A 109,813-nucleotide genomic window follows, 5' to 3' on the forward strand; every position below is an offset into this window, starting at 1 on the left:
TCGATATTCCCCGAGGCCACCGCGATTCCCTCGGGCAGACCCAACAGGGCGGCGGCGGTGCTGGTGAGTCCCCCCACTTTCGCCCCCAAGGGCAGAATCGGGGCATCCATCTTGTCTTGGAACATGGTACCGAAACCGGGAGAGACCGCCTCTAGATATTCCGGCGAGGGATAAGACCCGTCTTGGTAGTTGCGTTTATAACCGGAGTCCCCGGCTGCAAAAGTCAGCCGCCCCGTCAGTTTCCAAGTCAACCAGTCCAACAGATTCACAAAGTAATCCGCTGCGTCATATACCTCACGGGCTTTTTCAAAGGTTTCCAGTACTTTGGGTAGCGTCAATTCCGAAGACATCACTCCGCCGTAGCGACTGAGCCATTCTTCACCGCGTTCTTTGGCGGCCGCCACCAGACGATCAGCCTGGTCTTGTGCCCCGTGGTGTTTCCACAGTTTTACCCAGGCGTGGGGGTTATTCACGAATTGGGGTTTTTGGCACAGCGGCACCGCGTGTTTATCAGTGGCTAACACCGTGGCCGAGGTGCAATCCACCCCAATTCCCACCACATCATAGGGGTCGATTCCGGCATCCTTGATGGCTTCCGGAACTGCCTGGCGCAACACCAGGATATAGTCGGCAGGGTTTTGCAAAGCGAATTCAGGGGGGAGGACTTGGTTATCGGCGCTGGTCAGCCGTTCGTCCATCACTCCGTAGGGATAATCAACCACGGCGGTGCCAACCATAGCACCAGTGTCGGCTCGCACCACCACGGCTCGCCCCGATAGGGTGCCGAAATCGATTCCAACCAGGTATTTTGTTTCCGTCATTTCGCAATCCTTAATAATTCTATGTCCCGCTGGTGTTCTTTCACGGCGGGAGGCTGTTCCTTCCTGATGTTTGCGGGGTCGACCAACCTTGGCCAACCGCCGCTTCACCTTTGATTTTAGAGGAATAAAACGGGAAAATCCCGGTTATGAAAACGTTTGCATAAATGGCGGGGGATTTGAACCCGAATCCGGGAAACTGTCTTGGTGACAATGGGCTAAGATAAGGGTCGTGACTAATTATGCGAAGCTTCCTGACCTGTCCACTGTTCCGACCCCGCCGGCGCACGGCTCCGGCGTGAGGGTGCGTTTTTGCCCCAGTCCTACCGGCACCCCGCATGTCGGCATGGTGCGAACCTGCCTGTTCAACTGGGCTTATGCTCGTTCCCAGGGGGGTACTTTCGTGTTTCGCATCGAGGACACGGATGCGGCGCGTGACTCCGAGGAATCCTTCAACCAGATTATTGATTCCTTGACTTGGCTGGGGTTGGACTGGGATGAAGGCGTGGGTAAGGGCGGGCCACACGGACCTTACCGTCAATCCGAACGAATGGATATATACCGCGAAGTCGCGGGGCAGTTGCTGGAAGCTGGGTATGCTTACGAGTCGTTTTCCACCCCGGAGGAAATCCAAGCCCGCCATGTGGCTGCGGGGCGCGACCCGAAACTGGGTTATGACGGTTTTGACCGCGATATGACGGCCGCCCAGCGCGAGGAATATATCCGTCAGGGGCGCAAGCCGGTGTTGCGTCTGCGGATGCCCGACGAAGACATCACTTTCACTGACTTGGTGCGCGGGGAAATCACTTTCAAGGCTGGTTCGGTGCCGGACTATGTGATTGTGCGCGCGAATGGGGATCCGCTTTATCCGCTGGTGAACCCGATTGATGATGCCCTGATGGAGATTACGCATATTTTGCGCGGCGAGGATATTTTGTCTTCCACCCCGCGTCAAATTGTTTTGTATCGTGCGCTTTACGCCTTGGGAATCGCGAAGTTTGTGCCGTATTTCGGGCATTTGCCCTATGTGATGGGCGAGGGCAACAAGAAACTCTCGAAGCGTGATCCGGAGTCGAATCTGTTGTTGCACCGCCAGCACGGGATTATCCCGGAGGGTTTGGTGAACTACCTGGCGCTGCTGGGATGGTCAATAGCCCCGGATCGCGATATTTTCAGCCTCTCAGAAATGGCGGCGGCGTTCGACATCAAGGACGTGAACCCGAACCCGGCACGCTTCGACCAAAAGAAATGCGATGCGATAAACGCTGAACATATTCGCTTGTTGGATACGGACGACTTCATGAGGCGCTTGGTGCCTTTCTTGGCGGAAACTGGGACGGTGTCTGGCGATAATTTCGAGGCGCTGACCGCCGAGGAGCAGCGCCTGGTGGCCGCCGCTGCCCCCTTGGCGCAAACCCGCGTGGTGCAGCTGAATCAGATTACGGATTTGATTGGTTTCCTGTTTAGCTCCGAGGTGTGCTATAACGACAAGGCCGTGGGTAAGCTAAAAGATTCCGCGCCGGTGGCGCTGTCGGGAGCGGCCAGCGCTTTGGAAGCCGCCGCCGCAGACGTTTGGGGTGATACCGAGGCTATCCACCAGGTGTTGAACGAGGCGCTGATTGATGGTTTGGGGTTAAAGCCGCGTGAGGCCTTCGCACCGCTGTTTGTGGCGGTGACGGGGACTAATGTTTCCATTCCGGTTTTTGACTCGATGCGGATTTTGGGACGTGAAGAAACTTTGCGACGTTTAGCTAGTTTTTGCGCTAAATATTGTGCCACAAATGGTAGCTAGATTGATTTATGATATAACTTCTCTCAAATCCGATTTCGCCAGGTGGAAGTATGTTAGGTTCTAGCTTCACTAGTCCCGACGGTTGATTTTAAAACACCTTGTGTCGCGGTTTCTAATTCTCGGGGCGGGCTTAATGACTCTAGGAGTGGGAATTGGATAGAGAGGAAATTTAAATATGCTATTGCGGTGAAAACCACCTTTGTGGCCGTATCGGTTTTTCTGGGATTTTTATCAACCACCGGGGTGTGTTTTTGCCGGTAAACATGCTCCGGTGTGGACAGCTGGAGAAGGCACCACACTCATGAATACCGGCAGGGTAGTATATTTTCGCGCTCAGTACGCGTAGAGTACCCCGGAGTCTTTTATTGTTCAGTAAACAACGCTATTATTGAGGTAAGAATCCTGGTCTACCGGGTTTTGATGGGGTAGTTCTCAATCTTCTTTTTTAGGATTGGGATTGTGAGTTCAAGGAGTAGTGAATTGAGTAAAAAATTTCGTTTTACTATTGCAGTTAAAACTGGCTTAGCCTCGGCTGTTGTTGCTGTTTTACTGCTGGTTATGCTAGTTTATATGGTGGTTTCAGTCCGGTCCTACGAGGGAGCTTTCCGCTCGGAGATTGATTATTATAAATCCGTCTCCACGACAGAAAATGCCCGCATTACCTGGACCAAAATGCGTTCAGAGGAGGCTAAACTTGCGACACAAATTCAGACTTGGACGGTAACTAAAGTTGGTTCAGACAATCCGAATGCCACTGCGGTGGCGGATGCCTTGGAAACGGTCAACCAGGATTTGCAAAAGCTGCAATCATCCAAGTTAACCGGGAAGCAAAGGCAGATTGTTGATGCTATGGGGGCAGCCGCTGCGGATTACGCGAAGCGGTGGCAGGCATTTATTACCGGTGTCTCGGAGGATCGCGTGTCCACAGCGGCGGCAGCCGACGAATTCGGGATTTGGCAAACCGATAATGCTTATGCCTTTACCAATAAGGCTGCAGAGCTGTTGGATACCTTCGCTCAGTGTCGCAAGGATGCTGAGGAGCTGCAGAATTCGATTCACCGTACTGCACTGATATTTGCCGGGGTACTGTTACTGATTGCCGTGGTCGTTGTGACAGTGATGACCCGCAAGATGGTTACGTCCTTGACTCGTTCCGCTAAGGCTCTGTCTGCTGGCATGGATCAACTGGCGGAGGGTGATTTCACCGTCGAGGTTTCCCGGGGAAGCACTGACGAAGTCGGTGATATGAGTGAAGAGTTCAATCAGGCTATGAGTCGGATGCGCGATAGTATCCGCAACACGGTGACTTCGGCCGAGGAAGTGGTGGGAATCACTTCTGGTATTGGCGATGGTGCCCGTAACGCGGTAGAGGCCGCTCAAAAGGGCGCTGATTACATCAACAGCGGAGCGGCTGCCGCCGAGCAAGTTTCTCGTTCGGTACAAACCGTGGCGGCTGGTGCCGAGGAAATGAATGCTTCCATTAAAGAAATTTCCTCCAATGCAAACTCTGCTGCCGGGGTTGCCAAGGAAGCTTCGGAAGTGGCACAGCAAACTAATGAAACTGTGGCGAAACTGGGCGAATCCTCTAAGGAGATTGGCGAGGTTATCGAAACGATTACCGCAGTGGCTCAGCAGACCAACCTCTTGGCTTTGAACGCCACAATTGAGGCAGCGCGTGCGGGTGATGCCGGTAAGGGCTTCGCCGTGGTGGCCTCGGAAGTGAAAGACCTGGCGGCCGAGACCGGTCGCGCCACCGAAGAAGTTGCTATCAAGGTGGAACAGATTCAAACCGACACCCAGGCGGCGGTTTCAGCCATCGAGGAAATTTCTAACATTATTGCTTCTATCAATGATTACCAGACCACGATTGCGGCGGCGGTAGAAGAACAAACCGCAACCACTAATGAGATGTCGCGGTCAGTATTGGAGGCCGCTGATAGTTCCCAGACAATCGCGGAGAATGTGGCGCATATCGCCAAACAAACCAATGAGTTGGCACAGCAGTTCACCGAAATGAATGAGCGTATGGATGGTCTGTCCGGCCAGTCACAGGATTTGGCTTCACGCTTGAATGAGCTGAAGTACTAGGGGGGAGACAAGACAATGACGATGAATACGCCAGATATGGCAACTACTAACCGCCAGGTTGAGAGCAAAGATTCCAAGATTCGGTGCAATGCCAGGGGAAAGAAGCTGCGCCGTGTTCCGCTGTCCATTCAGTTGGGAGCCATCGGGGCTTCCGGGGTATTGGGGCTGTTGATTATGCTGCTGACCTTTGTCATCGGGATTAACCTGTATGCCGGTGCCTCCAATGCCTATACCCAAGAGGAAAGCGATGTGGAACTGGCACAGGCGCTGAATCATGACATGTTGCGCCTGATTGCCTCTGAAAGCGAGGTTAAACGCCTGTCCCTGCTAAAGACCACGATTGAAGAGGACGTGCGAGCTTCCCTGGTTCAGGGGCATACCAAAGAGGTTAACGAATATATCGATTTGACGGATAAGAGACTAGAGGAATTGTCCAAGATTAAAGATCCGGATATCGCCAAGATTGTGGCTCAAACCACGGAAGTTACCGAACAGTTCCACGATGCAATCAAGCAAATCATGCAACTGTATGGTCAACGTAAATACGAAGAAGGCGGCGCGATTGACGTTTCTTCCTATGTCAATGATCTTGGCACTCTGATTCCGCAGATTGTGGAGGCTTCGGAAGCCAAGATGGATGTCGCTGTGGATCAGGCCGTTAGCATGCGTGTTGCTATGGTTACCCTTATGGTGGTGGTATCCTTGGTAATCCTGGTAATTTCGTTGGTGATTGGTATTCTGGTTCGTCGTACTTTGCGCAAGACCGTTACCTTGGCCGGGAACACCATTGGAGCTATGGCCAACGGAGATTTTACTGCCGAATCACAGCTCCTCATGAACGACGAGGTAGGTGACGTTTCCGTCAAGCTGAACTCCACCCAGGCATCGTTGCGTAGGCTGGTGGGCTCGGCAGCGGAAGTCGCGGGTGAAGTCAACTCGGTGGCTACTGAGGTGGGGCAAGGGATTAACGATGCCTATGACGAGACCCAGGAAGTTATTGCCCAAACCAAGGTGGTGGCGGGAGCCGCTGGAGATGTCGCCCAGTCGATTCAGACTGTGGCGGCTGGTGCCGAAGAGATGGGGGCTTCCATTCGTGAAATCTCTACCAATGCTAACGAGGCCGCTCGGGTGGCTAATGATGCGACTGAGGTGGCGAAGCGGACTAATGAAACTGTGGCGAAGCTGGGGGTTTCTTCCCGTGAGATTGGTGATGTGGTAAAGACTATTACCGGGATTGCGGAGCAGACGAATTTGTTGGCCTTGAACGCTACGATTGAGGCCGCTCGGGCTGGCGAAGCCGGCAAGGGCTTCGCGGTGGTGGCTGGTGAGGTCAAGGACTTGGCTCAGGAAACCGGGAAAGCCACTGATGAAATCACCGCGAAGATTACTGCTATTCAGTCCGATACCGATGGAGCGGTGGCGGCCATCGAGCGGATTTCCGAAATCATCCAGCAAATCAATGACTACCAGACCACGATTGCGGCGGCGGTAGAGGAACAGACTGCTACCACTAATGAGATGTCGCGCTCTGTCTCGGAAGCCGCCAGTGGCTCTGGCGAGATTACCGACACCATCGGACAGTATCAAACCCTGGCAGAGGACTTTAGCGACAAGGTCGTGTCCTTGCACAAGACCTCGAAGGGATTGGTAACATCGGCGCGCACTATGGATGGCTACATTTCTCAGTTCAAATACAAGGAAACAGCGGAGGGGGAAGTGTGATTTGCGCTGGTGAGAGAAATCGGGTAGTCTGAACTCTCGGTGCTTCGATTTGGCAGCGTTTTTTCGCTCTGAATTGGGCACGGCACCATGGGGTATGGTGTAATTGGCAGCACGAGTGATTCTGGTTCACTTAGTCTAGGTTCGAGTCCTGGTACCCCAGCGCCCCTATCGTCTAGCGGCCTAGGACATCGCCCTCTCACGGCGGTAACACCGGTTCAAATCCGGTTGGGGGTACTGCTAAAAGTTATGGCGTGCGGCAAAAGCCGCACGCCATAACTTTTAGCAGAATGCAGGCTTCTGGCAGTGCCAGGAACCTGGCTTTGGTACAAAGCCAGAGTTACTACTGCATGTAAGCCCAGTTACCGTTCGCGTCGAAGATGAATTTATCGCCGGGGTACTGTCCCAGTTTCACTAACGCGATAACGAAGTCAATCAGCCACCACAGCCCTAGCGTCATCCAGTTGCACAGCAGCATCAGAATCCCGATGCCAACTTGACCGCGCAGGAAGCGGTGTACGCCGAAACTCCCGATGAAGAAGGTCAGAACAACGTAGAGCACCTTGTCGACTTCGCGGAAACCCATCGGGAGACCCGAGGAAGTCCCGTATCCGAAATTTGGCATGCCCTGGTTTGAGCTGCCCTGACCCGGGTAGCTTTGATTGGGAAGCCCCTGGTTCGATAAATTTTGGTTTGGAAGCGGGGCATATGGATTATTTAGTGGCATATTGTTACTCATGTTCGCTACCCTACCATGTTGAATGCCGTGGAGACGCATAGAAACCTCGAAATTATTCGGGGTGCCTCGCTTGCATTTCACATCTTGAGATGTCAGTATCGTGTTATGGACAAGACAGAGGAGAACTCCGGGGTTGGGGTGCTGGATAAAGCCGTGGCAATTCTGTCACAGCTCGAGGCTGGCCCGGCTAGCCTGTCGCGGCTGGTGGCCACTACGCACCTCGCACGCCCCACGGTATACCGACTGGCGGTAGCCTTGGAACACCACCGTTTTGTGAATCGGGATGCGCGGGGGCGTTTCATCTTGGGGCCGCGTTTCGCGGAACTGGCCGGTGCGGCGGGCGATGACCAGCTGTTGGCGATTGCCACCCCCGTATTGACTGCTTTGCGTGACCATACCCACGAATCCTGCCAGCTGTTTCGCCGCCAAGCTGACCAGCAAATCTGTGTGGCGGCTGTGGACCGTCCCATCGGGTTGCGTGATTCGGTTCCTGTGGGGGCGCTGCTGTCGTTGCGTGCCGGATCCTCTGCCCAGATTTTGCTGGCCTGGGAAGAACCCGAACGGATGCACCGTGCGATGCGCGGGGCGGTGTTCAATGTCACCCAGCTCTCGGAGGTACGGCGGCGCGGTTGGGCGCAGGCAGTGGGGGAGCGTGAGGTTGGCGTGGCCTCAGTGGCAGCGCCCGTTCGCGGGGCGAATGGGCGCGTCGTGGCGGCCGTGTGTGTTTCGGGGCCTATCGAGCGTCTGGGGCGGCAGCCCGGGCGCAATCTTGGTCCGGCGGTGGTAGCCGCCGCGCAGCGTCTGTCCGAGTTCTTGCGGCGCGAGAGCGACTAGTCGCCATTCCACAACGGAATATTGCGTCCCGGAATCGCCTCTATCAAATCCCGAGTGTAAGCCTCTTGCGGACGGTCGAAAATCACGTCCACCGACCCGCGTTCCACCACGCGCCCCGATTGCATCACCACGACCTCGTCGGCCATCTGGCGCACCACCGCTAAATCGTGGGTGATGAACAGGTACGTGATATGCGAATCGTGCTGGATATCGGCCAAAAGCTGCAGAATCTGTTCTTGCACCAAGACGTCCAGGGCGGAAACCGCCTCGTCTAAAACAATAATCTCGGGTCGTAGCGCCAAAGCGCGGGCAATCGCCACCCGTTGACGCTGCCCCCCGGAGAGTTCCCCAGGATAGCGTCGCATCGCCGAACGCGGCAAAGCCACCGCATCCAGCAGCTGCGCCACGCGTTCCTCACGCTCTTTGCGCCCCCCGAAATGGTGTACCAACAGGGGTTCTTCGATACAGCGGTACACCGAAAACATCGGATTCAAAGACGCGTACGGGTTTTGGAACACGACTTGCAGTTTGGCGCGCATGTCGAACAACTCCCGGCGTCCCAGGGTGGATAAATCGGTGCCCTGATAGTAAACCTTGCCTGAGGTGGGGTTAATCAGGTTCAAAATAATATTCGCCACGGTGGATTTACCTGACCCGGATTCTCCGACCAAGGCCAGGGTGGTGCCGCGCCGCAAAGAAAATGACACTTCATCAACGGCTTTTAGCTGTTTTGCTTCGCCCTTGGCGCCGCGAATATCGAAAATCTTGGTCAGTTTCTCGGCGCGAATGATTTCTTTGTATTCCTCGGGATGAGCCATACCGTGGGTCAGCAACTCGGTGGAGGTCTCGCCGCGCGCCTTGGCGGCCTGAATCCGCTGGGAGGCCAGGGATGGCGCGGCCGACACCAGGCGTTGGGTGTAGGGATGCTGGGGCTGTCCCAAAATATCCAAAGCCGGCCCGGATTCCACGACGCGACCCCGGTGCATCACCACCAGGTGCGAAGCGCGTTCGGCCGCGAGTCCCAAATCATGGGTGATGAACAGCACGGAGGCTTCGCGTTTTTCGGTAATGGTAGCCAGGTGATCGAGAATTCGACGTTGCACCGTCACATCCAAGGCAGAGGTCGGTTCATCAGCAATCAGCAGTTGCGGTTCCCCGGCGAAACCTATGGCTATCAGCGCGCGCTGGCGCATCCCCCCGGAGAATTCGTGGGGATATTGTTTCACCCGCCTGGTGGCGTTGGGTAGCCCGGCTTCTTCCAGCAGTTCCACGACCCGCTCGTCTTCTCGGCCTTTGGCTTTGCGGTTCGCGGTCAAGGCTTCTTTGACTTGGAAACCTATCTTCCACACGGGGTTCAGGTTGGACATGGGGTCTTGGGGCACCATCCCGACATGTGAGCCGCGCAGAGCCACTTGTTGTTTCTTGTTCAACGTGGTGATGTCGTGGCCGCGGAACAGAATCTTGCCGCCGACGATTTTCCCGGTGCCGGGCAAAAGTCCAATAATGGCGGCGGCGGCAGTGGACTTGCCGGATCCGGATTCGCCCACGATAGCAATTGTTTGCCCGGGATAGATTGTGAAGTTGACTTTGCGTACCGCGGGCACCATTCCGGTGGTGGAACGAAAGGCGACTTCGAGGTCGACAACTTCTAGCAGAGGCATGGTTTCGCCGTTCTTGGCTGCCTGGTAGGACACGGATTTCAAGATGGTTTCCTCGCCGGTGGCTTTCATTTCGGCGGCGGTGGCGGGGGTATCGACATGCAGTTGTCCCGCCTCGGTTGGTGCGATGGTCGCCGTGGGAGCCGTTTTGGTTTCGGCTTCACGAGGTGCCATCTGGGTTTCCTGGCTTGCTTCGCTCATTTTTTCCTCGCTTTCGGATCGAGTGCGTCCCGAACCACGTCACCCATCATGATGAAACTCAACACGGTTAAAGCCAGAGCCCCGGCTGGATAGAACAAGACCTGTGGGGCTTGACGCAGTGCTGTTTGCGCCCTAGAAATATCCCCACCCCAACTGACTACATTGGAGGGCAGCCCCACCCCCAGGAAGGACAGGGTGGCTTCGGACACAATAAAGGTTCCGAGCGCTACGGTGGCATAGACAATCATCGGGGCGATGGCATTGGGCACAATGTGGCGCAGGATGATTTTCCACTTGTTTTCCCCCAGAGCTTTCGCGGCGGTGACGAATTCCTCGTTTTTGGTTTGCATCACGGCACCCCTGGTAATGCGGGCAATCGAAGGCCAGCCGAATACCGCCAGCACCAGCACTACAGTGAAAACGGTGCGGTTGTCACGAAACATTTGCATCACGACGATGGCTGCGAGAATAAACGGTACCGCAAAGATAATATCGATGATACGCGAGAGAAAAGCGTCTACGAAGCCACCGAAGAACCCGGCGAGAGTTCCAAAGGCTCCCCCGATAATCACCACCATGAAGGTGGTTAACAAGCCAACTATTACCGAGGCTCGTGCTCCGTGGATGGTGCGCGCGAAAATGTCGCAGCCTTGCCGGTCATAACCGAAGGGGTGACCCGCTTTGGGTGGGGCATAGGAGTTCGATAGTTCACAGAAGTTCGGGTCTATCCGAGTGAACAGTTGCGGGAAGGCCGCCATAACGATAGAAAAGGCAATGATAATCGCGGCTATCCAAAACAAGGGGCGCTTGCGCAGGTATTTCCAGGCTTCGCCCCACAGCGAGGCGGGAGCAGAATCATCGGCTACAGCATCGACCGCGCCCAGACCGGTTTCGTCAATATCCGACACGTAATGTTTTTGGGCGGGAAATGCGAGCTTGGCGGTGGTTTCAGGGTTTTTCGTGTGGTCACTCATTACGTCCTCCTTATTCGTAGCGGATGCGCGGGTCGAGGGCGGCATAGAGTAAATCCACCAACAGGTTTGCCACAATATAAACTAAGACCAGTACCGTGGTAAATGAAACCACGGTGGCGGGTTCACCTTTAATAATTGCTTGGTAGATGTTGCCGCCCACCCCGTTGATGGCGAAAATCCCTTCGGTAACAATGGCACCGCCCATTAGGCCGCCCAGGTCGGCTCCGAGGAAGGTCGCCACGGGAATTAGCGAGTTACGCAAGATATGTACGCGAATTACGCGCCCGTTTTTTAAGCCCTTGGCTTTAGCGGTGCGCACAAAGTCAGCACTGGTCGTTTCGGAGACGGATTGGCGGGTGAGTCGCAGCACGTAGGCGAAAGATACGGCGCCCAGCACAATGGCAGGCATTAGCAGGGAAACGAAATTATCTTTACCCGCCACAGTGGTGGGCAGCCATCCCAGTTTCACCCCGATTATGAACTGCATCACGAAGCCAATCACAAAGGTCGGCACCGCGATGACGAACAGGGAAACTATCAGCACAGTCGCGTCAAAGACACCACCGCGCCGCAACCCGGCAATGGTGCCGAAAGTAATTCCGAAGATTGCTTCGAAAGCCAGTGCCATAAACGCGAGTTTAATGGTGACGGGGAAGGCGGAGGCCATTACTTCGGTGACCTCACGTCCCGAAAATGTCAGCCCGAAGTCAAAAGTCATAATGCCTTTGAGGTAGAGCAAATATTGGACTATAAATGGTTTATCCAGATTATATTTGGCTTTCAAGGCGGTTTCAGCAGCGGGTGGGAGACCCCGATCCCCGCCGAGTGCCGCGATGGGGTCACCGGGCATCAGGAATACCAGCGCGTAGATAATAAAGGTGGCACCGATAAGCACTGGAATAATCTGGAGGAGTCGTCGGCCAAGGTATCGTAACAACCCTGCCTCCTTCCATGTTTACTTAGACAATATAGTTTCTATCTTACTTGGTAAATAGGTGGTAAAACAAAATTCGTGGCTCGGAGGAAACTCCGAGCCACGAATTTTTCAGGTTTTAAACTCGGCGCTTAGCAGCCTCCACCTACTTGGCAACCTGGTAGAGCAAAGGCTTGGAGTGCCAGTCAAAGACGACACCCTTCACGCCCTTACCGAAGCCACCTACCACATTGGAATACCACAGGGGAATGGCCGGGAGATCTTCGAACAGGATTTCTTGAGCCTGGTCGTAAATCTTGTTAGCCTCCGCCTGATCTGAGGTATTCAAGGCTTTATCCAGCAGTTCGTCGAACTTCGGGTTGGAGTAATCCCCGTCATTAGACGAGGCTTTGGTGCCGTATAGCGGCTGCAAGAAGTTGTACGGCGAGGGGTAATCCGCCTGCCAACCGGTACGGAAAGCCGCCGTAATCTTGCGACTCTGGACATCGTCACGCAAGGACTTCCAATCGGCGTAGGGCTTGCCTTTCGCGTCGATACCCAAGGTGTTCTTAATAGAGTTCATAACGGCATCCACCCAAGCCTGGTGACCTCCATCCGGGTTGTAAGCCAGCTCGAAAGAACCCGACCAGGGGGATTTTTCATCGGCTTTCTTCCACAGCTCTTTAGCTTTTTCGGGGTCGAACTTCACAACCTCTTTACCTTTGAGGTTGTCATTGTGTCCGGGAACTACCGGGGCAATGAAATCCGTGGCGGGGGTACGGGTACCTTGGAAGACTTTGTCGCAGATTTCCTTACGGTTAATCGCATAGGACAGGGCTTGGCGGCGTAGTTTGCCTTCTTCACCTTGGAACCGCTTGTCATTAGCGGGGATAGTAAAGGACTGGAAAACCGCCGAAGCTTTGTTTACCGCCCGTTTACCAAGTTCATTTTGGAAAGTGCCGAAAGCCGAATCGGGAATCGCGTCCAAAATATCGAGCGTTTCGCCCAGCAAGTCGTTGTACGCGGCGTCTTGTCCAGAGTAAATCTTCATGGTTATCCCGCCGTTCATAACCTTGCGCGGCCCCTTGTAATTGGGGTTAGGGGTGAGGGTAATCTGGACATTGTGCTCCCAGTCACCTTTTTTAACTACGTAGGGGCCGTTACTAATTGGCGCATCCCCGAATTTAGCGACTTTGTCCGGACTGCCAATTCCAGCCTCGGGCATGGGGAAGTATGCGGAATAACCTAAACGCAAGGGGAAATCAGATTCCGGTCGTTTCAGCTTTACCGTGAAGGTCTGGTCGTCCACCACATTCAAACCAGACATGTCCACGGTGCCCACGCCGCTACCTTTAACCTGAGCCTCGGCATCCTTTACGGCATCGTCGTAGCCTTCCACGCTTTCAAAGAAAGAAGCGCTCACCATGTTCTGTTTGACAGTCTGGTTCCAGGCATCCACGAAAGATTTCGCGTTCACCGCCGACCCATCCGAGAACTTCTGGTCGGGTTTAATTTTAATTGTCCAAGTTTGGTTGTCGTCTGACTTAATCGATTCGGCCATTTCCAGCTGAGTCTCGCCCTTTTCATCATAAGATTGCAAACCAGCGTAAATATGGTCAATTACCAGCCCACCGGCGACCTCGTTCGTGTTTCCGGGAATCAAGGGGTGTTGCGGTTCAGTGTTATTTACGGTGATAACCGCGTCAGTTTTGACAGGCTTGTCATCCGCCTTTTTGTCGGTGTCGGCGCTGGCGCCGCCACAGGCGCTGAGAGTTAAGGCCATAGCGGCGGTAAGCGCCATGGTGGAGAGTAGTTTCTTTTTCACTAGTTAGCCTCCAAAATTTATAGTTGAGCCAAGAGAATATCCGGGGATTTCTTCAGCCTACGTCAGCCACTTTTTGTGGGTGAAACCCAGTCTAGATGTTATGGTGCGGATTTATCTAATCCCTCTCAATATGTGAGAAAATGAGACGCCAAAAATTCTTGGCACCTCATGAACCCGACGCACCCAACGCAACCCCCGCCGTAACGATAGAATAAGACCGAAACACCCACAGAAAGGCGAGCGAATGGCGGTTTTACGAGTCAACGGCGGGCGACCCCTGCGCGGGGAAATCACGGTGCGCGGGGCAAAAAACCTGGTTCCCAAAGCGATGGTGGCTTCGCTGCTTTCCGCCGCGCCTTCGACCCTGGCTTCCGTACCCGATATTCGCGACGTAGAAGTCGTGACGAAACTGTTGGAACTGCACGGGGTCGGCGTGGTCTTCGACAAAACCACGCGGGTATTGCACCTCGACCCGCAAGGCGTACACACCGCCCCAGTGGCGCAAATCGACCAACACGCCGGGTCTTCGCGCATCCCGATTCTGCTGTGCGGGCCACTGTTGCATCGGCTCGGACACGCGGTAATTCCCAACCTGGGGGGCTGCAATATCGGCGGGCGCCCCATTGATTTCCATGTGCAAACCTTGCGAGCCTTTGGCGCGGAAATCGAAAAACTGTCCCACGGCATCGAACTACGCGCCCCCCACGGCCTGGAAGGCACGAAGGTCGAATTGCCTTATCCCTCGGTCGGTGCCACCGAGCAAACCCTGTTGACGGCGGTGCGCGCCCGGGGTATCACCGAACTGCGCGGAGCCGCCGTGGAACCCGAAATCATGGATCTAGTCGCGATTTTGCAAAAAATGGGGGCGATTATTTCCGTGGACACCGACCGGGTCATTCGTGTGGAAGGAGTCGAGGAACTGCGCGGCTTTCAACACACCGCCCTGCCCGACCGTATCGAAGCGGCCTCGTGGGCAGCGGCGGCTCTGGCCACCAACGGCGACATTACGGTGCGCGGGGCGCGCCAACAGGACATGATGACCTTCCTGAATGTGTTTCGCAAAGTCGGCGGGGATTTCGACATCACCGAGGACGCCATTCGGTTCCGGCGTGTCGCGGGGGCGGCGCTGCGCTCCATTGTCTTGGAAACCAACGTGCATCCCGGTTTCATGACGGATTGGCAGCAACCCCTGGTGGTAGCGTTGACCCAGGCAGAAGGCCTGTCGATTGTGCATGAAACCGTGTACGAAAATCGCTTCGGATTCACCGAGGCGCTGCGCCGTATGGGGGCGACAATTCAGGTCTATCGTGAATGTCTGGGGGGATTGCGCTGCCGCTTCGGGGCGCGCAATTTCTATCACTCGGCGGTGATTTCCGGGCCAACCCCCTTGGCCGGAGCCGAGATAGACGTCCCGGATTTGCGCGGTGGTTTTTCGCATGTGGTCGCGGCTTTGGCGGCAGCGGGCACCTCGCGGGTCTCTGGGGTAGACATTATTAACCGGGGCTACGAGGATTTCATGACGAAACTGCGAGCCCTCGACGCGGATGTGGAGTTGGTGTGATGTCCTCTAAACCCTCTAAGCCTTCTAAATCCTCTAATGAACCCGAAATCAGGCGCGCTATCGCGCAGTTTTCCCGGCCTTTCCGTAAAAACCGCTGGGGACGCCCCGCGATGGGAGTGGTGTACTTCCTCGCGGCGTGGCCGGTGCGGTGGTTGTTGATTCTGCTCATGAGGCGCGAGTACCAAGGCGCCGAAAACCTGCCCAAACGGGGCGGTTTTATCGCGGTATCCAACCATGTCACAGAGCTCGATTCGGTAACTTTCGGGCATTTCTTACTCGCGAATCACGTTTCGGTGCGGATTATGGTGAAAGAAACGATGATGCACTGGCCGGTGGTCGGGTTTTGCGCCAAGCATTCCCGCATGATTCCAGTGTTTCGGGAATCCGCCCAAGCCAAGGACTCCCTGATTGCTGCCCGCGCGGCGCTGCAGGTTGGCGAGGTCGTGGGGATGTTCCCAGAGGGTACCTTGACGCGCGATCCCGGATTATGGCCAATGAAACCGCGCACCGGGGCGGCTCGGCTCGCTTTGGAGACGCGCGTGCCGGTGATTCCGGTGGCTCAGTGGGGGGCGCATCGCACCCTGGAACCCTATGGCAAGTGGCGTTTCCCGCCGCGCGGCCGGGTGCGGGTCATCGCGGGGCCGCCGGTCGACTTGGCTGATCTTTACGGTAGGTTTGACGATCATGAGGCGATAATCGAAGCGGCCGGCCGCATTTCCCAGGCTCTGACTGGCCTGATTGCGCAAATGCGTCCTGGGGAAACCCCACCGGAAAAACTGTGGGATATGAAACGCGACGGCGACCGGTATCATCGCGACAGGCACCGGAAGAGTGCGGGTTGCGGAAACCCGAACGGGGGGAAAAAAGAACAACGCCCGGATGCCGGGCAAGCCCCTCATGAACCCGCCAAACCCCCGGCGGAAGAATAACCGGGGGAAACATGTTTCGTAAGGCACGCCGCGACGGCTTCGAATCCGAGATTTGGGACACGAAAACCAAGAAAACCATGATTGTCACTTTTGTGTTCTTTGCCACTGGGATGCTGCTGGCCTGGCAGTTCGGCCAGATTCACGGCGAGGCTGGCGAACGACCCGCCGATGTGGGGGCACGCGAGACCCAGTTTTGGAACCGAATCCAGTATTTGAACCCCGGGTATCCGGTGGATTTGCGCGCGGATGCCACCGAGATGGGCTGGCGGGTGTGTACGAAACTCGAAGCCGGGTGGTCGCCAACCCGCGTCCTGTCGTTTATTTCCCAGACAAACGAGAGCGCCGCCTCGAAGCTGCCCACACCGGCATCCCAGGTGCTGTTCTGGGTGGGTTTAGAGCAAAGCGCGGTGCTGTCGCTGTGCCCCGACCAGGCCGGGAAACTCGAAGGTTGGATGGAAAATCTGGAGCCGAAGCCTCCGGCTATTCCGGAAGAGGCATGAAACCAGGACAGGGGTGTGGATTTGAGCTTTGTTATTCAAGGCTAGGGTGGTGACAGCAAATCGTTACCATCGCTTAATCGCCTCTGCCGTTAAGCGCGGTGTCGTCAAGGCTGTGCCCTGGCGCCGCACCGCTCCAGGGCTGGTAACATAACTTCTATGACACAAAACGCGAAAACCCGGGTAGCGGTGATTTTTGGGGGATCTTCTGGGGAACATTCCATATCTTGCGCCACCGCCGCCGGTGTGTTGGAACATATTGACCGTAACCGCTTTGAGCCCGTGCCGATTGGGATTACCCGGGGTGGGGCGTGGGTGTTGATGCCTGACGAGGTCGAGGCCTTGCGACTCCAAGATGGTCAGGGTGCTGAAGTGACAGACAACGGCACCTTCGTGGCCTTGGTGCCGCAAAACCAGCACCTGTTTTTTTGGGATACTCGCGTCGCGGATTCCCCGATTCGGGATTTGGGTCGTATCGATGTGGTGATGCCCCTGTTGCACGGGCCTTACGGCGAGGACGGCACCATCCAGGGGTTGTGCGAGATGGTCGGGGTGCCCTATACGGGTTGTGGGGTGACCGCTTCGGCTCTGTGCATGGACAAGGGCTACACGAAACAGGTTTTGGAACGCGGCGGGATTCCGGTGGGCCGGTTCCATGTCATTACTGATTATGCGTGGCGTCACCGCGAGTCGGCGGTGCCCGCCGAGGTGTTGGATTTCGGTTTACCGGTGTTCGTGAAGCCCTCTCGGGCGGGGTCTTCATTAGGGGTGAGCCGAGTTGAAGCGTGGGAAGAATTCGAAGCGGCCGTCGTGGCAGCGCGCCGCCACGATCCGAAGGTAATTGTCGAGGCTGGGGTAGTGGGAGCCCGCGAAGTGGAATGCGCGGTGTTGGAAGGCCGGGACGGCGCTGCTCCGCGTACCGCGTTTCCCGGCGAAGTGGTGATGAAGCAAACCCCGGGAATGTATGATTTTGAAAGCAAGTATTTCGCCCAGGATGCGGTGAGCCTGTCGATTCCCGCCCAGATTCCCGAACTGGTCGCCAAGCGGATCTGTGACTATGCTCGCCAGGCTTTCGAGCTGGTCAGCGGCGAGGGTTTGGCGCGGGTGGATTTCTTTTATGTCGAGGAAACCGGGCGTTTGATTTTGAACGAGATTAACACCATGCCTGGGATGACGCCCTTTTCTCTGTTCCCGGGGATGTGGGAGCACATGGGGATGCCTTATCAAGATTTGGTGACGGAACTGATAGAAATCGCCCTGTCGCATCCGCAAGGGTTACGGTAGGATTATTTGAACTTGAACTTGGACTTGGACTGAAAGGGCGAAGATGTCAGACGATAAACTGATTTTGGTAATGAGTACCGACACTCCCAAAGGGCTGTCCGGGGACGAAGACCTGTGTGAGGCCTTGCGGGAGCACGACATCGAACCGGTGTTGCGTAATTGGGACGACCCGAGCGTGGACTGGTCCGAGGGTCGTTTCGCGGTGTTGCGTTCCACCCCGAATTATGCTCACCACCGTGAGGAGTTTTTGCGGTGGGCGCGTAGCGTGCCGAAACTGTTGAATTCCCCCGATATTTTGGAGTGGAACACGGATAAGCACTATCTGCGAGAACTAGCCAAGCGGGGGATGCCGATTATTCCCACTATCTGGCTGGAGCCAGACGCGAACCTGACAAAGCATCAGGTTCATACCCGATTTCCTTCCCACGGGGATTTTGTGGTGAAGCCTACGATTTCTTCGGGGGGGCGCGGCGTGGGTCGCTATACGGCGACTTCAGCGGTTTCCCGGATGGAGGCGATTCATCATGCTATGGATTTGTTGTCCCAAGGTTCCGGGGTGATGATTCAGCGTTACCTGTCCCAGGTGGAAACCCACGGTGAGGTTTCGGTGGTGTACTTTAATGGTGTGATTTCGCACACTGTCCAAAAGAGCGCGATGTTGCATGCGGCCAGTGACGAGCCAGAACCAGAGGAAATTGTTACCGCGCGGTATTCTTCCCAAGAGGAATGGGGTTGGGGTGAAGAGGTGCGTCGTTATGTCCACGACCAGATTAAACGCACCACCAAGCACGACACCCAGGTGTTGTATAACCGTATTGACTTGGTGCCGGACGGTAAGGGCTCGTACTATGTGATGGAGATTGGCCTGGTAGAGGGCAATATTTACTTGGATTCCGCCCGTGAAGCCGTCGAGCACTTCGCCGACGCTATCGCCCAGCGGTTCTATTGGTAAAAGGGGTGACTATTGGATTGCTCGCTCAATAGGCTGGCGGTATATAGCTGTATTTTGAGAGGAGTATAAAATGTCCTTTCCCCCCCGCAGGTTTGCATAATCCCTTGGGACAGGGGTATCCCCAGAATTCGCCGAGGTTTTGAAAACGCAAGAAAGCCATAGAAGCGGCTACCAGCGTAGTTGCAAGTTCGACATGAAGCCTTTGCAATCAGACAAACTGCCGTTCTTGGCGATTTCAGCGGTTCAAGAGGGCGGCGGCTGGTACGTTTCTTTACGGGCTACCCTGAACAACTGGGTGAGCCTGGCGCTGGATGAGGAAAACCGCGACACTGTGGAAACCTGGTCTAAATCCCAGGACAACGCTTGTGACGATTCCTATTAAACCCGAAAAACCGGAACGAGGGCATCCGGGTAACCAACCGGCCGGATGAAACGTTTTGGGTCGCCCCAGATGGGGCGACCCAAAACTTCGGTTAAACAATATTCAAAAAGTCTTACTTCACGTCCTTGTCCACCCAGTCGAAGGTTCGGCTGACGGCTTTCTTCCACAGACGCAAGTTGCGGTCGCGTTCCTCGGCGGGCATCTGGGGACTCCAGCGTTGCTGCTCCTGCCAGTTATTGATGACATCCTGGGTGCCAGACCAGTATCCCACCGCAATACCTGCCGCGTAAGCCGCGCCCAGTGCCGTGGTTTCCGCTACCTGTGGCAACACCACGGGTACGCCTAGCATATCGGACTGGAACTGCATCAGGATATCGCTCTTAGTCATGCCGCCATCCACGCGCAGCTCGCCCAACTTTACCCCGGAGTCAGCCTCCATCGCGTCCAAAACCTCGCGGGTCTGGTAGGCGGTGGCCTCCAGCGTGGCACGAGCCAAGTGACCCTTGGTGTTGTAGCGAGTCATACCAACAATCGCACCCCGGGCATCACCTCGCCAATAGGGGGCAAACAAACCGGAGAATGCGGGCACAAAGTAGACCCCACCGTTATCCTGGACGGATTCCGCAAGCGTGTCGCATTCGGGGGCGCTGTCGATAATCTTCAGGTTGTCGCGCAGCCATTGCACCAAGGAACCGGTCACCGCGATGGAACCCTCCAAAGCATAGACCGGAGCCTCGTCGCCTATCTTATAACAGACAGTGGTAATCATTCCATTCTCGGAAGGTTGCGGCTTGGTGCCAGTGTTCATCAACATGAAGCAACCCGTGCCGTAGGTGTTCTTGGCCATGCCCGGTTCGAAACAGGCCTGGCCGAAGGTCGCGGCCTGCTGGTCACCTAGGTCGCCGGCAAGCTTTACTCCCGCCAGCAAACCATCTTGGCGGCATTCGCCGTAAACCTCGGAGGAAGAACGAATCTCGGGCAACATCGACATGGGAATGCCGGCCTCTTGGCAGATGTCTTCACGCCACTTGAGAGTATGCAAATCCATCAGCATGGTACGCGAGGCATTGGTCACATCGGTGATGTGAATTCCGCCGTTTACCCCGCCGGTCAGATTCCAAATCACCCAGGTGTCGGGGTTGCCAAATAGCAAGTCCCCGCGCTCGGCGCGCTCCCGAACCCCAGGAACATTTTCCAAAATCCACATCAATTTGGTGATAGAGGCGTAAGTCGACAGGGTTTCACCCACGATAGAACGCCACCGATCTGGACCACCATTCGCAGCCAGACGATCCACCAAGTCTTGAGACCGGGTATCCTGCCATACAATCGCATTGTAAACTGGCTGACCGGTGTATTTATCCCATACAATAGTGGTTTCACGCTGGTTGGTAATACCCACCGCCGCGATATCGTGGTGGTTTACCTCGTGTCCGGTTTTAGTGGTGGCATTGGCCAATGCCAAGCCCAAGACCTCACGGACATTGAGCCAAATTTCCATGGGATTGTGTTCTACCCAACCAGGGTGCGGGAAAATCTGTTCGTGTTCCTTTTGCCCTACGGATTCCACGCAACCACTGTGGTCAAAAATAATAGCGCGGGAAGATGTTGTGCCCTGGTCGATAGCGAGAACATATGTTTTATGAGTCATCTTTGACGTCCTTTTCATGAATCGGATAGTTGGAGCGTATTCAATTGTAGCGAGGATTAATCCCCGTAAACTTTGGGGGTTTCGGGGTGCCTCACGTGAGGCGATATTGGCACCCCGAAACCAGGTTACTTCAAATAATGCTTAAGAGGGGAATGGAGGCATCATATCCATAATGCCAAACTTGCCGAAAACCAGGCCAGCGAGGATACCGCCAATGGTCGGCCCTACCACCGGAACCCAAGAGTAAGCCCAATCCGAGCCGCCCTTGTTCTTGATAGGCAAAATCGCGTGAGCCACACGCGGACCCAGGTCACGAGCCTGGTTGATGGCGTATCCGGTCGGACCACCGAGAGAAGCACCGATAGCCACGATAACCAGAGCCACCGCGAGCGGCCCCACCGCTGTTTTGGTGCCACCACTAATCAGCACCCAAGCCACCAGGACGAAAGTAGCAATCGCCTCGGTGACCAGGTTCCAACCGTAGGAACGAATCTCAGGGCCAGTCGAGAAGGTACCCAGGATTTCGGCGGGATTCTCGTGCTCGTCGTAGTGCTTCTTGTAAACCAACCAAGCCAGGATAGCGCCGACAAACGCGCCCAAGAACTGCGCCACAATGTAGGTGCAGATGGTAGCGGCGTTAACCGGCACACCGGGCACAAACTCGGTCTTACCGGCAGCCCATAAGCCTAAGGTTACGGCCGGGTTCAAGTGTCCGCCGGTACCATACGCGACGTAAACACCGATGAACACGGCCAAACCCCATCCAAAGTTAATCATCAACCAGCCGGTACCTTTACCTTTTGATTTAGCCAACAGGTTCGTGGCGACAACGCCAACCCCCAGAAGGATCAGGAACGCGGTTCCCAAAAATTCAGAGAGAAAAATCTGTCCTAAAGACATATCTTGCCTTTCTCTAGTGCTTGTAATTAATCCGAAAACCGCGAGGTCTTTCTCGCTGTTTTCTAAGTAAATTTAGTCAGCCTGGAACGTTTTTATGCTGACTAGAGTATTACCTCCCCTCTGTTGAAAGACCTAAAGCCTTACAAAGCAATTCTACCGGGTGAATTACCTCCGCGCCGGTACCTTTACGAATTTGCCACCGGCAAGTTTCAGTTTCGCATAAAGCCAGCTCCGGATTGGTAGCGCGAATCTTATTAAACAGGGGCTTCCCAATAGCCTGGGCAACCTTAAATTTCTCTTTCTTTAGCCCGTAAGTCCCCCCAATACCGCAACAGGGTTCGCCGGATTCCACGACTTTCACGCCGGGTATTGCCTCTAAAAGACGAATTGCGGGTTTCCCGATACCCTGGGATTTCACTTGGCAAGGTTGGTGATAGATAACCTCTAAGTCCATGGGGCGCAATTCCTCAACCGGGAATTCGCCTTCATCCAACAACTCGGCCAGGAACTCGCTGGTCTCGACCACCCGGGAACCCACGTCACGCAGCTCGGCGGCATCAACGCCCATAATCTCATGCGCCTCATGACGCAGCATCCCCGCACAAGACCCGGAGGAAGAAATAATCGTCAAATTATCCCCCGCCGCCCGCAAGTCGCGGCAGAGCTTCAACACCGACTTGCTGGCGGTATCGAACAGCCCATTGGACTGGGAAGCCAAGCCGCAACACCCCTGTTTCGGCACTAAAATCCGGTAACCCAGATGCTCTAAAACCCGCACGGTGGCAATCGAAGTGGAAACTTCGAAATACCCGCCGGCGCAACCGTGGAAGAACACCAGAGTGCCGCGAGCCCCCGTGGTTTGGGGGGTATGGTGCTTCCACCAGTGCATAAACGAGTGGAACTGCGCCTTGGGGGTGGGAGCCTCGGCGTGAACCCCAATCACGACTTCGACCAGTTTACGCAGCCATTTGACATCCAAAGCCCAGTTCGCAATCGGCGCGAAAGGCGTCAACAGTTTGCCTTCCAGTTCTGTCTGGGTAATCAACCGGTCACGCAACGGCATATGTCCAGCCTTCATCACCGCCCGCGCTTGGGCGTTTATCTCGGCTATTTTGACGCCCTGCGGACAAGATGTAGAACAAATCGAACACCCAGAACAGTAATCCAAGGAATGATCCACCGAATAGCCCCCGCGATAACGTTCGGCTTGCGGGCCGACGTATTTCGGCCCGGGGAACTTTTCGGTGACCCGCAACACGGGGCACTGGGTTTCACAAATCGTGCATTTCACACACTGATCCAAGGTGGCACGAGTAAAAGATGCCCGCGCGACCTCCAGGGCGGAACCCGGCTTAATCTTGACAGGTTTAGTGGCAACGCTGCTCATTTTAATTCTCCTTTACCCGCATTGATGGCTTCGCAAGCCTTGAACATCGACCCTAAAGCCAGGCCTTCCCCTGAAATCTCGCTGGCCGGGTTGGTGCCGCCCAAGGCCTCGCCAATCACATAGAGATTTTCAAAGGCTAGCGCGTCGAATTCGCTGCCTTCAGTAGCGGGACGCAACGCCTGCATTTTCTCGTTGACCATGATTCCCGACGACAAAAGCTGCTCCACCAGGGTTTTCTGGCGGGTGTCAATGGAGTGAATCCCCGTTTTTTCGGCCGCCGGTGGGGTGAAAAGCGGTAATTCAAATATCGCCTCATGAAGTGCCATATACGAATCGCGCGTCAGATTACCCGAAGCGAACCCGCCCGCCGCATCCACCACGGCATCCACCTTGATACTGTCGCTGCCCCCGGCGCGCGCCACCGTCACAGCGGTAATCACCCCATCCGCGCTGGTCACACCGGTAACCGTGGCGTTGTTGCGCATATCTACGCGCGCCTCGGTCAGTAAATCCACCAGCGCGTCATTCAGCCGTCGCCCCGCCACGCACGGTGGGGGAGTGGGAACCTCGGCCACCGGGTGGTTCACTTGGGCGGCAAAATTCCGGAAAGTTTCGGGTTTAAGCCCCACCACTGCCGGCACTAAAACGGTTTCCCCGGGCTGAGCCGCCGCGTTAATCTGTTGCGCGAACCGTTTCATGAGTTGCAAGTCGCTGTCCAGGGCACGCGCGTAATCCGTGCCTTTCACATCCGCTAAACCCCGGGCATCCAAAGATATCTCGATGGCTCGCGCGGAAACCTGGACGCGCTCGGAGCGCGCCAGGTTATCCGCAATCAACGCCGCTGGGAAATCCTTAAACTGGGCAATGCCCACCACCACCAGCTTCATGCCGTCTTGCAATACGGCATTGCGGCAGGTCAGCGGCTGAATGTAGCTTGGTCGCACCGCCCCAACCGCCGTGGGGAGCCAGGAATTCTGGGATTGTCCCACCGAGGTGACCTCGGGGTAAAGTGCCGGGACACGGCGCACTAACCAATCCACAGCTCGGGCGACGGATTCAACCCCGATACGTCGATAGGGATGCCAATCCGGCAGTTGCTCCAGTGCGGCGAAAGGCGCGGCGACTGGATCTTTGCCGATATACCCCAGCACATCCAGTGTCCCGGGGCTAAGCGGCAAACCACCAATCCCCTTGGAAATTAAGGTGACCCGGTTGTCGGTTTCCGCCAGTCGCAGCGCGGCACTCAGCCCGGCCAGACCAGCACCAATAACTAGCACATGGGGTTTGCGAGCCATCACGCGACCTCCCGTCCTTTTTCGTGGGGGTCGCCGTGGGGGCGACGACCCAGCAGGCTGGCAGGCAGCAGTGGGCAGTCTTCCGCTTTGGCGTCCGTGGGCACCCCGTGAATCAAAGCCATATCCCCGGTAGTCAGTTTCGCGTTGCTGCTGGGCGACGGCAAGCGGTTCAAATCCAGGTTGGATTCCAGCATCCAGGACTGCAGGGCAATCTCTGTCAAGGTCGAGCCATAGAGAATCGGGGCGATACCCTGCATCCGGTTGGCGTAAAACAAACGCAGCATGGTGGTCGTCACATCGGCCGCCACCGCAGGCTCCTCTGCAGGCAGGTGTTTGCGCCGCGACTCATGAGCGATACCCGCAGAACGCAACCCGCAGAAGGTACCCTGGCACGGTCCCATTCCCACCCGTAACTGGCGGCGCATATCGTCAAAGTTGGACTTTGGAACCCGCTCGAACTGCCGTGCAATCGTGTCGCGGGTCACCAACTCGCATTCGCAGATAATCTGAGTGGTGGCCAGTTCTTTTTCGACCTCGGCCAAACGATTCGAAACGTATTCGTGGTGCCCGGAGCGCGCTGATGGCACGGCTTCCTCGGCGGTGCGACACGGACGGCTTTCCCCCAAGTGCTCGCACATCACATCCACGACTTCCTGTGCCATCAGGCGATATGTCGTGAACTTGCCGCCAGCCACGGTCAGTAACCCTTTGATACCGTCACGCTCGCCATGGTCAATAATCGCCATGCCGCGCGACATATGACGGGTATCGGTGGCCTTGACTCGCGAATCCTTGAGCAAAGGGCGCGCGCCGGACCAAATGTGTACCGCGCGTGCCTTACGGAAACCGGGAATCAAATCTTCGCCCTTGTCCAACATTTTCTGGACTTCGTGGGGTTTGATGCTTAAGAAATCCGGGTGTTGCTCGGCCTGGTCGGTGGTGCCTATCACACAAATCGTGTGCCCCGGCACGATAATGTCGCCGTCGGCGGGAACACACAGCCGGTTCACCACGTGGTTGACCAGGCGGTGGTTCATCCCAATCATAATGCCACGCCCTGGCACTACGTCGACTCCCGGCGCTCCGGCCATCTGGGCGATACTGCCCGCCCACGGACCGCCGGCATTGACGATATAGCGGCAATCAATACTGACTTGGTCGTTGGTTTTTTGGTCGACGGCCTTGACCTGGGCGACCGCGCCGTTTCGTACCACAATCTCGGTGGCCAGGTGATAGGGCAGAATTTTCGCGCCGTACTCTCGCCCGGATTCCAGCGCGCCCCACACCAGGCGCCAACCGTCCACACAGCCGTCTTCGACACGGAACACGCGTTTCACGCGCGGGTTCAGGCGAGGTTCTAACCGCAGGGCTTCTTTGATGGTAATCTCTTCGGCGGGAACCTTGGTTTTGATGGCGCCGTCGCGGAACTTGTCACCGAAGTCGTCGGGATCGCCTGGTGGCATCGCGAACAGGCCGCCGGTTTCCTCGATGGCGTCCGCGTTGATGCGGCGGACGATGGCGTTTTCTTCGGCGCATTGCGTGGCGGAGTGTGGATCGGACACTACGTAGCGCCCCCCGGAGTGTAGCAGTCCGTGGAAACGTGAAGAGGTACCCTGGGCTATATCGGCGCGTTCCAGCAGTACTGCGGAAAAACCGCGCATCGCGGCATCCCGCAGTACGCCGGCTCCAGTCGCACCCCCACCGATAACTACCACATCTGCACTAAGTTGTTTCATCTTAATTTCCCCCTTCATTGGAGGCTGTCGCCGCAGCTGCGACGGTGACAACATGAGCGTGCTTCATGTTTAAGAATGGTACCCGATGCTTGGACTGATGTAGGACAAATCCCCGGAGGTAAGCGGTAAAATTGGCAAGTGTGCAAAAAGTTTCAGTTATAATGAAATTAATTTCACGGTTCATGAGGTGCCATCCGGGGACAATAGCGAGGATTCCCGAATGGCACCTCATGAAAAAAAGAAAAAACGAGAGGAGGGGACGTGAATACCCGCGAAGAACTGGCCTATCGAGCCGCGTTGATGTACTACGCACAAAACGAAACCATGGAATCCATCGCGCGACAACTGAAAGTGTCGCGATCCACCGTGTCCCGGCTGATTCAAGTGGCGCGAACCGAGGGATACATCAAATTTTCCTTCAACCCGCCACGCGGAGCCTCGCCCGGGCTACTGTCCGAGATATCCAGGCATTTCGGCGTGGAAACCTGGATGGTTCCCGTCCCGGCACGAGTCAGCGCGCGGCAACGACTGAAACTGGTGGCGGAAGTCGCCGGATCTATGATTTCCGGGATGGTACACCCGGGCGTAACCATCGGTATCGCCTGGGGAAACACCCTGTCGGCCGTGTCGGAACACCTGATAGACAACCACGTGGAGGGCGCGCGAATCGTGCAACTAAACGGGGCGGCATCTATGAGCTCCACCGGAATCTTTTACGCCGGGGGAATCATGGAGGCCTTCGGGAGAGCCTATCGTGCCCAGGTGCAATACTTTCCGGTGCCGGCGTTCTTTGACTATGTGGAAACCAAGACAATGCTGTGGCGCGAACGCTCGGTGCGTCGTGTGCTCGAGATGCAAAGCCAGATAGACATCGCGGTTTTCGGGGTCGGCAGTTTGAGCGGTAAACCCCTGTCCATGGTATATGCCGGGGGATATTTGATTCCGGAAGAGATGGAACGCCTGAAAGCGGCGGGTGTCGTCGGTGACGTGTGTACCGTGTTGTTGCGAGCCGACGGAACCTGGGAAGATTTAGAGATAAACCAGAGGTCATCCGGGCCAACTCCGACGGATTTACAGCGGATTGACCGGCGGATTTGCGTGGTTTCCGGGGCGGACAAGGCGGTGCCGCTGCTGGCGGCGCTGCGAGCCGGGGTGGTGACCGATTTGGTTATTGACGAGGAATGCGCGGTGCGGTTGATGCGGCTTAGGGGGTAGCCTGGGTGAAATGGCGCGCCGGGTTCCCTGTGCAGTTTCGTGCTGTTGATTCCGCTTTCAGCCACACTACGCAACTCGGAAGTATGCACAAAAAGGAGTTATTTTACTTACTCGGGAATTAAAGACTTGCTAAAATGAGCAATTTTGTGGCTAAAAGTAGTCTGACCTGGTGTTATAACAGATGAAATTTCGCTCGAAATTAACGTGATATGATGATAGCTGTGACACCACAGCGGCAAACCCGTACCGTAAACGCTGAAACTAAAGGAGCAAAGATGCGAGTCAAATCAAAATTTACGGCAATTGTTGCCGTATTGTCGGCTCTTAATCCTACAAAACCCCTGACCAGCACAAACACCCAGAAAAGCCCCATATGTTACAAATACGTACAATTCGGGTTGATATCAAGAAAAATCTACGATACAATAACACGGTAACTACTGCTACTGTTCACAAAGGAGTGTATCGTGTATAGGAAATTGAATATAGCTGTCTTGGTGTCGGCGCTCGTGGCTGCAGTGGCGGCTTCCGTTCCGTCCGTTGCATTTGCTAAGGAACAGTCGCCTCCTACCGCCCAGGAACAGGCATTCTATCGCCAGGCGTTCGGACATGAATTCTCGACCGAGGAACACGCGGAATACCTAGAGCTGTTTGGTTCTGTTCCCACCAGTGAGGAAGTAGCGCAATATATCCAATCTTCTGAAGAAGAACAGAAACAGCTAAGTCGAGTGACCGGGTTACGAGCGACCGGTGCAGACACCTCAATGAGTAGTTCGTGGTCAAGTAATCTTTTTTCATACGGCAGGTGGATAAGTAGAGATGTCTGGTCTCTTTCTTTGATGCCGAACCAGACGATTATCCCCGAGGTTTCCATAAGGTACTCTACGGAAGGTTGGCAACAAGTGTACAATCGTTTTCATGGCGATAGGCACTGGCTAGCTTACAGAGGGCACGGAGCCGATGAAAGCATGCAAAAACAGTACCACTGCCACGTCGGCTACGGCTCAATAAAGACGCCATGGAATCTTGAGCCGTCAAAACGTCCGGGTGCAATCAACAGTATTACTTGTAACTAGCTGGTAAATGATTTTGGAGAATGCGAGGTAACCATGGAAGTGCTGATAGTAGTGACTGCTTCGAGTATCGGGCTGATTGGCTTGCTGCTTTCAATTTTTGTATGGAAGTTTGTTCCCGATATGGGAACGAGGAGATTGCCAAAAGTAGCGATTGTTTTGGCTTTTCTTTTGGCCTTGGGTTCGATGTACTTGCCTGAATTTATGTACCTAAAATTTGGTGGAGCTTTCGACCCGGATGTGCGAGATTTCTTGGATGTGTCTTTCCTGCCTATCTTCAAAGGATACGCAGTGATACTCGCTGTCGTAACTCTTGCCGGGCTGGTGTGGGGATACTACAGGTCCGGCAAGAAGCAAACTTTAGCGAGTTAGTAGTTTCACGGATCAAGCTTTTTATCCCTAGGATTTCGTGGCAAATTCAGGGATATTTAGAGGTGTTTGAATGGTGTTGTGCCTGGTGTGGCGGGTTATTCCTGGTTTTGTCGAACTGCTACGAGTAACTGGAGAGTTCTCGACCCCAGGTTCGGATGGATTTGTGGTAAAATTAAATGCTTTCCCGGAGCGATTTAGTTTCGGGGTGTTTTGGTAACTGAATATTTGGGGATGATCGGTTTCGACGGTCGGTGATGTCCTGAGAGAAGCGGGTCGAGGAGGTATCCTCAGCTCGGAAACGCTGGATACGAAACAATAAGTGCTGAACGTAACAGTACTGAATCCCTCGCCTTGGCTGCTTAACCCAAGGGAGCTTGATTCCGTCAGTCCGCAGTTGCTCTAGCTGCGGGGGCTGGCGTCGTTTTTAGAGCCACTGGAACCACCCGGGTTACTTGGGCGGGTTCGAGATTTTAGGTAACTTTAGCCGGTGACAGCCCTGTCTGTGGGTGGCCACCGGCCGAGAATCTAAAGCAGACTGCACCCGGAGAAGAAGCAGGCTTGGTCGATCGGACGGGGGTTCAATTCCCCCCATCTCCACTACGAGCACACTGAATTGATACCTTTGCGCAAAACTAGGGTTTTGCGCAGAGGTGCGCGCAAAATTTGAAAACGCGCGCAAAATATAAAAGTCCTGCTCACAGGCATAAAAATAGAGCTGACTACTTCAACGGTGGTCAGCCCTATTTCGCTTTGCGCGGGGTGCTAAAGTTTATGGCTCCAGTATCCGGTGAGCGCGAATGCGGCGATGAGTTGGAATGCTGCTGCGCTTTGGAGGGCAATGAATGCCGTAATGCTGAATGCGCCCATGATAAGTGACGCGCCAACGAGCACCATGGAGAGCACAGTGATGACGGGTCTTCCAGATTTCATGCGAATCGCCGCTTCTCGCTCGTCATTTTCACGAATGTAGGCGGCCTGCAATATTTCGTCATTGCGCATTTTTCCAAGATTCACGCCCATGTATCCCACACAGATAAGTTCAAAAATGATTCCGGCGACGGTGATGATGTTGAAGATTGGTGTTCCTGGCACATTTGCGCGCAGGAAGACGTTCCCTAGGGCACTAAAAGCGAGACCGAGAATAACGAAGATCAGTGCCAGGGCCTGACGTTTCTTCAGTTCGTTGCGGTATTGCTCGAGTTCGTTCATTTTGATTCCTCCAGGTTTGTAAAGTCGAAGACGTCCTCAATGGTGCGGCCAAAGTAGTGGGCAATTTTGTACGCCAAGGGTAGAGAAGCCACGTACTTTCCGGTCTCAATCGAGGTGATTGTTTGCCGGGTGACACCAACGGCAGTTCCGAGCTCTTCTTGTGAGAGCTTTCGTTCTTTTCGTAGTTGTGGGATTTTTGTGTGCATTCCGTTCCTTTGTGCAAAGCGTCCTTTACATAAAAAGACTAGCTAACTTTGCATTAAATGACAAGCTCGCTTTGCGTTCAGTGCTGCAATGGTAATTTCGTACCGTCAGCAAAGATTACGCTCGCCTCGCCTGATGGTGTGATCTGGATGCGTTGGCAAAGAGCATGCAGGGTTGCTCGGTCAAAGTCTTGGCTGAGGGTGGCGTTTTGGAGGGTTTTCTTGAACCTGGTCAGTTTGGCTTTGATGCCGTGGCGGCGCACGATTTTGCTTGCTCAGGGTTGATTACGGGCTCGCCGTCTGGGCCGCGATTGTATCCGAGGAAGTTACCGTAGGGCATATAAACTTTGCCGTCTTGGAAGCGCTTCCTGTAACCCCACGTGACGTTCTCGGAGATAAATCTGGATTCTTCTTGGGCGAGGGAGCTCATGATGGTGATGAGGAGTTCGCCTGGTCAGCATCATCGGTGGAGACGCGAGCATAGCCAGCCACGCAGATTGTTACGCCGAGATAGCCGTGATAGTTGCTGATCAATTTTGGGTGCGAGTTTGCCGACCAGGGTCCCATCACTTAAAACAACCTTGATATCCAAACCCTTAAGAATCCGGGCAGCTGTAGCATCTGCTACCCCTTGAACATCAACGCTGCCAGTATTAGTTTCCTTTTCAGTTTGCGATGTGTGGGTAACTAGGGCAGGGGTCAGATCAGCGTTTGGCAATGACAAATCCTTACTGACCTTGATAGGTACGTTAACCCCGTTAGTTAACTCGCCCATAGCGTCCATGGTGTCTTTTGCCATGTTCGCTGCCGCATCTGCAGCCTTATGGCCTCGTGAGGTTATTGCTCCGGCTAAACCAGTAACTAGCATGTCGCCAACCCACGCCATTTGTTTAGAAGGAGAATGGATGGAGGCTGTTATGGAAGAGGTAACTACCAGGCGATAAGTACCCCGTTGGCGTCCAGTCTCGCACCAGTTAAGGCAGCTGCAGCCTCTGCCCCGAGATCATCAACCCCAAGAGTGAGCGTTCCAGATTTGAATTCCTTGACAATCTCGGATGCCCCGTCATCGGCATACAAAATTGCCTCAGCTACCTCCACAGATAATTCTGCAGATATTGCTTTAGCGAGCGGTTTAGGAACGGCATAGGTTTCCTCACCGCTGGTGGGATCTTCGCTAATGCTCGCGTAGTAGAGCTTGTCTAAACCAATAGTTGCCATGATGTTTTCTTTCTGTTGGATCCTCGTATTGAGGTGTGGGCTATTTTTCGGTTATTCTTAGGGCTAGGTGCGTGTGAACGAGGGGCGTGGTTGTGATGGCGCGTGGTAAAGCGGTGGAGCTTTTTCTGGTCGATGGAACCCCTGGTGGTATGGCTACTGCGGGGATAGCGGATTGGACGGGTATTCTCACCTCTGCCCGCCGCGATCAGCTTTCCCAGCTTTATAACCGAGAGGAAGCCAATAGTGAAAGATTTCGTCGGCTTCTTTCTTCACGTTGATGTTCGTTGAAGAGGTAAGCCAGAAGTCGAGATGGAGGTTTCCTCTTCGTCCATACGCAATAGGGTGGGCTCAGTCTTCAATATAGGCTGCGGATTCCTGGGAGAAGCCTGTGTACTGTTAAGAGCGATAGCTAGTTCATTGGCAGTGCCGTATTTGACGTAGTCGTACCAGTTGTTTGGGATGCTCTGGATATAGTGGATCTTCTTGTATTTATTGGAAAATCGCAGGAAATAGAGGGAGAGGCTAAAAGGCTCTGCTCTTAGCTGGATGCCTTGCGATTTTGGGCAATATTTTATGCGTATTGATGATTTCTCTTGTTCGCGGGTTCGTTAGGCGTTTTCGCGAGGCAAGATCGCTATCTCTAAACCGGCGAGTACGACTTCTATGATGATTTCAAAGTATTCCTGACTCATGCGGTCTTCGTTTTTCGGGTTGGCTAGCGGAAATAAGTAGCCCTGGATGATGTCAGCCAGCGTTGTGGAGCAGGCAGCTAGGGGCTGAAGCCGGGTAATCATCTGACCTAGGTCGTGGCGCTGTTCCTGCTTGGTTGGGCTGCGCAAGTTGCGAGCAGTAATGCTCCACAGCATCGTGTTGATGATAATTGAGTATGCGATGTGAATGTACTTGCTAAAACCAGCGTCCCGTAGTTTTTCGTAAGCCACCTCCAAGATTGGTATAAACGCGGCGTCCATATGTCCATACATCAGTTTGTCGGTGACTCCGGGGAATTCAAGAAAGACGGGTCTGACATTTTCTGCTAGGGAGATGAACCAATCTTTCCATTCCAGCTGCTCGTCCGGTAGCTCGATGGTGCTAGTGATCTCGCCTATTACAGAAGCGGTAATGGTGTCACGGTTTTGGTAATGGTGGTAGATGACAGAGGGAACTACTCCCAGACGCTGCGCAAGGTCACGAATCGACCATTTTCTAGACCGCACTCTCGGGTCAGTTCCATTGTGGTGTACATGATTTTTTCCTGCGTCAGCCAGGCGCGTCTACCCGTGTTTACCCGCTTGTCTTTATTTCCCACGAAAACAGCATACCTTCAACCTTGACAATGCTAGAACATTGTTCTAGTATTGTTTCAGCTTGATTGGTAGCTCACTTTGGAAAGGATGTTTTAATGTGCGCCACTAATGAACGAAACGAGAAAGTCGAATCAAAAATAACGGGACTGTTTCCCCTGTTTTTGACGGTGTTGCTGGCGTATATGGGACAGATGATTCTTAATCCAATTTTGGCTCCGCTATCGCGCGAAATCGGGCTGAAGGAATGGCACATTGGCGCCACCATTTCGTTAGCAGCCATAATGTTTTCTCTTACCTCCACCAGGTGGGGACGGGTCTCATTGCGATGGGGATTTCGGCGTATCTTGCTTATTGGCATGCTTGCCGGAATCCTGGCTCTAGGCGGATTCGCTATGGTGGTGTGGCTAGGATTTAAGGGTCTGCTCACCGGCATAGCGTTGATTATAGGAGTAGTCATAACTAGGGGCGTGCTGTACGGCGGTGCCATCGCATCAGTTTCCCCAGCCGCGCAAACCTACGTTGTGACTCATACCTACAATGAGACGCAACGGGTAAAAGGTCTGGGAGTCTTGGGCGCTGCACAAGGATTCTCGTCTATTCTTGGAGCCTTATTGGGTGGCAGCCTTGCAGCTATAGGAGGTTTCATGATGCCCTTGCTGGTGATGCCTCTGGTCATGCTTTTAGGCGTTGCCGTTTTGCTGCTAACATTCAAACCCACAGGTGGCGAAGAAAAAGTCGCTCAACCGGCAAAAGTTTCCTATTTTGATTCAAGAGTATTCGTGTTCCTGGCTTGCGGTTTCCTAATGTTTACCGCTTTTTCTACCGTGGCTACACTTTTCGGCTTTTTACTGCAGGATGTTTTGAAGCTAGCGGCCGGCGCAACAGCAGGGCTCACCGCTTTGTGCATGTCAATAATGGGTGTGGTGATGATACTGGCGCAGGCCTTGGTGGCTCCAAGGTTAAACTGGGGTGCTAAAAAACTCTTTAGAAGAGGATTAATAATCGTTCTTCTCGGGTTACTGCTCTTGGTTTATCCACTAAATCTTGGACTGTTCATCGCGGCCAGCATCTTGACAGGCTTTGGTCTAGGCCTGGCGATGCCTGGCTACAACACGGCGCCTACTTTGCAAATGAAGCCCGAAGAGCAAGGTGGGCTGGCCGGGTTGATTAATGCTAACAATGGTGCGGCCTATGTAGTGGCGCCGATAGCCTCCACCGCACTTTACGGGCTCTCTCCGTGGCTACCAATGACATGTTGCACAGTCCTGATAGCTGCGGCAATTTTGCTGAGTTTTTACCATCCCGAGTTCCGCAAATAATCTCTTTATGATTAGAAGCAAAAACCATAAAAATCCCTTCAAAGCGGTGTTCACTTCAGCAGAACTATGATGTCTAGTCGCTACGAGACGGGCTATACAAAACCGAGTTGATTTACTCCCAGACCTGGCTCATGTACCGAAGTCGAATGGGCGACCCTGAACTGGGTGTACTGGTGGAATCACCAGCGTCTCTACGAATCGCTAGATTATTCCACTCCCGAGGAAGTGATAACCCAATATAATCAAACCCATGCTAAACAACTAGCACCCGCATAAGAAGCGGAACAAAACCTGGGACGCTTCAACCGGAATCACAGCGAAAAAATACGTCCGAATCCTACGACCTATCCAGGAGTAAACCATCCTCTACCAAGGCCACGAAATCCAATCCAGCGACTCCATCACCCCACAAGCCCAAAAAATCCTAGACAAGCTGGGCCACTAAAGTTACATGATTCAGGTCCAGAGGCTCAAATCGACGCTGTCAGAAGATGCAGCCGAGCAAGCTCTGAATCCCTACTTTAGCTTGATAACAAGGGAAAACAGGCATATTTTCTCAGTCTCCACAGCCCTCACCTTTGTATTAATACCAGCAATCCCGTAACTACGCATAGGCAATATAGCACAGTCCGCCCTTTGTGGCGGGCTGTTTTTGTTGGTATTGCAACTGCCATTGACAATAGAGCTATCCCATATTTATCCCATACCTGGGAGGAAGAAATGTCGCTAAGACGGCGTAGCCGTTAGAAAATGGCTATGGCTGGCCGGTTTAGGCGAAGCACCCGCGAACCCGGCTGGCGCCTCATGAAACCGCCTGTTGTAACCGATGCCGTAAAGCTATACACTTGGTGAATAGTTGCGGCTAGTCACTGAGTGTATAGGAGGCGTGGTGGAAACGAAATACGGTTTGTTGGGACTGTTGACGCGCGAGCCGAACTACGGCTATGAACTGAAAAAACTATACGACCACTATTTTGCTGGCGATAAGCCAATCCTGGCGGGACAGGTGTATTCCACCTTGGCGCGTTTGGCGCGGGATGCCAAGGTGATGGAAGTCGCCGACAGCGGAGCCCCAGCCGGACCCGCACGCACCCGCTATGCCGTCACTGCGGGTGGCGAAAAAGAACTGGTGGAATGGTTGCGCACGCCGCTGATTCCTTCCCCCACCCTACAATCCGAGTTGTATCTCAAGACGGTGCTGGCCCTGTTAATCAATGGGGATGCGGCTCTGTATCTGAAAGCCCAGCGCCAAGCCCATCAGCAGCGGATGCGCGAGCTTACGGCTCGTAAACAGCATGCCAGTCTGGCCGAGAAACTCCTGTTAGACCAGGCGATTTTTCACATTGACGCGGATTTGCGTTGGATTTCCTTGACGACCTCGCGTCTGGATGCGCTAAAGGAGCAACTGTGAACCCGCCGACAACCCCGATACTTTGCGCCCGTGAGCTAAAGAAAACCTACGGGCTTACCCCGGCACTGCGTGGCGTGTCCCTGGACGTAACGCGCGGTGAAATCTTGGCAATTATGGGGCCTTCGGGCTCCGGCAAGTCCACCTTGTTACACGCCTTGGCGGGAATCGAACTGCCAGATTCGGGCTCGGTGTCCTACAATGACCGTGAGCTCACCAGCTTGAGCGATGCGCAGCGCACGGTGTTGCGCCGCACGGATTTCGGTTTCGTATTCCAGTTTTCCCAACTGGTTCCCGAGCTGACAGCGGTGGATAACATCGCAGTGCCACTGCTTTTGAACGGGGTCGCGAAGAAAACCGCGTATGCCCAGGCTCACGAATGGTTGGCGACTGTAGGCCTGGAAGATCACGCGGATTCACTTCCCGGCGAGCTTTCAGGCGGGCAAGCCCAGCGAATCGCTATCGCCCGCGCCTTGGCACCGCGCCCCGCAGTGCTGTTCGCCGATGAACCCACCGGATCCTTGGATTCCCTGAATTCTGAGACGGTGATGACCTTGCTGGTGGATTTGGTGCGCGTGCGGGGGTTGACAGTGGTACTGGTGACTCATGAACCTACCGTTGCAGCCTATGCCGACCGTGAAATAATCGTGCGTGACGGCTTGGTGGAGGTATAGCCGTGTACCTCGCCTGGATGCTCACTTGCCGTTCGTTGCGTCAGTCCAAGAGTCGCTTGGCTTTGGTCAGTGCGGCAGTGGGATTTTGTGTGTGCCTGATACTGGTGTTCGCCGCGTTTTGGGGTGCTTTTGGCTCCACGACTGCAACGCGTTGGCAGGGAGCAATCGACAACGCGGACAAATCCCAAGCGACTAATGATGCCAAAGCTGGTGCCACAGATGCAGTGTTGATTAGCCTGGTTGACAACCCCTTCTTCGTTGTGGACGGTAAACAAATCCACGCGGCCTATGTGGACACTTCAGCAACCCAGCACGCGCCCGATTTGTTCGGGGTAAAGTGGCCTCAACCGGGGGAATACCTGATGTCGCTGGGCGTGCAAAGCCTGGTGGCCACGCACCCGGAAGCGGCGATTACCACCCGCTTCGGGCACGTCAACAAAGGATTGCTACCGTATCAGTTGACCAGTGGCCCGGATGACTTGCTGGTGTTTATCGGCAAGAATCTCGCTGGGGATAAAACCGCCGTGCACGTGGCAGACTTTGACACCCCGCAGCCGCCGGCCGGAAACAGCGCAGTGAACCAGGCCGTCTTGTCGATTGGCCTGGTGGTATTGCTGTTCCCGGTTTTGCTGCTGATTGCAATTTCTGCCGCCCTGGGCAGCGTCCAGCGGGAACAGCGCTATGCGGCTTTGCGCCTGGTGGGTGCTACGCGCCACCAGATTCTCCAGATTCTTGTGGCCGAAGCCCTGTTGGGGGCGGTACTGGGCTTTCTGCTTGGCTTGGGCGTGTTTAGCGCAATCCGGCCGTGGCTGGGAGCTGTTTCGCTGGCTGGCAGGCGCCTGTGGCTGTCTGACTTGACGGTCGCGCCTTGGCAGTGTGCGCTGGTTTTTGTGGCGACTATCATCATCACGGTTCTGGCTACTTCGCAGGGGATGCGCGGGGTAGTCGCCACGCCCCTGGGGGTGGTGCGCCACCAGCGTGTAACCAGAAAAATCGTGACCCGAAAAACCGGTGTGGTGCGCATCCTGGTGATGGCGGTGGCTATCGGCCTGGCTATCTATCTGGTGGTCAGCGTGAAACCGAACCGGGGGACACGCCTTGACGCCTATTGGCTGCTGGCTGATGTGGTTTTAATGATGATTGCTCTGATTTTGGTAAGTCCGCTGGTAATCCAGCTGTTGGCTTGGGTGGTTGCAAAACATTGCCGGCGGGCGCCGGAACTGATTAGTACGCGCTATGTGGCAGCCCATTCCCGCCAGATTTCACGTTCGGTTTCCGGCGTGATTCTGGCCTTGTTCGCGGGCACGTTCTTCCTGACCGCCACCTCCCAAACCGGAAAGGTCTTGGATGCCATCGATCACGAACACACCCCGCTGAAACAAGGCGCGGTAGCCATATCCGAGATTCCAGACCAATCCGCAGCCGTCCACCTGGCCGCGCAACTGCAAGCCCAATCCTACGTGGCTCAAGCCCAAGCCGTGCCTTTCGTAGGGGGAACCTGGAGTCTGGTGCCGTGTACGACTGCGAGCGCCTACGTTGCTACGCCTTGCAAATCCGGGTTACTGGGCGTCAACTTATGGGCACGTGCCGGCGAGGCCTCTCGGCTCATCCCCGCGAAAAACCGCGCGGATTTTGACACGTTGGTGAAACGCTACTACGTGCCCGAAACCAGGCATGATGCCTACACTGTGCTGGTCAGCCTACGCGACTCACGTGCCCTGGAACGCCTGCGTACCCTACTGGCCACCACGGACTTTATGCCGGAATTCTCCATGCCACTCATGAACGTGGCGACAGAAGTGAACGTCACCACGGACGTGGGGCTCATCAGTCTTATGACAACACTGGTGTGGATCGGCATGGGGCTGACGCTGCTGATTGCGGTGATTTCGATGCTGGTTTCCACCTATGCGGGACTGCTGGAGCGGCATCGCTCCCTGTTGACACTGCGGCTTTGCGGGATGAAAGTAAGCCAACTAGCCCGCATGATGCTGGTGGAGGCCATCGCGCCGCTGGGAGCAATCGCGCTGCTTTCTGCCAGTCTGGGTTTCGGCCTGGGATGGATGATGATGCACATCTTTTCGGTCAGGCTCGAAGCGAGCTTCACTCCCGCTATTTTCCTGGCGCTGTTGGTGGCGCTGATTCTGGCTGGTTTGGCCATGCTCCTGTTGGTGCCAGCCCTGCGTCGCAGCAGCGAACCGGTCAACAATCGCAGTGAATAGAACGTGAATAGAACTTGAATAGAACAAAAGAAGGTGTTTTGATGAAGGGCAGACGCAAAAAGATGACCGCAGTGTTCGCGGTGGTTGTGATTGCCTTTTTTGCCTGGGTGGTCGCTACGCCAGCGGGGCGGGGCGTAATCCGGGTCTGGATATACCCCAAACCGACAACCGTGGGGATTGACGGTACGCCTTATACCGGGAAAGGCTATGTTGTTATCGACGAGGCCTCGCAGCAGCGAATCGCGGCGGCCGGGGAAAACACTGAAATCACGCCGGCCAGCCTGGCAAAGCTGTTTGTGGCGGAATATGCCCTGGCTGTCGCCGACCCGAACGATGAAGTGTCCGTCAGCCGCGAAGCCCTGACGAAAGCGAAACCGGGATCCTCGCTCGCGGGGATTGTTCCCGGAACCTACCGGCTGCAAGATCTGCTAGCTGCGATGTTGGTACCTTCCGGCAATGACGCGGCTTATGCCGTGGCGGAGTTTTGCGGCGGGAAAACGCATCCGGGAACCGCCGGGACAGACCAGCGGATTGACCTGTTTATGACTGATTTGGCTGAATACCTGAAAAAACAGGGCTGGTCGCATACCCGGATTAATGACCCCAGTGGCTATGACCCCAGGGCGGTGAGTACGCCAAGTGAGATCGCGGCAGTAAGCGAAAAACTCCTTTCACGCCAGTGGATTCGCGACATCGTCAAGTCGCAGCGCTATGCAATCGCCCCGCTATCAGGCCAGCACCTCATGATGGTGAACACCAACCAAATGCTCAACCCGGAAAGCATCTATTACATCCCGGAAGTCGCCGGCCTCAAAACCGGGTCTTTGGGGAAAATCCACAATCTTGCCATCCTGTGTGCCAAGAGTGGCCACGATTACCTGATTGTCAGCCTGGGATCCACCAGCGAGGCCAGCCGCTATGACGATCTGAACAATTTGATTAGCAAAATCGGCCAGTAACTCTGTCCTTCATTCGGATCCATGGTTTGCTGGCAGAAATGAGTGAAAAAACTGCGTTTTGCGAGGAAAATTCCGCGCAAACCCAAAGAATCTGGCGTTTCCCGCCACGGTGCCGACACCGGAGTCAGGCTGAAATCTGAAAAGTGTCGGTATTGCCGGGTTTGAAATCCTGAAAAGTGTAAAATAATGCCGTATTGAAATCTTGAAAAGTGTTAGGTGGGTGGTGTGTGTGCTGGTCAGGCGGGTTTTAGCGGCTTTTCATGAGTGGCTAGCGGATGATGGCGGCGGGGCGTCGCGGTCGGCTCGGGTTCATGAGGTGCCATTCGAATTTGGACTAAATCCCCGTGACCTGGGCTAATACTAAAAGCGGACACATTTGACAGGTTTTGGGTCAATCCGAGAAAACCCAAATCGCCCTGACCTGCGCAAACCGAAAACTTACCGGATAGCAAGTGTCTGCAATGAATAAAACGCCCGGAATCCCGGCAAGCGCCTCATGAACGGGCTCCCGTATTGGCTACTTGCCAATTGGGCATTTGCTGGCGCGAGCCTAGCGAGAGGGGTTCTGGGCGGAACGCAGCGCGGCACAGCTGTTGAAAACCTTAAAAACAGGAAAACTAAAAAAGTTGCACGAGTCAGCTCAGCCCCTCGAACAAGTCGGGGTAGAGCTTTTCTAGCCGCAGTGTCTCCATGATGATGTCCCCGTTTCAAGTAAACGTTTTCAGGCAAGCGCCTCATGAACTGAGAGTTAGAAACTGGGGGCGATGCGTTCAATGTAGCGGTTGTAACCATCCCTGCTACCTGTTGATGTAAAACCGGAGGTTCCTGGGTGGTTTATTGCGTCTTTGTGTATCGATAACGTATCATGAAGGTATGAAGTCGGTTATTACTCGAGTGGTTGCTAGTGATACGGCAAAATTCGCGCAGCTAGTAAGATTTCACCGTCAGGCTTTCGGGTTAACCCAGCAGCGGTTGGCGGATATGGCTGGGGTGACTCGTCCAGCTATCACGCGGCTAGAATCCGGGGCGCCCTCGGTGCGTTTAGATACAGCTTTGAAAGTACTTGATGCGCTCGGGGTGGAAGATCTTACCTATTACACGAGCGAGGATGCGGATAGCGATGCTTAGAAAACTAGACGCATACCTGTTTGGGCATAGGGTGGGCAGGTTTAAATCTCATGCCGACCGCACTATAGCGTTCACCTACGATGAATCCTGGGATGGGCAGGATATTTCCCTGGGTTTGCCTCGTCAACACCCGGAATATGACGCTAGGCCATTTCTGGAAGGCTTGCTTCCTGAGAACAATATGACCAGGGCTATTTGGGAGAGGGAATATCGTATCCCCGGTGGGAGTGTTCTCGGAATGCTGGCGGTTATGGGTAAAGACGCGCCTGGGGCTATCCAGTTCACACCTCCAGGCCGTCCGCTTGCACAGAATCTGCCTGACCGGGCTGTGCCACTATCCGGGCGCCAACTAGAAGATTTAATGCGCAATGTGTCATGCGAGGAGGGTGTGTGGGGTGCCTCGGCGGGACAGGATGAGGATGCCCCCGGTAAGTTTTCTCTTGCCGGTCAGCAGCGCAAGACCGCGTTGTATCGTGCCCCTGATGGGCGGTGGTGTCTGCCGCAGGGGTGTTTTCCTTCCACGCATATTATTAAACCTCAGATTTCCAGTGATTTTGCCTATTCTGATGTGAATGAGGCGGTGTGTCTGTCGGCGATGCGTAGGCTTGGTATCAAGGCTAGCGTGGAGACGATTGAGCTGGTGGGTGGGGTGCGGGCTAGTGTTATCGAACGCTACGACCGTGCGGTTACTTCTGATGGTGGGGTAGAACGGTTTCACCAGGAGGATTTTTGCCAGATTCTGCGCTGTATGCCCGCATATAAATATGAGCAAAATGGGGGGCCAACTGCTGTTGCTATTGCCCGGACCATACGTAAATATGCGAGTGTGCAAGACATGTTGGAGTTTGTAAAACAGCTGGCTTTCAACATTGCGGTGGCGGGCACTGATGCTCATGGTAAAAACTTTTCGATGCTCGAAACTGTAAAGGGGTGTTCGCTTGCTCCCGCTTATGATGTGGCCTCGTACCTGTACAAGGTTGACCCCGAGAGGAGCGAGCGTTTGTCCTCGTCGATGCAGATAGGTGGAGAATATCGTTTCGTGGCTATCCGGGAGCCACAGTGGGTGGATTTCGCGTCTGACGCCGGGCTGGATGCGGATACAGTGTTAGGGATTGTGTCGTATGTAGATCAGAATGCAGCGGATGCGGTTTCTGAGGCTCTAAAGGAATTCGGACAGTTCGCGGCGGGGACACCGGTAGCCGATTTGGCGAGCCGAGTTAACGCGTTTCGCGTGAGTCGCGCGACAGCGAGGCAAAAACCCTTTCGCGCCCAAAATTAGGCGGGCACTCACGCTGTCCAGTGTTAACATCGACACGTCCACCCCAGCTACCCGGCGGCTCGTAATTTCGGGTCGCGGCGCAGGTAATCCCGGGTTTCTCGCGCAATCAGCCCGGAGGCCAGTACCAGCCCAATCAGGTTCGGGATCGCCATCAGGGCATTGGAAATGTCGGCCAAAACCCAGGCGACTTCGATGGAAGAAATGCATCCCACGAACAAAACCACCGCGAACACAATCCGATAGACCGCCACGGCTTTCAGCCCGGCCAGGCGTTCGATGCACCGCTCGCCGTAATACGCCCAGCCCAACACGGTGGAAAACGCGAAAAATACCAGGGAAATGGCGACTATCCAGTGTCCTTGGGTACCCGGGAATCCGATGGTAAAGGCCTGGGCGGTTAGGGGGGCGCCGTCAAAACCATGCCCGTTGGGTCCGGACAACTTCCAGGCTCCGGTTACCACAATCACCAGCGCGGTCATGGAAACCACGATAATCGTGTCGATGAATGTTTGGGTCATGGATACCAGGCCTTGGCGCACGGGCTGGCGGGTGCGGGCGGCGGCGGCGGCAATCGCGGCGGATCCCATCCCGGATTCGTTTGAGAAAATCCCGCGTGCCACCCCGTATTGCAGGGTCACTATGAAAGCGCTGCCTACAAAGCCGCCGGTTGCGGCGGTGCCGGAAAACGCGTCGCGTACAATCAGAGCCAGCGCGCCGGGAATCGCGGCCGCGTTCAATCCCAGCACAATCAAGGATGCGCCGACATAAATGATAATCATAATTGGTACGAAAGCGGCGGTGACGCGACCGATTGACTTCACCCCGCCGAGTAAAACTACCCCAGCCAGTACCGACAGGAACAACCCGGTCAACACCGGGTGGATGCCAAACGAGTGATTCAACTGAGTGGCCAGCGAATTCGCCTGGGTCAGGTTCCCGGTTCCCAGCGAGGCCACAATCATGAAAATCGCGAAGGACAGCGCCAAAATCTTGCCGAGCCGCCGGTTTTTGGTGACGTATTGCAGGTAGTGCTGCGGCCCGCCGTTCATCTCGCCGTTGGCGTCTTTCTTGCGGAAACGCACCGCCAGGAAGGCCTCGGAATACTTTGAGGCCATGCCGACCAGCCCGGTGACCCACATCCAGAACACGGCACCCGGCCCGCCTAGGTGGATTGCGGTGGCCACCCCGGCGATATTGCCCACGCCTACGGTCGCGGCCAGCGCGGTGGTCAGGGCCTGGTAGTGCGAAATGTCGCCTTCGATGGTGTTGACGATGGGGATGCCGCTGGTGGCGGTGAGGGCGGGGATTTCCCCGGTGGCGGTGGGGGAGTAGTCGAGTTCATGAGGCGCGGGTCGGGTCGTCGGCGTTTTGGTGGCGTCCGCTTCATGAGGTGCCTGCCCGGATTCCGGGCTGACTGCCGTACTGGCGCCATCTTGCGGGTCTGCTTCGTCCCGGCGGACAAAAGCCAGGTGCAAGGCTGGCAGCAGTTTGCGGAACTGAATCCCTCCCAGGCGCACGGTCAGCCACAGTCCGCAGCCCAGCAGCAGGGGAATCAGGACGAACGGCCCCCATAAAACCGCGTCGATTCCCTTGATAATCCCCAGGAAATCAAAGTTTCCCCAGATTCGGCAAAAATCGAAGCCTTGGTTTGTTTTCGTAAGTGTTTCCATAAGTTTTTATCCAGCCTTAGACGTTTTTGCCCAGTTTAATTTATCTTTCCCGGATTTAGAGAATCGCGGCGCCCAATCGGGTCGTTACCGGAGCTGTTACCGGAGCTGGTGGCAGAAATTCGGGGGTATTTGTGGTGGAGGCTCGATATATTTGAGCCTCACCCCCATTTTCCCGGTATTTCTGCCACCCTCCCCAGAATGCTGGTGAAAAATCCAGGAAAAACCGGGTACACCAGGTGCGAAAATCGCCCCCTACCGTCAAAATCTCCTGAATTTGTTACGCGGGGTAAAGGTCTTCATGATCGCAGTTTTAAGATCCCGTTCCCATTTTAAGTATGGTATATATTGTTTGACTATAGTAAATAGTGTATAATGCTTGTACGTTAGTTTTATCTAGGGTTATTGGTTGAACCATGCTTTAAGGCAGGTTTGGTTTCGGCCTGTGGTGGGGTTTGCCGCCGTGGAATCACGACGGGCGCTATCCTATGCCGGTGCTCACCGAGGAAATCTTAAGGTTTATTTGCTACGGGAAAAGAGATTCAAAAACTAAACGTGTCAGCGGTGGTCATATCCAAGATGCTTTGAAGAATGGCGGTGGGAAGAAGTTCCACACGGAGTTTCCTGCCGACTGGACTGTGGAAACTGTGTGCGAGGTCTTTTTATCATGTGATACAAACCAATCCAGCAATCAACGGAACCAACCTAAGGTTCAACGGAACGTATCTCGGGGTGCATATCAAGAGTGAATATGATTTTGGTGACTTCGTCAGTGTTGGCAAAGAAATCCATTTGTATCTGGTGGAAGAGCCAGGAGTACGAGCCTGGAAGAACGGGAAACCGTGCAAAGTCAGTCAAAAGCGACAAAAATAAGGTAGGATGAAACCATGTGGGAAGACTGGGATGAAACCAAATTTGACGACCCGGCGGGGGATGAGTCTCTCGGGGGCGTTTGCCATGTTTCATCATAAATCAGGCTCCCGAGTCGAGGTTTTTTTGTTCTGGATGACTATACCTACGCCGAGTGGGATGATTCTCTGGTCTGTTCGCTGATGCGCGAGGTTTTCAACCATGATGTGACTCTTACCCCCGCGCTTTTGGGCGAGATTCGCGACTTTGCCACGCAAAACCCCAGCGATGACTCTGATGTCACCTTGCGAATGCTCGATGAGTACAACAAAAAACGTCACCGTGTCGCTGTTTCCATATAATGCGCACGCTTATGCTGAGTCCTTCACTAGAGCCGCACTGACCGAGGTTGTTGATGTTCTGCGGTTTTGCCGCCCCTTATACCGTGGTGGGTTTCGTTCCGGGTTCATGAGGTGCCATCCGGGATGCCGGGCTATATTGCCTTGATACCCGGCCTGAAAACGGGGTTCGGGGCGTGCGGTCAAGTGAATACGGGCCGTTTGCGCGGGAAAAGGTTTTGGTCTGGGTACCCCGCACCCAGACCAAAACCATTCCTATTCAGTTATTTTCGCCAGCCAAGCCCTAGTTACTCGGTTTTGGTGATTTGCACTGCGCACCATCTGCGTTGCAGTTTATGGCACCATTCACATGGCATCCCTTAGGCAGATTCCATAACTCAGCTTTCAACTTGTTGTCCTGCAGGTTGAGGTATTGGAGGTTTTGGAGTTGGCTGATTTCTTTGGGAATGCTGGTCAACTTGTTGTCCTCCAGGTAGAGGTATTGGAGGTTTTTGAGTTGGCTGATTTCTGTGGGAATGCTGGTCAACTTGTTGTCCCCCAGGCTGAGGTGTTGGAGGTTTTGGAGTTGGAGGATTTCTGTGGGAAAACTGGTCAACTGGTTTCTCCACAGGTTGAGGGTTTGGAGGTTTTGGAGTTGTCTGATTTCTTTGGGGATGCTGGTCAACTTGTTGCCCGCCAGGTCGAGGGATGTGAGGTTTTGGAGTTGGCCGATTTCTTTGGGAATGCTGGTCAACTTGTTGTCCCTAAGGACGAGGTGTTGGAGGTTTTGGAGTTGGAGGATTTCTGTGGGAAAACTGGTCAACTGGTTTCTCCACAGGTTGAGGGTTTGGAGGTTTTGGAGTTGTCTGATTTCTTTGGGAATGCTGGTCAACTGGTTTTCCCCCAGGTAGAGGTGTTGGAGGTTTTGGAGTTGGCTGATTTCTTTGGGAAAACTGGTCAACTGGTTTTTCCACAGGTAGAGGGTTTGGAGGTTTTGGAGTTGGCTGATTTCTTTGGGAATGCTGGTCAACTGGTTGCCCCCCCAGGTAGAGGTGTTGGAGGTTTTGGAGTTGGAGGATTTCTTTGGGAAAACTGGTCAACTGGTTTTCTCCCAGGTTGAGGGCTTGGAGGTTTTGGAGTTGGAGGATTTCTGTGGGAATGCTGGTCAACTGGTTGCCCCCCAGGTTGAGGGTGTGGAGGTTTTGGAGTTGGCCGATTTCTTTGGGGAGGCTGGTCAACTGGTTTTCTCCCAGGTTGAGGGCTTGGAGGTTTTGGAGTTGGCCGATTTCTTTGGGAAGACTTTTTATCGAAGCGTCAAGAAATGACAAGTCGTGAGCGTTTACGAAAACTTTTACGCCATCGATATTTTCAATAATTCCCCTACAGGATATAGCTTCAACTGTATCGAATTTGTTGTTCAAATCATCAAAAGACAACCACCATTCCCCGGCCTCTGTTTTTTTCTCGCTGTACAAACATTTTCGTAGCCCGGAGTTGGTGGGAACAGTTACTGGCTCCTCTGTATTGCCAGGAGCTGGAGAACTGCTCGGGCTGGGTGTGGGGCTAGTGCTGGGGGTGGGTGTGGGGGTAGTGGTTTCGGTTGGTTTTGGCGCCGGGGTGGAACCGCCACCCGAGCTGCCGCCGCTGCCGGAGGAGCTGCTGCCGCCGCTGAATCCGCTGTATCCGCCGCTAGAGCCGCTGCTACTGGTGGAGGGCTTGTCTTTGTCTTTCTTGTCTTTGTTTTTGTCTGGGGTTGGGGTGGTCTCGCCGCTGATTTGTTTCACGGCCTCGGGGGATACCGCCCCGGTGCCGCCGATAATAGTGGTGGCGGTGAGTGACTTGTTAGCGTCGAGCCAGGCTTTGGTTGTCGAGGGTAGAGCCTGGGGTTGGGTCAAGAGTATCGGCGTGCCGTTCAAGCCCGCTGCTGCCGAGGCCGCCAAAGCGTCGGGGAAGTCCACGCCGGTAGCAATATAGGCACCTTTAGGGGCGGGGAAGAATTTAGCGGCAATCTGGGCAGCGGTATCAAACCTGTCCTTACCCGCAATACTCGCGTGCTGCACCCCAGCCTGACTCAAAGTCCGCTCCGCTGGTCCGCCAATCGCGGTCACGGAGGGCGCGGCTTGTATTAAAGTCAAAGTTTCGGGGGATAGGGGAGTGTCTGCCAAGAGGAAACCCGCCCCGGTATGGGCGGCGGCTGCCCCCGCAGCCAACGCGTCAGGGAAGTTTCTACCCGTAGCCACCAACAAGGGCAGCGCCTTCCCGCCGGACAAGGCGATAGTCTGCTGGGCAATCTTCAAGGATGTCTGGTAGCGGTTTACCCCGGCGATGCGTTCTGTGGTGATACCCAAACCGGTAATCTCTGTCTCTACGGCGGAAGACACGGCTCCAGTGCCGCCCAGAATAATAACCTTCTTAGTCTGCTTCGCGGATAACTTCGCTTTCACGCTCGCGGGGAGGCTGCCGGGTTGGGTGAGGATGACGGGGGCTTTCAACAGTTTTGCCAGCGGCGCGGCACCCAAAGCATCGGGATACGCATCCGCACGCGCCAAAATCACGGTGTTGCTCCAAGTAGTTTGGGAGTCCCAAATCTTCAAGGCCGTATCAATACGGTCAGAGCCAGCCACGCGGTTTACCTGTGTGGCAGCCAACACGACTGGGGATAAAGCCGAGGTTAGAGTGACAGTCAGTGCGCCAGCCGCGACAGAAGCTAACGCCTTACGGCCAAAACTGCGGGGGGGTATTCATAATCGAAATTTCCTTCCTGTGATAAAAAAACACCGAAACACGAGGAATCTACTGAAACATAAAATCCCTAAAACGCCACGATACCCTCCAAAAACAGTCCTGTCTACAAAATAAAAGTAAAGCTTTCCCAAAAACCCCGCCACCAGTATAAACACCCCAAAAATCCCCCGACTAAACTAGACCCTAGCCCCGGGTTCCACCGCAAAAACCATAGTCCACCCCAGGATTTCGTCAGGGATATTGACCACAACAATCCCCGCCTCACCCCGAATTCCATGCCTGGGACTCCACAGGCAAGCCTCATGGAGACTTAGCCCGCAAACCCCACGACCTGCCTGACCCGCAGCCCCGGCACATCGTCCGCCATCCCAGATGGCACCTCATGACCCCCGGCGAGCCCGAGACATCCTGGCAGAAATGAGTAAAAAAAATCGGGATTTTGACGGAATTTTTCCCGCAAAACCGAAATACTCACTGATTTCTGCCACGCCGCCGCCCAGCAAACCGCACAACAACAGCCATTATATAAAATACTGCATCCAGTGTAATAAAAATATTGCCTCTCCTGATATAATCGATATATGGCATATGTGCGGCGGGGGTTGGCGCGTTGTTTGAACGCCAGCCAGGTATTTCCGGTGACGATTTTGGAGGGGCGCCGGGCGGTGGGTAAAACCACTTTGACCAGGCGTTTGGAACGTGACTCGCCCGGTTATGCTTTCTATTCCTTGCTGCCCTCTGGCGGGAACTTGGCTGCGGCGCGCCGCAATCCGGTGGGGTGGTTGGAGTCGCTGCCGCAGCGTTGTGTTATTGACGAGGCGCAACAGCTAGAATACGTGACCCAGTATGTAAAAGACCTGGTGGATCGGCTGGATAGCAAGCGGCGGTTTATTTTGACTGGTTCCGCCACGGTTGGGCGGGAGCGTGCCGGATCGCCGGACTGGTTGACGGGACGCGCCAATCGGTTGGAACTGTTGCCTTTCAGTGCCTCGGAGCTTTCCGGGCGTGGGGTGGTAGAGGATTACTCGCTGGTGGATGCCTTGTTTAACGAGCATTGGGATGGCATCACGGTGGACAGTGAGGGGATGGACTCTTTGCTGGGGAGGCTGCGTCGGGGTGGAATGCCTAATCTGTGTTTGCCCGGCAGGGATGTGCCCATCGATTTGCGTGATATTAATCATGTGGTGGCCGCCGAGGTTGACTTGGCGTTGGGGCGTGATGTGCTGCCTGGACAAGTGTTTGACTCGGGGATTGCCCGGATGCTGCTCGATGCCTTGTTGCGTGCCCCGGGTGGCCTGTTGAACAGGCTGCGTTTGGCTGGCGAGTTGGGGATTGACCAGCGCACGGTCTCACGTTACCTAGAGGTGCTTTCGAGGCGTTTTTTGATTCATTTTCTGCCGAATTTGCGTGGCTCGGTGACGGGGTTGAATCGCCGTCAGCAAAAGGTTCATGCGGTGGATACGTCTAATGTGTGTGAGTCGGTGGCTCGCGCGGGTCACGATATTAGCCACGATATTTCTTTGATGGGTCAGGCTTTCGAGACTTGGGTTGTGAACCAGGTGCGTGCCGAGAATGGGTGGGCGCGTCGCCCCTGTCGCTTGGGTTATTGGCGTGAAACCAGCAATAATCGTGAATACGAGGTCGACTTGGTGTTGTTGGATGAACAAAACCGGGTGGTTGCTATCGAGGTCAAGCGTTCCTCGGAGCCTTCCCCGCGTGATTTTATTGGTATAAAGCGCCTGCGCGAGTCTTGCGTGAAACAGGGCTGGGTTTTCCATCGTGGTTTCGTGGTTTGCACCACGGCGCACTCCCGGCCTTACGGGGATAAGCTGTGGGCGATTCCCTACCAGGCGCTGGGCGAGTATCCCATCGCCCGCCGGGGGGGTTCCTTTGACGGTAAAGACGGCAGGGAGTCAGCCCCGGTGGCGAGCGTCAGTAGTCCGGTTGGTTCGGTTGACGTGGTGGTGTTCATGAGTTGCTTGCCGGAAGACGATGCGTATCTGCGGGGGGCGATTACTGCCTTGGGGCTCGAGGTTGCCCGCGCCTATCGATTCCAAACCGGTGAACACCTGGAGGTGTTGACGGATCGGGATGGCACCTCGTGGAAAGAAAACTGGAACCAAAGCGTCCGGCGTGCGGCGGGTGCTCAGGCGTTTCTGATAGCGGCGGTGACGCCCGGCTACCTGAAATCGGAGGTGTGCCGCTCGGAGCTGACTGCGTTTGCGTCCCGCCTTGAAACCGGCGGACACCAGGGTATTTTGCCGCTGATAATCCAGCCTCTGGGTGATAGCGTGCCCCCCAGTCCCGCGCGCGAGCTGGTGGAGCGCTACCGTTTCCGTGATGTGCCCGTCGCGGACGGGTGGTTTTCCCCGCAATCAGCGGAATTCCGCCGGATAGCGGCGGATATTGCCCAGCACATCCGCGCGGAGATAACAAAGCCGGACTAAGGGTTGCCACGCACTGTTCATGAGGTGCCATTTAGGGGGCGAGGGCGTTGCTGGGGATGACATAGACCCCATCGGGACGTTGGTAGGCATATTCTCCCAGTCCTACGATGATCGCCAGGAAGGCGGGCTCGCGAGTCTGTGTCAAGGGATTATCGGCGAGTTTTTGCTTTAGTCGCAACAGGTTAGCAGCGGCTTGGTCTAGCTTGTTTTGCCCGAGTTTTATCTCGATTCCTGCCCAGGAGCCGTCGGCTTGCTCGATAATGACATCAACCTCTAGTCCGGTGTCGTCCCGGTAGTAACGCAGCGGCTCGTCGGCAATGTCCGGTAAAGCGCGGGCGTAAACCAACAGGTCACGCACACAAAGGTTTTCGAAAACCAGGCCGAAAGTCTGGAAATCCCGTAACAAAGATTCTGGGTTCATCCTCAGCAACGCCACCGCCAGGGACGGATCCGTAAAATACCGTTTTTCCTTGATTTGAAAGCGTTTCGGGGAGCGTGCGGGCGGTGCCCAGCCGGGAATCTGTTCGATTAGATAGAAAGAATCCAACATGTCCACGTATTCACTGACCGTGCGGGGGGTGGGCTTTTCGGGGGTATCTTCTGGGCCGTACATGTCGTTGACTAGGGTTTTATACGTGGCTGACTGGCCAACATTGCGCGCCAAAGCCCGCAACAGTCGCGAGGCAACAGCGCCGCTGCGTCCCTGAGCTGGCACATTAATGGTGGTCACGGCCTTCAGGTAGTTTCGTGCCACTCGCAGCGCCTCGCGCGGGTTATTCCCGATATTACCCGGCCAACCACCCCGAACACAGCAAGCAGCCAGGTCGGCTGGGGAAACCTCGCTGCGACAGGGGGTGAAATTCCCGGCAAAAAGTCCACTAAGCGAAATGGCACCTAATGAATCCCCCGACTCAAACAGTGACATCGGTGACATACGCACCCGTCCGATTCGTCCCGCCCCGGAGTGACGAATCGTGCTGTAGTCGGGGGCGGAAGAACCCGTGAGAATCCACAAACCCCGCCGTTGCCCGGCATCGTCCACCGCGTGACGCACCGTATCCCAAATCTGGGGTGCAAGTTGCCATTCGTCGATAACGCGCGGATTTGCGCCGTCGAGCAGAATCTGGGGAGCATTCAAGGCAATGTCTAGACTGCCCGGTTCGTCAAGATAGGCGATGCTTTGCGCGTGACGGCGTGCCGTCCAGGTCTTCCCGCACCACTTCGCGCCCGTGATTTCGACCGCGCCGTAGAGGCGCAGACATTCCTCGATTTCGGAATCAACTATGCGCGGCAGGTACCCTTCGGGGGTGACGGTTTTCATGAGGTGCTTCCTTTGATTTTAGGGCATTTGTCGGTTCCAGAATACCAAAATCCGAGGATTTGAACAACCAAAATCCGAACTTTCCAACTGCAATTATCCAAGTTTTGTAACTGCAATTATCCGAACTTTTGAACAACCAAAATCCAAAAAGCGTACGGAAGAAACCACAAAAACGCGGGGTCGATTTGCGGTGGTTTCAGGAGCTGTGCCGCGCGGGGTTATTGGCGTGAAACCAGCAATAATCGTGAATACGAGGTCGACTTGGTGTTGTTGGATGAACAAAACCGGGTGGTTGCTATCATTGCGCCGGCTAGCGGCTATCGCCCAGCGCATCCGCGCGGAGATAGCAAAGCCGTAATGTCAACGGTTTCCTTGGTGGCAGAAATTCGGGGTTATTTGTGGTGGAGGCTCGATATATTTGAGCCTCACCCCCATTTTTCCCGGTATTTCTGCCACCCTAGTTCCTAAACGAATGCACCGGGGCGGGGATGCGCCCGCCGCGAGCCGCGAAAGCTTCGGAGGAAAACGGTGACACTGCCAAAATCGGCGCCCATCCCAGCAGTCCTCCGAAGTTGGCGGATTCACCCACACCCTTGCCGGGTACCGGGATGACCCGCACGGCAGTGGTCTTGCCCGCTGAAATCCCGATGGCGGCCTCGTCGGCAATCAGACCGGCAATCGAGGCGGCCGGGGTGTCGCCGGGAATCGCAATCATGTCCAGGCCGACGGAACAAATCGCCGTCATGGCCTCTAGCTTTGGTAAACTAATCGACCCGCGCTGCACCCCGTGAATCATATTAATATCCTCCGAAACCGGAATAAACGACCCGGACAAGCCCCCGACCAGGGAACACGCCATCAGCCCGCCCTTCTTGACCGCGTCATTCAACAATGACAACGCAGCGGTGGTGCCAGGTGCCCCCACGGATTCCACTCCCAGTTCTTCTAGGATGGCGGCTACGGAGTCTCCTATTTCTGCGGTGGGCGCCAGTGACAAATCGACTATCCCAAACGGCACGCCCAGGCGTTCGGCCACCGTGCGCCCCACTAGCTGCCCCATGCGGGTAATCTTGAAAGCTGACCGTTTGATTGCCTCCGCGCATTGCTCGAATGTCGCGCCGCGCACCTCGCGCAGGGCGCGTTCCACCACGCCGGGTCCGGAAATCCCGACGGACACTACCGTGTCGGGCTGGCTGACCCCGTGAAAGGCTCCGGCCATAAACGGGTTATCACCCACGGCATTGGCGAAAACCACCAGCTTGGCTGCCCCCAGGCCGTCGGCCGCAGCGGTCGCCTCGGCCGCCGCCCGCACAATTTCGCCCATGCGCGCCACCGCGCTCATGTTGATTCCCGCGCGGGTCGACCCGATATTCACCGAAGAACACACAATATCCGTGCTGGCCAGAGCCTCGGGGATGGAATCAATCAACGCCTGGTCGCTGCGGGTCGCTCCGGCTTCGACCAGCGCGGAATACCCGCCCACAAAGTCAACCCCGACTGCCTGGCCGGCTCGGTTCAGCGCCTGGGCAAACGGCAGGGGGTTGTCGGTTCGACAGGCGGCCGCGACCAGGGAAATCGGGGTCACAGAGATCCGTTTGTTGATGACCGGCACCCCGAATTCGGCGGCGACTTCGTCAGCCACCGCCACCAGCCGCGCGGCCGCCCCCACAATCCTTTCCTCGATACGCGCACACGCTCGCGCCACGTCGGAGTCCGCGCAGTCCAGCAGGGACAGCCCCATAGTGACGGTGCGCACATCCAGATTGTCCTCGGCAATCATCTGGATGGTTTCAAGAATCTGGTGTTCGGTGTCAATACTCATCGGTTTCTTTCGGTTTGGTGGGTGGTGGGTGCGGCGGGTTCATGAGGTGCCATCCGGCACGTCGGCTCAGCTCGCACGCGGGACTGGCAAAAATTCAGGGGGTGAAAACCGGTTCACAAACTGTGCATAGTGTTGAAAATGGCTTCGGCTTGTACCCGGATTTCCAGCCTTTCGGCTGTCTCCACAGATTTCATGGCGTCTTGCAAGGCCCGCAACGACACCACTTCCGGGTCGAATTCCAGGAGCATAATCATCGTGAAGTACTCGTCCATCAGGGTTTGCGAGACGTTTACGATGTTCACCCGTTGGCTGGCCAGGGTTTGGGATACCGCCGCGATGATTCCGGTGTGATCCAGACCGGTGACGGTCATAATTGCTTTTTTCATGTGACAATTATGCACTGTCAGCGGGATACCCCGTGTCGGGAGCCTCCGAAGCTAGAAATACGTCATATTATGCTTACGTAAACATCGTGGGTGGCGCCTCATGAACCCCCACGAAAACCCAGGTGAAACCGCTGCCTTTGGATTCTTACCGTATAGTAAACTGAATCCAGTTTAGGCAAACCAATTGGCGTTTTGTCGGGCGCAAACATTTCTACAATGAAGAGAAGGTGGTAGCAAAACATGGAACACCAACCGAGCCTAATCCCGCTGGGCAGCCTGTGGCTCTCAGCCCTGGTAGCCCTGTTGCCGTTAGTGGTGGTGTTTTTCCTGCTGGGCGTGCTGCGGATGAAGGCGCACTGGGCGGGGCTGATTGGAGTTTTGGCCTCACTGGGGGTCGCGGTTTTCGTGTTCCAAATGCCCACGCCGATGGCCTTGATGGCGGCTCTGGAAGGAGGCACCTTCGGGTTGTTCCCGATTACGTGGATTGTGCTGTGCGCGATTTTCCTGTTTGAGCTGACCGTGGCCTCGGGGCACCACGACGATTTGATGAAGGCGTTTAACGTGATTTCGCCCGACCCGCGTGTCCTGGGGGTGTTCATCGCCTTTGGGTTTTGTGCCCTGTTGGAGTCCCTGGCGGGTTTCGGGGCACCCGTGGCGATTTGCGGCGTGATGCTGGTGGCGGTGGGCTTCAAACCGTGGAAGGCCGCGCTGACCGTGCTGGTGGGCAACACTTTCGCGGTGCCTTACGGGGCGATGGCGACCCCGCTGTTGACCGGGGCAAACCTGACGAATATGCCGGCCGAGCAGCTGTCGTTCATTGTCAGTCGGCAAACCGGGCTGATGGCTTGGGTGGTGCCGCTGGTGCTGTTGGTTATCATGGACGGGTTTAAGGGGCTTAAGGAAGTGTGGCCGCTGGCCTTGGCGGTGGGTCTGGGGTATTCCGCCGCCGTGATGGGGGCGGCTGCCGTGTTTTCACCTGGATTGGTGAATATGGTGGCGGCCTTGGTCAGCCTTGCGGTCGGCGTGTTGGTGGTCAGAATCTGGAAACCGGATGGGTCCTCGGCGGCGGCGGTGCGCCTGACCGGCAAAGAAGCACCTCGTGAACCCGAAAAAGTAAGCGGGGCGAAAACCCTCGCGGCACTTTATCCCTATGCGTTGATTGTCGTGGTTTTCATCATCACCCAGCTGGTGGCGCCCATTAAAACCGCGCTGGCCAGCACGGACATCAAGGTGCTGTGGCCGTTCTTGTGGCAGGACAACTATCGCAATATGGTGTTCAACTCTCTGGGCAGGACGGTGCCCTCTACGGTGTACAACTTCCAGTGGCTCAGTTCCCCGGGCACCTTGCTGTTCCTGACGGCGATTGTGATTGGACTGTCTTTCCGTATGAGTCCCGTGGCGATTGGGAAAGTGTTCGCCACCCAGGTTTATAAGCTGCGCTGGACGTTTTTGACGATTGCCTCGGTGTTGGCCTTGGCCTATGTGATGAACCTGTCGGGACAGACCGAGACAATTGGTAACTGGATTGCGGGCGCGGGGATTGTGTTCCCTTTCCTGTCGCCGGTTTTGGGGTGGCTGGGCACGGCGGTAACCGGATCGGGTACCTCTACCACCGCCTTGTTCTCGAATCTGCAATACACGGCCGGCTCCCAGATTGGGGTCAATCCGGCCTTGATGGTGGCCACCAACACGGTGGGCGGGGCGGTTGGCAAGATGATCAGCCCGCAAACCCTGGCGATTGCGACTGGCGGGGTGGATATGGTTGGCGAAGAATCCGTGTTGCTGCGTAAATCCCTGCCGTGGGCCGTGGGGCTGCTGGTGGTGTTGTGCTTGTTGGCGGGGCTGCAGGCTTTGCCGGTTTTGGGGTGGATGATTCCAAGTCTGGGATAGGGGCGGCCGAGAGGATTAGTGACTTGTGATAAACAACAAGAGAGAGGACAAATAATGACTAACATCGTGGGGGAGACGGCACCAAAGACGGTGGCGATTTTCGCGACCTGTGTGTCCGATATCATGTTCCCCAAAACCGTGAATAACACCGCGAAACTGTTGAAACGACTGGGCTGTCGCGTGGTGTTACCCAAGAAACAGACTTGTTGTGGGCAAATGTTTACCAACACGGGGTATTTCCCAGAAGCACTGCCTTCAGTTAAGGCTTTCCTGGCGGCTTTCGAGGACTACGACTATATTGTCGGTCCTTCCGGTTCGTGTATCGGGGCGGTACGGGAACAGCACGAGATGCTGGCCGTGGATGCGGGCGATATGCGCCTGGCCGAGCGTGCCCGCCAGATTCGTTCCCGGGTCTTTGATATCTCAGAGTTCATCGTGAACGTGTTGGGCACCACGGATGTGGGGGCATATTTTCCGCACAAAGTCACCTATCACGCCTCGTGTCACTCGCTGCGGGTCGCAAAGGTGGGTTCGGCTCCGATTGACCTGTTGCGCGCGGTAGAGGGTATCGACTATGTCGAGGTCGAGGATATGCGCCAGTGTTGCGGTTTTGGGGGAACCTTCAGTTTGAAGAATTCGGATATTTCCATTGCGATGGCGCGGGACAAGGCCAATCATATTCTTGACACCGGCGCGGATTACGTCACCAGCTTGGATAATACCTGTTTGATGAATTTTGGGGGTCTCATGAGGCGCGAGAAAATGCCGGTCACTCCGATTCACCTGGTGGATTTGTTGGTACATCGGTCGCGTGGTTCCCGCCGGGATTTAAGGAGGGCTTCATGAGTAGCGTGCTCATTGCTGATTCATCTAGAGCGGCGGGCTTGTCGGGGAAAGCGGGGGATGCGGGCATGGCACCTCATGAACCCGGCACCACGTTGGTGCGCTTGACCCCAGCACCGCCGGAAGGAGCGCTGATTGACTCTCCGGCCTTCCCGAAGGCCGCTATCCGCGAACTCAAAAACGAAACGCAACGTAAGAACCTGCACCACGCCACGCACACGATTCGTAACAAGCGGATTCGCGTCACCGGCGAGTTGGACAACTGGGAGGAAATCCGGCGGGCGGGCGAGGAAATTAAGAACCGAGTGGCGCGTCACCTGCCGTATTACCTGGAACAGTTCGAACGCAACGCCACGGCGGCGGGAGCGACGCTACATTGGGCGCGCGACGCCGAGGAAGCCAACCGAATTGTGATTGACCTGGTGAAACAGACGGGCGAATCCGAGGTCACCAAGGTGAAATCCATGGTCACCCAGGAAACCGACCTCAACGAAGCCTTGGAACGGGAACGCATTGCCGCGTGGGAAACCGACTTGGCGGAGCTGATTGTGCAATTGGGACACGACCGTCCCAGCCACGTGCTGGTGCCCGCGATTCACCGTAACCGCAGCGAAGTGCGCGAGATTTTCTTGCGCGAAATGGGGCAATACGGCACGCCGTGCCCCCCGGATGTGACGGATAATCCTGTCGAGTTGGCTGGTGCGGCCAGAATCCATTTGCGTGAAAAGTTCATGCGTACCAAAGTGGGGATTTCCGGGGCGAATTTTGCGATTGCGGAAACCGGTTCCCTGATGGTGGTGGAATCCGAAGGTAATGGGCGGATGAACTTGACCCTGCCCGAAACCTTGATTTCCCTGGTGGGGATAGAGAAAATCTTGCCGACTTTCCAGGACTTAGAGGTGTTCTTGCAGCTTTTGCCGCGTTCTTCGACGGGGGAGCGGATGGCGCCTTATGGTACGGTGTGGACGGGGAAGCGCGAGGGGGACGGCCCGAAGGATGTCCACATTGTCCTGTTGGATAATGGGCGCACCAAGGTGTTGCGTGACAAGTTGGGGCGTGCGGCCTTGCGGTGTATCCGCTGTTCGGCGTGTTTGAACATCTGCCCGGTTTACGAAAAGGTGGGCGGGCACGCCTATGGTTCGGTGTATCCCGGTCCGATTGGCGCGATTTTGAACCCCCAGTTGCGTGGGGTGTGTTCGACGGTGGATCGTTCCTTGCCTTTCGCGTCGACCCTGTGCGGGGCGTGTGTAGAGGTCTGTCCGGTGCGGATTCCTTTCACCGATATTTTGGTGGATTTGCGTCGCAAAGTGGTGGAGGTGAAGCGCAGCGAACCGGGGCACGCTACGCATATCGAGCCGCTTTTGATGAAGGGCGGCGGCTGGGTGATGGGTCGCGGTTGGCGCTTGGCTTTGGCGGGGCACCTGGCCGAGATAGCCGGGGCGCTGTTGCGTCCCTTTACCCGAAAGATTGGGAAATGGCCGATTCCGGGGATGTATCGGTGGTTGCGGGCGCGGGATGTGCCGTTGCCGCCGACACAGAGTGCCCGGACTATGTGGAAGCGCGAGCAGCAAGGAAACAATGATGAGTATCTCGGCTAAAGAGGAAATTTTTTCGCGGCTTCATGAGGCGCTAGTCGACGTGACGGACGAGAATCCGGAAGAATCGCCTATTACTTGGCAGTATGGCCAGCCCAGCGAGATTCCCGGCGATATTGTGGATTATTTCTTGCAGCTGGTTGCGGATTACAAGGCGGAGGTAGAGCGGGTCGCGGTTGCGGATTTGCCGGCTACTATTGTCCGGCATTTGCGCGATATCGGGGCGAAGTCGGTGATATTGCCGGCCGGTTTGGATTCTTCGTGGCGGGCGGCGATTGAGGCGGGCGACTTTGACGTGCGTGACGACGATAACCTGACGGCGCGGGAGTTAAACGAGATTGACGCGGTGGTGACGGCGGCCGCAGTGGGGGTGGCGAATACCGGGACTTTCGCGATGGATCACCGTCCTGACCAAGGGCGGCGGGCTTTGACCTTGGTGCCGGATGCGCATATCTGTGTGGTGCGTGCCGACCAGGTCGTGTCTAACACCCCCGAGGCGATTGCTCGGCTTCAGGCCTCGATTAAAGACCGCCAGCCGATTACCTTCGTGGCTGGTCCTTCGGCCACTTCAGATATCGAGTTGAGCCGGGTGGAGGGGGTGCATGGCCCGCGCATTCTCCACGTGATTGTGGTCGATGCTTGATACTTTCAGTGAATAAACTCAGGTCGTGAAGGCTTGGCGCAAGTCGGCCTTAAACCTGTCCCAGTTCACGCTGGGGCGTGGCTCAACAATCCCTATGGGATTGCGCACCACACCCAGTGCCCAGGCCATACCGTAGAGTCCGTCATTTCGCAGCCTTTCACACATGATTGCCATGCGTTCTAGATAACAGGTACTTTCGAAAATCGGGTCGAGAGTACCGACCTTTGTGGAAGTGCCAACTGGGTTTAACACTGCGGGTGTTACTTCCATGAGGAAAATATATCCACGTTTCAATTCTTTGGGAAGCAGGCCAGTTTGCTGGGCTCTGTGCAAATCTTGGGCTGCGCCGATAACCTCATCTATCCGGTTATTTAGGTTCTTACCTTCTGAACCGGTCATTGATTTGTACTCCAGCGCCAGAGCAGGCTCATCGTCGCGTAACACGAGCAAATCCCAGGATTTGGAAGCACGGTAATACCCCGGTACGGTGGCTTGTCGATTCGTGTAATGTTTCAGTCCTGTAATCCCTAGGCGTTCTAATTCTTCAAGAATCAGTTGGTTTACCCCAGCCAGGTGTTTTCCTCCTGTTACGGACGCTCTAGTTCCGCCCTGCGCCCTGCCGCCTAGCGCCGAGAGCTGTTGCTGCTCCAACTTAGTTTTAACCCAGAAATCTACGGCTGTAATGATACGCTGTTGATCCTCGTTATTCATGTTTCAAGACTCCATTTGGGGATACAGTTGCCAGGCGGCAGCATCAGCCCGGGCACGGTCGTGGGTAGCAAATGCCTGGCTTAGCTCCGAGGCAATATCTGCTGGAATGGTGGAAAGAAGCGGAAGCCGCACCGTCCTCATCACGGTAGGCTGAAAACGCAGGGTGCCACCTCTCATCCTCACACAATGCGCCGCTACCTGTTTTTCTATCGGCTCTGACAGGAGCAGACCGCCCAGAACCCCTAAATCCCACACGTCACTAGCAAACCAAGTCAAGCCGTGATGCGGATAGAATCCAGTGGGGACACGAACTGGATGAGCATGAAGTTTCATATCCTGCATCACAATCAGGTCGCGTTCCATTAAGGCCGGATTGAAAGAATCAATTGTGCGCCACCAGTAATTTGACCGTTTCGCCACGTTACGCGCACTTAACCGCTGATAGTTAGAGCTATAGTAGTGCTTTAGCTTTGGGTATCTTTCCAGGTCAACCAGGTTACGTCCCTGCCAAGGGCTAACTAAATGCTCCCCCGTCCAAGAAAACTTCGCCCCTTTAATCGCCCTCGGCGTGACCATTGGTACCAAGCGGTCGTCCTCTACATCGGCATGTTTCTGAATGTATATCTGGTCGGCTCCTGTGGCAATTCCGATGCCGATATGCACAGCATTTTCCTCGATAACAGGCATGTTTTCGAGCTTTGATAGCCACTGTAAAACTGCGGGGCTACCGTCGGGCCAAACTGCACTCGTTGAATGCCAATGCTCCATTCTGGCACCCGAAAAATCGTCATCTTGGTATGCCTCTGCTGATGTTCTCTGCCACTCTAAAAACCGTCTAGCTCCAGCAGAAGCGAAACTAGGGTTGGCCGTGGCAACATTCACCTTCCCTTGGCAGCCCTTGCGAATGTTTACGATGGCGGGATAGGCGCTGACTTTTTCCTCAAACGCATCCGCTTCGTGCATCACCAAAACGTCATCAACACTGAAATCGGCAGCAATCTTGGCACGCAAATCCTTTCCGTAGCTGTTTCGCATCCACCGATCGGCACAAATGTAAATCAGCCTTCCTCCTGGTCGCAGCGCGTCTAGACCACGTTCAAAAAAACCTACAAAAATGTCGGCGCGACCCTTCATGGTGGAACAAACATTACGGTAGGAGTGAAGCAGGCTCGAGTTGAGGTTCTCCATGCGGATGTACGGGGGATTACCAATCACTAAATCTGCTTGGGCGGAATTACTGGCGGTTAAATCACCTGTCAGCAGGAAATCCTTGACCTGGAACCATGAGTTAACCAGGGTATCCGAAATAGGACACCCGGCGGCATCCAACACCGTACGCGCCGCTGCCTTGCAAGTATCCACGTGGTCTGGATTAATGTCATAGCCCCGCAGCGCTCCGTGCAGTGTATTCCAGTCGGGATGCAATTTGGCAATACGCTCCACAATTGGCATCGCGAAAGCGCCAGCACCAATACTGGGCTCAATCACGCGAAGCCGGGAGACATCCCCGACATACCCGGCTAAATCCAGCATAAATTCCACTACCCAACGTCGAGTAAAAACTTCGCCTGTGGTGTTCGACACGATTTGCTTCCTTTTGCTGAACCTACCTAGATACGTTTATATCATCACAGCCTTAGGTAGCTGTGGACAGTAACATTCTATCGAACATATGTTCGAGGTGCAAGGGCGTAGGCGTAAATTGTGCTGCTTAGTTTGGTGGAACTTCAGACAGTACCCCGGCGTTGATTTCGTAGACGGTGCGGGCAGTCTCGAGGGCTTGCGGGTCGTGGGTCGCGAAGACGACGGCGGTGCCCGCCTCGGGCAGACCGGCCAGCAGGCGCATCACCAGTTCGGTGCTTTGAGCGTCCAGATCGCCGGTGGGTTCGTCCGCAATAAACACTTGCGGGTGATTCACCAGCGCACGGGCAATCGCGACGCGGCGCATCTCGCCGCCGGAAAGCTCGTTGGGGTAGGCCTCGGTCAGATGCTTAATCTCGAGCGCCTCGAATAGTTCCAGGGCGCGGGTAAATGCCGTTTCGCTGCTGGCCTTGGAATACAAGGTGGCCGGCAAAATCGCGTTATCCAGCGCGTTGAGGCTGGCCAGCAGGCTTTGACTCTGGGTACAGATTCCCATGGTGCGGTTGCGCAGCTCCGAGAGTTGCCGGTCGCCCAGTTCCGCCAGGTTTTGCCCCGCCACCCGCACTTCGCCGCTGGTGGGTTTCAGCAGCCCGGTCAGCAGGTTCAACAGGGTGGTTTTCCCGTTGCCAGATCTTCCCACTATCGCTACGAGGTCATGAGGTGCTATCTCTAAATTGACATTCTCCACGGCGTTGAATGGTTTTTCGCGTCGGATAAACTCGCGGGTGAGTTGTTTCGCTTCGATTACCAGTTCACTCATGTTACTCACCTTGCCTTAGCGTCAAATACGTTTCGGTGCGCAGCATCTTGGTTACCGACAAAGTGCCCGCGAGTAGGCTGACGACTAATGCACCCACCAAACACACCACGCCGATTATCAACGACTGCAGCGGCGAGGCTTGCAGATAGGGCATGCCCAGCTGGTTTCGAATTGCCCTGGTAAAGGGATAGAGCACCGCCAGGGCGACGACAATACCGCCGATGCCCCCGGCTGTTCCCACCATCAGAGCCTCTTTGGCGACCAGGTGTCGCAGCATTGCCTTGGTGGCACCGATTACCCGCAGCGAAGCGAATTCTTTCTTGCGCTCATTGGCGGAAGACGAGAATACTGCCACCAGGATTACCAGGCCAATCACCCATAGCACGGCCATAGATACCGAGACATAGAGGGTCACTCCGGACAGGGACATTTTCAGGCGCGAGGTTGAGTCTGCCGGATAGATTACACCCACGTCTTTGAGTTGCGGGATACGGTTGATGAATTCCATCACCCGCTGGGGACGGTAGTGGGTGTCTACGTTAATCAGCACGGTGGAAATAATGTCGTCAATGTTCCCGCTGGGTTTGACGGGGTGGTTGACTTCTTGGGCGTAGCGAATCATCATATGGGCAGTTTCCTGGTTGACGAACACCGAGTTGTCCAGGTTCGTGCCGGTTTCCGCCAGTTGCGCCACCACGGGGAATTCGTTGTTGAACAGCTTGATTTTCCCGTTTGCCTCGGGGAACACGCTGCTGCCAGTGATTACGTCTCCGGTTTTGAGCTTCCCGTCGTATTGGGTGGCTATCCAGGGTTCGATAACGAAGTCGGTCTTGGGGTCGAAGCCGATTATCTGTACCTTGTAGGCACAGCACGGGGCGCTCAGCGAGGAAATGAAGGTCTGGGAAGTAACCTGTTTGACGCCTTTAGCGTGACGAATTTTATCTTCGATAGAGCGGTCAAAATAGAAGGTTTGCGGCCCGGCACCCAGGATGGCGCCTTCCGCAGCTTCGTTGGCTCCTTTAGGGACGACCATTAAATCGGCGCCCATGCGCAGTTTCAGGTTTTCCAACCCTTGATGCAGACTGATGGACAGGAAACTGGTGGAAAAGAAAGCTACCGTGAGCACGCCCACGATGGTAATCAGTACTCCGGTCCAAAATGATTTTCGACGCAGGTTCGCTTCGGCCAAGCGGCCGAAGCGAACCTGTCCAACTTTACTCATTAGGCTAGTTTATCTTCTGTAGCAGCGGATACGGCTACCGGGCGGCGGAAATCGAGGTAGGCGAATACTGCGCCCAAAATCAGGGTCAGCACGGAAAGCAGTGACAGCGTCGGTTTGGTCAAGGTGTTGCAGTGCATTTCGGGGTTGCCACACATCCCAATCAGGAAGTGTACAATCGCTAGCTCCAGGGCAGAGTTCAGGACTACTGCCAGGTTCAAGCCGATGCGCATCCGGGGGTCGCCAAAGAAAATCAGTACTCCCAGCAGGGCAATCACGATGCCGATGCCCAGCGAGGCTTGTGCGGTCCAATGGCACTTCATCCATTTGTGCCCACCGTGAGCCTTTACGGTGGTGGGGGCGGCAATTTGCAGCGCCTGGGTTTCGCCCTTGTCCGTGTCTTTCATGTCCATTTTGTCGTGATCCATGTCCTTCTTGTCGGAGTCCATGTTCATCTTGTCGTGGTCCATGTTCATCTTGTCGTGGTCCATGTCCTTCTTGTCGGAGTCCATGTTCATCTTGTCGTGATCCATGTCCTTCTTGTCGGAGTCCATGTCCTTCTTGTCGGAGTCCATGTTCATCTTGTCGTGATCCATGTCCTTCTTGTCGGAGTCCATGTTCATCTTGTCGTGGTCCATGTCCTTCATGGAGTCGTCTTTACCCATTTTCATGGTCGAAGAGTCGCCGTGCATCGGCATATCCATCGGTCCGCAGACGGGAGTGAAAGACATCGGGGCAATCGCAATGAGGATGCCTAAAATGATGATGGGCAGGCTGAACGCCAATTTAGTTTTCATAACTCAGTCCTTGTGGTTTTACCTAGGAACCCGGGTTGGGTTCGGACTTCGGTAACCTACCACTAATGGAAGACTTAGGCAAGGCTTATGTGATTTTTTTATGCTAACCCTTATTGGTAATTCTTCTCATGGGCGCCTTACCAGGGGTTTTCCTCCTAGCGATAGTGATACCCCCCTGTCTGGGGCGGAGAACTGTTGATAAAGGGCAGGCTCGCATGGCGACACTAAACGGTAATGGCTATCAATAGGTGAAATTATTTGACCCCAAGTAAGGAGTGCATATACTTAACGTCCGGAGGGTGGTTGACAAATTAGGTATCGCTAATCTAAGGTGAGAATGATGTTAAGATATACAGTAGCGGGCACCGCAAGCGCGCGAGGGTGTAGACGGATAGCTGCTTTACTAAGCGCTTTGATAATCATTACTTTTTATTTACTTGCAGCTCCCTTGGCTATCGCCGGGAACAAGCAGGCTGATTGGGAAAAGGCCTCGAAAGACACCTGTGCCGAAATCAAAAAAATTCCGGAACAGGTCGCGGCGGGGGACGAAAAAGCCGTGGTGGCGACAACCCGCGTGGCCTATGACCAGATTTACCGGATGTCGGGTCTAAAGGATCAAATCGTACACCGTGTCGGTGCCGAACAGGCCGAGGAATTCGGAAAATCCCTGATTGGGCTGCGAAAGGAAATTCGAGCCAAAACTCTGACCGCAGACTCGGCTAAAACTCGGATAAATGAAATTTGTGCCAATCTTGATGCCCGCGTCAAAGCGTTGTCGAAGTCTAAAGCACTAAACGACCAGTGGACCCGCGTTGGAAACGGAATTAAGGAAACCGCTGAAGCTGCGGTAGCAAAATACAAGGCCGGCGATAAAGACAAGGCTTTTCATCTGGCCACCGATGCCTATCTGGGGCACTACGAATCTATGGGGCTGGAAAAGGCCACGATTGCGCTGGTATCCCTGGCGCGGGTCACCGATGTAGAGGCTGCTTTCCGACAGTTGCGTGTGGATATCAAGGAAGACAAGGGTGTTGAGACGGTTCAGGCTTCGGCCGACAAACTGATTAGCATGGTTATGGAAGATGCCGAAAAGCTCGACAAGATGACCAGTAAAGACAGCGCTGGTTCAGGTTGGGGTGGCTTCGTATCGTCCTTCATTGTGTTGCTACGCGAAGGTGCCGAGGCGCTACTCGTGATTGCGGCGGTAATCACCTACCTGATGAAGGCCAAACGGCGCGATCAGCTGCCCGGAGTCATCGTGGGTATTGTCCTGGCTCTGTTGGTATCAGCCGGCCTAGCGGTACTCTTCAGCATCCTCACCGCCAGCACCGCCACCGGGCTCAGCCAGGAACTAATTGAAGGCATCACCGGTATTGCAGCGGTACTCATGCTGATTTATGTGTCTAACTGGATTTTGTCGAAGTCCCACGGCGAAGCCTGGTCGCAGTTCATCAAGTCCAGTGTAGAAGCCAAATCCGGGAAGGGTGCTTTTTCCCTGTGGACAGTAGCCTTTCTGGCTGTGTTGCGCGAAGGATCCGAGACAATTCTGTTCTTCCAACCGATTTTCGCCGCCACTAAAACCGGTGGAGACAAAGCCCTGGTTTGGTTCGGGGTGCTGGCAGCGGCGGTGGCCTTGGCGATTCTGTTTGCTCTGGTCTGGATTTTCGGGGTGCGCCTGCCATTGAAGCCTTTCTTCCAGTGGACGTCGTTCCTGCTGGCTTTCATGGCTATCACCATCACGGGCGGGGCTATCAAGGAACTGCAGGATGCCTTCCCGAATCTTGACAATATCTTGAACACCCCACTTAACGGGGTTCCGACGATTTCCTTCCTAGGGCTGCACCCCAGTGTGCAAACCATTGTAGGGCAGGTAATCGTGGCCGTAATTTTGGTGGCACTGGCAGTGATTCAGCACAAACTAGCGGCCAAACCACAAAATCTCCCCGACTCACAAGAATCGGTGGAAAAAACGGGCGAAAACGTCCACTAGTGAAAGGCAATTTGTCTATGAACAAGCGACTATTGGCTGTACTGGCGGCTATGAGCGTGGCTTTTACGCTCAGCGCCTGTGGTCAGTCTACGGATACTAAGGCCAGCGGTGGCAAGGATGACTGCAAACCTTGCAACTGTGAAGACCAGCAAAAGAAGGAAGGCGACGAGGGCGATAAAGAAGAAAAGAAGCCACTGCCTCCAGGGTTCATTGGTATCGAGGAAAAACCGGTGGGCGACTCTGGCGAACAGAAAGCCGGCATGCTACAGGTGAACGCCGTGTTCTTCCAGGCTATTGACTTGGAGCAGGGTTCCATGGCGATGCCTCCGGCTTCTGAATCCGATATGCACTTCGAGGTTGACGTAAAGACCAACGACGAGGCCAAGAAGATCGGCTACGATGGCGACCTCTTCATGCCCTACCTTAAGATTAATGCCAAGATTATTAACAAGGATACCGGCGCTGTTGGCTACGAAGGTACCCTGATGCCGATGATTGCTAACGACGGCCCGCACTACGGTAACAACATCAAGTTGCCCGACGGTAAATACAAGGTTGAACTGACCATTCCGTCCCCGGCAAACGACTGGATGCTGCACACCGGTAAGGACTCTTCTGCTGTGGAAGGTCGCTTCTGGAAGGATCCCTTGAAGGTCACCTTCGACAACTGGGAGTGGAGCCACGACTTGGTCTAAGACCGTCCACTCCAAACAAGAATTAATAGGGAACAGAAAGGAATAATACAGTGCTGAAGCTCTTTGTATCTTCTGTACTGGATCTCCTGCCCCTGATGCTGACCGTAGTGTTAGCACTCGTGAACAGACCCCATGCGCCGATGGAACGTCGGCGCATGGGGCTTATCACCTGGTTTTTCGGTCTGCTCGGCTTAGGAGTGGCGGGAGTTATCGCGTATTTGCGTCTGAACACGCCCTGGATTAGCCTGCCTGCCATCAAGGTCTGGGCTGGACTGTTGATTTTACTGATGGTGGTGGTTTTTACCGCGAGTCTGTGGATTCTGGGGTCGCGTCAGCTACACCTCATTGACCAGACTTGGCGGCATCGTTTGCTCGCGGTAACCTCGATGCTGTTCCTAGCTATCGGGGGTTTCTATTTTGCGCTGCCGTATTTCCTGAGCATTGACTCAATCGTTTTGATGGGGACTTCTGCCTTTGAAACCCAGTCTATTTTACGACTGGTGGGTTTCGCTGGTGGCACCTTGCTTGCCTTGGCTTGCGCCTGGGTGATTGCCCGTTCTTACCGGCATATGAGTCGACGGGTGTGCAATATTTTGACCACCCTGGTGTTGCTGGTTGTGATTGTGCCCAAGTCCTTTTCTATCTACAACATTCTTTCCAACGCGCGAATGTTGCCCAGGCTAAGTTTTGTTTTCAACATGGTGCTGTTCTTCCAACAGCACTTGGTTTTGACTTTGCTGGCGATGGCGCTAGTGGCGGCTTTGCCCGGGGTCATCGCCCTGAAGGTTCCGTCTATCAAGGGTAAAAAACTCAATCCCGCTCAGGTGCGCCTCCACCGGGCTGATGTGTTGTCCCGCCGCGAATTTTTCGGTGCCTCTATCGCTTTCGGGGCGGCACTGGTTTGGGTTTGCACCGACGGGAAAACCCGAGCCGAGGCGAAACCTGAACTCTCACCTATTGAACCCTCGGTAGTGGAAGGCGACAAGATTAAGGTTGACCGCAAGTTGGTGTCCGACGGGCACTTGCACCGCTTCGCCTACAAGACCGACACCGGCACCGAGATTCGTTTCATCGTCATCAAAAAGAACCAGGTTTCCTTCGGTACCGGACTGGACGCTTGCGAAATTTGTGGTAATGCCGGGTATTACGAACGCAACGGCAAGGTTATCTGTTCGCGTTGCGACGTGATGATGAACACCCAGACCATCGGGTTCAAGGGCGGCTGCAATCCCATCCCCATCAGTTACAAACAGACCGAGGACTCGCTGGTGTTCAGTGTAAAGGAACTGTCCCAGTTCGAGGACGTTTTTAGGTGAGGCTATGTTCTTTTTTCTGCGTATCGTTTTTCGGGCTCTGGGGCGTCAATTCAAAGCGCGCCTCATGATTGCGCTCACCGTGGCGCTGGGGGCAAGCCTGACCACCTCAATGCTGGCGGTGATGCTGGACGTGGGGGATAAGGTAAACGAGGAACTCACGTCTTACGGCGCTAACATCGAGATTTTGCCCCAGTCCGTGGCGGCGGTGTCCTCCCTGTACAACATCGACAACACCACGACTCACGGGGCACTGCAGGAAGCAGATCTTCCGAAAATCAAGGAAATCTTTTGGTCTTTGGCGATTACGGATTTTTCGCCTTATCTGTATGTCCCGGCCGCTACTCGTGACGGTGCGCCCGTCGACGTGGTGGGCACGTGGTGGAAAAAGACTTTCATTTCGGCCACCGGCGAAAAAGTGACCACCGGCACCGCTAACCTGCGTGACTGGTGGCAGCTTGACGGGAAGCTTCCCAGCGATGGTGACGATAATTTGGTGGTGGCAGGTTCACGAGTCGCTTCCCTGATGGGCTGGAAGGTCGGGGATAAGGTCAACTTCGGTACGGAATCCCAGGCTAGGGATTTCCAGGTGGCCGCAATTTTCACCTCTGGGGATGACGAAGAAAACAAGGTTTTCACTACGCTTAAGACCGCCCAGGATCTCTCTAACCGTGCGGGTCAGGTTGATAAAATCGAGGTACGCGCCATCACGACCCCGGAAAATGAGCTGGCTAAGCGTGCCGCCCAAGACCCGTCTTCCTTGTCAGCTCAGGATTGGGAAACCTGGTATTGCACATCGTATGTGTCTTCGATTGCCTATCAGTTAGAGGAAGTCATGCACAATGCCTCGGCCAAGCCAGTGCGACAAATCGCGGAAAGTGAAGGCGTTATCCTGGAGAAAATCCAGTTGATTATGCTGATGGTGGCGGTTTTAGCCACTTTGGCTTCCTCGCTAGGGATTGCGAACCTGGTGACGGCTTCGGTGATGGAGCGCGCCAAGGAAATCGGGGTTATGAAGGCCATCGGCGCACGAAACTTTGCGATTGCTGGCCAGATTGTCACCGAGACTCTGATTGTGGGGTTGGTGGGCGGCTTGGTTGGCTTCGCGGGTGGTTTCGGGTTGGCACAGCTGGTGGGCTACCTGGTGTTCCAGTCGTCTATCAATATGCGCCCGATGGTGATTCCGCTTATGGCCTTGATTATCTTAGCGACGGTGCTGGTGGGGTCGCTGCCGGCTATCCGCTCGTTGGTGAAGTTGAACCCGACGGAAGTGCTGCACGGCAGGTAAAGACGGTGAAAAATGACTAGACGAAGAATGTATCTGCGCATTGTGGCTAAGGCGTTTATCCACCGCCTGTCCCGCACTTTTATTGCCTTGCTTTCGATTGCCACCGGTTCGGCTACTTTGTGTGCCTTGTTGCTGTTGGCCTATACCGTGCCGGGTCAGTTGGCGAACCAGTTGCGGTCTTACGGGGCGAATGTGGTGATGACTCCGACTGGCAGTAACCTGATTCGCGCGGATTTGATGCCTAAGATTGACCGGGCACTGCACCAGACCCAAACGAAGCTTTTGGGGCGGGCGGGTTACCGCTATGCCAGTGTGCTTTACGGCCAGCAGTCGGTGCAAGTACTGGGCACAAACATGGCGGATTCCCAAAAGGTGCGGTCTTACTGGAAAATAGAGGGCAAGCTCCCGGCGGAAGATGAAATCCTGGTGGGGTCAAATGCGGCCGAAAAATACCGTTTGGCGCTCAAGAGTCGCATGACCTTGACATCACCGAAGGACGAAAACTTTAGCAAAAACTTCGGGGTTTCCGGGATTTTACGCACTGGGGGTGCCGAGGACGACCTGATTGTGATGGATCAGGATGTTTTAGCGAAGTTCTTGCAAGAACCACCGTCAGCCAATGTGGTGGAGTTCTCGATTCCGGGTTCTTCAGAGGACTTAAAGAAAGCGACGACGGCCTTGTCTCAGGTTGACCCCGATAACGCCAGCGCCCAAGAGGTTCGGCGCATCTCGAAGTCGGAGGACAATCTGACTTCGATTCTGCGTTCCCTGATTTGGCTGGTATCTTCGATTATTTCGGTGTTGACTTTGATTGGGGTGTCCACGACCCTGGTGACGATGGTCAATGAACGAGCCAAAGAGATTGGGCTCAAAAAGGCCTTGGGGGCGATGCCCAAGCAAATCCTGGTCGAGTTTATTGGCGAGTCAATCCTGACCGGTCTGGTCGGGGGGATTATCGGTTCGGCGGCCGGGATTTGGATTGCGAAGTTCGTCACCCACCAGGCTTTCGCGATGGATATTGATGCTTCGAAGGCCGGGTGGCCTTTGACTATTATTTTCGCGGTGTTGATTACCGTGGTGGGGATGATGATTCCGGCACGAAGAATTGTAAAGATTCAACCGGCTTATGTTCTGGGAGGAGAATAACTTATGGGTGGCTACATTGTTGACGGTGTCTCTAAAATCTATGGTGACCTGCACGCTTTGGATAACGTGTCGCTGCAGGTAGAGACCGGGGAATGGCTGTCGGTGGTGGGTTCTTCGGGGTCGGGCAAGTCCACTTTGATGAATATCTTGGGCTGCTTGGATTCCCCAACTAAGGGTACGGTGTCCCTGGATGGGATGCGCCTGGATAAACTCGACGAGCTTGCCCTGGCTACGATGCGCCGCCAAAAGATTGGCCTGATTTTCCAGCAGTTCCACCTGGTCAAGCATCTCACGGCCGTAGAGAACGTGATGTTGGCGCAGTATTACCACTCGATTCCAGATGAAAAGGAAGCTTTGGCGGCACTCGACCGAATTGGGATGCGTGAGCGCGCGACCCACTTGCCCCACCAGCTTTCGGGCGGGGAACAGCAGCGCGTCTGCGTGGCGCGCGCGCTGATTAACCACCCGGAGGTTATCTTGGCCGACGAGCCCACGGGTAACCTGGACGAAGCCAATGAACAGATTGTGATTGATTTCTTTCACCAGTTGCATGACGAGGGCACGACCCTGATTGTGGTGACCCACGACCAGACGGTCGCCAGCCAGGGGACGCGCCAGATTTTGCTTGATCACGGGCGGGTTACCAAGGAAATCAAAGGTCATCCGGCGCCGAAGCAGGGCGGCAAGGCACGCTTGGGGGATTTTGGTGCGGTTGGTGCGGATTCTTCGGGGGATGGTTCTTCGGGGATTCATGAGGTGCCAGCCGGCGATGCGCCGGACCAGTCCGGCGCCTCGCCAGATTTACGCGCGGATTCCGGGCAAGCCCCTCATGAAACAGAGTCTACCAAGGAGGAAAAGTGAGTCACGAGAAACCGAAACCCACGCGTAAAGCGGCGGCCTTGGGGGCACTGACTTTGGCGGTGTCCAGCACTATGCTGACCGGGTGTTCGCAAAGCCTGGATGCGAGTGTATGTAAGGACGGCACCTACGAAGGGCAGTCGCAGCCCGCCCCTGATGGGCAGCACGCCCTCATCAAATTCACGGTTAAAGGCCAGAAAGTGACCACCGCGAAGTTCACGGTAATTGACGAACACGGACGACCCCACGACGGGGAGTACGGCAAAACCACCACGGGGCACACCGATGGCAAATTTTATCAGCGTGCCCAGCGTGCGGTCGGGGCGGAGCCGCAGTACGCCCAGAAGTTTGTGGAGACTTCGGATGCGGACAAGGTTGAGGTGATTGCCGGGGCTTCGATTTCCCACGGTTTGTTCCAGTCAGCGGTCGAGGACGCGCTGGGCAAGTGTGGTTAGACGGGTTTTGCTTTTATGAGGTTTTGGCAAGTTGAGCTTTCGTCGGCTTTCGCCCGTTGCGGGGGCTGGCTGTGAGCGAGGCTCCGGCTTTGCCTGTGGACACCTATAGTTTCGCGGCTATGGGAACCGTGGGCACACTGCAGTTTCCGGGTGCAGATGCGCGCGGTGAACAGATAGCCAAAATCGTGCGCGGACTGGAGGCCAAGTGGTCGCGGTTTTTGCCTGATTCAGAGATTTCGGTTTTGAACCGACATCCGGGCGCGTTTATGGCAGTCAGTCCGGAAACCTGGGATTTGCTGGTCGGTGCGCGATACTGGCAGCGCGCCACTGGGGGCTTGTTCGACGTGGCCTATGTGGGGGCTAGCGGGGGTGAAACGATTCGACCTAATCCCGAGCTGAATTTGGGAGAATCTGCGGGTGGTGCTGTCGAAGAGAGTTCTGGATTTTATTTTCGACGGGAGAATATTGACGCGGCTGTGAGCCGGGGGCATGGCCTGATACTGCATTCGGGGATGGCCTGCGTGGGGGCGGGTCGGCAGTTGGATTTGGGTGGCATCGGCAAAGGTGTGGCCGCTGACCTGGCCTTACAGTCCTGTCTGGATTTCTGTAAGGCGGCTCGGGGGGAGAATGAGTCCGGTGGAACCAGCGCGGCTGCGGGGGCGGGCGTGGTAGTTGGCGAGGCGAGTAAGGCGGGTGCCTCGGGTGGTGATTCTCGATTTGATTCTGAGTCTCGAATTATGGTGAATCTGGGTTCGTCTTCGTTGGCGTTTCGCGCCGACGAAAACGAACCGTGGCGGATTGGGATTCGTTCTCCTTGGGTGGGTACGCCTAGTCCGGTGGGCTACCTGGAACTTTGCAATGGGTCGGTGTCCTTGTCCGGGACGGCGCAAGAACTTGAGCCGGGATTGGATTGGGTTACGCATCTGGTAAATCCGCTGACTGGCCAGCCCGCCCAATCCAACGTGGCTCTGGCTGTGGTGGTGGCAAAGGACGGAATCACGGCGGAGGCTGTGTCCACGGCGGTGCTGTTGCTGGGGGCGCAGGCCGGGTTGGATTTGTGTGTGGCTCACCACGTCGCAGCGGCCGTGTTTACTTGTGACCGCCAGGTTCTGGGTACCCCCGACATGGTCAAATTCCTGCGGCTGGGTAAACCGGGTTTGTCTGCAAGCCGGTAGCCTGGGGTTTTGAAAATCCTCCAGTGTTCTCTGGCTGACCCGGTTTCGGCAGGCCTAGACCCGCTTTTTGTCAGGACAATTAAAAAGCAAATCGCATCTTTTTAGCGGGTCAATCCGGTCGAGCGAGCATCGCCGTCCTCTAACCCACTTTTCCCTAACCGACTGGTAAAACTCCAGGTGATAGGCGTTAGGAAAGGTGAACCTACCTGCGGTTTTGCGCTGGCCTGGGGGGTCGTGGAATTCAGGAAACACTCACCTAAGACTAGACGAAGTTCCAGGTCACACCTATTGCTATACCAACAAAGGTGGTCTATGATAACAAATGTCAACAAAATCTAGAAGTAAATGGAGGATGAAAAATATGAGCAACAAAGTTGTCGAAGATGCGCTGCAGCAGGGTTTGGTGGATTTGAACGCTTTGGCATTGCAGGGCAAGCAGATTCACTGGAACCTAGAGGGGGAGGGCTTCCAGGTGCTGCACGAGTTCCTGGATATCATTATTACTTTGGCTCGCACTTCTTACGATGACCTGGCAGAGCGCCTGGTGGCTATTGGGGGTCAGCCGGATGGTCGCGCTAAGACTATTGCGGATACTACCGTGTTGAAGCCTCTGGACAAGGGCTACATCCAGGTAAAGAAGGGGTACGAGGTCTACGAGGCGGCTTTAATGGCGGTCAGCAACAAGATGAAGGAATTCATCCCGGCTGTGGATGATGTTGACCCGCTTTCTTCCGATTTGCTGATTGGGACGGCTCGCGAGCTGGAAAAGCAGGCTTGGTTCCTGCGCGCTCACCTAGGTCGTCTGGGCAAATAACGTGATACTGTAGTTGTCATCTCCTTAGTTGATGGGGGCTGGTTTTGCCAGCCTCCATCTTTTTCTGTGGCATCCCCGGAGTTTCCTAGATGCGCCTGGGGTGCCTCGGGTTGTTAAGAGTTGGGGTGACTGGGTAACCGACAAGAATATGAACTGGTCTGGGTTTTCTTCTGTTTGATTCGATAGGAGGACAGGTATTATGACTAGGATTTTTGATTAGGGGTATAAAGACCGGGTGGTTCATCTTTAAACCTTGCCGATAGAATGAGGCTGTGAACACTAAACGGCGAGGGAATCAGCCAGGCGAGGATGAAAGCGGGGCTAAAGGCAGCGTCGAAGACGTGGATAAAACAGCTAACGGGAAATCCCTGAACCGCCGTATTTTGGGGCTCGCGGTGCCCTCGCTGGGGTCGCTGTTGGCCGAGCCCCTCATGGTGCTGGCCGATTCCGCGATGATAGGTCACCTGGGCACCACTGAACTGGCTGGGTTGACCTTGGCGTCCTCCGTGAATGTGCTGGTCGCAGGGCTGTGTCTGTTCTTGGTATACGGCACGACCGCCGTGGCTTCCCGGCAACTTGGCGCAGGCGACCGGGCAGCGGCCGTGAAAACCGGGGTGGACGGAGCCTGGCTGGGGGTCTTGGTTGGGCTGGCGGCCGCTGCGGTTCTGTACTTGGGCGCCGAACCAATAGTAGCCCTGTTTGGATCCGGTTCTGCCGTGAACTTACAGGCCGCCGCGTATTTGCGGGCAGCCGCCCCCGGGATGGCCGGGATGCTGTTGGTTTTGGCTGGTACCGGCGCCATGAGGGGCCAACTCGATGCCCGCACCCCCCTGGTGATAACCGCTATCGGAGCCGGGGCAAACGTCGCCCTGAACGCTGCCTTGATTTATGGTGCCAGCCTGGGGATAACCGGGGCGGGGCTTGGCACCAGCCTGGCCTCTCTAGGGATGGGGGCGGCTTTTGTTGTGAAAATCATCGCCGGTGCCCGCGCCGCCGGGGTTTCCCTGGTTCCGCAGTTCAAAGCGATACTGCAAGCCCTGACTGGCGGCACGCCCCTCATGATACGAACCATAACCATGCAAACCGTAATCCTGGCTACCCTGTGGGTTGCGGCCGCCCAAGGCGAGGTTGCGGTGGCCGGGCGGCAAGTTGCGGCCGCCACCTGGGGGATTACCACTAATTTTCACGATGCCATCGCGATAGCCACCCAAGCTCTGATTGGGTTTGAACTGGGACGGGCTGACCAACTTGGGGTGCGCCACCTGATTCGCCGCGTGACCTGGTGGGGGATAGGAATTGGCCTGGTTTTGGGGGTCGTGACGGCTGCGGTGTGTCCGGTGTGGCCCTGGGTGTTCACCAGTGACCCACGAGTGGCGGTGGTTGCGACTGCCGCACTGCTGGTTTCGGCGGTATTCCAGCCCTTGGCGGGGGTGGTTTTTGTTTTAGATGGGGTCTTGATAGGCGCCAACGACACCTGGTACCTGGCCTGGGCGGGCTTGGCCAACGTGGCAATCTACGTCCCGGCCTTGGTGGCGGTGTGGGTCTGGGCGGGTGCGGGACCGGCGGGTTTGGCTTGGCTGTGGGGCTGTTACTGCGGGGTGTTTATGGCCGCGCGGTTGGTGACATTGGGGTGGCGGTTGCGCCAAAGTGCCTGGATGCAGCTGTAGCGAAAAAGTTCGGAGGGAAACTGGCATATCTCGTATGTATATGCGAGTAAGATTCAAATTCCTCCGGCCTTTTGCTGGGGGCTGGGTCAGTTTGCGCTGAGGGTAAAAATAGGGTAGTTTTGAACTTCGGTGCTTTGTGCTCGCCCGAGCCGAAGCGCGGGCAAGATATGCAAGAAGTCTAAACAAGAAGTGAGTTTCGACGTGGTTTATGCGATCATCAAGGCCGGCGGCCGACAGGAGAAAGTCTCTGTCGGCGATGAACTGCTGGTGGAAAAGGTAGAAAGGGCAGCGGGGGAAACCATTGAGCTGCCGGCTATCCTCGTGGTTGATGGGGATAAGGTGACTTCCAAGGCTGCGGACGTGGCCAAGGTCAAGGTCAGCGCGAAGGTTCTGGGTCCGGCTAAGGGACCCAAGATTTCTATCGTGAAGTTCAAGAACAAGACGGGTTACCGTAAGCGTCAAGGCCATCGCCAGCCGCTGACCCGTCTCGAGATTACTGGCATCAAGTAGGGGGTTAGGAAATGGCACATAAGAAAGGTTTGGGATCTTCGCACAACGGGCGCGATTCTAATGCGCAGCGCCTGGGCGTAAAGCGTTTCGGCGGGCAAATCGTCAACGCGGGCGAGATTCTGGTGCGCCAAAACGGCACCCGCTATCATCCCGGTTTCAACGTGGGCATCGGCAAGGATGACACCCTCTTCGCCCTCAAGAAAGGCGCGGTAGAGTTCGGTCGTCACCGCGATCGCCGTATCGTCTCCGTCAAGGAAACCGTATAGTGCGCTAGCGGCAGCGAGGGGGCTCCGACGAGCCCCTTTGCGTGTTTAAACCGTCTTTTCGGGTTGCTACGGGTTAGGCTGGTTTCGTCGGTTTCTTTTCATGAGGTGCCAGCCGGAAGAACAGTTAGTAGCCCGCATCCGCGCTTTTCAAAATCAAGGGGGAATCTTGGTCAGTTTCGTGGATTACGTGAAAATTTTCGCCACCGCTGGGGCGGGGGGAAACGGCTGCGCCTCGATTCGCCGCGAGAAATACAAGCCACTAGCCGGGCCCGACGGCGGGGCCGGCGGGCACGGCGGATCGATAATCCTGCGGGTAGACCCCCAGGTCACGACCCTGTTAGAGTTCCATCATCGCCCCCATGTCAGTGCCGAGAACGGCTTGGCGGGGGCGGGGGATTACCGGGATGGGAAACGCGGGGAAGACCTGGTACTCCCGGTGCCGCTGGGCACGGTAGTGACCAGCGAAACCGGGGAATTACTGGCGGATTTAGGAACCCCCGAGGCTGAATACACCCTGGCACGCGGGGGAGTCGGAGGTTTAGGTAACTGGGGTTTGGCTTCGGCGAAACGTAAAGCCCCGGGTTTCGCGTTGCTGGGCGAACCCGGCGAGGAACGCACGGTTATCCTGGAGCTGAAATCCGTGGCGGATGTGGCTTTAGTTGGTTTTCCTTCGGCCGGGAAATCTTCGCTGGTGGCGGCGCTGTCGGCAGCCAAGCCCAAGATTGCGGATTACCCTTTTACGACTTTGGTGCCAAACCTGGCAGTGGTGGACAGTCCGGTGACCCGGTTCACGATGGCCGACGTGCCCGGCCTAATCCCCGGAGCTGCGCAAGGCAAAGGCTTAGGATTGGATTTCTTGCGTCACATCGAACGTTGCTGTGTCCTGGCGCATGTGGTGGATCTCGCGGCTTGGGAACCCGAGCGTGACCCGCTTTCCGATATTCGCGCCTTGGAATCCGAGCTGGCGGCTTATGCCTCTGACCTGGACAGATTTGGTCAGGTCAGCGCCGCTGGATCCTTGCCGCCGCTAATGGAACGACGGCGCGCCATTATCTTGAACAAGATTGATGTACCCGACGGCCGGGAAATGGCCGAAGTGATGCGTGCGGATTTGGGGCGCTTGGGTTGGCCTATCTTTGAGGTTTCGGCCGCCACTCATGAGGGGCTAAAGGATCTTAGTCTCGGTTTGTCCACGCTGGTAAAAGAATTCCGGGAATCTGGGCTGGCACCTCATGAAACCGTAAGACCTGTCTTGCGTCCGAACCCGAAACCCGCCCGCGGCGAAAAACACTATAGCATCACTTCTATCAGTATTGAGGACAGACCCGGCTTTCAAATCCGGGGCGACCAGGTGGAACGCTGGGTCAAACAGACTGATTTCACCAATGACGAGGCCGTGGGATACCTCGCGGATCGGCTGGCCAATGCGGGAGTGGAAGACGATTTGCTTAAATCCGGGGCACGGGCTGGGGATACAGTCATTATCGGGGATCCGGAAACCGGGGTGATTTTCGATTGGGAACCTACCCTGCAGGCCGGGGCGGAATTGCTGGGGGCGCGGGGCACGGATTCGCGGCTCTATGAATCCGGACGGCGTTCCAACCAGCAGCGACGCATTGATTATCACGCCTGGATGGATGCCAAGCGCCGCGCCCGCGAGGAACTGGCGCAAGAGCGCGAATCCGGGAAATGGGTCGATCCGGAGTAAATCCGTAATTAAAAATGGCACCTCATGAACCGTAAAACCCCCAAGCTAGCCCAAAAAACGCCACGGCAAAAAGTTTTTGGGTAAAAGTACTTGATTTTCACAGTTGATGGAGCTATCTTAGAGTCAACGGAAACGTTTCCGTTGCCAAAAATCCACAGCACGGGAGCTGGGAAAGAGACTGTGAGGAGTCGAAATGAAATCTACAATCACCAAAATTGCTGCTTTGGGTGCTGCCGCCGCACTGGCCTTGACCCTGGGAGCCTGCGGAGGTGGCGGGAACAATGCCGCCGACAACGGCAAAGGCAAGGTTTACTATCTAAGCTTCAAGCCCGAACAAGACGAGATTTGGCAAAAAGTTGCCAAGGCCTACACCAAGGAAACCGGGGTTCCTGTCAAGGTGGTCACCGCTGCCTCGGGTACTTATGAACAGACCCTCAAAGCTGAGGTAGCTAAGAAAGACGCCCCGACATTATTCCAGATTAACGGCCCGGTAGGGATGCAATCTTGGAAGGACTACACCGCCGACCTGTCGAATACGGATTTCTACAAGCACCTGTTGGACAAAAAGATGGCCGTGGGTGAAGACGGCAAGGTTTATGGGGTTCCCTATGTAGAGGAAGGCTACGGGATTATCTATAACAAGGCCATTATGGACAAGTACTTTGCTATGCCCGATGCCAAGGCCAAATCGATGGACGACATCAAGGGATTCGACACCCTGAAATCGGTGGTAGAAGACATGCAAGCCAAGAAGGGCGACCTGGGCATCGACGGGGTGTTCGCTTCCACCTCTTTGAAGCCCGGCGAGGATTGGCGTTGGCAAACCCACCTGGCTGACCTGCCGGTTCACTTCGAGTACGCCGATAACAACAAGACCGATATGCCCAAGTTGGATTTCAAGTACAACAAGGAATTCAAGAATATCTTTGACCTGTACCTGAAGAACTCTACGATTGACCCCAAACTGGCCAGCTCCAAGGCCGTAACCGATTCCATGGCCGAGTTCGCCTTGGGTAAGGCTGCGATGGTACAAAACGGTAACTGGGCTTACGGGCAAATCTCGGAGGTAGATGGCAACACGGTCAAACCCGAAGATGTCAAGATGATGCCGATTTATGGCGGTTTCCCCAATGAAGCCAAGCAGGGCATCAACATCGGCACTGAAAACTTCTTCTCCATCAACTCCAAGGCCTCCGAGGCTGACCAAAAGGCTTCTATTGACTTTGTGAACTGGCTGATTTCTTCGGATGCAGGCAAGAAGTTCATGGTAGGGGAACTGGGATTCATCCCACCTTTCGATACTTTCACCGAGTCTGAACAACCCAGTGACCCCTTGGCTAAGGAAGTAGTTTCCTACATGTCCAACAAGGATTTGGTCAGCGTGCCGTGGGAATTCACCACCTTCCCCTCTCAGCAGTTCAAGGATGACTTTGGCCAGGCTTTGGCGCAGTACGCTGCGGGTCAAATGGACTGGGACAAGGTAGTGGATTTGTTCAAGAAGTCTTGGGAAGCTGAGAAACAGTCTTAGCTCGCCTTTTGTGGGGATGGTTGCGGGTTCATGAGTCGCCAGGGAAAGCGACCGGCACCTCATGAACCCGCCACCCCGGGGCAACCAGCCCCGTAAACGGAAAGAAACAATATGGAAAAAAGTCTGAAACGATGGGGTTTAGTCTTTACTGGACCGACTCTGGTTGCTTTTATTATTGCTTTTTTGGCACCGTTTTTTATCGGTATCTATCTGTCTTTCACTAAGTTCACCACGGTGACCAATGCGACTTTCAACGGGATAGATAACTATATCAAGGCCTTTAGTGAGCGTCAGGGTTTCGTCTCGGCGTTGGCTTTTACGGCGGTGGTGACCATTATCGCGATTATCAGTGTGAATGTTTTCGCCTTTGCGATTGCGTATTTGCTGACCCGGAAGTTGCGCGGCACTAATTTTTTCCGCACCGTGTTCTTTATGCCCAACTTGATTGGGGGCATCGTGCTGGGCTACACCTGGCAGACGATTATAAACGCGGTGCTGCACAACTTTAATACCACCCTGGTAACGGACGCTAAATACGGGTTGTTCGGTTTGATTTTGCTGTTGAACTGGCAACAGGTTGGCTACATGATGGTGATTTACATTGCGGGGTTACAATCGGTACCACCCGAGCTGGTAGAGGCGGCTCAAATCGACGGAGCGAGTCGCTGGCAGATAATGCGCAATGTCACTATTCCGATGATTATGCCCTCTATCACTATCTGTACCTTCTTGACTTTGAGTAACTCGTTTAAGCTCTTTGACCAGAACCTGGCCTTGACCAACGGCGCGCCGCAACATGCCACTGAAATGGCAGCCTTGAACATCGTCAACACTTTCTTTGGTAAACCTGGCTACGAAGGCGTGGGACAAGCCAAAGCGGTGGTGTTCTTCCTGATAGTGACCCTGATTGCATTCTTGCAACTGCGCTTGACTCGCTCCAAGGAGGTTGAATCATGAATAACCTTGCGCAAAGCCCCGCCACGAACGCGGCGACTCAGCTTAAATCCACCGCGCCTTCGTCTACCGGGCCTCGCCTGGTTTCCAAGGCAATCATCTACGCGGTGCTAGTTATTCTGACTGTGGTTTTCATCGGACCGTTGCTGTTCATTTTGATGAATTCCTTTAAAGGTCGTCTCTTTATCTCCGATGAGCCCTTCGCTTTGCCGCTGGGCGAGTATTTTGCGGGAGCCACGAACTATGTCCAAGGCTTGGCGGCCACGGGATTCTTTGCGGCCTTTGGCTGGTCGGCCTTTATAACCGTGTGCTCGGTGGTGATAATCGTATTCTTTGCGGCAATGACGGCCTACTATATCACGCGGGTAAAGGCTTGGTGGACGAACCTGATTTACCTGGTTTTGGTGTTTTCTATGGTGGTGCCCTTCCAGATGGTGATGTTCCCCACCGTGAAAATTGCCGATACGCTGGGCTTGTCTAATCCTGTGGGCATGATAGTGCTCTATCTGGGTTTTGGCGCGGGGCTGTCGGTGTTTATTTTCTCTGGTTTCGTCAAAGGGATTCCCCGTGATGTCGAGGAAGCCGCGATGATTGATGGTTGCAGTCCCCTGCGTAACTATTTCTTCGTGGTGATGCCCATGTTGAAACCCGTCAGCATCACGGTGGCTATCCTGATGGCCATGTGGGTGTGGAACGACTATCTGCTGCCCTACCTGGTGGTTGGGCTTTCCACGGAATACAAGACCATTCCCGTGGTGGTGCAGCAACTGGTGGGATCGCACGGTTCTAACGACATGGGCGCGATGATGGCCATGTTGGTATTGGCGATTATCCCGATTGTGGTTTTCTACCTGTTTTCGCAAAAGTACATTATCGAAGGTGTCGTGGCCGGGGCGGTAAAGGGATAATCATGGGTTCGCGTTGTGCGGGAGTGTTGCTCCCGGTGTTTTCCCTGCCGGGATTTTATGGGATTGGAACGATTGGTCAAGAGGCGCGGGGTTTTATTGACCGTCTCGCGGCGGCGGGGCAGCGGATTTGGCAGATTCTGCCACTGTGTCCCCCCGGCTACGGTGCTTCGCCGTATTCGAGTCACTCTACTAATGCGGGGAATCCCTGGTTCATTGATTTGAATTCATTAGTAGCCAAGAATTGGCTGGCGCCTCATGAAATCGAATCCTTGGACTGGGGTGACGTTCCCAATCGAGTGAACTATGCCAAAGTGGAGCAGTCCTCGCGCAAAGTGCTCCACTTGGCGTGTGCTCGAGCGGGGAAGTGGGTGGAAAGTCCCGATTTTGTGGCGTTTCATGAGGCGAATCCCTGGGTGACGGACTATGCGTTGTTCATGGCGCTCAAAACCCATTTCGGGGGCGTGTCGTGGCTGGAATGGCCCCAAGAGTTCCGTAACCGCCAACCTGAGGCTCTGGAACGAGCCCGACGTGAGCTGGCCAAAGAGATTGAATTCCACCTATTTTCTCAATGGGTTTTCGAAAGCCAGTGGGAGGATTTACACCAATACGCGAGCTCCCAGGGGATACAAATCCTAGGTGACATCCCGATATACGTGTCTTTGGATTCGGTGGATACTTGGGTGAATCCCGAACTGTTCCAACTAGGGGCGGACAAATTGCCGTCTAATGTGGCGGGGGTGCCGCCGGACGGGTTTTCTGCCACCGGCCAGATTTGGGGCAATCCGCTCTATGATTGGCCGGCACATCGCCGCGAGGACTTTGCCTGGTGGAAGGAACGCCTGCGGGTGCAGTTGCGGCGCGTGGACTTGTTGCGTGTCGACCATTTCCGGGGTTTGGAATCGTACTTTGCGGTGCCTACGGGGGCGAAAACCGCTGGGGCAGGACATTGGGAGCCCGGTCCTGGACTGGAGTTCTTCCAGGCCATGGAAGCGGAACTGGGCGATTTACCGCTGGTGTTAGAGGACTTGGGATACATGACCGAGGAAGTTCGCCAGCTACGTGAAGCCACCGGGAAACCGGGAATTCAGCTGATTCAGTTTGCCTTTGATTCCCGGGAACCCGCGAATTATTGGCCCTACGAGATGCCTCGAAATGCCGTGGTTTACACCGGGACTCATGACAACGATACCTTGCGAGGGTGGTTTGATTCCCTGTCCTCGGCAGACCAGGAGCTGGCTCGGGTTTACTGTGCCGCCCAGGACACCGCCCTGGCTGATTTGCCCCGGTGTTTCCTTACCTTGGCGATGACTTCGGTGGCGGATACCTGCATTATTCCGGTGGCGGACTATCTGGGATTGGGTTCTGAGGGGCGGATTAATACGCCTTCGGTGGCGAACGGTAACTGGGAATGGAAGCTTGACGAAACCACGTTGGGCGCAATACCTTGGACGTTTATTGACCAGCTAACAAGGATATCGGGGCGCTATAGTGAGTAGAGGCAAACATAATCATCGGGAGAAACACAAATGCCAGCACAGCGCGTCAATATCAAAGATGTGGCTAAACAAGCCCGAGTTGGAATCGTGACGGTGTCCCGGGCATTAAACGGTCAGGAAGGGGTCTCCGATAAAACCCGCCAGCGTATCCAAGATATCGCGGATTCCTTGGGGTACCGCCCGAATCGGCATGCACGGTTCTTGAAGCTGTCTTTTAACCGCTCGATAGCAGTGGTGATTAAGGGCTTGGATAACCCTCTTTTCGCCAAAATTTTGGGGCGGATGGAACGCGAGATTCGCGCCCACGAGTATTTGATGAGCATCGTGTCGGTGCCCCACTGGAGTGACGAGCTAAGCGAAGCCGTGAAAATCGTGAACGAAGAATCCGTGTCGGGGGTGGTGTTTTTGGGCGCTCAGTACGAACATCGCGCCGCCGACATGGAAAAACTGCGGGTGCCTTTTGTGGTTTCCACGGTCAGCTGGATGGACAGTGCGTATCGGGAGCGTTACGCCTCGGTGTCGATTGACGACCGGGGGGAGGCGGGGCGGGTCGTTGACTATCTCTATGGGTTGGGACACCGCCGCATCGCGTTGTTGGGATCGGATTCCTTGGATAATTCCATAGGTTCGTTGCGTTTGTCAGGATATCTTGAGGCGATGCGTCGTCTAGGCTTAGAGCCGCAACCCGGTTGGGTGCGTTCCTTTGATGCCACCGCTGACGAGCCGTATTCTTTCGAGAGTGGCTACGAGATGACCCGGGATTTGTTGGCGCAATGCCCCGAGGTAACCGCGATTTTCGCTATTGCTGATGTTTTGGCTATTGGGGCTTTGCGCGCCGCCCGCGAGTCTGGGCGCGAGGTGCCCCGGGATTTATCCATTGTCGGTTTTGACGGAATCCCAGCGGGTAAGTTTGTGTATCCCAGTTTGACCACTATTGAACAGCCGGTGGAAAAGATTGCTGAAATCACTTGTGATATGTTGTTTTCCCAGTTGGCGGGGGACAGTCCCCAACATGTGATTGTGCCGGGATCCTTGGTCGAGAGAGGCTCGGTGGCTCGGGTGTCTCCTGGAAAGGACTAGGTAGATGCCGGTGGGACGGGACGGTGCCGGAACCGCAGATTCCCCGGATCAGGTCTGGGGGGATGATATTACGGTGGAATCGCACTCTGGTGGTGTCACCGCTTCGGGGGGGCTGTTTTCCCCGGATTCTCGGCTCTATCAGGCGCTTTCTTGGGTGGTGTCGCTGTTTGCGGCGAATCTTTTGGCGGCAGTGGGGTTTGCTGTGGTGCTGCCGGGTGGGTTGTCTTGGTTGTTGTTGTTTTCATTAGGGGCTTGCCTGGTGCGTGACGGGGATTTCACCTGGCGGGGCTTGTGGGAAATCATCAGGGCGAATTGGCTGGTGGCCAGTGGTTTGTGGCTGGCGGATTTACTGTTTACGAGCTTGGTATTGTGGGAATCGTTTGTTTTAGCACGCCTCGGGGTTCCGGGTTTAAGAATAGCCTGGGGGGCGCTGTTGTGCCTCGCGGTGTTCCTGGTCATAATCGTGAACCAGTGGATGTGGGCGATGTTAGCAATGCGCGGGGGAAACCCGCTGGCACCTCATGAACCTCGAGCTGAGAGCAACGGGGCATCACCCCAACGTACCCCTCGACGTAACCCCCAACACAACCCCCAACGCAACCAACGACACTCTCAGCAACTAGGTCGCCGCGAGCTGCGGACATACTTGCGTGCGGCATTACTGTTGTCGCTGTGCCACTTGCCGCGTTCCCTAGTGGGAGTGTTAATGACGGTCGCGCCGATAATCATAGTGTGGCTCCAGCCAGATTCGCTGTGGCAAGTCCTGGCCTGGGAAACATTTTTCGGCACTGCATTCGGGGTTTACCTGGTGGTTCTGGCGCAATACCGGCCACTCGTGACCTTTTTTCGAGCGGCCGGCAGTTTCAACACTGACGCCCCGGGGGGCGATTCAGCTGGTTTATAGACAAGTGACACGAGGGGAACTTATGTCGGTATACTTGAAGATAATTGGACACAGCCCGAACAAAGAAGGTCACCATGGAAACACGCCATGACGCGGGACTGTGGTCTGGGTCTCGGCACCGAGTGCGGCGTATCGGGGTGATGGGTGGCACTTTTGACCCGATACACCACGGACACTTGGTGGCGGCCTCGGAAGTACAAGCGGTTTTCGGTCTGGATGAAGTCATTTTCGTCCCTACCTTTATGCAGCCCTTTAAACTCGGTCGCGCCGTTACCCCGGCTGAACACCGCTACCTAATGGTGGTTATTGCCACGGCTTCTAACCCCAAGTTTTCTGTTTCACGGGTTGATATCGAACGTGGTACCACCACCTACACGATTGACACCTTGCGGGATTTACACGGTATCTATCAAAATTCCGAGCTGTTTTTTATCACCGGAGCCGATGCTATTGCGGATATCATGAAGTGGAAAGATGTTGATAAACTGTTCGAATTGGCGCACTTCGTGGGGGTGACCCGGCCGGGGGTAGTCTTTGATTCGGGCAGCTTGCCGGCGCAACGGGTTTCCTTGGTAGAAGTACCTGCCATGGCAATTAGCTCTACGGATTGTCGCTCTAGGGTAAAATCACATCAGCCAGTGTGGTATCTGGTGCCGGATGGGGTGGTGCAATACATTGCCAAGTATGGCCTTTACCAGGACTCCGATTTCCTTGTAAGCAGCGCGAAGACTGCGGAAGATTGTGAAAATGCTGGTATCCTAAAATTTAGGGAAGAAGCGCCTAAGTGATAGGGGGATGGTGAGTACAGAGAATACCGGTTCGCCGCGAGGCACGATTAAAGCTCCAGGCTTGGGGGTTAACGCACCCAAGCCTGGTCAAGTGCTGTCTGGCGAGGGTGTTCCTGGTTTGCGTGTTCCCCAAACCGCCCATGCGGTGCGAGCCGTGGACGCAACCGGCACGATGACTGGGATGATTCCGGTTATCGGCAAAGCCAAAGCCCAGAGCAATGCCGGACCGGCTTTGCCAGGGGTAGAACCCGTGGTGGTACAGGGAAACAAGCCGATAATTCCCGATAAACCCGCCGTTCCGGTTCCTCCAAGCCGTCCCGCCACCCAGATATCCCAGCTGCATTCTCCCGGGGCGCCGATACCGCCATCTACTACCGGGATGATTCCTGTGGTTACGCCCAGTTCCGGATCCGCACCTCATGCCCCCGGGGGGAACCCGAAACCCGCGCAAGTTGCGAAACCTGCGTCACCCGTGAAACCTGCGTCGCTACAGGCGAAACCGGGTGCAATCGGGGTGCCCATTGTAACCGACGCGCGAACCGGCAGTAAATCCCATCCCACCCCTTTGGTAACTGACATGAAAACCAGCGGTTCTGCGCGACCGGTGTTGCGCCCCGCCGCAACACCGAAGCTAGGCGGTGCCACGGCGAATCCGACCGCGCCGGTCAAGCGTCCTCCGAGTCCAGTGCCAGTGCCGGGAATGACTCCCGTGAAGGGCAAGGCTGCGGGTGGGAACGCCAATAGACTTGCGCCGCCAACTACTCCAGCCCAGCCACCCACTGCATCACCCACTGCATCGGGACAGGTGGCGGGGCAGCCGCGTCCAGTATCAGCGGGAGGGTCGCGGCAGTTTCCTCCCGCTGGACAGAAGCAATCCGGGGTGTCAAACGCGGCGCGTGGCGCAGCTTCTAAGCTGGCACCAAACGGGGTATCTCAGGGGACGCCAAACGCGGCCAGTGTACCAGCGGGGGCTCCTAAAACGGCGCCTAAGATGGTGCCAATGGGGGCATCGGCGGCGAAACCTGGACACCCAGGACAGCCTGGAAACCCAGGACAGCCGCCCAGTAACGGCGGGCAACCTGCCCAGAAGGCCACGCGTTCAGGGCAACAGCAACCCGAATCACCACGTCCTCGGCCGGCGCAATCCCCGGGAACACAGTTTTCGCCGACCCCATCACCGGCAGCCAAGGCACAGCCGGGACGGCAGCCATCCTTGCAGCCCGGTTCGAATCCGGCTTTGCCACGACAGACCCAGGGACATCCACCGGGGCAGTCGATGTCGCCAGCCACGCGACCGGGTGGTGGGGCCACAGCCGTGTCTCGGCAGCCCGAACCAAGCCAGGATGTCGTAGATTTGCTCGAAACCGAGGCGCGGCCTCGTGCCGGTCAGATTGTCCATCCCCAGACACAAAACCCGGCCTTTGCGGGGGAATCCGCACCCCAGTCGCCCGGGTCGAAGCCGCAACCCGATTTAGCCAAGAACGGATTTGCGTTGCAACGACCCGAGATGCCGGCGCAAAACCCTGTTTATCCAGGTATGCAAGGGATTCCTCCCACCCCGGGAGTTTCCGGTATGGGGCGTTACCCGGCTATGCCTGGAATGCCTGGAATGCCGGGGATGCCGATGCCGGGGATGCCGGGCATGATGGGTCGCCCCGGGGCGCCAGGGATGCCGATGCCCGGAATGCCTGGAATGCCGGGGATGCCGATGCCCGGGATGCCCGGCATGATGGGTCGCCCGGGTTTTCCACCCGCCGGTCCCTATGGGTGGGGACGTCCGCGGGCTCCTTATGGCTATGGGATGCCCATGCCTCTGCGGGGGGCTTGGGGGGCGCAACAGACTCGTTCTTCGCGGCGTGAAGCCCTGGAGAATATCGAGGCTCGCCAGATTCAGGAGCTCAAAGAAGCCGAGGAAGCCTCGCATCAAGCCGAAATTGAGGCTTTAAAGTCCCAGGCCGAACGCTTTGGCAGCGAGCTGAGCGACGAGGAAATCGAAGATATTGACTGGGATGAATTCGAAGAGACTTTTACCGAACGCTTGATTCGTAAATCCGGGCGGTGGGGTGAAACTATTCTGATGGTGGGTCAGGCCGCCCGCTGGGCTTTGGTAGTGTTGGTAACGGTTCTGGTTGTGGTATTGCTGATTTTCGCCTTGGATCGTTCCGCTTCCCAAAAGTCTGCCAGTGGGTTCAGCCCTCAGGTCTTTGCTGCGGTGGGGGAAACCTTCCCAGTCGAAAAACTTTTGTATATTAGCAAAAACCCGGAGTATCAACATTTTTCAATATATCATACAGGAGGGGTATGAGCGCCGATTCTCAAGCAATACAACTCGCTATACTGGCTGGTCTTGCGGCTAAGTCTAAGAAGGCTACCGAGGTTATTGCCCTGGATGTATCCGCCCGCCTGGCGTTGACGGATATTTTTATATTAGCAAGTGGGAATAATGAGCGTCAGGTTCGTGCCATCGTAGAGGCCGTGGATGAAACCATGAGTCGCCACGGGGTGCGGCTGGCGCGTCGGGAAGGATTCCAGGAATGCCGGTGGGTGTTGTTGGACTATGGTGAAATAGTGGTGCATGTCCAGCACGAATCCGACCGACAATTCTATGCTTTAGAAAGATTGTGGGCTGACGCTCCGGTAGTGCCGATTCCGGATCCAGATGAACCCGCCACTGTTGCGCCACACGCGAATTCGGGGCAAGCACCTCATGAATCCGCAACCGCAACCGCAAAGACGGCGCAATCGATATCCCCCCTGGATTTTCTGGCCAATAAATACTGAAACGGGGAAAGCGATGGAAAATACGGCGAAAACCTTGTTGCTGTGGCGCCACGGTCAAACCGATTACAACGCTGCCTTGCGTATCCAAGGTCAGATTGACATTCCGTTGAACGCCACCGGCGTGGCACAAGCCGAGGCAGCAGCCGCGCAGCTGGCCACAGAACCGATTGTGCGCATTGTGTCTTCGCCGCTGGGACGCGCTGTCGCTACGGCGCAGTGTGTCGCGAAACTGTTGGGTTTACCGGTGGAAACCGACGCTCGCCTGCAAGAACGGGGTTTTGGCCAGTGGGAAGGCTTGACCGGCGAGGAAATCAAGGCGGGTTGGCCCGATGATTTCACCTCGTGGCGGGATTGGGGCGACCCGGATTCCGCGCGTACGGGGGTGGAATCGCGGCGCGCGGTGGGGGAGCGCCTGAGCCAGGCGTGCCGGGATTTCGCGGCGGACTTGTCAGCGGGACAGACGATGCTGGTGGTTTCGCACGGGTCGGCCTGCACCCAGGCAGTGACCACGCTTTTGGGGTTGGATTGCCGGGATTGGTTTGGGTTTCACGGTATGGATAACTGTCACTGGGCTAGGCTGGAGACCACGTCGCGTCACCCCGGTTGGCGGGTGCGCGGGTACAACCTGGGTGCCTCGGACACTCGGTTGCGGCCGTAATCGGTGGCATCAGGGTGCGTCGGTGTTGTGGCTACGGTGGCGCCGTGCGTTTTTTCGGTTTCACGAGGTGCTTGCCCGGATGTGTCCCTAAGCCAGATTATGGCAGTAGCCAAGCGTCTTGGGCATTGAAATCCAAGGCCACGAAATCTCTGGGGCCAAAAGGAAACTGTGCGGCGTCGGCGCGGATTTTCAGGGTGCCGTGAATGGTTTCCACCAAAAAATTACGGTTTGCTCCGCAGAATTCGGTTTCCAACACCACCGCTATGTTAGCGTGAACCTGGGTTTCGCGGTTTTTGAACTTACTCTCAAAACGCAAGTGTTCGGGTCGCACCAGCAGCTGCGCCTTGGTGGTGCCAGTGGGAACTAAACCTGAAACCCATACGGTTTTCCCCAAAACATTTACCTGATAGCTCCCGGCGGTAACCGCGCTAATCGCGCAGGACAACAGATTAATATCGCCCAAAGCACGGGCGCAAACCACCGAGGTTGGGCGCAAATACATATCTTGGGGTCGCCCCACCCCTTCGATGTGCCCCCGGTGCATAACCAGGATTTTTTCGCCCAGAGCCATTGCTTCTTGCGGGTCGTGCGTAACCAACAAAACACTCATACCCCGGCGGCGTTGCGCATCCTTGATGTCGCGTCGTACCTGTTCTCGTGTGCTGGGATCTAGATTAGCGGTGGGTTCGTCGAGCAGGAGCAACCGAGGGTGCAGCACCAAAGCGCGGGCTATTGCCACTCGCTGGGATTGACCCGCCGATAATTCGGCTGGGAATCGGTCACTGATTCCCACCAGGTTCATAGTGGTCAACAGAACCTCGACGCGCTGCTGTTCCACGTGTTCCACCGCCTTGGCGCCTAGGGGAAATGCCACGTTTTGCGCCACGGTTAAATGTGGCAGCAAGGAATTCTCGTGTGGAATATACGGAGTGTCGCGCTGCGCCGAGGGAATTCCACAGTAGTCACGCCCATCAACGATAATAGTGCCGGCATCCGGGTTTTCCAGCCCCGCGATTAACCGCAGTAAAGTGGTTTTCCCGCTGCCAGAATCCCCGACAATAGTCACCATGCTACCGGCGTTAACATCGAGACTGTCGATGGTTATAGAGACGGATTTTTCGCCGCTGCCAAGGATTTTCTTTACTTTGTTGAGGTGAAGTTCCCCGGTACTTTTTTCAATCATGAGGTGCCTCCCGGAATTGCTACTGCCCCGATAGCCCGATGTTGGCGGCGTCGAAAGTGGGCACTGAGTACTTGGGAACCGGCAGTAATCAGGAATAAAATCGCACTGGAAAGGAACAAGTGCCCATAGTTCGCCCCATCCATCTGCGCCAGCATCGACATGGTTAAAACCTCCCAACTGGTAGAGGGCAGAAACGCCACCGTGGATAAGCTGGAAAGCACAGTTAAAAAGCTTAAACCGGTGGCTTTAATTATAGAGACCTTCAAGTTGGGGACGAGAATCTCGTTTTGTTGACGATCCTGTCTGATGCCTAAGGTGCTGGTGATTTCCCACCACAGCGGGTTGATACGGCGTAAATCAATCTCAATAATATTTATTGCCAGATTCAAACAACGCAGGGTATAAGCGATAACAATTGCTATTGCGCCTTGCCCCCATGAGGTGCCACCCACCAAGGTTGGCATTAGCTGGTAATCACCCCAACGCCAAGGGCGGGCAAAAGCGCACAGGAGGGCGAAAGTCAGTACACTGCTCGGCAGTTGCAAAGACAATCGAGTTATACCATAGAAAATTCTAGGTACGCATTTTTGTGGCCTGGCTAAGGAAATGCCTAGAGCCAAGAACGCAATCAGAGGAACGGCTATGGTTGCCAGTAAAAAGGAGTTACTCAGAGGGGCAACTAATGAAACTGCGGAAATGGTACCCGTAATCGGCTGATGTAACCATAGCCACGTGGTATGCAAAATCATAGCGCCAAGGGCTGCGGTTACCACCCACCCGATTAATGATTGACCTACAGCGATGCCAATCAAAACAAGGGCGAGGGGTTCAACTGGGGTCAGACAGGATCGCCATGTTTGATTGGAAAACCATCCGGAGCTGTAAAAGGCGGCCAGTGGGGGAGTGAAAGACCTGGTTAACAGGATTATGCCAAGACTAAATGTGGCGAGAATCAACGCGTAGACACTCGCGGTTTCCAGGCTGTTGGCAGAGACCGCCTGGGAATATAAGGCGGCTGTCAACACGCGATATTTTCCACCCAGCACTAATGGGGTGGCTAAGTCTGCTGCCGATTCCACCATTAGAATCATGAAAGCTTGCCTGATGGGTTGGCGCACCACCGGGAAAACCATGGATCGCATAATCTGGAAGTTAGAAACCCCTAAAGTGGCAACTCCGGTGAGCAGCTGTGGATTTATGGTACGCAACGCGGATAAGGTTATCAAATAGGCGGTCGGAGTCAGACTGATGATTTGACACAGGGAAATACCCCAGAAACCATACAAATCAAAACCGAACAAAAAGAAACCACTGAAGAGTATTCCAGAACGCCCGATTGATACAATCAGGATTACCGGAATAATAAAAGGACCCAGCAAGGAAGGAAACAGTAAGCCTCTATGCCACCAGATTTTTCCGGGCAAAGGTAAAACCGTAATAGCCAAGGCTGTTGTTGCCCCCAGAAATGTCCCTATAACAGCCACCATCAACGCTAATGCTATGGTGTTAATAATGAGCCTGTGTCCAGACGCCGATAAAGCTATAGCCTTTAAAGCCGAGAATCCACTCATGGAAAAGATTTTCGTAGCCATAAACAATAGCGGTATCGACGTGGTTAACAGCCCCAAGACCACGGAAACCCAAGTCCACAAGCGCAACCAAGGACTGAGTGGTAACGCAGAGACATCACTGGACATTGACATCCTCAATTCCTCGCATTTCGTTGCGGTAACGGGCAATGAGGTGGTCGCGTTGGGCAGCCCAATGCTGGGGATTCAAATGTATCAGGTGTTTTTTTGATGCGAGAAATTCTCGGGTGTGCTTCGAATCCAAGCGGGTTGGATACTGTTTGATACCAATCTGCATGGCTTGGCTCTGGGAACGCAGTGAAACCGCGTAATCAATGTAGGCACGAGCAGTTTTTTGGTGCTGTGAACCTTTAACCAGAGCTACCCCACCTACCTCGTATCCGGTTCCCGATCGGGGATAAATGCTGCGCAGCGGGGCACCATGAGTCTTTTTAGATCTTTCACAATGTGAATCAAACGCTAGGCCAACCGCCACTTCTCCGCGAGCCGCTATATTTGCCGGAGCCACGCCTGACTTGGTGTATTGCAATATATTTGCGTCCAAGCTTCGCAAATAAGCGAAGGCCGCGTCTTCGTGACCCAAGCGTTCAATCTGGGTGGCCACCATATTGAAAGCCGTCCCGGATGAAGTTGGTGCGGACATGGAAATCTGGGCGCGCAGCCGAGGATTCAGCAGGTCACTCCAATCTTGGGGAGGCGCCACCTGAAGTTTTTGCAAGACTGCAGTGTTTACACAAAAACACAGTATGCCCAGATAGATTCCAGTCCACTGATGCTTCGGGTCGCGCCACTGTGGATTCACTGCTGCCGCGTCTTTTGGTTGGTATGCCTGTAAAAGGCCTTGATTTTGTGCCTCTACGTAGCCTTCTAAGGGGCCGCCTTGCCACACATCAAACTCGGGTTTTTCTTTGAACAGTCGCATCCGATTGATAGCCTCATAAGTTGGCAGGCGAGTCATCGCGATTTGCTGGCCGGTCAATGCCTGGTAGTCCTGTCGCCAAGATTCGCAAACCTCGGCAGCTGCGGAGCATAACACCTGTAAAGAACCAGCTTTGGCGGCGTGGTTGTGCCAAAAAACAAGGCCAGAGAGGATTGCGGCACCAAGAACTACCGCCAGTAGTTGAGAAAGTTTCTTGGCCATGTAGCCTCCTGTGGTCAAGCCATGAAATGGGCGGGGCGCGCCGTCCCGCTCCAGTTGGAAGGCGCGCCCCTATTATCACTCGAATCTAGCAGTTAATCACTCTTTCGAGTATTTCTTCTGGTGGGCATTCATGAGTTGCCTCTCGCTTTTACCAATCACGAGCATCAACAAGACGGCTAGCACAGAAACTACAATCAGCACTATAAAGTAGGCGTTCCAGCCAAGTTGATGGGCAATCACACCCATGCCAGAAGAAGCGATGGTGGCACCTAGCAGGTATCCGAAAAGACCAGTGAAACCGGCAGCAGTTCCGGCCACATTGCGTGGCGACAGGTCGATGGCTTGCAAGCCAATCAGCATTACCGGGCCATAAATCAGCGCGCCGATACAAGAAATCACGGCCATCAGCACGTAGAAGTTTGTGCCCACCGGCAGCAACCAATAAATAACGATGAACACGCCGGTCAAACCCAGGAACAGCAAGCCCGCGCCGCTACGCCAGCCTTTGAAAACCTTGTCCGCCACGATGCCACACAGCAACGTACCGGCAATACCAGAGAGTTCATAGAGCGAGAAACCGGCTATGCCGGAGGCCAGCTGCAAGTGGTGTTTTTCTTCGAGATAGAAGGGAATCCAATTCAAAACCCCGTAACGCATGGAGTAGACGAAAATATTGCACACCGCTAAAAGCACCACCACTCGGTCGGTGAGTACATGGCGGAAAATAATCGTCCAATAGGACAGAGACTTTAGTTCCTCGTCTACGGCCTCAACTTTGGCGGGATCATTGCGGTACTCCTCGATTGGCGGCAGACCTTCCGACTCGGGAGTGTCACGAATCATGAGGAAGGCTACGACCGCTACCACCAGGGCAACTAACGCATTAGCCCAGAACGCTGATTGCCATTGATCCCCAGTGATTTGCAGTCCCCAAGCCGCAATCATACCTACGAAGAACCCGCCCACATTGTGGGCGCAGTTCCACACGGCGGTCATAATGCCACGTTCCGAAGTGGAGAACCAGTGCACTAGGGAACGCCCGGAAGGAGGCCAACCCATGCCTTGGAACCACCCGTTGAGAAACATGACGGTGGCGAAGATACCCAGTGAGGCGGTAGCCCAAGGGGCTAGGGCAATCAATAGGTTTGTGAAAGCAGAGAGAGCCAGGCCTAGCGGCAGAAAATAACGCGCATTAGAACGGTCTGACAGGGTGGCCATAAAGAATTTGGACAGGCCATAGCTGATAAGCACAGCGTTGGCGATGATACCCACCGCCACTTTGTCATAGTTTAAGGCTTCGCCCAACAGTGGCCCTACCAGGGAAATGTTGTTACGTATCAAATAGAAAGCCGCATACCCTAGGAAGATTCCCATGAACACCTGACGGCGCAACTGGGGGTATTTCTTGGCGATTTCCGTGTCGCTAAGCCGTGGCTTCGCGGGCGGAGCGGAAAAGAAATTCCGTTTCTTTGGCGCGGCAGGTGCCAAATTTTCAGTACTCATTAGCTTAATCACCTCGTCGTGTAGACAGTTTTGCAATTTCCATGCAAAACAAGCTTGGGTCACGCTTGGTAACAAGCAGTGTCGATGGGGGTCACACTTGGTAACAACGGTGTTACCTGGGGGATATTTCACGCATCAGGTAGCCGCGATACCTGACATTGCGGATTAGGTCGTCTAAACCGGTGGCTTGGTTCAAGATTTTGCGCAAGCGGTAAACCGTGGTTTTCAGGATTTCTTTACCTCCCGGGATTTGTGCCGACTCCCACACTTCGTTTAGTAAAACCCGAGTGGGCACGACCTCGCCGGCTCGGCGCAATAAAGCGAGACACAGTCGAGATTCGATTTCGCTCAGCGGGATGCGCTGGTTGCGGTATGTCAGCTCTAGGGCACTTACATCCATGCGTAGTTCCCCGTTTTCCAGTATTTCTGGGGTGTGCGCCTCGGGGCTAAAACGGCGTAGTACGGCTGAAGCTCGGAGGGCTAGTTCACGAGGCGAAAATGGTTTAGTGACGTAATCATCAGCCCCGGCTTCCAAGCCTTGCACGCGGTCTTCTTCCTCGCCCAAGGCGGTCAGCATTATTATCGGCGTGTCCATTCGAGATCGAATTCTTCGGCACAGTTCCACGCCGGAATAATCCGGTAGCATCAAATCCAGGATAATCAGCGCGAATTTCTCTTGACACACCATTGTCCAGGCTGCGGCGGCACTGCTGGCTGTCGCGGTGTGAAATCCCTTGGTTTCCATGGCAAAGGTTACGATGGAACGCATCTGTGGTTCGTCGTCGACCACCAGTACCCGCGCGGTGTTCAAGGCTTCATTGTCCATCATGGTCTTCCTTTGTAAGGGGTGGTTTTTCTGGCAGGGACACCAGAATTGTGGTGCCGTGTCCGTCAATTGTATCGACGAGTATCTTTCCTCCGTGTAGAGCCACGATTTTCTCGGTGATGCTCAGTCCTAAACCAACGCTGTTGCTGGCTGTTGACGAAATTTTAAAGGGTGTGAACAAGTCGGTTAGGTTTTGCAGTTGTAAGCCTTTTCCGCTGTCGGTTACGGAAAAGAACACGCCGGTGTCGGTTTTTGACACGCGCAACCGGATAGCTGTAGCGTTTCCGCCGTGTCGCAGGGCGTTATTAATGAGGTTCCACAGGGCTTGCTTTAGCAGTTTCTGATCTCCTTCTAGCCATATCGGGGCGGTATCGGTGTCCAGACTGATAGCGGTGGAATGGACTTTGCGGATTTCTTCGAGGATTTCTTGAGCCATGATGCGGCAGTCAAAACGTTGTAGATGCAGTTCAAATAGTTGGGCTTGGAGCCGGGCGGAATACAGGAAGTCTTCGGCCATGTCGATTACGATTTTGCTGTTTGACATGATGATGTCTACGAACTGTTGCTGTGTCGGGGTTAGGGGGCCGGCATCCTCACCGTCGAGGAGCTCTGCTGCGCCGACAATCAGTGATAGGGGAGTGCGAATTTCGTGAGTCAGTACATTAGGCGCGGCTAGTGGTCGATTTGATACCTGTCGCAGCATGGTGATTTCGCGGCGGTTGCGGCGCAGATGGTGCCACAACCAAATGTTGAGGCTTAAAGAGCCCGCAAGTGCTAATCCCAGCATGCCAATCCACCAAGACATACTCTCAGTTTAAGGCTCAAACTTCGTATGTCTGTCGCAATTTGCTTGGTTTGTGGTTTAGTCTATATACTGGTTGAGCACTTCGGGGCATTGGCGCAGTTGGTAGCGCGCTTCCATGGCATGGAAGAGGTCAGGGGTTCGAATCCCCTATGCTCCACCGGACAGACAAAACCGCAGGTCAGAGCGTATTCAGGGTTGCGAAATTGGGGTTAAAACTACCCAAAAACCACCTAAAATTATGGGGGTGTTCGTGGCGAGACGGGCTGCGGTGAAGGCAACTTCTACCAGCTTCAAAGCGGAAGGAAAACCCGGATTGGTTCAGTTGCCCACCGAAAACTTCGACGCTGGTTCGGGTCGTGGGGATGGCCAGTTTCGTGGCAGTGTCCTGCATAACATGTTCGACATATTGAATGTTCTCATTCCCCGGGGTGAGTGGTTTGAAAAACCGATACGACTACTAAAAACTCAAAATCAACACTTTTGTCCACTAAACCGAATCCTGACGGAGGCGGTGAAGACAAGAATCGCGTCTCTCACCACTCGTCATCGTCATCATCAAAGGAATCTTCGGGTTCAGCGGTTATGGGGGAGGATTGCGCAGCTGACGAATCCAAGGAATCGGCGTAAGAGAACTCTGGGGACTGGGCGGAGCCGAAAGCTTCGGGGGAATCCGGGGTAAACGAGCGGGTTGTGCCCGGGGCGCCACCCCGGGAAGACGCCGCCGGGAAAGTGACTTCGATGCGGGTGCCCGAGCCCACCTCGGACTCCACGGTAATTTCGGCCTGGTGCAGCATGGCGGTGTGTTTCACAATCGAAAGACCCAGGCCGGTGCCGCCGGTTTCTTTAGAATGCGACTTGTCCACCCGATAGAAACGCTCGAAAATCCGTTCCTGATCCGCAACCGGAATCCCGATGCCGTCATCCGCTACTCTCAACTGGGTACACCCGCCTACCAAGCCCACCCACACCTTGACGTAGCCGCCTTCGTGGTTGTACTTCACGGCGTTTTCCACCAGGTTAAACACCATTTCGTTCAACAGCAGCGCAACCCCTCGGGCAGAAGCATGCGTCCCTGACAAGCTCAAAGCCACAAATAACTCCATGGCACGCGGTTGCAGACGCGACACCACATCCTTGCAAATCTCGAAAATATCAACGTCGGTGGCATCGTCGGGCAAAAACCCCTCGTCCAGACGCGACAAATCCATAATGTCGCTAATCAAAGTCAGCAACCGGGTTGCCTCTTGTTGAATCCGATTAGCGAAACCCGGAATGTCTTCAGGCAACACCAGCCCGTTACGAATAATCTCGGCGTATCCGGAAATCGAGGTCAACGGGGTTTTCAACTCGTGGGACACATTGGCCGAGAACTCGCGCCGGGTTTTCACCGCCAGCTCCTTGTCGTGGTTTTTTTCCTCCAGGCGTTCCAATAGTGGCAATAATTCGGGATACGTAGGGTGGTCTGACTGCAAAGGATGATTCAAATCTATGGTGTGCAACGGGGCAATCAGAACCTGCGCTTGCTGTTTCGCCACCAGCAGCGCCAGCCCGAACACCACCAGCGCAATCCCAATCAACACCGGCAGACCCGCCAGTAAAGTAGCATAAACCGTGTCTTCGGTTTTCGCCACGCGAATTACTGTCCCATCCGACAGTGCTTTGGCATAATACGACATGTCTTGGTTTAAAGTCACCGACTCTCGGGTGGAAGCCCCATGTTGGTCAGCGCGCGCCCGGCGCACCTCCGGGCGGTTATTGTGGTTTTCCATGTGCGAGGGGTCGAATTCGCTGTCAAAAAGCACTCGCCCGCCCACCCCTATCAAAGTGGTGCGGGTTCGTGGATTGACATGTTGATAATCCCGTAGCACCGCCAGTCGATGGTGCGGGTCTTGCCCGTTCAACCCCAGCGCCAACAATTCGCTTTTATCCCGCAGAGTATCGTGGAAAATCGTGCGATTTTGCTGATAGAAAAACGCAATCACCCCCAGGTAGGACAACACCAGGGCTAGCGCCGCCACCAGGGTCATTGCCAAAAGGATACGTCTACGCATGAGGTGCCTTTCCGCTACGCGCCACAATCAGAGAATCGACTGGCCACTAACAAAATCAGCCGCCCTGCGAGGATACCTTGTACCCCACGCCCCGCACGGTTTTAACATACTTTGCGGCCTCGCCCAGCTTTTTGCGCAAGGTGCGGATATGCACATCCACCGTGCGGGTTTCCCCATGAAAGGAATACCCCCAAATCGAATCCAACAGCTGGTCGCGCGAAAAAATAAATCCCGGTTGGGTCATCAGCTCCTCTAACAGCTGGTACTCCTTTAAGGTCAAGGTCACTGTTTCGCCATTCACCATGACGGCATGCCTAGACAAATTCAAAGAAATTGAACCCAAAGTCAGAATCTCTTCCTCGACGGAATCCTGCGTGCTCCGCGAGGAACGCCGCAACACTGCCCGTACCCGGCTGACCAGTTCCATCATCCCGAAAGGCTTAGTCACATAATCGTCGGCACCCAAATCCAAGGACTTGACCTTTTCGAACTCGGCTCCCCTGGCGGTGACCATAATAATCGGGATATCGGCGGTGGAGCGGTCGGCTTTCAAACGGCGCAGAATCTGGATACCGTCGGTGCCGGGCAACATAATATCCAACAGCACCAGTTCCGGGGGGGTTTTCGCCATCTCGGCGCGGAAAGCCTTGTCGTCTTCACAGCCGAACGCCTCGAAACCAGTGGAACCCAGGGTGTAAACCACCAGGTCGCGGATGTTGCGATCATCCTCAACGAAATAAATCACACTCCTATTATCCCCTGAAAACTCGATTTATGCGTCCACAACTACTTGCGTCCCCGGGTAATCCGGGTAATCGTCTTGACCGGCGCGACCACCATAATTAGGTCATCTTCATGCAGCACTGTGCCAGCGTGTGCTGTGCTCCATTCGCCGTCTTCGCCGCGAATCGCAGCGATAGAAAACCCCTCGCGTCGGCGCACATCCAGTTCCCCCAAAGTGGCGCGGCAATACTTTGGGTCGGGGGTGGTAATCACCAGCGCAAAACCGTGACCCAAATCCATGTAATCTGCAAAGGACTGTGCCACCAGGTGAGCCGCGCGTCGCCCCATCTCGGTTTCGGGGTAAAACACGTGCGTGATACCCATTTGCCCAAAAATCTCGCCCTGTTGGGGATTCGCGGCTTTCGCCCACACCTCGGGTCCCCCCAGGGACAGCAAAGCGGAAGCCGCCAGAATCGAGGCGGCTAAATCCCCGCCTATCGCCACGACAGCCGCGTTGAAATCCCCCACTGCCAGTTGTTCCAAAGCCTCGCGGCTGGTGGCATCGGCGCGCACAACGTGGCGCAAACTGCCGGCGGCATGTTGCACAACCTCGGCATCCTTGTCAATCGCCAGCACATCCACGCCTGACGCTTGCAGCTCGCGAGCCATCGCCAGCCCGAATCGTCCTAAGCCGATAACGGCGACACTGTTTATCATGTTGCTCCTTATTGTTTCCTATTGGGGTGGTTTTTCGGGGGGCGGCGGGGGTTGGGGATGGCACCTCGTGACGCCGTAACTAACGCGTTTTCACGAGGTGCCACCCGACATCCCTGGCGCTCACCCAATCAACGGATAATCCTTGGGCAGCTCATAGACCAAACGACGTTTGCGCGCTCCCCACGCGGTGGCGATGGTCAACGGACCCAAGCGCCCCACCAGCATCAATGCAATCAACAAGGCTTGATTCGCTACTGGCAGACTCGGGGTGATACCGGTGGATAAACCCACGGTGGCCAGCGCGGAACACACTTCGAACAGGCTGCGGCTCAATCCCCAGGGGGTGGTCAGCACCATCAGGAACACCGAAATCCCCACCAAGCCGATGAACAGGGAAAACACGGCTAAAGCTTGGCGTTGCGCGGCGCGAGCCAGGCGCAGCCCAAGAATATTAATCGCCCCCGCCCCGCGCACTTCGCCCCACAGGGTGGCCAAAACCACGGCGGTGGTAGTAACTTTCAACCCGCCGGCGGTTCCGGCCGACCCGCCACCCACCAGCATCAGCCCGTCGGTAACCAGCCAGGTTGCGGGGTACTGTGCCCCAATGTCGATAGCGTTGAAACCAGCGGTCCGTGGGGAGACGGCCGCGAAAAACGCGTTCAACAGTTTCTCGCCGGGATGGTGGGCTCCCAAGGTCGCCGGGTTATTCCACTCCAGGACGGCCATCAGCACGGTGCCCCCAGCCACCAACACCGCCGTGCCCACCAGCATGATGCGCACATTGAGGTTCAACCGCCACCAATGCGGCCCTTTCACCCACAGCACCGCCCACACCGGGAAGCCCAGACCACCCACCAGAATCAGTACTGCCAGGGAACCCAGCACTACCGGGTCGTGGTTGAAACCGGTAACCGAATCCGTCCAGGGTGCAAAACCGGCGTTATTAAAGGCCGAAGCCGCCAGGAAAAATCCGTGAAACACTCCCATCGCCCCGCCCGGGACTTTCCCGGAAGCCCCCAGGCGCCAGGCGAGGATTACGCCGAAAATCATCTGGGCAACTAATGAAAACCCTAAAATTGCCGCCACGGTATGCTTTATTCCTCCCAGCGGAATACCCCTCAGGCTGTGCGCCGCGACTTCCCGGGTGTCGCTGGTGGCACGCCCCAAAGCCAGGCTGACCAGGCTGACCACCGTCATGGTGCCAATCCCGCCCAGCTCCATCAATCCCAGCAGCACCGTCTGGCCGAAGGGCGACCAGTAGGTGCCCGTGTCCACAACAATCAGTCCGGTTACGCAGGTGGCCGAGGCGGCGGTGAACAGCGCCACCGACAGGGGTGCTCCGCCGGGCAAGGCCGGCCCCAGGCTGGGTACCGTTTTGGTGGGGGGTTCATGAGGTGCTATCCCGGAGTTCGCAGCGGCGGGCAACGCCGGTGACTGGTCAAGAATCAGGTTTTCGCTCGCGCCGGTGCGAGCGACTGGCAGACAGAGCAAGACGGTGCCCGCTAGCATGGTTAGCAGGAAGGCTAGAATCACTATCCGTGAGGGCTGTAACGATCCGGTGCCGTCTTTTATCACTGGATAAGCATAAAACTTTACGCTGGCTTTGCAAATAGCTATTGCGTTTGGGGTTGGACTAAAGTTTGCAATAGGTTTAAAGCGTGATGACCCCAGATGATTTTGCGCCCCTGATTGAGAAACTGCAAGCCACTTTCGACACGGTGGAAGCCGTGATGGATCCGGCTTTGCTGCAAAAAAAGATTGCGGACTTGACCGCTCAGGCCAGCGCCCCCGATTTATGGGATGACCAGGAAAACGCCCAGAAAATAACCCAGACGCTCTCGGCTACCCAGTCTGATTTGGAGCGTCTGCAAACCATGAAAACCCGTCTGGAAGACTTCGCGGCGCTGGTGGAACTGGGCGGAGAGGAACTCATGAGCGAAGATGGCCGCGCCGACGGGCAAGCGATTATGGAAGATGCCGAGGCGACCTATAAAACCCTCGCCGCTGATTTGGCGGCCTTGGAAGTACGTACTTTGCTGAATGGGGAGTACGACGAACGTTTCGCGGTGGTTACTATTCGTTCTGGCGCGGGGGGAGTGGATGCCGCTGATTTCGCTCAGATGCTGTTGCGGATGTATCTGCGTTGGGCGGAGCGTCACGGGTATCCCACCAAGGTGATGGATACGTCTTACGCCGAAGAGGCTGGTATTAAGTCCGCGACTTTCGAAATCGACGCGCCTTATGCTTATGGACGGTTGTCGGTCGAGGCCGGCACCCATCGCCTGGCGCGGGTAAGTCCATTTAACGCTGCCGGGAAACGTCAGACTTCTTTCGCGGCGGTGGAAGTAATCCCCTTGATTGAAACTACCGATCACATTGATGTGCCGGAAAGTGACATCAAAATCGACGTGTTTCGTTCGTCTGGTCCGGGGGGGCAGTCGGTGAATACTACGGATTCGGCGGTGCGCTTGACCCACCTGCCCACTGGCATTGTGATTTCCATGCAGGACGAGAAATCCCAAATCCAAAACCGCGCCGCCGCGATGCGAGTATTGCAGTCCCGATTGTTATTGCTGCGCCACCAGCAGGAACACGAGAAAAAGAAGGAACTGGCGGGGGATGTCAAGGCTTCTTGGGGAGACCAGATGCGATCCTATTTCCTTTATGGCCAGCAACTGGTGAAGGACTTGCGCACCGGGCACGAATCCAACAACCCCGATGCCGTGTTCGACGGCGACCTTGACGCTTTCATCGACGAAGGCATTCGGTGGCGTAAACACCAACAGTTGCACGCGTAGGACTAGGGGTTTCTGTTAGCTTTCGGGTGCATGAGGTGCTGGCTCGAAATCAGGTTTTCACAAGGAGTTACGGATAAAACGCGTGTCAATGTGAAGTTATCAAAACGTTACCAATTAAGGTGGAAAAAAAGCCTAGGCAGGGAGAAACGGTTTGATAACCTTCGAAAACGTCACGAAGGTCTATAAGCGGGGCGCGCGCCCCGCCTTGGACCAGGTAAACCTCAGTATCGAGCGGGGGGAGTTCGTGTTTTTGGTGGGAACCTCGGGTTCCGGCAAATCCACTTTCCTGTCCTTGGTGCTGCGCGAATACGGCGTTACCGAAGGAAAAATTATGGTGCTGGGCAAGGACTTGGGTCGGATTTCGCGTTGGAAAGTGCCGCAGCTGCGCCGCCAACTGGGGGTGGTGTTTCAGGATTTCCGCCTGCTGGAAAACAAGAATGTTTACGATAATGTGGCGATAGCCTTGCAGGTTATCGGGAAACCACGCCGGGTGATTCGCCGGGTTGTTCCCGAAGTGTTACAAATGGTCGGTTTGGGGGGTAAAGACAAGCGTTTCCCCCACGAGCTTTCCGGTGGGGAGCAACAGCGCGTCGCGATTGCGCGTGCCATGGTGAACCGCCCGCCAATCTTGTTGGCCGACGAGCCTACCGGGAATCTCGACCCCGCGACTTCGCTGGGGATTATGCGCCTTTTGGATCGTATCAACCGGGCGGGAACCACTGTGGTGATGGCTACTCATGACGAGGAAATCGTCAACCAGATGCGTAAACGTGTCATCGAGCTGGACGAAGGGCGCGTGGTTCGTGACCAAGACCGGGGGGTATACGGCGGCTTGGCTCCGCGTGGTGAAGCCGCTCTCGGTTCCACCACTGGCAAATCCGGGAAAACCGCTCGTCCCGGCCATGAAACCACCACAGCGGAGGGAATCTAGATGCGTCTTGCCTTTGTGTTATCCCAAGTCGGCCAGGGTTTGCGCCGTAACCTGGCGATGAGTGTTGCGGTGATTATCGTCACCTGTGTGTCGCTGCTGTTCGTAGGCTCGGCTGCCTTGGCGCAAATCCAGATTAACAATCTGCGTGATACCTGGTACGGGAAAATCGAGATTTCCGTGTCTATGTGCGCGAAAAACGACCTGTCGCGCGGCTGTAACGGCCAGGAAGCTACCTCGGAACAAATCAACGCGGTGGAAACCCTGTTGAAATCCGAGCGGCTCAAGCCCTATGTCGAAAACGTGTATTTCGAGTCCAAAGAGGAAGCCTACCAGACCTTCAAGAATCTGATGGGTTCCGAGGGGGTTTACCAATATGTTACGGCCGATATGATGCCGGCATCTTTCCGCATCAAACTGGTTGATCCCCAGAAATACCGCGCCGTGGTCGAGGAAATCCAGGGCCGTCCCGGGGTGGCTCAGGTCATCGATCAAAAGAAAATCCTGGAAAAGCTGTTTTCTGGTTTGAACCAGGCCACGATGCTTTCGATTGGCCTGGCGGTAGCGATGATTGTGGCGGCGGTGCTGTTGATTACCACCACAATCAGGCTTTCCGCGATGAGCCGCGAACGCGAGACGTCCATTATGCGTCTGGTGGGGGCTTCTAATCTGTTTGTGCAGCTGCCCTTCATGGTTGAGGGCGCGATTGCCGCGACCATTGGTGCCCTCGCGGCGGTGGGGGTGCTGTGGGGGACGGTAAAGTTCCTGGTTGGCGAGTGGCTGGATGGTCTTTCCGGGACGGTGCGGATTATCAGTGAACGTGATGTGTGGCTGATTTCCCCAGTGTTGGTGTTGGCGGCGATTGTGTTGGCCGTGTTGGCTTCGGCGGTTTCGCTGAACCGCTATACGCGGGTTTGAGGTGACGGTGAACCGGTCGGAAGCAGGATGAGGATGAAACTTAGAGGTGTGATGCGCGTCCGCAGTTTGTGGCGGGTTTCCCTGGTGGGGGCGGTGTTCCTGACGATGGTGAGTCTCGGTGGGGTTGCCGAGGCTGTTCCGCGTGGGGTTTCGGGGGACGTCGGGGTTTCGGGGGTGCCGATTCATGAGGTGCCAGCCCAGATTCCCGGCGTAAGTTCAATATCCCGGATGGCACCTCATGCAGTGGCGTCCACCGAAAGCACCGCCAAACGCAAGCGTTTGGAACAGAAAAAAACCACCGCGAAAAAGAAAGAAACCGCACTGGCCATCCAGCTTGAGGGCGTGAAAGCCAACCTGGTGGAACTGGCGTTACAGTTGGAACGCACCAAAAACGCTATCCCTATCGCGCAAAGCGAACTGGCCGATGCGGAAGAGAAACTCGCGGGAACTCGGCGGGAACTGGCCACGGTGCAAGCCCGGCTAAAGAATGCCCAAAAGCAGAAAGCGAAACTGCAAGGCGACATCGAATCCGGCGAGAAAGCCATCGCTAGAACCCAGGTCACGATTGGGCAAATCGCACAGCAGGCCTATCGGGGTCAGAAACTGGATGCCTCGGTGTGGACGTTGCTGTGGGATGCGCGATCCGCCGATGAACTGGCGATTCGTGCCCAAGCGGTGAACCGGGCGGCACAGTCCCAAAACCAGGTGATACAGGCCGCCGAGGAAGCGAAAGCGGTGGCGGCTAATGCGCGGGCGCGTCAAGAGGCCGTGACGGTGCGCATCGGCGAATTGGAAGTTCGGGCGCGCGGGGCAGTGGCGGCGGCGGATGCAGCCAAGCAAGCGGAACAAAAACAGCTTGCCGAGTTGCAAACCCTGCAAGGCCGCCAAGCCGTCCAGCAACAGCAACTGAACAGCCAGAAATCGGCCTTTGAACAGGAAATTCGGGTACAACAGGCTGCCCAGGCCGAGGCCGCGCGCCAAATCGCCCAACTGGTTAAAGAAGCCCGCAGAATGCAAGCCCGGGTGATTACGGGGGGAGTTTTTGGGGCACCCCTTTCGGTTTTGAATCGCACTTCGCCTTTCGGGTGGCGCACGCACCCTATTCTTAATACCAGGATGCTGCATTCGGGGACGGATTTGGCCATGCCCTGCGGTTCGCCGGTTTTTGCTTCTCAGTCTGGAACTGTGCGTACGTCACAGGGCGATGGTTACGGGAACCGGATTATTGTTAATCACGGGACTATCAACGGGATAGCCTGGCAGACGGCTTATGCGCATCTTTCTGCGTTTAAGGTGGCTGGTGGCCAGCACGTCGAGAAAGGCCAGGTTATTGGGCTAGTGGGTTCTACGGGGTGGTCCACCGGCTGTCACCTGCATTTTGAGACGTGGAAGAACGGCACCCCGATTGATTCGTATCAGGTGTTGATGGGCAGTTTGTAGGGTTGGGGTGCGTCGGGTGGCGTTTCATGAGGTGCCAGCGGGGGATTACCGCTTCGGCTGGTAGGATTGGCTTTTATGGGTAAAAAGAATGCAGCTGGGAAATCTGGGGGCAGCGCGAAAATGACGCCGGCGCAGAAAGCCAAGGCGGCGGCCGATGCCAAGAAGGTCATTGCACGCAACAAAAAGGCCGCGCATGACTATTTTCTAGAGGATCGCCTTGAGGCGGGTCTGTCGCTGACTGGAACCGAAGTAAAAGCCTTGCGGATGGGTCGCGCATCCTTGAGTGAGGCCTGGGTCGAGATTGACCGGGGCGAGGCTTGGTTGCAGGGGGCGAATATTCCCGAGTATTTTTACGGGTCGTGGACGAATCACTCGCCCAAACGGAAGCGGAGATTGTTGCTGCATAAGCGCGAGATTCTGCGCTTAGAGAACGGGGTGGCGGCGAAGGGTTACACGGTGGTGCCGGTGGAGTTGTATTTTATTGGCGGTCGCGCCAAGGTCGAGATTGCTTTGGCTCGCGGCAAACAGGAATGGGACAAGCGCCAGACCATCCGCGAGCGCGAGGATAACCGCGAGGCACAGCGTGCGCTGCGCGACGCGAATCGCCGTCGCGGGTAGTGTTCGCTGCTTCGTTCGGTTTCATGAGGTGCTTGTTTCTTACTTCGGGATGGGCACAGAACAGACAGATGTAGACATCTCGGTATTGGGATAATCCTGTGACCTGGGGTGTTAGGATGGCAATTAATTTAGCAAAATGTTTATGTGTCTGTAATTTTTGCATTAGACTGTGAAAACCTTGGGTGGGGAGTAGTGTAATTGCTAAGTTGTTGTTTCTTTTCTGAAAGGGGAATACTTTGAACGGATTTAGTAAGAAACTGTTGGCTGGGGTAGGCTCAGCGGCACTGATAACGGGGATGGGTAGCATCCCGGCGGTGGCTGGGGATTTGCCCTACGAAAGGTTGGCTGGGCCGTCGGGGGTGGAGACCTCGCTGGCAGTAGCGAAGCATACTTGGGGTGATACTTGGAAGGTTGTCTATGTGGCTTCTAACCGGAATCCGGTGGATGCCCTGCCGGCTGCGACTATAGGCGATGGCCCGGTAGTGCTCACGGATGGCAACACCCTCAACTTGGGGGGAGTGAAACCCAGCAAGATAGCCATTTTGGGCGGTTTGGGAGCTGTACCCCAGGCGATAGCAGACCAAGCTAAAGCTACCGGCGCCGAAGTTGTTCGTTTGGCGGGCGCGGATAGGAATGCTACTGCAGCTGAGATTGCGAAGCGGTGGGTGGCGGTTAACGGTGCCCCGAAGAATGTGTATGTGACCAAGAATGTTGGCAGTGGCTCGCCGGATGCGGTGGCAGCGTCGGTGCTGCGTGACGGTCCGATTGTGACTTTTACTAATGATGCATCAGTAGCAGCCCTGGCAGGAACCGTGCCCGACTTGAAGGCCGAAAAAGTAACGGCTCTGGGCGGCACTGGAGTAGTACCGGACGCGGTAGTCAAAGCGGTCGCTAATGGTAAAGCGACGGCGCGCCTGGCAGGGTCGAACCGTTACGAGACCGCGTTCGAGATTGCGAAATACGCCAAGGCTCAAAAGTCAGGTAGCAATGTTTACTTGGCTTCGGGTACGGCCTTGAAGGATGCGATGGTGGCGGGAGCCGCTAAAGATGGTGTCATCCTGCTCTCCCCGGCTAATGGTGAGGGCGTGAAGAGCAAGGCTGACGTATTGGGTGCCGCGAAGTTGATTGTTATCGGTGGCACCGGTGTTATGCCCGATTCCACCGTCACCGCTGCTGCCACCGGGGTAATCCCACAGCCCGCGCAGGCCGTTCAACCAACACAACCGGCTCAACCAACACAACCGGCTCAACCTAAACCCCGGCAGCCTGAGCCGCAAAAGCCTGCTCGTCAGCCTAAACAGTCGGCTAAGCGTACTCCCACGAAACCGGCTCAACCTAAACCCCAGCAGCCAACACACCCTGCTGGTAAAACACCTGTGGGCAAAGAATGCCCGGCTTCTGCCCCTATTAAGGGTAACCAGGCTTCGATGAAATACCACGTTCCGGGGGGAAGATCCTACAAGAGGACAATCCCGGAACATTGCTTTGCTACGGAAGCTGAGGCTCAGGCTGCTGGCTTCCAGAAAGCTGGAGCGTAGCTTTTACGTATCTACATTGCACAATACGTTGCGGATGGTGGCGCCTGTCGATGTCGGTGACAGGCGCCACCAGCTTTGGTTTTAACCTCCGTGAATTCCGTTGGTCTGTCCGCAAGATAATGCGCGAACGTGAAGTGGTCTGGGTTTTTCCTTGGCGGGTACCTTTTTTCTGTTATTTCATGTTTGCTGGTGTTTCTGCCGTTGTTCGGGGGGGGACACCAAAGACGAAAACTGTTTCGCTTATGTCCTGGGTATGTCCTGACGGTGTGTCCTGGGTATGTCCTGACAGGGTATCCAGGTTTATCAAAACTAGATTTTCTAGCGTTATTGCAAGGTTTATAGCAGTGCCCTGTGTGGGGCTCGAACCCACGACCAACGGATTATGAGTCCGCTGCTCTAACCGACTGAGCTAACAGGGCATATGTATCCTAACAAGTTCTGGGGGCAGTGGCGAAACCGATACGCCGTTTCTGGCATTTTTCCTTGTCGTGGCACCAAATAGACAAACTGGGTATAAGTCTGTTAGACTTATACCCGCAATCCCGCGTAGCTCAACGGCAGAGCGTCCGACTGTTAATCGGCAGGTTGCTGGTTCGAATCCAGCCGCGGGAGCCAGAAATCCCCCTTACAAACCCGCCTTGAATTTGGGTTTTGTTTTTGCTTATTTTTGTGATTCCCTGGTGGTTCGGTTTCCCTGGGTGTTTTCTTTTGAATCTGAGGCGTTGAAGTGATTCCCTGGTGGTTCGGCTTCCTCCCGGCTTCATGGCTCGGTGCCAAAAATGGATACAAAATTACGTTCCTGACCTGCGGTTTAAAAATATTTGGGACTTTAGCCCCTGGAAATTGAAAAAAATCTTACCACTTGGTATATAGTTAGTTTCCATCCCCTCCAACTACTTTCGACTCGGAAGGATATTCAAAGATGAGTGTAAAAGAAATTCCCCCTGTAAAACTAGATGAAAGTGCCGAGGACAAGCGACCCAAATCAGAACGGCGCGTGGCCGTAACCCGTGCGATTGGCCTGATAGGAGGCATCCTCGGCGCGATACTGATTTTCTGGCTGATGCCCGGCGACACTGCCACCGTAGCCGAAGAAGCTTGGAAAGCGGCTCAAGGTGGCGAACCCGACCCGGCGAAACTGGCCAAAATGAACTTCGTGGCCGCGCCCCTAGTCGCGGCGGTGGCTGTTTTGATGGGTGCCTGGTGGATGACCGAGGCTATCTCGCTAGCCGCCACCGCCTTGATTCCCCTCGTGGCCTTCCCACTGTTCAGTGCCATCCTCTATGGTGAAAAGGGCACCATGGCATTCAAAGAGGTCGCCCCACCCTTTGCAGCGGATACTATTTTTCTGTTCATGGGGGGCTTCATCATTGCCATGGGGATGCAACGCTGGAACCTGCACAAGCGCATTGCGCTAGGAGTGGTGTTGGTGGTCGGCACCAAACCCAAACAGCTGATTCTCGGTTTCATGATTGCCACCGGCTTTATCTCCATGTGGGTATCCAACACTGCCACTGCGGTGATGATGCTGCCCATCGGTTTGTCAGTGATTCAGCTCTTCGCCAGCCTGACCAAGGAAAAAGTCTCTACTTCCCACTATGACATTGAAAAAGGTTATGCTGACGCGATTCGTGGTGGTGTTCTGGGCGCTGCTATCAACAAGGACGAAGACCTGGTCACCAAGAAGGCCGAGGAAGAAGGTATCCAACGCTCTAACTTCGCTATCGCCCTCATGCTGGGGATTGCCTACGCCGCTTCGATTGGTTCCCTGGGCACCATTATCGGCACCCCGCCAAACTCCCTGATGGTGGGTTATCTCAAAGAACAAGGTATTTCTGTCGGTTTTGGCGAGTGGATGCTAGTGGGAGTGCCCCTGGCGGTTATCTACCTGGTTTTAGCCTGGGTGATATTGACCTTTGTCGTGTTCAAACCGGAAATGGACGATATCCCGGGGGGACGCGAGCTAATCAAAAAAGAAATGCAGAGCCTGGGCAAACTGCGTGGTGGTGAACTTGGAATCCTGATTATGTTCCTGCTGGCTGCTTTGTCCTGGATTGTGGTTCCCATCTTACTTAAGAATCTGGGGATTGACATTAACGGGATTGACGCGGTTATTGCTATGAGCGTGTCGCTGCTGATGTTTATTCTTCCCGCTGGGGGGCGCACCCGCCAACGCCTGATTACTTGGAATGAAGCCAAGAACCTGCCGTGGGATGTGCTGTTACTCTTTGGTGGGGGTCTGGCCTTGTCCCGCCAATTCTCGAATACGGGAATGTCGAACTGGATTGGAATCCAGGTGCAAAACCTTAAAAACCTGCCGATTTTGCTGATTGTCATCATCATTACCGTGATGATTCTTGCCTTGACCGAGCTAACTTCCAACACGGCCACGGCGGCCGCGTTCCTGCCGATTCTAGGTGGGGTTGCCATGGGGATGGGGATGGAAGGTCACAATATTATGGTGCTGATTATTCCGGCTGCACTAGCCGCCACCTGTGCTTTTATGCTTCCTGTTGCTACGCCGCCCAATGCCATTGCCTATGGTACCGGATATGTGCGTATTGGCGAGATGATTAAGGGTGGCCTCTTGATTGGGGCGCTGGGCTTGGTGCTGATTGTAATCACGGTCTTTGCCTTGGCAGTGCCCATATTCGGGTT

The 109,813-nt window shown here is 55.3% G+C and carries 93 protein-coding genes, 5 tRNA genes, 1 other RNA gene and 2 pseudogenes (1 of these 101 only partly in view); 62 read left to right on the plus strand and 39 right to left on the minus strand.

The genetic code is table 11. The features are described from left to right. A protein-coding gene (locus HMPREF0577_RS01065) for a ribulokinase (protein WP_004011799.1) crosses the window boundary here: on the minus strand, window positions 1-821 show its 5' end (the start). The gene continues 850 nt to the left of window position 1, outside the view; the window shows 821 of its 1,671 coding nt (coding positions 1-821); it begins with the start codon at window positions 819-821; its stop codon lies beyond the left edge, outside the window. Between the two features lie 229 nt (window positions 822-1,050). On the opposite strand from HMPREF0577_RS01065, the gene gltX reads away from it, so the two are divergent. The 5 genes from gltX to HMPREF0577_RS01090 all read left to right on the plus strand — a co-directional run bounded on the left by gltX (window position 1,051) and on the right by HMPREF0577_RS01090 (window position 6,654). After that, window positions 1,051-2,610, plus strand: a complete 1,560-nt coding sequence (gene gltX, locus HMPREF0577_RS01070; RefSeq protein ID WP_036342137.1) for a glutamate--tRNA ligase — start codon at window positions 1,051-1,053, stop codon at window positions 2,608-2,610. A 480-nt stretch (window positions 2,611-3,090) separates the two neighbouring features. Next, on the plus strand, window positions 3,091-4,698 hold the full coding sequence (locus HMPREF0577_RS01075; protein ID WP_004017762.1) for a methyl-accepting chemotaxis protein: 1,608 nt from the start codon (window positions 3,091-3,093) through the stop codon (window positions 4,696-4,698). Window positions 4,699-4,713: 15 nt separating this feature from the next. Beyond that, entirely contained in the window at window positions 4,714-6,420 is a 1,707-nt protein-coding gene (locus tag HMPREF0577_RS01080; RefSeq protein ID WP_004011805.1) for a methyl-accepting chemotaxis protein, read from the plus strand. 88 nt (window positions 6,421-6,508) lie between these two features. Then, window positions 6,509-6,580, plus strand: a tRNA-Gln gene (locus tag HMPREF0577_RS01085). A 1-nt stretch (window position 6,581) separates the two neighbouring features. After that, window positions 6,582-6,654 (plus strand) — tRNA-Glu (locus tag HMPREF0577_RS01090). A gap of 106 nt (window positions 6,655-6,760) precedes the next feature. On the opposite strand, the gene HMPREF0577_RS01095 is transcribed toward HMPREF0577_RS01090, so the two are convergent. Next, on the minus strand, window positions 6,761-7,042 hold the full coding sequence (locus HMPREF0577_RS01095; protein ID WP_004011806.1) for a TM2 domain-containing protein: 282 nt from the start codon (window positions 7,040-7,042) through the stop codon (window positions 6,761-6,763). A 219-nt stretch (window positions 7,043-7,261) separates the two neighbouring features. Between HMPREF0577_RS01095 and HMPREF0577_RS01100 the strand changes: the two genes are divergently transcribed. Beyond that, entirely contained in the window at window positions 7,262-7,990 is a 729-nt protein-coding gene (locus HMPREF0577_RS01100; protein WP_004014567.1) for an IclR family transcriptional regulator, read from the plus strand. Here HMPREF0577_RS01100 and HMPREF0577_RS01105 read toward each other — a convergent pair. The 4 genes from HMPREF0577_RS01105 to HMPREF0577_RS01120 form a co-directional block, all read right to left on the minus strand. Then, window positions 7,987-9,849 (minus strand): dipeptide ABC transporter ATP-binding protein, encoded by a 1,863-nt coding sequence (locus HMPREF0577_RS01105; RefSeq protein WP_004011808.1) that lies wholly within the window; start codon window positions 9,847-9,849, stop codon window positions 7,987-7,989. The genes HMPREF0577_RS01100 and HMPREF0577_RS01105 overlap by 4 nt on opposite strands. After that, entirely contained in the window at window positions 9,846-10,823 is a 978-nt protein-coding gene (locus tag HMPREF0577_RS01110; protein WP_004014565.1) for an ABC transporter permease, read from the minus strand. Before HMPREF0577_RS01110 ends, HMPREF0577_RS01105 begins: the two co-directional genes overlap by 4 nt. 10 nt (window positions 10,824-10,833) lie before the next feature. Further along, window positions 10,834-11,760 (minus strand): ABC transporter permease, encoded by a 927-nt coding sequence (locus HMPREF0577_RS01115; RefSeq protein WP_004016392.1) that lies wholly within the window; start codon window positions 11,758-11,760, stop codon window positions 10,834-10,836. Window positions 11,761-11,902: 142 nt separating this feature from the next. After that, window positions 11,903-13,561, minus strand: coding sequence for a peptide ABC transporter substrate-binding protein (locus tag HMPREF0577_RS01120; protein ID WP_004011811.1), 1,659 nt, complete (start codon window positions 13,559-13,561; stop codon window positions 11,903-11,905). 244 nt (window positions 13,562-13,805) lie between these two features. On the opposite strand from HMPREF0577_RS01120, the gene murA reads away from it, so the two are divergent. The 6 genes from murA (at window position 13,806) to HMPREF0577_RS01150 (ending at window position 19,166) form a co-directional block, all read left to right on the plus strand. Next, entirely contained in the window at window positions 13,806-15,122 is a 1,317-nt protein-coding gene (gene murA, locus HMPREF0577_RS01125) for a UDP-N-acetylglucosamine 1-carboxyvinyltransferase (RefSeq protein WP_004011812.1), read from the plus strand. Further along, window positions 15,122-16,051 carry a lysophospholipid acyltransferase family protein gene (locus HMPREF0577_RS01130; RefSeq protein WP_036342147.1) on the plus strand — a complete coding sequence of 310 codons (930 nt, stop codon included), beginning with the start codon at window positions 15,122-15,124 and terminating at the stop codon, window positions 16,049-16,051. Before murA ends, HMPREF0577_RS01130 begins: the two co-directional genes overlap by 1 nt. A gap of 11 nt (window positions 16,052-16,062) precedes the next feature. After that, window positions 16,063-16,551, plus strand: a complete 489-nt coding sequence (locus HMPREF0577_RS01135) for a DUF732 domain-containing protein (protein WP_004011814.1) — start codon at window positions 16,063-16,065, stop codon at window positions 16,549-16,551. 156 nt (window positions 16,552-16,707) lie between these two features. Further along, window positions 16,708-17,832 (plus strand): D-alanine--D-alanine ligase family protein, encoded by a 1,125-nt coding sequence (locus tag HMPREF0577_RS01140; protein ID WP_004011815.1) that lies wholly within the window; start codon window positions 16,708-16,710, stop codon window positions 17,830-17,832. Window positions 17,833-17,875: 43 nt separating this feature from the next. Then, entirely contained in the window at window positions 17,876-18,784 is a 909-nt protein-coding gene (locus tag HMPREF0577_RS01145) for an ATP-grasp domain-containing protein (protein WP_004011816.1), read from the plus strand. A 193-nt stretch (window positions 18,785-18,977) separates the two neighbouring features. Next, window positions 18,978-19,166, plus strand: a complete 189-nt coding sequence (locus HMPREF0577_RS01150) for a hypothetical protein (protein WP_004011817.1) — start codon at window positions 18,978-18,980, stop codon at window positions 19,164-19,166. Window positions 19,167-19,278: 112 nt separating this feature from the next. Here HMPREF0577_RS01150 and glpK read toward each other — a convergent pair whose 3' ends face one another. The 5 genes from glpK to glpA all read right to left on the minus strand — a co-directional run bounded on the left by glpK (window position 19,279) and on the right by glpA (window position 26,135). Then, window positions 19,279-20,817: a glycerol kinase GlpK gene (gene glpK / locus HMPREF0577_RS01155; RefSeq protein ID WP_004014557.1), complete on the minus strand. Its 1,539-nt coding sequence runs from the start codon at window positions 20,815-20,817 to the stop codon at window positions 19,279-19,281. A 141-nt stretch (window positions 20,818-20,958) separates the two neighbouring features. After that, window positions 20,959-21,717: an MIP/aquaporin family protein gene (locus HMPREF0577_RS01160; protein ID WP_004011819.1), complete on the minus strand. Its 759-nt coding sequence runs from the start codon at window positions 21,715-21,717 to the stop codon at window positions 20,959-20,961. Between the two features lie 109 nt (window positions 21,718-21,826). Continuing rightward, window positions 21,827-23,104: an anaerobic glycerol-3-phosphate dehydrogenase subunit C gene (locus tag HMPREF0577_RS01165; protein ID WP_004011820.1), complete on the minus strand. Its 1,278-nt coding sequence runs from the start codon at window positions 23,102-23,104 to the stop codon at window positions 21,827-21,829. Beyond that, a complete protein-coding gene (gene glpB / locus HMPREF0577_RS01170; protein WP_004011821.1) occupies window positions 23,101-24,399 on the minus strand; it encodes a glycerol-3-phosphate dehydrogenase subunit GlpB in 1,299 nt (432 codons plus the stop codon). Before glpB ends, HMPREF0577_RS01165 begins: the two co-directional genes overlap by 4 nt. Further along, a complete protein-coding gene (glpA, locus tag HMPREF0577_RS01175) occupies window positions 24,399-26,135 on the minus strand; it encodes an anaerobic glycerol-3-phosphate dehydrogenase subunit GlpA (RefSeq protein ID WP_036342151.1) in 1,737 nt (578 codons plus the stop codon). The genes glpB and glpA overlap by 1 nt, the downstream gene beginning before the upstream one ends. A gap of 261 nt (window positions 26,136-26,396) precedes the next feature. Between glpA and HMPREF0577_RS01180 the strand changes: the two genes are divergently transcribed. From HMPREF0577_RS01180 to ssrA, 4 genes are all read left to right on the plus strand, one after another. Further along, window positions 26,397-27,350 carry a sugar-binding transcriptional regulator gene (locus tag HMPREF0577_RS01180; protein ID WP_004014552.1) on the plus strand — a complete coding sequence of 318 codons (954 nt, stop codon included), beginning with the start codon at window positions 26,397-26,399 and terminating at the stop codon, window positions 27,348-27,350. 467 nt (window positions 27,351-27,817) lie between these two features. Beyond that, window positions 27,818-28,426 carry a DUF2599 domain-containing protein gene (locus HMPREF0577_RS01185; protein ID WP_004011824.1) on the plus strand — a complete coding sequence of 203 codons (609 nt, stop codon included), beginning with the start codon at window positions 27,818-27,820 and terminating at the stop codon, window positions 28,424-28,426. A gap of 33 nt (window positions 28,427-28,459) precedes the next feature. Beyond that, on the plus strand, window positions 28,460-28,795 hold the full coding sequence (locus HMPREF0577_RS01190; protein WP_004011825.1) for a hypothetical protein: 336 nt from the start codon (window positions 28,460-28,462) through the stop codon (window positions 28,793-28,795). 227 nt (window positions 28,796-29,022) lie between these two features. Beyond that, window positions 29,023-29,395, plus strand: a transfer-messenger RNA (tmRNA) gene (gene ssrA / locus HMPREF0577_RS10680). Window positions 29,396-29,557: 162 nt separating this feature from the next. Here the strand turns inward: ssrA and HMPREF0577_RS01200 are convergent. The 6 genes and pseudogenes from HMPREF0577_RS01200 to HMPREF0577_RS01220 form a co-directional block, all read right to left on the minus strand. Continuing rightward, window positions 29,558-30,004, minus strand: coding sequence for a hypothetical protein (locus tag HMPREF0577_RS01200; RefSeq protein WP_004011827.1), 447 nt, complete (start codon window positions 30,002-30,004; stop codon window positions 29,558-29,560). Beyond that, entirely contained in the window at window positions 30,001-30,210 is a 210-nt protein-coding gene (locus HMPREF0577_RS01205) for a helix-turn-helix transcriptional regulator (protein ID WP_004011828.1), read from the minus strand. The genes HMPREF0577_RS01200 and HMPREF0577_RS01205 overlap by 4 nt, the downstream gene beginning before the upstream one ends. 265 nt (window positions 30,211-30,475) lie before the next feature. Beyond that, window positions 30,476-30,658: pseudogene (locus HMPREF0577_RS11740) on the minus strand (recombinase family protein); the annotation flags it as partial. A gap of 9 nt (window positions 30,659-30,667) precedes the next feature. Beyond that, window positions 30,668-31,006, minus strand: a complete 339-nt coding sequence (locus HMPREF0577_RS01210) for a hypothetical protein (RefSeq protein WP_248613624.1) — start codon at window positions 31,004-31,006, stop codon at window positions 30,668-30,670. A gap of 131 nt (window positions 31,007-31,137) precedes the next feature. Then, window positions 31,138-31,425 carry a major tail protein gene (locus HMPREF0577_RS01215; RefSeq protein ID WP_004011832.1) on the minus strand — a complete coding sequence of 96 codons (288 nt, stop codon included), beginning with the start codon at window positions 31,423-31,425 and terminating at the stop codon, window positions 31,138-31,140. 608 nt (window positions 31,426-32,033) lie between these two features. Further along, window positions 32,034-32,642, minus strand: a complete 609-nt coding sequence (locus tag HMPREF0577_RS01220; protein ID WP_004011834.1) for a hypothetical protein — start codon at window positions 32,640-32,642, stop codon at window positions 32,034-32,036. A gap of 185 nt (window positions 32,643-32,827) precedes the next feature. Between HMPREF0577_RS01220 and HMPREF0577_RS01225 the strand changes: the two genes are divergently transcribed. From HMPREF0577_RS01225 to HMPREF0577_RS01255, 8 genes are all read left to right on the plus strand, one after another. Continuing rightward, window positions 32,828-34,051: an MFS transporter gene (locus tag HMPREF0577_RS01225; protein WP_004011835.1), complete on the plus strand. Its 1,224-nt coding sequence runs from the start codon at window positions 32,828-32,830 to the stop codon at window positions 34,049-34,051. Between the two features lie 886 nt (window positions 34,052-34,937). Continuing rightward, the gene (locus HMPREF0577_RS01230; RefSeq protein ID WP_004007817.1) at window positions 34,938-35,462 is read left to right on the plus strand and encodes a PadR family transcriptional regulator; all 525 of its coding nucleotides are present in this window, start codon (window positions 34,938-34,940) and stop codon (window positions 35,460-35,462) included. Further along, window positions 35,459-36,133, plus strand: coding sequence for an ABC transporter ATP-binding protein (locus tag HMPREF0577_RS01235; RefSeq protein ID WP_004007818.1), 675 nt, complete (start codon window positions 35,459-35,461; stop codon window positions 36,131-36,133). Before HMPREF0577_RS01230 ends, HMPREF0577_RS01235 begins: the two co-directional genes overlap by 4 nt. A gap of 2 nt (window positions 36,134-36,135) precedes the next feature. Beyond that, window positions 36,136-38,355, plus strand: coding sequence for an FtsX-like permease family protein (locus HMPREF0577_RS01240; RefSeq protein WP_245527380.1), 2,220 nt, complete (start codon window positions 36,136-36,138; stop codon window positions 38,353-38,355). A gap of 41 nt (window positions 38,356-38,396) precedes the next feature. Then, complete coding sequence (locus HMPREF0577_RS01245) at window positions 38,397-39,314, plus strand: D-alanyl-D-alanine carboxypeptidase family protein (protein ID WP_004011836.1); 918 nt, start codon at window positions 38,397-38,399, stop codon at window positions 39,312-39,314. A gap of 202 nt (window positions 39,315-39,516) precedes the next feature. Then, window positions 39,517-39,672: a glycine cleavage system protein H gene (locus HMPREF0577_RS10690; RefSeq protein ID WP_211580186.1), complete on the plus strand. Its 156-nt coding sequence runs from the start codon at window positions 39,517-39,519 to the stop codon at window positions 39,670-39,672. Window positions 39,673-40,187: 515 nt separating this feature from the next. Further along, on the plus strand, window positions 40,188-40,442 hold the full coding sequence (locus HMPREF0577_RS01250) for a helix-turn-helix domain-containing protein (RefSeq protein WP_004007824.1): 255 nt from the start codon (window positions 40,188-40,190) through the stop codon (window positions 40,440-40,442). Beyond that, window positions 40,435-41,721 carry a type II toxin-antitoxin system HipA family toxin gene (locus HMPREF0577_RS01255; RefSeq protein ID WP_004011839.1) on the plus strand — a complete coding sequence of 429 codons (1,287 nt, stop codon included), beginning with the start codon at window positions 40,435-40,437 and terminating at the stop codon, window positions 41,719-41,721. The genes HMPREF0577_RS01250 and HMPREF0577_RS01255 overlap by 8 nt, the downstream gene beginning before the upstream one ends. 47 nt (window positions 41,722-41,768) lie before the next feature. On the opposite strand, the gene HMPREF0577_RS01260 is transcribed toward HMPREF0577_RS01255, so the two are convergent. Next, a complete protein-coding gene (locus HMPREF0577_RS01260; protein WP_004011840.1) occupies window positions 41,769-43,391 on the minus strand; it encodes an alanine/glycine:cation symporter family protein in 1,623 nt (540 codons plus the stop codon). Between the two features lie 1,073 nt (window positions 43,392-44,464). Between HMPREF0577_RS01260 and HMPREF0577_RS11960 the strand changes: the two genes are divergently transcribed. Further along, window positions 44,465-44,599 carry a hypothetical protein gene (locus tag HMPREF0577_RS11960; protein WP_255312878.1) on the plus strand — a complete coding sequence of 45 codons (135 nt, stop codon included), beginning with the start codon at window positions 44,465-44,467 and terminating at the stop codon, window positions 44,597-44,599. A gap of 280 nt (window positions 44,600-44,879) precedes the next feature. Here HMPREF0577_RS11960 and HMPREF0577_RS11630 read toward each other — a convergent pair whose 3' ends face one another. Beyond that, the gene (locus HMPREF0577_RS11630; protein ID WP_004011846.1) at window positions 44,880-45,605 is read right to left on the minus strand and encodes a leucine-rich repeat domain-containing protein; all 726 of its coding nucleotides are present in this window, start codon (window positions 45,603-45,605) and stop codon (window positions 44,880-44,882) included. Between the two features lie 19 nt (window positions 45,606-45,624). Next, window positions 45,625-47,226: pseudogene (locus HMPREF0577_RS11635) on the minus strand (cell wall-binding repeat-containing protein); the annotation flags it as partial. A 675-nt stretch (window positions 47,227-47,901) separates the two neighbouring features. Between HMPREF0577_RS11635 and HMPREF0577_RS01290 the strand changes: the two are divergent. Next, the gene (locus HMPREF0577_RS01290) at window positions 47,902-49,767 is read left to right on the plus strand and encodes an ATP-binding protein (protein ID WP_004011851.1); all 1,866 of its coding nucleotides are present in this window, start codon (window positions 47,902-47,904) and stop codon (window positions 49,765-49,767) included. A 31-nt stretch (window positions 49,768-49,798) separates the two neighbouring features. On the opposite strand, the gene HMPREF0577_RS01295 is transcribed toward HMPREF0577_RS01290, so the two are convergent. From HMPREF0577_RS01295 to HMPREF0577_RS01310, 3 genes are all read right to left on the minus strand, one after another. Beyond that, on the minus strand, window positions 49,799-51,088 hold the full coding sequence (locus HMPREF0577_RS01295) for an ATP-binding protein (RefSeq protein WP_004011852.1): 1,290 nt from the start codon (window positions 51,086-51,088) through the stop codon (window positions 49,799-49,801). A 457-nt stretch (window positions 51,089-51,545) separates the two neighbouring features. Beyond that, a complete protein-coding gene (locus HMPREF0577_RS01305) occupies window positions 51,546-52,910 on the minus strand; it encodes a PFL family protein (RefSeq protein ID WP_004011854.1) in 1,365 nt (454 codons plus the stop codon). A 113-nt stretch (window positions 52,911-53,023) separates the two neighbouring features. Further along, the gene (locus tag HMPREF0577_RS01310; RefSeq protein ID WP_004011855.1) at window positions 53,024-53,296 is read right to left on the minus strand and encodes an ACT domain-containing protein; all 273 of its coding nucleotides are present in this window, start codon (window positions 53,294-53,296) and stop codon (window positions 53,024-53,026) included. A gap of 240 nt (window positions 53,297-53,536) precedes the next feature. Here HMPREF0577_RS01310 and HMPREF0577_RS01315 point away from each other — a divergent pair, with 240 nt between their 5' ends. Genes HMPREF0577_RS01315 through HMPREF0577_RS01330 form a run of 4 tightly spaced genes read left to right on the plus strand, consistent with a single transcriptional unit; the run spans window position 53,537 to window position 58,267 of the window. Continuing rightward, the gene (locus tag HMPREF0577_RS01315) at window positions 53,537-55,186 is read left to right on the plus strand and encodes an L-lactate permease (protein WP_004011857.1); all 1,650 of its coding nucleotides are present in this window, start codon (window positions 53,537-53,539) and stop codon (window positions 55,184-55,186) included. Window positions 55,187-55,240: 54 nt separating this feature from the next. Continuing rightward, window positions 55,241-56,032, plus strand: coding sequence for a (Fe-S)-binding protein (locus HMPREF0577_RS01320; RefSeq protein ID WP_004011858.1), 792 nt, complete (start codon window positions 55,241-55,243; stop codon window positions 56,030-56,032). Next, the gene (locus HMPREF0577_RS01325) at window positions 56,029-57,627 is read left to right on the plus strand and encodes a lactate utilization protein B (RefSeq protein ID WP_004011859.1); all 1,599 of its coding nucleotides are present in this window, start codon (window positions 56,029-56,031) and stop codon (window positions 57,625-57,627) included. Before HMPREF0577_RS01320 ends, HMPREF0577_RS01325 begins: the two co-directional genes overlap by 4 nt. Next, window positions 57,608-58,267, plus strand: a complete 660-nt coding sequence (locus HMPREF0577_RS01330; RefSeq protein WP_004011860.1) for a LutC/YkgG family protein — start codon at window positions 57,608-57,610, stop codon at window positions 58,265-58,267. The genes HMPREF0577_RS01325 and HMPREF0577_RS01330 overlap by 20 nt, the downstream gene beginning before the upstream one ends. A gap of 18 nt (window positions 58,268-58,285) precedes the next feature. Here HMPREF0577_RS01330 and HMPREF0577_RS01335 read toward each other — a convergent pair whose 3' ends face one another. The 5 genes from HMPREF0577_RS01335 to HMPREF0577_RS01355 form a co-directional block, all read right to left on the minus strand. Further along, window positions 58,286-58,978: a PaeR7I family type II restriction endonuclease gene (locus HMPREF0577_RS01335; protein ID WP_004011861.1), complete on the minus strand. Its 693-nt coding sequence runs from the start codon at window positions 58,976-58,978 to the stop codon at window positions 58,286-58,288. Between the two features lie 3 nt (window positions 58,979-58,981). After that, complete coding sequence (locus HMPREF0577_RS01340; protein ID WP_004011862.1) at window positions 58,982-60,562, minus strand: Eco57I restriction-modification methylase domain-containing protein; 1,581 nt, start codon at window positions 60,560-60,562, stop codon at window positions 58,982-58,984. Window positions 60,563-60,689: 127 nt separating this feature from the next. Then, on the minus strand, window positions 60,690-61,379 hold the full coding sequence (locus HMPREF0577_RS01345; protein WP_004011863.1) for an ABC transporter ATP-binding protein: 690 nt from the start codon (window positions 61,377-61,379) through the stop codon (window positions 60,690-60,692). 1 nt (window position 61,380) lies between these two features. After that, window positions 61,381-62,601: an ABC transporter permease gene (locus HMPREF0577_RS01350; protein ID WP_004011864.1), complete on the minus strand. Its 1,221-nt coding sequence runs from the start codon at window positions 62,599-62,601 to the stop codon at window positions 61,381-61,383. Continuing rightward, window positions 62,601-63,395 (minus strand): DUF4418 family protein, encoded by a 795-nt coding sequence (locus HMPREF0577_RS01355; RefSeq protein WP_004011865.1) that lies wholly within the window; start codon window positions 63,393-63,395, stop codon window positions 62,601-62,603. The genes HMPREF0577_RS01350 and HMPREF0577_RS01355 overlap by 1 nt, the downstream gene beginning before the upstream one ends. A gap of 412 nt (window positions 63,396-63,807) precedes the next feature. On the opposite strand from HMPREF0577_RS01355, the gene HMPREF0577_RS01360 reads away from it, so the two are divergent. The 23 genes from HMPREF0577_RS01360 to HMPREF0577_RS01470 all read left to right on the plus strand — a co-directional run bounded on the left by HMPREF0577_RS01360 (window position 63,808) and on the right by HMPREF0577_RS01470 (window position 88,377). Then, window positions 63,808-65,385: an FTR1 family iron permease gene (locus tag HMPREF0577_RS01360; protein ID WP_169764834.1), complete on the plus strand. Its 1,578-nt coding sequence runs from the start codon at window positions 63,808-63,810 to the stop codon at window positions 65,383-65,385. Between the two features lie 17 nt (window positions 65,386-65,402). Next, complete coding sequence (locus HMPREF0577_RS01365; protein WP_004011867.1) at window positions 65,403-66,080, plus strand: iron transporter; 678 nt, start codon at window positions 65,403-65,405, stop codon at window positions 66,078-66,080. A 50-nt stretch (window positions 66,081-66,130) separates the two neighbouring features. Further along, the gene (locus HMPREF0577_RS01370; protein ID WP_004011868.1) at window positions 66,131-67,396 is read left to right on the plus strand and encodes a Fe-S-containing protein; all 1,266 of its coding nucleotides are present in this window, start codon (window positions 66,131-66,133) and stop codon (window positions 67,394-67,396) included. A gap of 4 nt (window positions 67,397-67,400) precedes the next feature. After that, window positions 67,401-68,681, plus strand: coding sequence for an ABC transporter permease (locus HMPREF0577_RS01375; protein ID WP_004011869.1), 1,281 nt, complete (start codon window positions 67,401-67,403; stop codon window positions 68,679-68,681). Between the two features lie 12 nt (window positions 68,682-68,693). Then, window positions 68,694-69,827: an ABC transporter permease gene (locus HMPREF0577_RS01380; protein WP_004014368.1), complete on the plus strand. Its 1,134-nt coding sequence runs from the start codon at window positions 68,694-68,696 to the stop codon at window positions 69,825-69,827. Window positions 69,828-69,830: 3 nt separating this feature from the next. Beyond that, a complete protein-coding gene (locus HMPREF0577_RS01385; protein WP_004011871.1) occupies window positions 69,831-70,688 on the plus strand; it encodes an ABC transporter ATP-binding protein in 858 nt (285 codons plus the stop codon). Next, window positions 70,685-71,140, plus strand: coding sequence for a hypothetical protein (locus tag HMPREF0577_RS01390; protein WP_004011872.1), 456 nt, complete (start codon window positions 70,685-70,687; stop codon window positions 71,138-71,140). The genes HMPREF0577_RS01385 and HMPREF0577_RS01390 overlap by 4 nt, the downstream gene beginning before the upstream one ends. A 71-nt stretch (window positions 71,141-71,211) precedes the next feature. Continuing rightward, on the plus strand, window positions 71,212-72,315 hold the full coding sequence (locus HMPREF0577_RS01395) for an FAD:protein FMN transferase (protein WP_050756873.1): 1,104 nt from the start codon (window positions 71,212-71,214) through the stop codon (window positions 72,313-72,315). 361 nt (window positions 72,316-72,676) lie between these two features. After that, a complete protein-coding gene (locus tag HMPREF0577_RS01400; protein ID WP_248613625.1) occupies window positions 72,677-73,129 on the plus strand; it encodes a Dps family protein in 453 nt (150 codons plus the stop codon). Between the two features lie 272 nt (window positions 73,130-73,401). Continuing rightward, on the plus strand, window positions 73,402-74,796 hold the full coding sequence (locus HMPREF0577_RS01405; RefSeq protein ID WP_004011875.1) for an MATE family efflux transporter: 1,395 nt from the start codon (window positions 73,402-73,404) through the stop codon (window positions 74,794-74,796). 189 nt (window positions 74,797-74,985) lie between these two features. Next, entirely contained in the window at window positions 74,986-75,306 is a 321-nt protein-coding gene (gene rplU, locus HMPREF0577_RS01410) for a 50S ribosomal protein L21 (RefSeq protein ID WP_004011876.1), read from the plus strand. An 11-nt stretch (window positions 75,307-75,317) separates the two neighbouring features. Continuing rightward, window positions 75,318-75,572: a 50S ribosomal protein L27 gene (gene rpmA / locus HMPREF0577_RS01415; protein WP_004011877.1), complete on the plus strand. Its 255-nt coding sequence runs from the start codon at window positions 75,318-75,320 to the stop codon at window positions 75,570-75,572. A 166-nt stretch (window positions 75,573-75,738) separates the two neighbouring features. Then, the gene (gene obgE, locus HMPREF0577_RS01420) at window positions 75,739-77,280 is read left to right on the plus strand and encodes a GTPase ObgE (RefSeq protein ID WP_036342375.1); all 1,542 of its coding nucleotides are present in this window, start codon (window positions 75,739-75,741) and stop codon (window positions 77,278-77,280) included. 193 nt (window positions 77,281-77,473) lie between these two features. Continuing rightward, window positions 77,474-78,808, plus strand: coding sequence for an ABC transporter substrate-binding protein (locus tag HMPREF0577_RS01425; protein WP_004011880.1), 1,335 nt, complete (start codon window positions 77,474-77,476; stop codon window positions 78,806-78,808). Between the two features lie 111 nt (window positions 78,809-78,919). Beyond that, window positions 78,920-79,765, plus strand: coding sequence for a carbohydrate ABC transporter permease (locus HMPREF0577_RS01430; RefSeq protein ID WP_004011881.1), 846 nt, complete (start codon window positions 78,920-78,922; stop codon window positions 79,763-79,765). Then, window positions 79,762-80,670: a carbohydrate ABC transporter permease gene (locus HMPREF0577_RS01435; RefSeq protein ID WP_004011882.1), complete on the plus strand. Its 909-nt coding sequence runs from the start codon at window positions 79,762-79,764 to the stop codon at window positions 80,668-80,670. Before HMPREF0577_RS01430 ends, HMPREF0577_RS01435 begins: the two co-directional genes overlap by 4 nt. A gap of 2 nt (window positions 80,671-80,672) precedes the next feature. Next, window positions 80,673-82,166: a 4-alpha-glucanotransferase gene (gene malQ, locus HMPREF0577_RS01440; RefSeq protein ID WP_004011883.1), complete on the plus strand. Its 1,494-nt coding sequence runs from the start codon at window positions 80,673-80,675 to the stop codon at window positions 82,164-82,166. Window positions 82,167-82,196: 30 nt separating this feature from the next. After that, on the plus strand, window positions 82,197-83,246 hold the full coding sequence (locus tag HMPREF0577_RS01445) for a LacI family DNA-binding transcriptional regulator (RefSeq protein ID WP_004011884.1): 1,050 nt from the start codon (window positions 82,197-82,199) through the stop codon (window positions 83,244-83,246). A gap of 4 nt (window positions 83,247-83,250) precedes the next feature. After that, window positions 83,251-84,150 (plus strand): hypothetical protein, encoded by a 900-nt coding sequence (locus HMPREF0577_RS01450; protein WP_004011885.1) that lies wholly within the window; start codon window positions 83,251-83,253, stop codon window positions 84,148-84,150. Window positions 84,151-84,224: 74 nt separating this feature from the next. Beyond that, complete coding sequence (nadD, locus tag HMPREF0577_RS01455; protein WP_004014328.1) at window positions 84,225-84,938, plus strand: nicotinate-nucleotide adenylyltransferase; 714 nt, start codon at window positions 84,225-84,227, stop codon at window positions 84,936-84,938. 7 nt (window positions 84,939-84,945) lie between these two features. Then, window positions 84,946-87,243, plus strand: a complete 2,298-nt coding sequence (locus HMPREF0577_RS11750; RefSeq protein WP_248613626.1) for a hypothetical protein — start codon at window positions 84,946-84,948, stop codon at window positions 87,241-87,243. Then, window positions 87,240-87,719 carry a ribosome silencing factor gene (gene rsfS / locus HMPREF0577_RS01465; RefSeq protein WP_004011889.1) on the plus strand — a complete coding sequence of 160 codons (480 nt, stop codon included), beginning with the start codon at window positions 87,240-87,242 and terminating at the stop codon, window positions 87,717-87,719. Before HMPREF0577_RS11750 ends, rsfS begins: the two co-directional genes overlap by 4 nt. A 13-nt stretch (window positions 87,720-87,732) precedes the next feature. Then, window positions 87,733-88,377, plus strand: coding sequence for a histidine phosphatase family protein (locus tag HMPREF0577_RS01470; protein WP_004011890.1), 645 nt, complete (start codon window positions 87,733-87,735; stop codon window positions 88,375-88,377). A gap of 97 nt (window positions 88,378-88,474) precedes the next feature. On the opposite strand, the gene ccmA is transcribed toward HMPREF0577_RS01470, so the two are convergent. The 6 genes from ccmA to HMPREF0577_RS01500 all read right to left on the minus strand — a co-directional run bounded on the left by ccmA (window position 88,475) and on the right by HMPREF0577_RS01500 (window position 95,424). Next, window positions 88,475-89,560 carry a heme ABC exporter ATP-binding protein CcmA gene (gene ccmA, locus HMPREF0577_RS01475; protein ID WP_004011891.1) on the minus strand — a complete coding sequence of 362 codons (1,086 nt, stop codon included), beginning with the start codon at window positions 89,558-89,560 and terminating at the stop codon, window positions 88,475-88,477. Continuing rightward, a complete protein-coding gene (locus HMPREF0577_RS01480; protein WP_248613627.1) occupies window positions 89,557-91,263 on the minus strand; it encodes an ABC transporter permease in 1,707 nt (568 codons plus the stop codon). The genes ccmA and HMPREF0577_RS01480 overlap by 4 nt, the downstream gene beginning before the upstream one ends. Beyond that, window positions 91,247-92,290, minus strand: a complete 1,044-nt coding sequence (locus HMPREF0577_RS01485; protein ID WP_004011893.1) for an ABC transporter substrate-binding protein — start codon at window positions 92,288-92,290, stop codon at window positions 91,247-91,249. Before HMPREF0577_RS01485 ends, HMPREF0577_RS01480 begins: the two co-directional genes overlap by 17 nt. A gap of 96 nt (window positions 92,291-92,386) precedes the next feature. Continuing rightward, window positions 92,387-93,793: an MFS transporter gene (locus HMPREF0577_RS01490; RefSeq protein ID WP_004011894.1), complete on the minus strand. Its 1,407-nt coding sequence runs from the start codon at window positions 93,791-93,793 to the stop codon at window positions 92,387-92,389. Window positions 93,794-93,905: 112 nt separating this feature from the next. Beyond that, window positions 93,906-94,622, minus strand: a complete 717-nt coding sequence (locus HMPREF0577_RS01495) for a response regulator (RefSeq protein WP_004011895.1) — start codon at window positions 94,620-94,622, stop codon at window positions 93,906-93,908. Next, a complete protein-coding gene (locus tag HMPREF0577_RS01500) occupies window positions 94,609-95,424 on the minus strand; it encodes a sensor histidine kinase (protein WP_004011896.1) in 816 nt (271 codons plus the stop codon). The genes HMPREF0577_RS01495 and HMPREF0577_RS01500 overlap by 14 nt, the downstream gene beginning before the upstream one ends. Window positions 95,425-95,508: 84 nt before the next feature. On the opposite strand from HMPREF0577_RS01500, the gene HMPREF0577_RS01505 reads away from it, so the two are divergent. Continuing rightward, window positions 95,509-95,581 (plus strand) — tRNA-Ala (locus tag HMPREF0577_RS01505). 376 nt (window positions 95,582-95,957) lie between these two features. On the opposite strand, the gene HMPREF0577_RS01510 is transcribed toward HMPREF0577_RS01505, so the two are convergent. The 4 genes from HMPREF0577_RS01510 to HMPREF0577_RS01525 all read right to left on the minus strand — a co-directional run bounded on the left by HMPREF0577_RS01510 (window position 95,958) and on the right by HMPREF0577_RS01525 (window position 100,490). After that, window positions 95,958-97,475, minus strand: a complete 1,518-nt coding sequence (locus HMPREF0577_RS01510; protein WP_004011897.1) for a sensor histidine kinase — start codon at window positions 97,473-97,475, stop codon at window positions 95,958-95,960. A gap of 55 nt (window positions 97,476-97,530) precedes the next feature. Next, window positions 97,531-98,220, minus strand: a complete 690-nt coding sequence (locus tag HMPREF0577_RS01515) for a winged helix-turn-helix domain-containing protein (protein ID WP_004011898.1) — start codon at window positions 98,218-98,220, stop codon at window positions 97,531-97,533. 41 nt (window positions 98,221-98,261) lie between these two features. After that, window positions 98,262-98,915 (minus strand): potassium channel family protein, encoded by a 654-nt coding sequence (locus HMPREF0577_RS01520; protein ID WP_004011899.1) that lies wholly within the window; start codon window positions 98,913-98,915, stop codon window positions 98,262-98,264. A gap of 120 nt (window positions 98,916-99,035) precedes the next feature. Then, the gene (locus tag HMPREF0577_RS01525) at window positions 99,036-100,490 is read right to left on the minus strand and encodes a TrkH family potassium uptake protein (RefSeq protein WP_036342163.1); all 1,455 of its coding nucleotides are present in this window, start codon (window positions 100,488-100,490) and stop codon (window positions 99,036-99,038) included. Between the two features lie 86 nt (window positions 100,491-100,576). Here HMPREF0577_RS01525 and prfB point away from each other — a divergent pair, with 86 nt between their 5' ends. The 6 genes from prfB to HMPREF0577_RS01555 all read left to right on the plus strand — a co-directional run bounded on the left by prfB (window position 100,577) and on the right by HMPREF0577_RS01555 (window position 107,155). Further along, window positions 100,577-101,713 carry a peptide chain release factor 2 gene (prfB, locus tag HMPREF0577_RS01530; protein WP_004011901.1) on the plus strand — a complete coding sequence of 379 codons (1,137 nt, stop codon included), beginning with the start codon at window positions 100,577-100,579 and terminating at the stop codon, window positions 101,711-101,713. Window positions 101,714-101,864: 151 nt separating this feature from the next. Further along, entirely contained in the window at window positions 101,865-102,644 is a 780-nt protein-coding gene (gene ftsE, locus HMPREF0577_RS01535; RefSeq protein WP_004011902.1) for a cell division ATP-binding protein FtsE, read from the plus strand. Then, the gene (gene ftsX / locus HMPREF0577_RS01540; protein WP_004011903.1) at window positions 102,645-103,559 is read left to right on the plus strand and encodes a permease-like cell division protein FtsX; all 915 of its coding nucleotides are present in this window, start codon (window positions 102,645-102,647) and stop codon (window positions 103,557-103,559) included. 33 nt (window positions 103,560-103,592) lie between these two features. Continuing rightward, window positions 103,593-104,999: a M23 family metallopeptidase gene (locus HMPREF0577_RS01545; protein ID WP_004014312.1), complete on the plus strand. Its 1,407-nt coding sequence runs from the start codon at window positions 103,593-103,595 to the stop codon at window positions 104,997-104,999. A gap of 75 nt (window positions 105,000-105,074) precedes the next feature. Further along, window positions 105,075-105,617 (plus strand): SsrA-binding protein SmpB, encoded by a 543-nt coding sequence (gene smpB, locus HMPREF0577_RS01550; protein ID WP_004011905.1) that lies wholly within the window; start codon window positions 105,075-105,077, stop codon window positions 105,615-105,617. A 296-nt stretch (window positions 105,618-105,913) separates the two neighbouring features. Next, the gene (locus tag HMPREF0577_RS01555; RefSeq protein WP_004011906.1) at window positions 105,914-107,155 is read left to right on the plus strand and encodes a cell wall-binding repeat-containing protein; all 1,242 of its coding nucleotides are present in this window, start codon (window positions 105,914-105,916) and stop codon (window positions 107,153-107,155) included. 345 nt (window positions 107,156-107,500) lie between these two features. Here the strand turns inward: HMPREF0577_RS01555 and HMPREF0577_RS01560 are convergent. After that, window positions 107,501-107,574, minus strand: a tRNA-Ile gene (locus tag HMPREF0577_RS01560). A 121-nt stretch (window positions 107,575-107,695) separates the two neighbouring features. Between HMPREF0577_RS01560 and HMPREF0577_RS01565 the strand changes: the two genes are divergently transcribed. Both HMPREF0577_RS01565 and HMPREF0577_RS01570 read left to right on the plus strand, forming a co-directional pair. Beyond that, window positions 107,696-107,770: transfer RNA gene (locus HMPREF0577_RS01565), tRNA-Asn, on the plus strand. Between the two features lie 307 nt (window positions 107,771-108,077). Beyond that, window positions 108,078-109,813, plus strand: a 1,736-nt coding sequence (locus tag HMPREF0577_RS01570; RefSeq protein WP_004011907.1) for an SLC13 family permease, incomplete at its 3' end; no start/stop codon positions are given.

The sequence above is a fragment of the Mobiluncus mulieris ATCC 35243 genome (genome assembly GCF_000160615.1).
Lineage (GTDB): Bacteria > Actinomycetota > Actinomycetes > Actinomycetales > Actinomycetaceae > Mobiluncus > Mobiluncus mulieris.

Bases quoted from the DNA above. Each gene is read 5' to 3' on its own strand.
- HMPREF0577_RS01290 (WP_004011851.1), top strand. From the start codon at position 47,902: ATGGCATATGTGCGGCGGGGGTTGGCGCGTTGTTTGAACGCCAGCCAG.
- HMPREF0577_RS01330 (WP_004011860.1), top strand. From the start codon at position 57,608: ATGATGAGTATCTCGGCTAAAGAGGAAATTTTTTCGCGGCTTCATGAG.
- glpK (WP_004014557.1), bottom strand. From the start codon at position 20,817: ATGACTCATAAAACATATGTTCTCGCTATCGACCAGGGCACAACATCT.
- HMPREF0577_RS01200 (WP_004011827.1), bottom strand. From the start codon at position 30,004: ATGAACGAACTCGAGCAATACCGCAACGAACTGAAGAAACGTCAGGCC.
- HMPREF0577_RS01485 (WP_004011893.1), bottom strand. From the start codon at position 92,290: ATGGCCAAGAAACTTTCTCAACTACTGGCGGTAGTTCTTGGTGCCGCA.
- HMPREF0577_RS01425 (WP_004011880.1), top strand. From the start codon at position 77,474: ATGAAATCTACAATCACCAAAATTGCTGCTTTGGGTGCTGCCGCCGCA.
- HMPREF0577_RS01375 (WP_004011869.1), top strand. From the start codon at position 67,401: ATGTTCTTTTTTCTGCGTATCGTTTTTCGGGCTCTGGGGCGTCAATTC.
- HMPREF0577_RS01435 (WP_004011882.1), top strand. From the start codon at position 79,762: ATGAATAACCTTGCGCAAAGCCCCGCCACGAACGCGGCGACTCAGCTT.
- HMPREF0577_RS01110 (WP_004014565.1), bottom strand. From the start codon at position 10,823: ATGAGTGACCACACGAAAAACCCTGAAACCACCGCCAAGCTCGCATTT.
- HMPREF0577_RS01385 (WP_004011871.1), top strand. From the start codon at position 69,831: ATGGGTGGCTACATTGTTGACGGTGTCTCTAAAATCTATGGTGACCTG.
- prfB (WP_004011901.1), top strand. From the start codon at position 100,577: ATGACCCCAGATGATTTTGCGCCCCTGATTGAGAAACTGCAAGCCACT.
- HMPREF0577_RS01225 (WP_004011835.1), top strand. From the start codon at position 32,828: ATGTGCGCCACTAATGAACGAAACGAGAAAGTCGAATCAAAAATAACG.
- HMPREF0577_RS01250 (WP_004007824.1), top strand. From the start codon at position 40,188: ATGAAGTCGGTTATTACTCGAGTGGTTGCTAGTGATACGGCAAAATTC.
- HMPREF0577_RS01255 (WP_004011839.1), top strand. From the start codon at position 40,435: ATGCTTAGAAAACTAGACGCATACCTGTTTGGGCATAGGGTGGGCAGG.
- ccmA (WP_004011891.1), bottom strand. From the start codon at position 89,560: ATGATTGAAAAAAGTACCGGGGAACTTCACCTCAACAAAGTAAAGAAA.
- glpA (WP_036342151.1), bottom strand. From the start codon at position 26,135: ATGAAACAACTTAGTGCAGATGTGGTAGTTATCGGTGGGGGTGCGACT.
- HMPREF0577_RS01450 (WP_004011885.1), top strand. From the start codon at position 83,251: ATGCCGGTGGGACGGGACGGTGCCGGAACCGCAGATTCCCCGGATCAG.
- HMPREF0577_RS01100 (WP_004014567.1), top strand. From the start codon at position 7,262: ATGGACAAGACAGAGGAGAACTCCGGGGTTGGGGTGCTGGATAAAGCC.
- HMPREF0577_RS01105 (WP_004011808.1), bottom strand. From the start codon at position 9,849: ATGAGCGAAGCAAGCCAGGAAACCCAGATGGCACCTCGTGAAGCCGAA.
- HMPREF0577_RS01080 (WP_004011805.1), top strand. From the start codon at position 4,714: ATGACGATGAATACGCCAGATATGGCAACTACTAACCGCCAGGTTGAG.
- smpB (WP_004011905.1), top strand. From the start codon at position 105,075: ATGGGTAAAAAGAATGCAGCTGGGAAATCTGGGGGCAGCGCGAAAATG.
- HMPREF0577_RS01480 (WP_248613627.1), bottom strand. From the start codon at position 91,263: ATGTCAATGTCCAGTGATGTCTCTGCGTTACCACTCAGTCCTTGGTTG.
- nadD (WP_004014328.1), top strand. From the start codon at position 84,225: ATGGAAACACGCCATGACGCGGGACTGTGGTCTGGGTCTCGGCACCGA.
- HMPREF0577_RS01445 (WP_004011884.1), top strand. From the start codon at position 82,197: ATGCCAGCACAGCGCGTCAATATCAAAGATGTGGCTAAACAAGCCCGA.
- HMPREF0577_RS01335 (WP_004011861.1), bottom strand. From the start codon at position 58,978: ATGAATAACGAGGATCAACAGCGTATCATTACAGCCGTAGATTTCTGG.
- HMPREF0577_RS01130 (WP_036342147.1), top strand. From the start codon at position 15,122: ATGTCCTCTAAACCCTCTAAGCCTTCTAAATCCTCTAATGAACCCGAA.
- HMPREF0577_RS01260 (WP_004011840.1), bottom strand. From the start codon at position 43,391: ATGGAAACACTTACGAAAACAAACCAAGGCTTCGATTTTTGCCGAATC.
- HMPREF0577_RS01500 (WP_004011896.1), bottom strand. From the start codon at position 95,424: ATGTCTTGGTGGATTGGCATGCTGGGATTAGCACTTGCGGGCTCTTTA.
- HMPREF0577_RS01210 (WP_248613624.1), bottom strand. From the start codon at position 31,006: ATGGCAAAAGACACCATGGACGCTATGGGCGAGTTAACTAACGGGGTT.
- HMPREF0577_RS11750 (WP_248613626.1), top strand. From the start codon at position 84,946: ATGGTGAGTACAGAGAATACCGGTTCGCCGCGAGGCACGATTAAAGCT.
- HMPREF0577_RS01215 (WP_004011832.1), bottom strand. From the start codon at position 31,425: ATGGCAACTATTGGTTTAGACAAGCTCTACTACGCGAGCATTAGCGAA.
- HMPREF0577_RS01305 (WP_004011854.1), bottom strand. From the start codon at position 52,910: ATGAGTATTGACACCGAACACCAGATTCTTGAAACCATCCAGATGATT.
- HMPREF0577_RS01350 (WP_004011864.1), bottom strand. From the start codon at position 62,601: ATGAGTAAAGTTGGACAGGTTCGCTTCGGCCGCTTGGCCGAAGCGAAC.
- HMPREF0577_RS01150 (WP_004011817.1), top strand. From the start codon at position 18,978: ATGAAGCCTTTGCAATCAGACAAACTGCCGTTCTTGGCGATTTCAGCG.
- HMPREF0577_RS01345 (WP_004011863.1), bottom strand. From the start codon at position 61,379: ATGAGTGAACTGGTAATCGAAGCGAAACAACTCACCCGCGAGTTTATC.
- HMPREF0577_RS01315 (WP_004011857.1), top strand. From the start codon at position 53,537: ATGGAACACCAACCGAGCCTAATCCCGCTGGGCAGCCTGTGGCTCTCA.
- HMPREF0577_RS01510 (WP_004011897.1), bottom strand. From the start codon at position 97,475: ATGCGTAGACGTATCCTTTTGGCAATGACCCTGGTGGCGGCGCTAGCC.
- rpmA (WP_004011877.1), top strand. From the start codon at position 75,318: ATGGCACATAAGAAAGGTTTGGGATCTTCGCACAACGGGCGCGATTCT.
- HMPREF0577_RS01190 (WP_004011825.1), top strand. From the start codon at position 28,460: ATGGAAGTGCTGATAGTAGTGACTGCTTCGAGTATCGGGCTGATTGGC.
- HMPREF0577_RS01320 (WP_004011858.1), top strand. From the start codon at position 55,241: ATGACTAACATCGTGGGGGAGACGGCACCAAAGACGGTGGCGATTTTC.
- HMPREF0577_RS01365 (WP_004011867.1), top strand. From the start codon at position 65,403: ATGAACAAGCGACTATTGGCTGTACTGGCGGCTATGAGCGTGGCTTTT.
- malQ (WP_004011883.1), top strand. From the start codon at position 80,673: ATGGGTTCGCGTTGTGCGGGAGTGTTGCTCCCGGTGTTTTCCCTGCCG.
- HMPREF0577_RS01140 (WP_004011815.1), top strand. From the start codon at position 16,708: ATGACACAAAACGCGAAAACCCGGGTAGCGGTGATTTTTGGGGGATCT.
- ftsX (WP_004011903.1), top strand. From the start codon at position 102,645: ATGCGTCTTGCCTTTGTGTTATCCCAAGTCGGCCAGGGTTTGCGCCGT.
- HMPREF0577_RS01205 (WP_004011828.1), bottom strand. From the start codon at position 30,210: ATGCACACAAAAATCCCACAACTACGAAAAGAACGAAAGCTCTCACAA.
- HMPREF0577_RS01400 (WP_248613625.1), top strand. From the start codon at position 72,677: ATGAGCAACAAAGTTGTCGAAGATGCGCTGCAGCAGGGTTTGGTGGAT.
- murA (WP_004011812.1), top strand. From the start codon at position 13,806: ATGGCGGTTTTACGAGTCAACGGCGGGCGACCCCTGCGCGGGGAAATC.
- HMPREF0577_RS01310 (WP_004011855.1), bottom strand. From the start codon at position 53,296: ATGAAAAAAGCAATTATGACCGTCACCGGTCTGGATCACACCGGAATC.
- HMPREF0577_RS01430 (WP_004011881.1), top strand. From the start codon at position 78,920: ATGGAAAAAAGTCTGAAACGATGGGGTTTAGTCTTTACTGGACCGACT.
- HMPREF0577_RS01490 (WP_004011894.1), bottom strand. From the start codon at position 93,793: ATGAGTACTGAAAATTTGGCACCTGCCGCGCCAAAGAAACGGAATTTC.
- rsfS (WP_004011889.1), top strand. From the start codon at position 87,240: ATGAGCGCCGATTCTCAAGCAATACAACTCGCTATACTGGCTGGTCTT.
- HMPREF0577_RS01145 (WP_004011816.1), top strand. From the start codon at position 17,876: ATGTCAGACGATAAACTGATTTTGGTAATGAGTACCGACACTCCCAAA.
- HMPREF0577_RS01165 (WP_004011820.1), bottom strand. From the start codon at position 23,104: ATGAGCAGCGTTGCCACTAAACCTGTCAAGATTAAGCCGGGTTCCGCC.
- HMPREF0577_RS01355 (WP_004011865.1), bottom strand. From the start codon at position 63,395: ATGAAAACTAAATTGGCGTTCAGCCTGCCCATCATCATTTTAGGCATC.
- HMPREF0577_RS01555 (WP_004011906.1), top strand. From the start codon at position 105,914: ATGGGTAGCATCCCGGCGGTGGCTGGGGATTTGCCCTACGAAAGGTTG.
- HMPREF0577_RS01135 (WP_004011814.1), top strand. From the start codon at position 16,063: ATGTTTCGTAAGGCACGCCGCGACGGCTTCGAATCCGAGATTTGGGAC.
- HMPREF0577_RS01380 (WP_004014368.1), top strand. From the start codon at position 68,694: ATGACTAGACGAAGAATGTATCTGCGCATTGTGGCTAAGGCGTTTATC.
- HMPREF0577_RS01470 (WP_004011890.1), top strand. From the start codon at position 87,733: ATGGAAAATACGGCGAAAACCTTGTTGCTGTGGCGCCACGGTCAAACC.
- HMPREF0577_RS01095 (WP_004011806.1), bottom strand. From the start codon at position 7,042: ATGCCAAATTTCGGATACGGGACTTCCTCGGGTCTCCCGATGGGTTTC.
- HMPREF0577_RS01545 (WP_004014312.1), top strand. From the start codon at position 103,593: ATGAAACTTAGAGGTGTGATGCGCGTCCGCAGTTTGTGGCGGGTTTCC.
- glpB (WP_004011821.1), bottom strand. From the start codon at position 24,399: ATGGCTCGCAAACCCCATGTGCTAGTTATTGGTGCTGGTCTGGCCGGG.
- HMPREF0577_RS01295 (WP_004011852.1), bottom strand. From the start codon at position 51,088: ATGAAAACCGTCACCCCCGAAGGGTACCTGCCGCGCATAGTTGATTCC.
- HMPREF0577_RS01245 (WP_004011836.1), top strand. From the start codon at position 38,397: ATGAAGGGCAGACGCAAAAAGATGACCGCAGTGTTCGCGGTGGTTGTG.
- HMPREF0577_RS01495 (WP_004011895.1), bottom strand. From the start codon at position 94,622: ATGATGGACAATGAAGCCTTGAACACCGCGCGGGTACTGGTGGTCGAC.
- HMPREF0577_RS01325 (WP_004011859.1), top strand. From the start codon at position 56,029: ATGAGTAGCGTGCTCATTGCTGATTCATCTAGAGCGGCGGGCTTGTCG.
- HMPREF0577_RS01160 (WP_004011819.1), bottom strand. From the start codon at position 21,717: ATGTCTTTAGGACAGATTTTTCTCTCTGAATTTTTGGGAACCGCGTTC.
- HMPREF0577_RS01520 (WP_004011899.1), bottom strand. From the start codon at position 98,915: ATGATAAACAGTGTCGCCGTTATCGGCTTAGGACGATTCGGGCTGGCG.